At 58.8% G+C, this 94,708-nt stretch carries 92 protein-coding genes and 4 pseudogenes; 53 read left to right on the forward strand and 43 right to left on the reverse strand.

Translation table 11 applies throughout. The annotated features are described in order from the left end of the window. Positions 1-1,221: site-specific integrase (locus tag CVS27_RS16750; RefSeq protein ID WP_207767557.1), on the forward strand; the 1,221-nt coding region annotated here is incomplete at its 5' end. Here the strand turns inward: CVS27_RS16750 and CVS27_RS16755 are convergent. The 4 genes from CVS27_RS16755 to CVS27_RS16770 all read right to left on the reverse strand — a co-directional run bounded on the left by CVS27_RS16755 (position 1,205) and on the right by CVS27_RS16770 (position 4,896). Next, complete coding sequence (locus tag CVS27_RS16755) at positions 1,205-1,585, reverse strand: DUF6924 domain-containing protein (RefSeq protein WP_243400250.1); 381 nt, start codon at positions 1,583-1,585, stop codon at positions 1,205-1,207. The genes CVS27_RS16750 and CVS27_RS16755 overlap by 17 nt on opposite strands. Before the next feature lie 140 nt (positions 1,586-1,725). Continuing rightward, positions 1,726-2,748, reverse strand: coding sequence for a PDDEXK nuclease domain-containing protein (locus CVS27_RS16760; RefSeq protein WP_103466999.1), 1,023 nt, complete (start codon positions 2,746-2,748; stop codon positions 1,726-1,728). 82 nt (positions 2,749-2,830) lie between these two features. Continuing rightward, on the reverse strand, positions 2,831-4,294 hold the full coding sequence (locus CVS27_RS16765) for a hypothetical protein (protein ID WP_103467000.1): 1,464 nt from the start codon (positions 4,292-4,294) through the stop codon (positions 2,831-2,833). Continuing rightward, on the reverse strand, positions 4,291-4,896 hold the full coding sequence (locus CVS27_RS16770) for a hypothetical protein (RefSeq protein WP_103467001.1): 606 nt from the start codon (positions 4,894-4,896) through the stop codon (positions 4,291-4,293). Before CVS27_RS16770 ends, CVS27_RS16765 begins: the two co-directional genes overlap by 4 nt. Positions 4,897-5,094: 198 nt before the next feature. Between CVS27_RS16770 and CVS27_RS16775 the strand changes: the two genes are divergently transcribed. The 4 genes from CVS27_RS16775 to CVS27_RS16790 all read left to right on the forward strand — a co-directional run bounded on the left by CVS27_RS16775 (position 5,095) and on the right by CVS27_RS16790 (position 11,872). Next, positions 5,095-5,676, forward strand: a complete 582-nt coding sequence (locus CVS27_RS16775) for a hypothetical protein (RefSeq protein ID WP_103467002.1) — start codon at positions 5,095-5,097, stop codon at positions 5,674-5,676. 1 nt (position 5,677) lies between these two features. Then, positions 5,678-6,262, forward strand: a complete 585-nt coding sequence (locus CVS27_RS16780) for a recombinase family protein (protein WP_103467003.1) — start codon at positions 5,678-5,680, stop codon at positions 6,260-6,262. Between the two features lie 157 nt (positions 6,263-6,419). Beyond that, positions 6,420-6,740 carry a hypothetical protein gene (locus CVS27_RS20885; RefSeq protein WP_103467004.1) on the forward strand — a complete coding sequence of 107 codons (321 nt, stop codon included), beginning with the start codon at positions 6,420-6,422 and terminating at the stop codon, positions 6,738-6,740. A gap of 122 nt (positions 6,741-6,862) precedes the next feature. After that, positions 6,863-11,872, forward strand: a complete 5,010-nt coding sequence (locus tag CVS27_RS16790; RefSeq protein WP_103467005.1) for a helicase-like domain-containing protein — start codon at positions 6,863-6,865, stop codon at positions 11,870-11,872. Positions 11,873-12,037: 165 nt separating this feature from the next. On the opposite strand, the gene CVS27_RS16795 is transcribed toward CVS27_RS16790, so the two are convergent. From CVS27_RS16795 to CVS27_RS16805, 3 genes are all read right to left on the reverse strand, one after another. Further along, a complete protein-coding gene (locus tag CVS27_RS16795; protein ID WP_103467006.1) occupies positions 12,038-12,331 on the reverse strand; it encodes a hypothetical protein in 294 nt (97 codons plus the stop codon). A 183-nt stretch (positions 12,332-12,514) separates the two neighbouring features. Continuing rightward, entirely contained in the window at positions 12,515-13,168 is a 654-nt protein-coding gene (locus CVS27_RS16800) for a hypothetical protein (protein WP_133162964.1), read from the reverse strand. Between the two features lie 167 nt (positions 13,169-13,335). Beyond that, the gene (locus tag CVS27_RS16805; RefSeq protein WP_133162965.1) at positions 13,336-13,944 is read right to left on the reverse strand and encodes a hypothetical protein; all 609 of its coding nucleotides are present in this window, start codon (positions 13,942-13,944) and stop codon (positions 13,336-13,338) included. A gap of 260 nt (positions 13,945-14,204) precedes the next feature. On the opposite strand from CVS27_RS16805, the gene CVS27_RS20890 reads away from it, so the two are divergent. Further along, positions 14,205-14,369 (forward strand): hypothetical protein, encoded by a 165-nt coding sequence (locus CVS27_RS20890; protein ID WP_165788333.1) that lies wholly within the window; start codon positions 14,205-14,207, stop codon positions 14,367-14,369. Between the two features lie 47 nt (positions 14,370-14,416). Here CVS27_RS20890 and CVS27_RS16810 read toward each other — a convergent pair whose 3' ends face one another. Further along, positions 14,417-14,806 carry a hypothetical protein gene (locus tag CVS27_RS16810; protein WP_103467009.1) on the reverse strand — a complete coding sequence of 130 codons (390 nt, stop codon included), beginning with the start codon at positions 14,804-14,806 and terminating at the stop codon, positions 14,417-14,419. A 399-nt stretch (positions 14,807-15,205) separates the two neighbouring features. On the opposite strand from CVS27_RS16810, the gene CVS27_RS16815 reads away from it, so the two are divergent. The 12 genes from CVS27_RS16815 to CVS27_RS16875 all read left to right on the forward strand — a co-directional run bounded on the left by CVS27_RS16815 (position 15,206) and on the right by CVS27_RS16875 (position 23,364). Beyond that, positions 15,206-15,469, forward strand: coding sequence for a glutaredoxin family protein (locus CVS27_RS16815; RefSeq protein ID WP_103467010.1), 264 nt, complete (start codon positions 15,206-15,208; stop codon positions 15,467-15,469). A 13-nt stretch (positions 15,470-15,482) separates the two neighbouring features. Further along, entirely contained in the window at positions 15,483-15,806 is a 324-nt protein-coding gene (locus CVS27_RS16820) for a hypothetical protein (RefSeq protein ID WP_133162966.1), read from the forward strand. A 13-nt stretch (positions 15,807-15,819) separates the two neighbouring features. Then, positions 15,820-16,380 (forward strand): single-stranded DNA-binding protein, encoded by a 561-nt coding sequence (locus CVS27_RS16825; protein ID WP_103467012.1) that lies wholly within the window; start codon positions 15,820-15,822, stop codon positions 16,378-16,380. 56 nt (positions 16,381-16,436) lie between these two features. After that, positions 16,437-17,387, forward strand: coding sequence for a hypothetical protein (locus CVS27_RS21070; RefSeq protein WP_207767558.1), 951 nt, complete (start codon positions 16,437-16,439; stop codon positions 17,385-17,387). A 159-nt stretch (positions 17,388-17,546) separates the two neighbouring features. Beyond that, positions 17,547-17,807 (forward strand): ParB family protein, encoded by a 261-nt coding sequence (locus tag CVS27_RS16835; protein WP_103467013.1) that lies wholly within the window; start codon positions 17,547-17,549, stop codon positions 17,805-17,807. Between the two features lie 445 nt (positions 17,808-18,252). Continuing rightward, positions 18,253-18,516, forward strand: a complete 264-nt coding sequence (locus CVS27_RS16845; protein WP_103467015.1) for a hypothetical protein — start codon at positions 18,253-18,255, stop codon at positions 18,514-18,516. After that, positions 18,509-18,715 carry a hypothetical protein gene (locus CVS27_RS16850; protein ID WP_103467016.1) on the forward strand — a complete coding sequence of 69 codons (207 nt, stop codon included), beginning with the start codon at positions 18,509-18,511 and terminating at the stop codon, positions 18,713-18,715. Before CVS27_RS16845 ends, CVS27_RS16850 begins: the two co-directional genes overlap by 8 nt. 20 nt (positions 18,716-18,735) lie before the next feature. Further along, entirely contained in the window at positions 18,736-19,044 is a 309-nt protein-coding gene (locus tag CVS27_RS16855) for a hypothetical protein (RefSeq protein ID WP_103467017.1), read from the forward strand. A gap of 82 nt (positions 19,045-19,126) precedes the next feature. After that, entirely contained in the window at positions 19,127-19,402 is a 276-nt protein-coding gene (locus CVS27_RS16860; protein WP_103467018.1) for a hypothetical protein, read from the forward strand. Beyond that, positions 19,399-19,746 carry a hypothetical protein gene (locus tag CVS27_RS16865; protein ID WP_103467019.1) on the forward strand — a complete coding sequence of 116 codons (348 nt, stop codon included), beginning with the start codon at positions 19,399-19,401 and terminating at the stop codon, positions 19,744-19,746. The genes CVS27_RS16860 and CVS27_RS16865 overlap by 4 nt, the downstream gene beginning before the upstream one ends. A gap of 4 nt (positions 19,747-19,750) precedes the next feature. Beyond that, positions 19,751-20,221: an HNH endonuclease gene (locus tag CVS27_RS16870; RefSeq protein WP_103467020.1), complete on the forward strand. Its 471-nt coding sequence runs from the start codon at positions 19,751-19,753 to the stop codon at positions 20,219-20,221. 218 nt (positions 20,222-20,439) lie between these two features. Next, positions 20,440-23,364: a Tn3 family transposase gene (locus CVS27_RS16875; RefSeq protein WP_103467021.1), complete on the forward strand. Its 2,925-nt coding sequence runs from the start codon at positions 20,440-20,442 to the stop codon at positions 23,362-23,364. A 52-nt stretch (positions 23,365-23,416) separates the two neighbouring features. Here the strand turns inward: CVS27_RS16875 and CVS27_RS16880 are convergent, their stop codons facing one another. Next, a complete protein-coding gene (locus CVS27_RS16880) occupies positions 23,417-23,632 on the reverse strand; it encodes a hypothetical protein (RefSeq protein WP_103467022.1) in 216 nt (71 codons plus the stop codon). Positions 23,633-24,842: 1,210 nt separating this feature from the next. Here CVS27_RS16880 and CVS27_RS16890 point away from each other — a divergent pair. Continuing rightward, on the forward strand, positions 24,843-25,403 hold the full coding sequence (locus tag CVS27_RS16890) for a recombinase family protein (protein ID WP_103467024.1): 561 nt from the start codon (positions 24,843-24,845) through the stop codon (positions 25,401-25,403). A gap of 271 nt (positions 25,404-25,674) precedes the next feature. Here the strand turns inward: CVS27_RS16890 and lepB are convergent, their stop codons facing one another. Both lepB and CVS27_RS16900 read right to left on the reverse strand, forming a co-directional pair. After that, complete coding sequence (gene lepB, locus CVS27_RS16895; RefSeq protein WP_103467025.1) at positions 25,675-26,433, reverse strand: signal peptidase I; 759 nt, start codon at positions 26,431-26,433, stop codon at positions 25,675-25,677. A gap of 25 nt (positions 26,434-26,458) precedes the next feature. After that, positions 26,459-26,812, reverse strand: coding sequence for a hypothetical protein (locus CVS27_RS16900; protein ID WP_103467026.1), 354 nt, complete (start codon positions 26,810-26,812; stop codon positions 26,459-26,461). A 1,163-nt stretch (positions 26,813-27,975) separates the two neighbouring features. Between CVS27_RS16900 and CVS27_RS16910 the strand changes: the two genes are divergently transcribed. From CVS27_RS16910 to CVS27_RS16925, 4 genes are all read left to right on the forward strand, one after another. Beyond that, positions 27,976-28,401, forward strand: coding sequence for a hypothetical protein (locus CVS27_RS16910; protein WP_103467027.1), 426 nt, complete (start codon positions 27,976-27,978; stop codon positions 28,399-28,401). 92 nt (positions 28,402-28,493) lie between these two features. After that, a complete protein-coding gene (locus CVS27_RS16915; protein ID WP_103467028.1) occupies positions 28,494-28,976 on the forward strand; it encodes an LPD29 domain-containing protein in 483 nt (160 codons plus the stop codon). Positions 28,977-29,526: 550 nt separating this feature from the next. Then, positions 29,527-30,837 carry a ParB/RepB/Spo0J family partition protein gene (locus CVS27_RS16920; RefSeq protein WP_103467029.1) on the forward strand — a complete coding sequence of 437 codons (1,311 nt, stop codon included), beginning with the start codon at positions 29,527-29,529 and terminating at the stop codon, positions 30,835-30,837. 469 nt (positions 30,838-31,306) lie between these two features. Then, on the forward strand, positions 31,307-31,843 hold the full coding sequence (locus tag CVS27_RS16925) for a class IV adenylate cyclase (RefSeq protein ID WP_103467030.1): 537 nt from the start codon (positions 31,307-31,309) through the stop codon (positions 31,841-31,843). On the opposite strand, the gene CVS27_RS16930 is transcribed toward CVS27_RS16925, so the two are convergent. Both CVS27_RS16930 and CVS27_RS16935 read right to left on the reverse strand, forming a co-directional pair. Next, positions 31,796-33,073: an IS110 family RNA-guided transposase gene (locus CVS27_RS16930; protein WP_243400251.1), complete on the reverse strand. Its 1,278-nt coding sequence runs from the start codon at positions 33,071-33,073 to the stop codon at positions 31,796-31,798. The two genes, CVS27_RS16925 and CVS27_RS16930, sit on opposite strands and share 48 nt — an antisense overlap. A 319-nt stretch (positions 33,074-33,392) precedes the next feature. Continuing rightward, a complete protein-coding gene (locus tag CVS27_RS16935) occupies positions 33,393-33,848 on the reverse strand; it encodes a hypothetical protein (RefSeq protein ID WP_103467031.1) in 456 nt (151 codons plus the stop codon). Between the two features lie 568 nt (positions 33,849-34,416). Between CVS27_RS16935 and mobF the strand changes: the two genes are divergently transcribed. Further along, entirely contained in the window at positions 34,417-39,351 is a 4,935-nt protein-coding gene (mobF, locus tag CVS27_RS16940; RefSeq protein ID WP_103467032.1) for a MobF family relaxase, read from the forward strand. A 114-nt stretch (positions 39,352-39,465) separates the two neighbouring features. Here mobF and CVS27_RS21680 read toward each other — a convergent pair. Beyond that, positions 39,466-39,600: pseudogene (locus tag CVS27_RS21680) on the reverse strand (DUF4158 domain-containing protein); the annotation flags it as partial. A gap of 228 nt (positions 39,601-39,828) precedes the next feature. Between CVS27_RS21680 and CVS27_RS16950 the strand changes: the two are divergent. Continuing rightward, positions 39,829-40,848 (forward strand): DUF2599 domain-containing protein, encoded by a 1,020-nt coding sequence (locus tag CVS27_RS16950; protein WP_133162968.1) that lies wholly within the window; start codon positions 39,829-39,831, stop codon positions 40,846-40,848. Positions 40,849-40,873: 25 nt separating this feature from the next. After that, the gene (locus CVS27_RS16955; RefSeq protein WP_133162969.1) at positions 40,874-41,137 is read left to right on the forward strand and encodes a hypothetical protein; all 264 of its coding nucleotides are present in this window, start codon (positions 40,874-40,876) and stop codon (positions 41,135-41,137) included. 189 nt (positions 41,138-41,326) lie between these two features. Here CVS27_RS16955 and CVS27_RS16960 read toward each other — a convergent pair whose 3' ends face one another. From CVS27_RS16960 to CVS27_RS17040, 18 genes are all read right to left on the reverse strand, one after another. Further along, positions 41,327-41,926 (reverse strand): GNAT family N-acetyltransferase, encoded by a 600-nt coding sequence (locus CVS27_RS16960; RefSeq protein ID WP_165788334.1) that lies wholly within the window; start codon positions 41,924-41,926, stop codon positions 41,327-41,329. A 77-nt stretch (positions 41,927-42,003) separates the two neighbouring features. Next, positions 42,004-42,168: a hypothetical protein gene (locus CVS27_RS20895; RefSeq protein WP_165788335.1), complete on the reverse strand. Its 165-nt coding sequence runs from the start codon at positions 42,166-42,168 to the stop codon at positions 42,004-42,006. After that, positions 42,165-43,133, reverse strand: coding sequence for a hypothetical protein (locus tag CVS27_RS16965; protein WP_103467037.1), 969 nt, complete (start codon positions 43,131-43,133; stop codon positions 42,165-42,167). Before CVS27_RS16965 ends, CVS27_RS20895 begins: the two co-directional genes overlap by 4 nt. Further along, complete coding sequence (locus CVS27_RS16970) at positions 43,124-43,408, reverse strand: hypothetical protein (RefSeq protein WP_103467038.1); 285 nt, start codon at positions 43,406-43,408, stop codon at positions 43,124-43,126. The genes CVS27_RS16965 and CVS27_RS16970 overlap by 10 nt, the downstream gene beginning before the upstream one ends. A 115-nt stretch (positions 43,409-43,523) precedes the next feature. Next, a complete protein-coding gene (locus CVS27_RS16975) occupies positions 43,524-44,033 on the reverse strand; it encodes a DUF4913 domain-containing protein (protein WP_165788336.1) in 510 nt (169 codons plus the stop codon). Continuing rightward, positions 44,021-45,574 (reverse strand): type IV secretory system conjugative DNA transfer family protein, encoded by a 1,554-nt coding sequence (locus CVS27_RS16980; protein WP_103467040.1) that lies wholly within the window; start codon positions 45,572-45,574, stop codon positions 44,021-44,023. Before CVS27_RS16980 ends, CVS27_RS16975 begins: the two co-directional genes overlap by 13 nt. Before the next feature lie 20 nt (positions 45,575-45,594). Then, complete coding sequence (locus tag CVS27_RS16985) at positions 45,595-47,163, reverse strand: putative type IV secretion/conjugal transfer ATPase (RefSeq protein WP_133162970.1); 1,569 nt, start codon at positions 47,161-47,163, stop codon at positions 45,595-45,597. Positions 47,164-47,165: 2 nt separating this feature from the next. Then, entirely contained in the window at positions 47,166-48,761 is a 1,596-nt protein-coding gene (locus CVS27_RS16990; protein ID WP_103467042.1) for an SCO6880 family protein, read from the reverse strand. Then, entirely contained in the window at positions 48,758-50,197 is a 1,440-nt protein-coding gene (locus tag CVS27_RS16995; RefSeq protein WP_103467043.1) for a hypothetical protein, read from the reverse strand. Before CVS27_RS16995 ends, CVS27_RS16990 begins: the two co-directional genes overlap by 4 nt. Positions 50,198-50,228: 31 nt before the next feature. Continuing rightward, positions 50,229-51,125: a DUF8175 domain-containg protein gene (locus CVS27_RS17000; RefSeq protein WP_103467044.1), complete on the reverse strand. Its 897-nt coding sequence runs from the start codon at positions 51,123-51,125 to the stop codon at positions 50,229-50,231. A 60-nt stretch (positions 51,126-51,185) separates the two neighbouring features. Further along, positions 51,186-51,488, reverse strand: a complete 303-nt coding sequence (locus tag CVS27_RS17005; protein ID WP_103467045.1) for a hypothetical protein — start codon at positions 51,486-51,488, stop codon at positions 51,186-51,188. Between the two features lie 11 nt (positions 51,489-51,499). Then, complete coding sequence (locus tag CVS27_RS17010; RefSeq protein ID WP_103467046.1) at positions 51,500-52,180, reverse strand: DUF6668 family protein; 681 nt, start codon at positions 52,178-52,180, stop codon at positions 51,500-51,502. Beyond that, complete coding sequence (locus tag CVS27_RS17015; protein WP_103467047.1) at positions 52,173-52,940, reverse strand: LPXTG cell wall anchor domain-containing protein; 768 nt, start codon at positions 52,938-52,940, stop codon at positions 52,173-52,175. Before CVS27_RS17015 ends, CVS27_RS17010 begins: the two co-directional genes overlap by 8 nt. A gap of 28 nt (positions 52,941-52,968) precedes the next feature. Next, entirely contained in the window at positions 52,969-54,486 is a 1,518-nt protein-coding gene (locus tag CVS27_RS17020; protein WP_103467048.1) for a hypothetical protein, read from the reverse strand. After that, positions 54,483-56,075 (reverse strand): hypothetical protein, encoded by a 1,593-nt coding sequence (locus tag CVS27_RS17025; RefSeq protein WP_103467049.1) that lies wholly within the window; start codon positions 56,073-56,075, stop codon positions 54,483-54,485. Before CVS27_RS17025 ends, CVS27_RS17020 begins: the two co-directional genes overlap by 4 nt. Positions 56,076-56,077: 2 nt before the next feature. Next, positions 56,078-56,650, reverse strand: coding sequence for a hypothetical protein (locus CVS27_RS17030; protein WP_103467050.1), 573 nt, complete (start codon positions 56,648-56,650; stop codon positions 56,078-56,080). A 13-nt stretch (positions 56,651-56,663) separates the two neighbouring features. Further along, positions 56,664-57,737 (reverse strand): CHAP domain-containing protein, encoded by a 1,074-nt coding sequence (locus tag CVS27_RS17035; protein WP_103467051.1) that lies wholly within the window; start codon positions 57,735-57,737, stop codon positions 56,664-56,666. Beyond that, entirely contained in the window at positions 57,734-58,075 is a 342-nt protein-coding gene (locus CVS27_RS17040; protein WP_133162971.1) for a hypothetical protein, read from the reverse strand. Before CVS27_RS17040 ends, CVS27_RS17035 begins: the two co-directional genes overlap by 4 nt. 353 nt (positions 58,076-58,428) lie before the next feature. Between CVS27_RS17040 and CVS27_RS17045 the strand changes: the two genes are divergently transcribed. From CVS27_RS17045 to CVS27_RS17055, 3 genes are all read left to right on the forward strand, one after another. Then, on the forward strand, positions 58,429-60,738 hold the full coding sequence (locus CVS27_RS17045; protein WP_103467053.1) for a hypothetical protein: 2,310 nt from the start codon (positions 58,429-58,431) through the stop codon (positions 60,736-60,738). Between the two features lie 112 nt (positions 60,739-60,850). Beyond that, entirely contained in the window at positions 60,851-61,090 is a 240-nt protein-coding gene (locus tag CVS27_RS17050) for a hypothetical protein (RefSeq protein ID WP_103467054.1), read from the forward strand. A gap of 163 nt (positions 61,091-61,253) precedes the next feature. Beyond that, the gene (locus tag CVS27_RS17055) at positions 61,254-61,925 is read left to right on the forward strand and encodes a class F sortase (protein WP_165788337.1); all 672 of its coding nucleotides are present in this window, start codon (positions 61,254-61,256) and stop codon (positions 61,923-61,925) included. 106 nt (positions 61,926-62,031) lie between these two features. Here CVS27_RS17055 and CVS27_RS21075 read toward each other — a convergent pair whose 3' ends face one another. From CVS27_RS21075 to CVS27_RS17070, 3 genes are read right to left on the reverse strand one after another with little or no spacing between them, the layout of a single operon-like run. Next, the gene (locus CVS27_RS21075; protein ID WP_103467056.1) at positions 62,032-62,811 is read right to left on the reverse strand and encodes a hypothetical protein; all 780 of its coding nucleotides are present in this window, start codon (positions 62,809-62,811) and stop codon (positions 62,032-62,034) included. A gap of 41 nt (positions 62,812-62,852) precedes the next feature. Next, positions 62,853-63,611 carry a hypothetical protein gene (locus CVS27_RS17065; protein ID WP_103467057.1) on the reverse strand — a complete coding sequence of 253 codons (759 nt, stop codon included), beginning with the start codon at positions 63,609-63,611 and terminating at the stop codon, positions 62,853-62,855. Beyond that, positions 63,608-64,426 (reverse strand): hypothetical protein, encoded by an 819-nt coding sequence (locus CVS27_RS17070; RefSeq protein WP_103467058.1) that lies wholly within the window; start codon positions 64,424-64,426, stop codon positions 63,608-63,610. Before CVS27_RS17070 ends, CVS27_RS17065 begins: the two co-directional genes overlap by 4 nt. A 152-nt stretch (positions 64,427-64,578) precedes the next feature. Between CVS27_RS17070 and CVS27_RS17075 the strand changes: the two genes are divergently transcribed. Together CVS27_RS17075 and CVS27_RS17080 are read left to right on the forward strand one after the other, a co-directional pair. Beyond that, on the forward strand, positions 64,579-64,908 hold the full coding sequence (locus CVS27_RS17075; protein WP_103467059.1) for a winged helix-turn-helix domain-containing protein: 330 nt from the start codon (positions 64,579-64,581) through the stop codon (positions 64,906-64,908). A gap of 365 nt (positions 64,909-65,273) precedes the next feature. Then, positions 65,274-66,263 (forward strand): alpha/beta hydrolase family protein, encoded by a 990-nt coding sequence (locus CVS27_RS17080; protein WP_243400252.1) that lies wholly within the window; start codon positions 65,274-65,276, stop codon positions 66,261-66,263. Here CVS27_RS17080 and CVS27_RS17085 read toward each other — a convergent pair. From CVS27_RS17085 to CVS27_RS17095, 3 genes are read right to left on the reverse strand one after another with little or no spacing between them, the layout of a single operon-like run. Next, entirely contained in the window at positions 66,260-67,117 is an 858-nt protein-coding gene (locus tag CVS27_RS17085; protein ID WP_103467086.1) for a hypothetical protein, read from the reverse strand. The two genes, CVS27_RS17080 and CVS27_RS17085, sit on opposite strands and share 4 nt — an antisense overlap. A 60-nt stretch (positions 67,118-67,177) precedes the next feature. Then, the gene (locus tag CVS27_RS17090) at positions 67,178-67,561 is read right to left on the reverse strand and encodes a hypothetical protein (protein ID WP_243400253.1); all 384 of its coding nucleotides are present in this window, start codon (positions 67,559-67,561) and stop codon (positions 67,178-67,180) included. A gap of 60 nt (positions 67,562-67,621) precedes the next feature. Continuing rightward, entirely contained in the window at positions 67,622-68,068 is a 447-nt protein-coding gene (locus CVS27_RS17095; protein ID WP_103467062.1) for a hypothetical protein, read from the reverse strand. A 702-nt stretch (positions 68,069-68,770) separates the two neighbouring features. Between CVS27_RS17095 and CVS27_RS17105 the strand changes: the two genes are divergently transcribed. After that, positions 68,771-70,591 carry a hypothetical protein gene (locus CVS27_RS17105; RefSeq protein WP_243400254.1) on the forward strand — a complete coding sequence of 607 codons (1,821 nt, stop codon included), beginning with the start codon at positions 68,771-68,773 and terminating at the stop codon, positions 70,589-70,591. On the opposite strand, the gene CVS27_RS17110 is transcribed toward CVS27_RS17105, so the two are convergent. Next, a complete protein-coding gene (locus tag CVS27_RS17110; RefSeq protein WP_133162972.1) occupies positions 70,592-71,197 on the reverse strand; it encodes a hypothetical protein in 606 nt (201 codons plus the stop codon). A 349-nt stretch (positions 71,198-71,546) separates the two neighbouring features. On the opposite strand from CVS27_RS17110, the gene CVS27_RS17115 reads away from it, so the two are divergent. From CVS27_RS17115 to CVS27_RS17140, 6 genes are all read left to right on the forward strand, one after another. Beyond that, the gene (locus CVS27_RS17115) at positions 71,547-72,326 is read left to right on the forward strand and encodes a ParA family protein (protein ID WP_243400255.1); all 780 of its coding nucleotides are present in this window, start codon (positions 71,547-71,549) and stop codon (positions 72,324-72,326) included. Continuing rightward, on the forward strand, positions 72,323-72,676 hold the full coding sequence (locus tag CVS27_RS17120; protein WP_133162973.1) for a hypothetical protein: 354 nt from the start codon (positions 72,323-72,325) through the stop codon (positions 72,674-72,676). Before CVS27_RS17115 ends, CVS27_RS17120 begins: the two co-directional genes overlap by 4 nt. A gap of 85 nt (positions 72,677-72,761) precedes the next feature. Continuing rightward, positions 72,762-73,205, forward strand: coding sequence for a LexA family protein (locus tag CVS27_RS17125; RefSeq protein WP_103467066.1), 444 nt, complete (start codon positions 72,762-72,764; stop codon positions 73,203-73,205). A 13-nt stretch (positions 73,206-73,218) separates the two neighbouring features. Beyond that, entirely contained in the window at positions 73,219-74,538 is a 1,320-nt protein-coding gene (locus CVS27_RS17130; RefSeq protein ID WP_243400256.1) for a Y-family DNA polymerase, read from the forward strand. Between the two features lie 16 nt (positions 74,539-74,554). Next, positions 74,555-74,704, forward strand: a complete 150-nt coding sequence (locus tag CVS27_RS20905) for a hypothetical protein (RefSeq protein WP_165788338.1) — start codon at positions 74,555-74,557, stop codon at positions 74,702-74,704. Positions 74,705-75,706: 1,002 nt separating this feature from the next. Further along, entirely contained in the window at positions 75,707-76,564 is an 858-nt protein-coding gene (locus CVS27_RS17140; protein ID WP_103467068.1) for an NAD-dependent epimerase/dehydratase family protein, read from the forward strand. A gap of 63 nt (positions 76,565-76,627) precedes the next feature. Here CVS27_RS17140 and CVS27_RS17145 read toward each other — a convergent pair whose 3' ends face one another. Beyond that, positions 76,628-76,846 (reverse strand): hypothetical protein, encoded by a 219-nt coding sequence (locus CVS27_RS17145; RefSeq protein ID WP_103467069.1) that lies wholly within the window; start codon positions 76,844-76,846, stop codon positions 76,628-76,630. Between the two features lie 226 nt (positions 76,847-77,072). On the opposite strand from CVS27_RS17145, the gene CVS27_RS21345 reads away from it, so the two are divergent. From CVS27_RS21345 to CVS27_RS17175, 6 genes are all read left to right on the forward strand, one after another. Next, positions 77,073-77,279, forward strand: coding sequence for a hypothetical protein (locus tag CVS27_RS21345; RefSeq protein WP_243400257.1), 207 nt, complete (start codon positions 77,073-77,075; stop codon positions 77,277-77,279). 634 nt (positions 77,280-77,913) lie between these two features. Continuing rightward, on the forward strand, positions 77,914-78,333 hold the full coding sequence (locus tag CVS27_RS17150) for an SSI family serine proteinase inhibitor (RefSeq protein ID WP_103467070.1): 420 nt from the start codon (positions 77,914-77,916) through the stop codon (positions 78,331-78,333). Between the two features lie 905 nt (positions 78,334-79,238). After that, complete coding sequence (locus tag CVS27_RS17160) at positions 79,239-80,447, forward strand: ROK family transcriptional regulator (RefSeq protein WP_103467072.1); 1,209 nt, start codon at positions 79,239-79,241, stop codon at positions 80,445-80,447. Positions 80,448-80,549: 102 nt separating this feature from the next. After that, the gene (locus tag CVS27_RS17165; RefSeq protein WP_103467073.1) at positions 80,550-81,845 is read left to right on the forward strand and encodes a 6-phospho-beta-glucosidase; all 1,296 of its coding nucleotides are present in this window, start codon (positions 80,550-80,552) and stop codon (positions 81,843-81,845) included. After that, positions 81,842-82,882, forward strand: a complete 1,041-nt coding sequence (locus tag CVS27_RS17170) for an N-acetylglucosamine kinase (RefSeq protein ID WP_165788340.1) — start codon at positions 81,842-81,844, stop codon at positions 82,880-82,882. Before CVS27_RS17165 ends, CVS27_RS17170 begins: the two co-directional genes overlap by 4 nt. Positions 82,883-83,157: 275 nt before the next feature. Beyond that, the gene (locus CVS27_RS17175; RefSeq protein WP_165788341.1) at positions 83,158-84,174 is read left to right on the forward strand and encodes a glycosyl hydrolase family 18 protein; all 1,017 of its coding nucleotides are present in this window, start codon (positions 83,158-83,160) and stop codon (positions 84,172-84,174) included. A gap of 484 nt (positions 84,175-84,658) precedes the next feature. On the opposite strand, the gene CVS27_RS17180 is transcribed toward CVS27_RS17175, so the two are convergent. Beyond that, entirely contained in the window at positions 84,659-85,507 is an 849-nt protein-coding gene (locus CVS27_RS17180; protein WP_103467090.1) for a MurR/RpiR family transcriptional regulator, read from the reverse strand. Between the two features lie 149 nt (positions 85,508-85,656). Between CVS27_RS17180 and CVS27_RS17185 the strand changes: the two genes are divergently transcribed. From CVS27_RS17185 to CVS27_RS17225, 9 genes and pseudogenes are all read left to right on the forward strand, one after another. Continuing rightward, the gene (locus CVS27_RS17185; protein WP_103467076.1) at positions 85,657-86,844 is read left to right on the forward strand and encodes a C45 family autoproteolytic acyltransferase/hydrolase; all 1,188 of its coding nucleotides are present in this window, start codon (positions 85,657-85,659) and stop codon (positions 86,842-86,844) included. Next, positions 86,841-88,493, forward strand: coding sequence for an ABC transporter substrate-binding protein (locus tag CVS27_RS17190; protein WP_207767559.1), 1,653 nt, complete (start codon positions 86,841-86,843; stop codon positions 88,491-88,493). The genes CVS27_RS17185 and CVS27_RS17190 overlap by 4 nt, the downstream gene beginning before the upstream one ends. A gap of 4 nt (positions 88,494-88,497) precedes the next feature. Then, entirely contained in the window at positions 88,498-89,448 is a 951-nt protein-coding gene (locus CVS27_RS17195) for an ABC transporter permease (RefSeq protein ID WP_103467077.1), read from the forward strand. Next, positions 89,445-90,308 carry an ABC transporter permease gene (locus tag CVS27_RS17200; RefSeq protein WP_103467078.1) on the forward strand — a complete coding sequence of 288 codons (864 nt, stop codon included), beginning with the start codon at positions 89,445-89,447 and terminating at the stop codon, positions 90,306-90,308. Before CVS27_RS17195 ends, CVS27_RS17200 begins: the two co-directional genes overlap by 4 nt. Positions 90,309-90,312: 4 nt before the next feature. Next, the gene (locus tag CVS27_RS21355; protein ID WP_103467079.1) at positions 90,313-91,122 is read left to right on the forward strand and encodes an ABC transporter ATP-binding protein; all 810 of its coding nucleotides are present in this window, start codon (positions 90,313-90,315) and stop codon (positions 91,120-91,122) included. Further along, the gene (locus tag CVS27_RS21360; RefSeq protein WP_103467080.1) at positions 91,119-91,952 is read left to right on the forward strand and encodes an ABC transporter ATP-binding protein; all 834 of its coding nucleotides are present in this window, start codon (positions 91,119-91,121) and stop codon (positions 91,950-91,952) included. The genes CVS27_RS21355 and CVS27_RS21360 overlap by 4 nt, the downstream gene beginning before the upstream one ends. A 96-nt stretch (positions 91,953-92,048) precedes the next feature. After that, positions 92,049-92,162 (forward strand): annotated as a pseudogene (locus CVS27_RS17215) (helix-turn-helix domain-containing protein); the annotation flags it as partial. 175 nt (positions 92,163-92,337) lie between these two features. After that, on the forward strand, positions 92,338-92,910 hold the full coding sequence (locus CVS27_RS17220) for a recombinase family protein (RefSeq protein ID WP_103467081.1): 573 nt from the start codon (positions 92,338-92,340) through the stop codon (positions 92,908-92,910). Positions 92,911-92,961: 51 nt separating this feature from the next. Continuing rightward, positions 92,962-93,627 (forward strand): annotated as a pseudogene (locus tag CVS27_RS17225) (DUF4158 domain-containing protein); the annotation flags it as partial. 331 nt (positions 93,628-93,958) lie between these two features. Here CVS27_RS17225 and CVS27_RS17230 read toward each other — a convergent pair. Further along, on the reverse strand, positions 93,959-94,426 hold the full coding sequence (locus CVS27_RS17230) for a hypothetical protein (protein WP_103467082.1): 468 nt from the start codon (positions 94,424-94,426) through the stop codon (positions 93,959-93,961). A 1-nt stretch (position 94,427) separates the two neighbouring features. Next, positions 94,428-94,708 (reverse strand): annotated as a pseudogene (locus CVS27_RS17235) (cytochrome c biogenesis CcdA family protein); the annotation flags it as partial.

A 94,708-nucleotide genomic window follows, 5' to 3' on the forward strand; every position in this document is an offset into this window, starting at 1 on the left:
GGAGCTGAGGAAGAACTCCACAGTGGCGGCCGCTGCTGGACCTGCGTCCTTAGCTCCGTCGTGGATGACCTCCTCACCAACCCGGTCACGGGAACCATGGCCGCGGAATTGATCCCGTTGGCGGCGGCGCTGAAATCAATGAAGCGGGCCAACAGTGGCCTGACCTGGATCCGCCAAAAGCACGTCGCTGAGTTCCTCCGCAATCTGGCCGACGCACCAGTGATCACCCATGAAGCCTTCGACGAACTGCCAGACTCACGCACCCGCGAGTATGTGCGTGGACTGCTTGTCGAACTTGGGGTGCTCCCCCGACGCGACGAACTCCGCAGGCGCTATGACAGTTGGGCCGTAGAAGCGCTCGAACGTGTGAAGAGCCCTCAGAATCTTGATGTGATCCGCCGATACATCCGCTGGCACCACCAACGACGAATGAACCACATGGACGAAGTCACCCGCGGCACATTCCTGCGCGCCAAACAGGAAGTCACCGTCGCCATCGAGCTCCTGAACTGGCTCACAGACCACAGCATCAAACTGCCCGAACTCCAGCAATCCCACCTCGACGTATGGCAAGCCGAAGGGCCAACAACCAGGCGAATCGCCGAACGGTTCCTCAAATGGGCCATCAAAACCAAAGTGGCTGCCTCCGGGCTCACGATCGTTCCTCACCGGCGCGGCACCAGTCCAAGACTCGCCAAGGCGGGCCAGGACGAAGCACTTCAACAGGTCATCTACGAAGACGGACTCGAGACGCGTGACAGGGCCGCCGCCATCCTCATCCTCGTCTTCGGACAACAGGCAGAAAACATCGCACGGCTAACCTGGAACGACGTGACCATCACTGAAGAACTGGTCACCATCCAACTCGGGAAAATCCACATCGCACTGCTGGATCCATTGGCCCAGCCATGGCGGGAACTCGCTGCAAACCCAGGGCATAACCTGACCGCTTCACACCCAAACAGCGCCTGGGTATTCCGAGGAATCTCCCCTGGCCGACACATCAACCCCGGATACCTCACAACCCGCCTCAGCAAGTTGTTCAAAACCCGCGCAGCTCGACTCGGAACCCTCCACGAACTCACTAAGCTCGCACCCGTGGCCATCATTGCCGAGGCCTTGGGCTACTCGCCGACCACCATAGAACGTCACGCCACCGATTCGGCAGCCGCTTACGCGCAGTACGTGGCTGCAACAAAAGCAGTCAGGCAAAACCCCTGAAAACACCATCGTCTTCGGCCATGTCGGCGAACTCTTCCCAGTCCATGTTCGCGATGTTTAGGTTGTTATCGACACCCCATAGTTCACTGGCTACACATCGGAACGGTTCATGTGACAAGTCGCTCAAGTCAACTACCATCACCGGATAGTCAGGTTCGAGGGCGGGGCTATCCGCAATAAACAGCACGGCTGCTTGCTCGTCGGTTGCTAGAGCCGCACGACGGACCTGCTCCCAGTCAGCGTTTTCCCATGAAATGTCGTCAATGACTTCCACGTAGGCACGGAACCCGTCTTCGTTTTCAGTTTGGACAGCAGCAAGCGCACCGGCCCAAGCTTTGGCATCGGAAAAGGCTGTGCGGACCAAAAGTGAATTTTCTGTGCTTGGAAGTATCGGCATCACGTTATCAAACCATACGAACCAATGGCAGTCCGAGACGCGGCTCAATGTTACTAGCGCCCGGGTGCTACTCACGGCTCATGAACACCCGCGCATGCCAGTTTGAATCAGTCAAAAGCGGTGGTCAGTTCTTCCTCGCTTGGCAGGGCTGCCCTTTCGCTAGAAGGCAGTCCATCGTAGGTGTAGGTTGAGACCGCCATTGGGGAACCAGCCTGGTTCAGTGCGTAGCGGACAGTATGTTCCTTGCGGCTCCCACAGACGAGGATCCCCACAGTTGGTGCATGGGCTGCCCGTCGAAGCCTGTCCTCCACCAATGCGATGTAGAACTGTAGTTGACCAATATGGTCAGGTTTGAATTTTCCGGTTTTGAGTTCGATCACGACATAGCGCAGCTGCTCGACGTGGAAGAAGAGCAGGTCCAGATAGAAATCGTCGCCGTCCACGTCGAAGTGAATTTGCCGGCCGACGAAGGCAAACCCAGGTCCGAGCTCACGCAGTGTTTCCACCATGCGATCCATGAGTCGTTGCTCGAGATCGCGTTCGGCCACTTCTCCCGAAAGTCCCAGGAAATCAAAGTTGTAGGGATCCTTGGCGATCTGCTGTGCGAGCTCGGAATCAGGTCTGGCGAGCTGTTGGGCAAAATTCGACGGGGCTGCACCGGACCGTTCCAGCGTTTTGTTCATGATCATGTTCATGAGCACGTTGCGAGACCAGCCATACTCAACCGCTGCAGCTGCATACCAGTCGCGCTCTGTGGGGTTGAGTTTCTTGTCCAGAATCGTTCGGATATGGCCCCATGGTAAATGTCCCACAGGCTGTGGGACATTTGGGTCGAAGGTTGGCCATGCTTCAGCGAAGCTGCGCATGTAGGAAAGATTGGAACGCGATAGACCCGTCATAGCGGGAAATTCCGTGTGCAAGTCCTGGGCTAACCGGCCGATGACGCCGCTCCCCCACCCGTCTTCTTCCTGGCGAGTGAGTATGTCGCGTCCGATAGACCAGTACAAGCTAATTAGCTGGGTGTTGACGCTCCTCCGCGCCTGCGTCTGCGCGGACCGTACCCGTTCTTTGAGGGAATCCAGGAAGATGCCGTAGTCATTGGAACTGGGCTTGGAAACGGAATCGGTCATGGGCTTCATCCTATCGACCGCAAGCGTCAAGAACTGTCTTGCGTTGATTGATGCAGGCCGAATCGCAAGACAGAAAATATTTCTAGTCGTCGTCGATTTTTTCGGCGAGTAGAGTCAAAAGGTCTTCAAAGGTCCCTGTGGGAGTAGAATTTCCGACTTTTAGAAATGCCTTCAGTGACTGCCGCTGATCCTCGGGAAGTTCGTGCAGCAGAGGGATGGAGGCGGCGAGCACATCCTTGAGGAGCGGTGTTTTGGTCGTTTTGGCATTGACAACGCTGGTCCTGAAATTCAGTGCCAGTTGCCCTTCGGGAAGCGGCACAACAGCCTTGACCACCGTGCTGTTGGAAGACAGGCCCTCTGCCAGCTTGGACAGACGCTCGTCATGTCCAACACCTTCGTTGGAAGTGAATTGCACCGTAGCGCCACCATCTTTTAACGTGACTTCGGTAAGTTCGTAGTCTTCGATTCGTCTGCTCAAGGTTTCCACGTCAATACCATCGACGGATGCAACATCGCCGGCGGCTACCTTTCCTTGAACTCGTTCCTTCAGGTCGCCGACAAAGGCGGTAAAGTCGGCGCCTTCCAACGCGAGGGTTTGGCGGCGGATCGACCAAAGGAACGGCTTCCTGCCAACTGAAAAGAGGGTATCGGGTCCAGAAGCGACAGCGGCCGCCCTGCAGGGGATAACGTCCAAATTCGCATTAACCAGATTCTGAAAACTGTCCTCGTTGGATGCATTAAGGCTGAGTCGCGAAAGTTGTGTCGTCGTCAGGAATCTACCGATGCGGCGCCAAAAATCCGTATCGCTAGCTGAGACGACATCGAGAATGTACTGCAAGGAGTCATCGCCGAGGCCTTTCGAGAGGTCGGTCGGGCCAGGGAATTGATCCAAGCGTCCGTCGCTACCTTCCCAAACTGCTTGCAATACACGAGTCATTCGGGCTGCCTGAGGGTCATCGAGATACTGGTCTATGGCATCTATGGCCAAGCGGGTAGGCTCGCTCTGCGTTTCCAATGCAGCACTGAAACCATCAGATACCGTGCTTGCGACTGCCAACGCTTGGGGCTGGGCAAGGAGTCCACGACCACCACGCGCCAAGGCCTGGCCTAGCAGATTCACTCCCGCATCATTTGTTCGTTGCGTGATCAGCGTTTCTATACCATCAGCATCAGTTATGAGGGCATGGTTTTCCTGAGCGGACTGTTCCAGCTCAGGAAACCCTTCAGCATCTTCATGTGGACGGGTGAGGCCAAAGACGAAGGCATTCTCAAAATCTAGTCTTGAGATGCCGTCTCGCAGCTCAAGGAGGTTGTCCGTGAATCGGAGGTAAACGGGTCGCTCGGTGGAACTATCCCAGTTCAGAATCAAATCGGGAGCGTAAGTGTGGTTAAAGTACGAGGTGTCTCTGATGCTCACAGACCGGTCGAGGGTTTCGAGCTCCTTGATGACTGCACTTTTGACGGCATTGATAGAGTCCTGAGGGGAACGAACTCCCAAGGCGCTGACGATCGCTTGTGCGAAGCCGGCCGATCGAATTTCGGTCATCTTCGCCCCCTCTCGGTGTCAAACTTTTCGATGAGGCCGCGATGCTCGGCCGAGACAGTAAGTGTCTCCTGACGATCTGACAAAACGATGATCCAGAGTCTCTCTGCAACCGCAATGCATGCCTCCATGTCGACGGCACTTTTGGCCTCGTCACGATTTTCTATGCCCAAGGTGTACGAACAATGAGTCAGCACTGCATCTAGGACAACCTCGACAGAGCAGAGCTTCGACCATTTATTGAGACTGAAGGGATGCCACGTGATCCACATGAAATTGTCACAGAATTTGGGACTGTCCAGATAAGCGCAGTAGCACTTTGCAAGATACTCGATGTACTCCGCACCTTGATTGTTACTGGAATTCGTGTAGTTTTTTACCTCGGCGTAGAAAGCTCGCCCTTCCAGATCACCACGAAGTAAGAGCCCACCAAGATCGTAAGAGAAGGGCTGTCTTCTGCCGGCAGCCCAAGGGAAGGTGAGCTTTTCGACGGCAAACTTATCGGGGTTCACCCAGCAGGCATTTACACGAGTGGTTGACTCAAGCCACTCTTTGGCGCGACGCGCGCCTTCACGACCCTTTTCATGGGTTTCTTCCCCCGACATGGAATGACAGTAGCAAGCTTTAGCCCTCCACGAAGTCAGCTTCGATAAGTGACTGTCAGAAACGACCCTTTTTGCACTCCCGAGAAGCTTCCCGTGCTACCGTAGTGCGTAACTCGACTACGTAAACTAATAAGTCGAGTGCGTAATCAAAGTTAGTCAAAAGGATGTTCACATCGTTTTTGACGTGAATGGGGAGTGATGGAATTTGCACAGTGGGGACCATTGGTGGGCGCCATTGTCGCGGCCATCGGGGTGAGTTGGAGTGTCTATCAGGTGTCGAATCGAGCGTCGATAGCCCATCGCCGCGCTTCGGGGGCGCTGAGCTTGCTCAAGTCCTGGAATGAGACAGAACTTGGCGAGGAGGACCATGGCGATGTGCGGGCCAAGCAGAGCCTTCGTCGCGAACTGGTTGAGCATGCCTTTCGCTCCACCCAGATCTACGTTTCCTCGACCAAACCTAAGCTCACCTCCTACTGGCAGCCAATCCTTTTCCTTGTGTGTGGCGGGTTATGTATCTGGGCCTTTGACAAGAGCGGCGATCCCGGTAATCCATGGATTGTGGCTTCATTCGTAGGTGTTCTGCTTGCTATGTTCGTCTCTTTCATCGTCATGGTCCTGAGAGTTTCCCGGCACCATGAAGACGCGGACGCCCTTAAGAGTTCGCGCAAGAGAAGGGCTGTTTACGTCAAGGCAAAGGCAAAACAGAGTCTGCGGGAGAAGCGGAACAAAGCTGTGGTCAACGTAGGCAGCGAGCATGGGCAAACCGGGGAGGAAGGCTGATATGCCAACGTTGATCGGCTATGCCAGGGTGAGTACAACGGAGCAGAACGTCGATCTGCAGCACGATGCGCTCAACGCCGCAGGAGTTTATCGAATTTGGACGGACTACGCCTCAGGCGCCACGGCGAACCGTCCGCAGTGGCAGGACTGCCTAGACCACCTCCAACCAGGCAACGTACTGGTCGTGAATGACTTGTCCCGGCTCGGGCGAAACACCGCCGACCTAGCAGCCATAGTGAAGACTCTTGCCGAGCGGAATGTAGGGCTCCAGTCCTTGACGGAGACGTGGCTGGACACCACGAACTCCCAGGGGTTGTTGATGTTCCATTTCTTCTCCGCCATTGCCGAGTACGAGCGTAACAGGCTCCGCGAACGGACCATGGACGGATTGAAGGCTGCCAAGGCCCGAGGAAGGGTTGGTGGGAGGCCAACGAAGATGACAGCTGATAAATCTGCCACGGCTCAGGAAATGCGCGCCAAGGGACGAACTATCAAGGACATCGCGAAAACTATCGATGTCAGCGAAGCCACCGTCGTGCGGCACCTATCCGGGGCGCGGAAGGACCAACGACCCTCTACAGGGTAGTCCGGTGTCCAGCTGTTAAAAATTTGAGCTTCCAGTTAACGTTGGAGAAATGTCCAACGATTGGAAGAACTGACCGTGGTACGTAAAAAGACGAAGTACGACATTGACGGCCAGATGAGTTTGGATTCATTGTGGTCAGAGCCTGAGGAGATACGAAATGAACATGCACGGGCGACACGCCATGGAAATGATGCGGAATCACGACCGGAGGTCGTTCAGCGAGATCGAGGATCCCGAGACGTACTTTTCGAACTTGGGGATACAGATCCAGGAACAGATCGAGATCGAGATGGACAGCCTCATCCAGCACGACACCCAGGGACGATCAACGCTGGAAATCATCGGGGAGCGGAATATGGCCAGGGTCAGCGCACGGGGAATGGTGTACCAGGAGATGATCTACAGATTCCTGCCAATGGACGAGGACTTGGACGAGATGGAGGACTCGACTCCTCTGCCGGAGGAGCGCTTCAGCTAAGCACCCCCGCGGCCGCAGCGGCTGCGGGGCAGTCCTTCCGGCCCCTGTCCCAGGATGATCTGGCGCCGTCCGGGCAGAAGGCCCGTTTTGCTGCGAATTATGAGGCCATTCGGATTGTTCGTGTGCTCGAGGCGGAGCAGCGCCCAGCCACGCCGGAGGAGCAGCGCGCTTTGGGGCAGTGGTCGAGCTGGGGAGCGGTTCCGCAGCTCTTTGACAAGGATGATTGGGCCCAGGAACGTGCCACGCTGCGCGAGGCATTGAGTGAGCAAGAGTTCGACGCCGCTTCACGGACGACGATCAACGCCCACTACACGGACGCTGGCATTGTGAAGGCAATGTGGTCCACTGTTGAGGATCTGGGGTTCACCGGGGGAGAGGTCCTGGAGCCGGGGTCAGGATCGGGAACGTTCATTGGCATGGCACCCGCAGGGGCACGGATGACCGGTGTGGAGCTGGACCCGCTCACGGCCAGCATCGCCCAGGCTCTGTACCCGCAGGCGCGGATCCGCACTGAATCCTTTGCGGATACGCAGTTGCAGAGAAATTCCTTTGACCTGGCCGTGGGCAATGTCCCCTTCGGGAAGACCGCCCTGTATGACAAGGCTTTCAACCAGGGTCAGCACTCGATGCACAACCACTTCATCATCAAGTCCTTGGAGGCGGTCAAGCCTGGCGGATACGTCGCGGTGCTGTCCTCCAGTTTCACTCTGGATGCTGCCAATCCTGCTGCGCGGCGGGAAATGTCCGCCATGGCCGACCTGGTGGGCGCCGTGCGCCTGCCTACGGCCGCCCACCGCCGTGCCGCCGGCACTGACGCCCTGACCGACGTGCTGTTCTTCCGTAAGCGCGAGGCGGGACGGGAGTCGGCCAACACCGACTGGGAAACCGTGGGCCCAGTCATCCTTGATGGCAAGAACATCAAGATCAACAACTACTTTGACACCCACCCTCAGAATGTCCTTGGCACGATCACTGTCGGCACCGGCATGTACGGGGCTGAAACAGTCACTGTCAAAGCCGACGGCGAGCTGGCGGCCGTGCCGGCCCTGTTGGGTGAGCGGCTGCGCCACATCACCACCGAGGCTTTGGCCGAAGACCGGGGCTACAGCCCCGCCCAGGCGATAGCCGGCAAGGAGCCGGCCGCCCTGCTGGAAGCCAGTCAGGCAGCTTGGGATGGAACGATCACCGCGGAACGCAATGGTTCATTCACTGTGTTGGAACACGGACAACCCGCCCCACTCGACATACCCAAAGCCCACGCGGCCGAGATGCGCGCCCTGCTGGGGTTGCGCGACGGTGCCCGAGCCTTGATGGAGATGGAGGCAGCAGACCGGGATGACACCCCGGAAATGGACGCCAAGCGAACCACCCTGCTGGAGGACTACACCCGCTACGCGGAGAATTTCGGACCAATCAACAGGTTCACCACGAGGCAACGCCTGGACAAAGAGACCGGCGAGACCATCGTTAGCCGAATTTCCCCGCCTGCAGTCAGAAAGCTCCAAGCACTCGATCCTTTCGGGAACCTGCCCAGCGCCCTTGAAGACTTCAACGCCGAAACGAAAACAGCCTCACCTGGTGGGTTGTTGCAGCATCGCCAGGTGCAGGTGCGCAAGCCGGTCATGGGTGCTGACACCATTGATGAGGCCTTGGCCATCTGCCTGGACACCCACGGTGTCCCGGAACTGGAAGTCATTGCTGACCTGGTGGGCAGCACAGCGGAGGAAGCCAGGGCACAGTTGGGCGAGCTCGTCTTCGACGACCCCGCAACCGCTGCCCTGGTCACGGCCCCGGAATACCTTTCAGGCAACGTCCGGGTGAAGCTGGATACGGCCCGCGCAGCTGCACAGGAAGATCCGCGCTGGAACGCGAACGTGGCGGCCCTGGAAAAGGTCCAACCCACCCCCGTGGGCATGGAAGACGTTGAAGCCCGCCTGGGAGCAGTATGGATTAGCGTCGAGGACCACCAAAAGTTCGTCCGGGAGACGCTGAATGACCCGCGAGCTTCGGTCAGCAGCGTCGGTGCCGGCATCTGGCGCGTCAAGGCTGAGCGTGGCAGCGTCAAGGCCACCAGCTGGTGGGGAACCCATCGCCGACCTGCCCCTGACCTGCTGCAGAGCATCCTGGAGCAAAAGAGCATCCAGGTGGAAGACACCGACTCCGAGGGCAAGAAGGTTGCCAACCTTGAAGAAACGGAGGCTGCCCAGGAATCGGCCAACGCGCTGCAGGAGCGCTTTGCCGAATGGGTATGGGAGGAACCGGAACGGGCCACCCGGTTGATTGATGAATACAACCGCCGCTTCAACTCCATCGCCCTGCGCGACTACACCCAGGAAGGCCACCGCCTGACCCTGCCCGGGCTGGCCGCTTCCTTCACACCGCATGAGCACCAACGCACCGCGGTTGCCCGCATCATCTCCGAACCGGCTGTGGGCCTGTTCCATGAAGTCGGTGCAGGAAAGACCGCAGAGATGGTCATGGGTGCGATGGAACTCAAACGCCTGGGCATGGCCACCAAGCCCATGGTCGTGGTCCCCAACCACATGCTGGAGCAATTCACCCGGGAATGGCTGGAGCTCTACCCGCAAGCCCGCCTGCTCTCTGCCGGCAGTGATGACATCAAGACCGCCAAGACCGACAGCAGCGCCCGCCGGCAGTTCGTAGCCCGCGTTGCAGCCAACGACTGGGATGGGGTCATCATCACCCAGACCGCGTTCAAGAGCATCGGGGTCAAGGCAGAAACCATCGAGGCGTACCAGCACACACTCATCAGTGACGTGCGGGAAACCATCACCAATGCCATGGACAACGGCGAAGACCGGACCACGGTGAAGAAACTGGAGACCAAGCTCCAGGGTGAAGAAGAACGCATGAAGAAACTCATGGACACAGCCCCGGATCCGGGGCTGACGTTCGAGGACACAGGCGTTGACTACCTGTTCGTGGATGAGGCGCACGACTACAAGAACCTGCGCACCGTCACCAACATCAAGGGCGCCGAAATCAACGGCTCCTCCCGCGCCACCGACATGCACCTGAAACTGGAATACCTCCGTGACACCCACGGGGACCGTGTGGCCACCATGGCCACAGGAACCCCGATCGCGAACTCCTTGACCGAAGCGCACGTCATGCAGCGCTACCTGCGCCCGGACCTGTTGCGCGATGCCGGGGTGGAGAACTTCGACATTTGGGGTGCGACCTTCGGGGAAACCGTCACGGCCATTGAAATGGACGCCGGCGGCCGGCTGAAGAACAAATCCCGCTTCGCCAAGTTCAAGAACGTGCCAGAAATGCTGCGCACCTTCCACGTCTTCGCTGACGTGAAGCTCTCCGAAGACCTGAACCTGGCCACACCAGATTTGGTGAAGCGCCCCAGCGACGGGGAACGACAGCCCGAGCTGGTGTTGATCCCGCAGCCGCCGGAACTGGCCGACTACATGAAGGGCCTGGCCGAGCGGCTGGACAACCTCAAGGGATGGGCCCAGAAGGGAGCCGACAACGCCCTGACCGTTTACAACGACGGCCGCAAAGCAGCCCTGGACTTGCGCATGGTGGGCATCGAGCCGCAGTCCGCGACGAAGATTGACCACGTGGTGGCCAACACCTTGAAGGTCTGGGAAGCCAACCGGGACAACCAGTACGAGACAGCGTTCAAATCCGGGGTCCTGTCCGCCCAGCGAGGCGCTTTGCAGATCATCTTCTGCGACATGTCCACCCCGTCCAAGAACAAAGGCCCAGACGGTGAACCAGTCTGGACGGCCTACCAGCAGATCAAGGATCAGCTGGTAGCCGGCGGCATCCAAGCAGACCAGGTGAAGTTCGTCCACGACTTCCCCAAGGCCGAGCAGAAGGCAGCACTCTTTGAGCAGTGCCGCAGCGGAGAGGTTGCGGTGCTCTTGGGATCCACGTCCATGATGGGCACCGGCACCAACGTGCAGCTGCGCGCCATGGCCATCCACCACGTCACCTGCCCCTGGCGGCCGGCCGACCTGACTCAGCGGGATGGGCGGATCATTCGCCAGGGCAACGCCAACGCCGAGGTCTACAACTTCCAGTACGCCACCGTGGGCAGCTACGACAGTGCGGCCTGGGACGGGATCCAGCGCAAGGCCACCATGATCAACCAGGTACTGCGTGGACGCCTGGACGTCCGCGAGCTCGAAGACGTGGGAGACCTGGCACTGAACGCCGCCCAGATCAAGGCCGCCACCAGTGGAAACCCGTTGGTGATGGAGAAGATCGAAGCCGACGCCGCCAGGACCAAGCTGGAACGCCTCAAACGTGCCTTTGAGAAGAACCAAAGCTCCCTGAACTGGTCCAAAGCCTCAGCCCTTTCAACCATCGAGGCGGCAGAGAAGAAACTGCCAGCAGTGCTGGCGGCGGTGCCCACCGTCCAGGCCACGCAAGGCGATGCCTTCGCGATGAGATTTGAGAACAGAACCGTGGACACCCGGGCCGACGCCGTAGCCGGCATCTACGACTGGGTGAAAACCAACACCCCCGACTTCGGGAACTTCGCCCACCGTCAGCACGACTACGGGACTATGGCGGTCCTGGGAGGGCAGGAGCTCGTGGTGTCCAACGCGGCCAACCAATCCCGCCTCGGCTCCTACCAAGACCTCCTGATCCAGGTGAAAGGCCTTCCCGACACGGCAACAGTCTTCAGCCGGAAAGAGATCCTGGAAGCTGGAACCGGCATGGTCACCAAGCTGGAGAACCGTGTCGCCGGCATCCCGGAGAATGCAGCCAAGCTGCAGCGCACCATCGCTGACAAGCAGCTCGTGACCGTTGAGATCGACGCTCAACTCGGCAAACCCTTCAAATACGAGGACAAACTGGCCGACGCCCGCGAAAAAAGCAAGGACCTGGACGCCAAACTCAATGCATCGCTTGAGCCTAAACCCGCAGCACAGAAAGAAAATGTTGCCGGGGATACCCAGGTAGGGCTAACTCTAAAAACTTGGTCCCAAGGGTTCAACGTAGACGCCGAACAGCCCAGCTCGAAGGGGGGAGTAGTGAAGAATCCGCAGACCTCAGAACAACAAGCAAGAAAGCAGCGGCTACAGCGCCAACTCGCTCAACGCCTCGCAGACAAGCGCCCCCAAGAAAGAGACCATGACCTGGGCTAAAGAACGAAGGAACGGAACTCCATAAGCGAACGCGACCAAGGCTCACCCTGACCCCACGAGAGGCCCAATGTCAGAGCGCCCTTGTAGTGTCATATCTGAAGTGGCCAACCAGTCTCAATGGGTTGGTCACTTCGCAATTTAACCAACAAGTCAGTCCCAGCTGATCTACATTCCAACAGACTGTGAACCAAAGGCGATCGCATAGTAGACCGAAGAAACCAGAGCGTACGTAGCAACGATGTAGCCAACTGACATAGATGCTATTGCGATCCACCAACCACGTTCGCCTCTCACCTTGATCTGCTGGATTGCGAGGTGTGCCAGGCCTACGCTAAAAACCACGATGATACTGATACCAAAAAGAACTAGACAGACGAGGGCCACTACTGTCATGGTTAGTGCCGCGATAGCAAGCTTGTTTACCGGCTTCACGGTGGTCGGGTTCTGAATCTCTTGCATTGGTATTCCATTCTCCTAGATTGCTCTCCACCAAAGCTCGGTTATTCGTCATCCAGATGAGCCCAGATCCTCATTGCCCACCCGAAGGTGTGAGTCAGAAAATTGGTGGAGTGCTCAGCCTACAAGGCTTAGAACCACACGGGAAAAGAAACTCGCGGTAGCACCAACCATTCGGAACAAATCTCAGGGCTCTTTGGGAATCATGGATTCGATCCCATTCTCCACTGATGATAAGCAATGCTCCTTTATCGGTGTCATTTCACTGGAAAGTCTAGATTTGAAAATAATAAAATCTTGCTCGATTGATTTTTGCAAACTAGGTACATTTGCGATGATTTGATCCAATATTTTGAGCAGTCCAGGGTAAAGAACTTCCGTCTCTTTACGATCATAAGCGGCACGAGGATCACTTGAAAGTGTCTCAGCTATGACACTGGAGGCCCATCCGACACAAAAATCTGCTGAAGCACCAGGTGGTTTAATGGTGCCGTTTTGTTCCACAAACGACAGTGCATCAATTCTCGACAGAACACTGGTTTTTGAGTCTAGCTGCTGAAGGTTCTTAATAATTGATTCAGACGCGATGGCCAGCCAGTTCTCCCCGAGCAAGACCAGTTGACCGGGTTGGCCCAACCCTAAAGCGGAATCTAGATTTTGGATCATGGCTGGACCGGATGTAAACACCCTCACATTCACATTTGCATCATTTGCCATCAGACATGTCAGGCCACGCATGTATGCAAATGAATATATGTCATCGTAAAAATGAATTGATTGTTGACAGGTAAGCAACTCTTCAATTTGGTCAAACTGAGTTTCAACCTGATCTCTGGTCATGTCAACGTTATGCGGTCTTGAATGTATTTGGTCGGATTCAAGGTTCCCTCCCGCGCACGCGGATGTTAAAAGAATAGTAGATATTATTGCGACGAGGAATATTAAAAAACGGAAGCCTGGGCGATGAAAATCAAGGCCCAGGCTTCCGCCGTCACGCTCTTTCAAAATCAGACCCACTTGAAGGCAACGCCCCATACTGGAGCAACGCCTGCCTCAAACTTGATAGCCGGGTGGGCCAATACATTCCTCCAGTTCGCTGTCACGGCCCCGCTGGGTCCACAGCCACCAATGATCCACTGTTCTGTGGTGGTTGTGTAGCCCTTTCCTTGGACGCAGATTGAACCCTTTGCGTTCAAATCCTTTGCCCAGGAATAGGTCTTCTGGCCAAGGGATGACCCAATGAGTGCACAGCCAGTATCAGTCCTTGTGCTCTGTGTCCCTAGTGTGGCGACCTGGTTCTTCCAGCTGTTACATGTATCCGCCAATAGGGAAACATCGTCGGCTGCTGCGACGGCCAATTCACCTGAGCTCACGCCCGTTGCCAAGTCCTGTGCCGTAGAAAGGCTGACTGCTTCTTCGCCGAAGTTTTCATCGATGAACTTACTCTGTTCCGGAGTGAGGACCTGAAAGTCGGTTCCTTCCACGAGCTCCAAGATTGAAGAAGCTCCGATTGAATCACTGTCGCCAGTTGTTCCAGCAGAAGCTGCAGCAACTGGGCCGAATGTAAAAAGCAGGGTGGCCGCTGAAACTATAGCAAAAAGCTTATTAATTTTCACAAAATCCCCCAATATTGGTATTAATCTATTTTATGTAAAATTTCTCAGATGTATTTTGAATCGACATACTTATTAGGAAAATATTATCTGAATGCAAGTTACACTACATTCACAGAGCGAATAACTGATCAATTTTCGATTTTGAGACCAAAATTTTATAGATCACCGAAAAAATAAATATAGTTCACAATTTATCATGGCGCTGGTAGATACTCACTGACCTTTCGGACAGTCTTGAAATTTCTTGTGCTCTCCGACTTGTGCATCGAGCCCTTGAGGCGGCGCCGAACGGTACTAACACGTCGACAAAGCTGGAGAACCGTGTTGCTGCCATCCCGGAGATGGCAGCAACACTGCAGGGGACCATCGCTGACAAGCGGCTCGTGACGGTTGAGATTGACGCCCAGCTCGGCCGAGAGCAGTAATGGCCACAGGCTAGGGAACCGGGGTTAACTGTCCCGCTGCCTGGTAGCTATCGGCGGGCCTGACCAATGAGACTTTGAATGTAAGCCACACGATTGAAAACATCAGCACGCTGAAGAGCGTTACCCACCGGCACCTGTTCGGTGTACGAGTGCGGTCCAGCCTGAATGTGCACGGCCACGTATCCTCGTGTGCGTGTTTCCTTGGCCAGGAGAAAAAGCAGGCTCAGGAAGAAGAACCAGATAAAGAGAATCACCATGACAATGGCCCACCCAGGGGTATGAGTTGTGGTTGAAGTCTGGTCAACAGTGGTCACATTCACCTCTGCCAGGGGCCAGGAGCCGGCAGGAGTAATGATCTGCTTTTCAGTCACGTGCACGTTGCCAATATTGATCAATGGCTGAGCAAAGCTGTCAGGAAAGTTGGGCACGAGAGTCATACTTGCCGACTCTAGCAGCGGCCACAGACACTCAAGTCCAACGTATGGGCTAAATTCTCTGGGTGCACTGAGTGGATAGCCGGCTAAAGGCAAAAGCGGTCCGATGACGACACCTGTAGGGGAGCGGGGGGGCGTTGACCAGGCACAGGAACCTTGAGGGAGGCATGAGTTTTCAAGCGCCTGGGGGGAATCCCAGCGAGGTGCTATCCGTTCTTGCACCACCCCCACCTAGCATCGCGCACGTCAGAAACGACACCCAAAACAGTTCAGAAAATTTCTCTAGTTCCTCGTATTTATTGGTCAAAACCCTTGCGCATTCATATGAATGACCGATAGAATAGAGGTATAGCAACAGCCGAACATAACCAGTGAATATACGCAACGCAGGAGCTGATTCCCATGACGATCACCATCTACTCAAAGCCTTACAAGTCCGGTTGCTTTCAGTGCGACAAGACGAAGGACTTGCTGGACACCGCAGGGATCACCTACACGTTCGTTGACATCACGAGCAACGACGCAGCGCTGGAGTACATTTCAGAAGACCTCGGTTACGCACAGGCCCCCGTGGTGCTGGTAGAAATTGATGGCAGCATCGATCACTGGTCAGGGCTGAACCCACCCAAGATTCAACAGGCCATTGCCCTTGAACTGGCAGGGTAGGGGAGTGGACACCATGACAACCCGCCTTGAAGACGTTGACTACTACCTCCCCCTCTATGACGAGGACGGCGACATGGATCATGAAGCCTTCTACCACCGGAACATTCTCGCCCTGGGCCGCGACTTCGGACTTCCCGGTGTGAGCGACTGGTCAGCACACGAAGTCATGACCACCTTCCCCGCGGTGGAGCACCTCACCCAAGCTACTCCCGAAGTTCAGGCCGCACTGATTGCCCTGGGTAAGGCCATCGACCAGTTGAACCCCGAGGAACCAGCCACGTCAGAAATGATCGACGTGGCCACCACCACCGTTCACGCACTACTCACCACCAAGTAAAAGGAGCAAGACCATGGCAGGCGAAACCACCATCACAGTCATTGGCAATCTCACCAGCGACCCCGAACTACGATTCACCCCGAGTGGATCCGCGGTAGCAAACTTCACCATTGCCTCCACTCCCAGGACTTTTGATCGAGAGTCCAACGAATGGAAAGACGGCGAAACGCTCTTCCTCCGTGCCTCCATCTGGCGTGAAGCGGCCGAGAACGTTGCCGAGTCCCTGACCAAGGGCACCCGCGTTATCGTCTCTGGCCGGTTGAAGTCACGGACATATGACACCAAGGAAGGCGAAAAGCGTACCGTCATGGAGCTTGAAGTCGATGAAATCGGCCCCTCCCTGCGCTACGCCAACGCCAAGGTCAACCGCACCCAACGCTCCAACAACCAGGGAACCCCGGCCGCTGCAGCTGCGCCGACAGCCGCGCAGGGATACCAGGGCTTCCAAGCCTCCGGACCCGGCAATTTCGCCGCATCATCACCGGCCACCACCAACGACCCCTGGGCAATCCCCCCGGAGCCGAATAATGGCGGGTGGGGGAGCGGCCCGGATCAGTCTGAGCCGCCGTTCTAAACCCCTGCGCAATGTCAGAGTCACATGCTATGTCTAAGGGAAAGAAGGAGCTCACCATGAGTGATGAAACACCCGTCGTCCCGGAGTACGAATTGGCCTCGACTAAGCCCGACCTGATCGCCCAGGCGATTGCCGCATTGACCGCCGTGGCGCGTACGACACGCGTCATTGGCCAAGGAACACCGAACGAGCACAACGAGCCAGTGGATTTTGCAGAGATCGCCTGCCAGGTCATCACGAGCGTGGCCGCGAATGTTGGCAGCGTTGAGACGCTATTGGCCGGCCGTTCCGGATCGTGGGAAGCCGACTACGTCCGCCGGATAGTCCAGAGCACCGCCGGGGAAGACGACACTGAGCTGATGCGCTACCGCACCGAACCTATATGGCTTCAATTTGACGTCCTAGACCGGTTCCACGACTTCGGGTTGGAAGCGCTCTACGATGAGGCCGTCGAGGAGCTGTACCGCCGCGAGACGGTGGCAGAAGAGGCCCTATTTGAGTCCGTTGCAACGCCTGAAGAGAAAGAGCGCCTGGCCGTTTGCCTGCAGGCTTTGACAAATTCAGGGCTTTTCGTCGAATTGGACCCCACAGCCCAGAAACTCGTGGAGGAGCGAACCCAAGAGGTCAGCAGCATCAATGAGGCGGTTTACCAGCGCGGCCAACGCACGGGAAACCCGTTGAGAGAAGCCGTAAACAAGGCCGCAACTGCCCTCGAAAATCTCGAAGATCTATGGGAACGGGATCAAGGCGCATACCGCGAGTCGTACACCGCCTCGGCACGTGAGGTACTTATTCACCGCGGACTCACACTCGATGTCGAGCCTCTTGGAACAGACGACGAGGAAGTCGAATGGGACCCGTTCACCGACGCTCTGCACGAGTACGCTCGCAAATCCGCTCCACTGCCAATGACCGGTGAAGCCCCAGACTGGACCGACGGCACACCAGCCGACGCCCTCCGCCGGGCCGGCCTGACCTATATCGCCCGCGTCCAGGGGACAGTGTGATGGAGTGGAGGACCGGGGGCTTGTGCTCACTTACACGGACGGGTAAACATTCGCCTGGGTCATTGAAGAACGTATCGCTCTTGAGCCTCCAGGAGCTCCGCTCCTGGGCAAAGGGTCGCCACACCCTGGTGGCAGCAACCGAGCTGTTGATTAGGTCCGATGAAAGCTAAGCGCACACCCCCAAGCTTCAGCGTCACCCTGCCTGTGGAAATGGCCGACCAAGTGCGGGCAGCACTGCAAGCCGCCGGCGCCCAGGAAGGCTACGCCTCCGTGAATGACCTGCTGGAGGGAGCAATACGCAAGGAACTCCGCAGGCTTCAGCGCAAACACAACGCAGGTAAAGCATGGCCAGGGATCCCCGCCGGTGTGTTGCGTACAGGGCAGCGCACACATGAAGAAACGCATGGCGCGAGCCAATAAGCCGAACAGCTGCCGAGCCTTCAGATTGTCGGTACGGGCTGGAATGATGCAATGACGTTGACTCAATACCCTATTGAAGAAAGTTGAGGAGTGAGATGTCTACTCTGGTTCTGATGACTATTGGAATCTCCATTGCTGCACTGGTGGGGCTGGTGTTGGGGCTACTGACCTGGCCAGTTCCGACTGACAGTATCGCGCTCCGCTGGCTTCGTAGTAAGCGCTTGAAGATTTCGCGTCGGCAATCGTCCGCAGCCGCAAAATGGCTCCAGCGTGAGCTGCCAAGGGTTGATGGGCGATATGCGTCGGGAGAATGGAAGACCGCATACAGGGCGGTTGGGGTGTCGGAGGAACGTCTTCAGGCAGCGTGGTTTTCGCAGCAGCCCCTCGCAACAAAATAGTGCAATCCCATGAACACAACGGAGACAAGACCATGGATGCAAGCCGGATGCCACACGCAGACGTCAGAGACGAACGGGGCTGGATCATCGAGCCCGAGCTGTGGACGCATGAGCAGCGAACGCAATGGCGTGCGGACATTACCGAGCAATTCCGTGAGGGTGAACAGCTACCGGATTTGCAGAGTGTCCGTGACGAGCTTGCCAACAGAATGTCATGGGTGGAGGACTGGGACCATCACAGGGCCGTGAATAAGTGGACGCTACGCCAACTGGACGGACTCATTGCCGCGAGTAGCGCAGGAAATGGCTGAGCCAGAGTGGTTTAGCGTGGACGAGGCCGCCCGGGCGCTGAAAGCCTACGACCAGGGATCAGAGGTTGACCCGGATGTGTGGGACCAAGACACCCCGGAGGTCGAACGCCAGAGTACCGGCGCGAAGTGGCCCGGATCGCGATTGTTGTTGACATCCTCCGGAAGCAGGAAAGGGATAGCCAACAACAGTGAGTTCTGAACTATTTAGAGGAGATGAAGATGAGTGAGATCAAGATTGAAGAAAGCTGGGTTCGGTCGACCTCAGCTGCGAACCAAGATCTGGAACGTATCGCGCGACGAGGACGGACGCTGACTCTCCCGCCCGGTCTTGACGACGGCGAGGCAGTCCGGGCATGGATCCTTGGGTTTGCACCCCAGCAGCACTCGATGGACGTTACTGAGAAAGAACGGGAAGAGACCGCGTCGTGGGAAGCAGGGGTAACCTCTGCTTCGGCATCAAGTCTTTGGGATCTGTATCTGAGCTACTACCCTCACCGTCTCAAGAAACCGGTCGTCAACCTAGGTTGACGTAATAACCGTTATCGGCGCTACAGAAAAGACTCCCTAAAAATTGCTACACTTTAGGGACACATAATGGTATGATTGTCTTATGGCACCGAAATGGTTGGATTCAAGCGCACGACATGAGGTGCTTAAGGGTGACCAGATCAACGCGATATTACACGCGACCTTCATTTGGGAACTCGCTGACGAAGCGACTACGGGCCGCATCATGCTCTACATTGGTCCGGCGCACGCGCAGACCGACAGGGAGCTTGAAATACTCGTTCATGAGTACCCTGGCACCAGTCGTGAAGCGGAGATATTCCACGCCATGGAGCTGGGCCCGAAATTCCGACGCTTGCGAGAGGAGAACCAGAGATGACTGAACCAATGATTGACTATGAGGCGCTGATAGATCGCCTCCACGGTGACGAACCCATCACCGGTGTAGGGGAACCCTTGCGCGGAGACGCCGCAGCTGCTGCCGGCCATGCCATGCTGCTAGGTGAATACGGCAGCGACAAAGCCATCGACCGGGCTATCCGCACCGGACGCCCCCGCGTTGGTGAGGCCAAGCGCGGCCCATCCCCCACCGTTCGTGGGCGCATTGCCGAGCATGACTATGCCGCTCTGGAACAGCTTGAAGTACGCACTGGCAAGAGCGAAAGCGCCCTGGTGCGTGAAGCCGTGCATATGCTCCTGCAGAAGTACCAAGTGGCCAGCTGATCGTGTGCAGCAATCTGCCGTAGATCGGTTTTGGTCCAAGGTCCTCAAGGGCCCTGGTCTGGACGATCACTATTTGTTCTTGGGTGCCGTCGCTGATGACGGCTATGGACGCTATTTCCTGCGCCAGGACGGGCGCGACACCTCCGTTCGTCCGCACCGCTACGCATACGAGCTGGCCACAGGTGTTCCCCTGGCTGAGGGTGAGGTATTGCGGCACGTGTGCAATATCCCCATTTGTGTCCGCCCGGACCCGGGACACTTAATAGCCGGCACACAGCGGGAGAACATGCTTGATCGTGTATGGGATGGCCGGCACGCCAACGGCGCCACTTGGCGGTGGCGAGGTGTGGGGCGGGAGATCTTTGCCGCCAGGTCTCGCGCCCTGAGGGACGCGGCCCTGGAACATGGCTGGAATCAGGATATTCTTAATCCGTTGTTCAGCGGGATTGATCCAGAAGCTCCAACACTTTTCTAAGAGATTTCCCTTGCAAGGGAAAATGAGCGGGCCTGACCACAATGTGTTCGGCCTGCTTTTCCTTGCCTGTCGTAAGATAACTTCTGGGAGCCCTGCCGTGTGCCCCGCTATGGCACACGGCAGGGCTTTTTCATGCCCAAATGGCCCGGTACTCCTGAACGTGTCGTGAGCCGCCAAGTTTGTAGCGGTATGGTGCCTGTTCGTGTGATTGTGGTGGTGTGAATCCTGAACTTATTGAAGAGTGGACGTTGGTCGGACGAGATTTTGACCTTCTTGGACAGAAGCCTGGCCCTACACGGCTGGGGTTCGCTTTGTTGCTGAAGTTCTTCGAGATCGAGGCGAGATTCCCCAGCGGACCAGATGAATTCGATCTCACGGCAATAGCCTATGTTTCCGAACAAGTTGGTGTGCCGGAAGAAGACCTTGTTTTGTATTTGTGGACGGGTCGCACAATCGAACGACATCGTTCCGATATCCGATCTGTGTTTGGATTTCGAGAGTTTACCTCGGCTGATGAGGCCCGGTTGGCGGGGTGGTTGGCTGAGCGGGTGTGTCCGTCGGAGGTCCGGGATTCTTCGCTGCTTGAGGCTTTGCTGTCCCGGTGTCGTCAGGAGAAGATCGAACCGCCTGGGCGTGCTGGCAGGATTGTTGGTGCCGCCCGGACGTTGTTTGAGCAGCGCCTATGTGCTGATGTCGTCAGCAATCTGGGGCTTGATGGTGCGTCTGGATTGGAAGCCCTCATCGCTGACGGTACAGCAGGTTCCTTGTTGGCAGTTTTGAAGGCTGATCCCGGCCCGGCCGGATTGGAATCATTGTTGTCGGAGGTAGAGAAGCTTTCAGCGGCACAATACCTTGCTCTGCCAGCGGGTTTGTTTGCAGGGGTGTCGGAGAAGGTAGTGAGCGCTTGGCGGGCCAGGGCGGCGCGGATGTATCCATCGGATTTCTGGGATACACCAGCCCCGGTGCGGTTGACGTTGTTGGCGGCGTTGTGCCAGCAACGCACGTCTGAGATCGCTGACAGCCTCGTTGATCTGTTGCTGGTCTTGGTGTTGAAGATCAATACCAGCGCGGTCAGGAAGGTTGAGAAGGAACTGACCGAGGATCTGCAAAAGGTCCGTGGGAAGACGGCGTTGTTGTTCAAACTTGCTGAAACGGCAGTCGCTCGCCCGGACGAGACGGTCCGCAATGCCGTTTTCCCGGTAGTGAGTGAGAAAACGTTGCAGCAGCTGGTGCAGGAGGCAAAAGCTAACGAGACCGTGTTCCAGGGCAAAGTACGGACTGTGTTGCGTGGTTCGTATTCGAATCACTACCGGCGCATGCTGCCGGCATTGCTATCCGTGTTGCGGTTCCGTTGCCACAACACGGCATTCCGTCCCATCATGGACGCTATCGTGTTGCTGAAAAGGTATGCGGAGGACGGAAGCAAGAACCAGTTTTTTGCCGCCACGGAGGCTGTTCCGGTTGTTGGTGTGGTGCCCAAGTCCTGGGAGGGTGCTATCCGGGATGATAAGGGTCGGATTGAAAGGATCCCTTACGAGCTCTGCCTACTCGTGTCCTTGCGGGAGGCTCTGCGTCGCCGCGAGGTTTTCGTTGATGGTGCAGGGAAGTGGCGGGATCCCGAAGAAGACCTGCCCCAGGACTTCGACGCTTCGCGTGAGCTCCACTATGAGGCCTTACGTAAGCCGTTGGACCCGGCCAAGTTCATTTATGATCTGAAGTTGAGAATGACCAGATCACTGGAACGGCTGGATAACGGTTTACTGGCCGATACGACCGGTGGAGTGAAGGTTACCAAACGTCGAGGGGCGCCGTGGATTAAGGTACCCAAGCTGGAGAAACTCGATGAGCCGGCTAATCTGGGCAAACTCAAGGCTGAGGTCCTGGCCAGGTGGGGCACCCTGGACTTACTTGAAGTCCTCAAGGAGGCCGACTTCCTGACTGGGTTCACCGATGAATTCGTCTCTGTCGCTTCCCGCGCGGTCCTTGACCGGGAGACCCTGCGCCGGCGGTTGTTGCTCTGTCTTTTCGGGCTGGGGACGAACATGGGCATCAAAGCCGTGACTGATGCTGGCGGCCATGGAGAGAGCGAGCGGGAGCTGCGCCATGTTCGCCGGACCTTCATCACCAAAGACAATCTGCGCCAGGCCATCGTGAAAGTCGTCAACGCAACGTTTGAGGCCAGGAACCCTGCCTGGTGGGGAACAGGGAACGCGTGCGCGTCGGATTCAAAGAAATTTGGGTCTTGGGAATCGAACCTGATGACCGAATGGCACAATCGCTACGGCGGCCCCGGAGTGATGATCTACTGGCATGTTGAGAAGAAATCGACCTGTATCTACTCGCAGTTGAAAAACTGTTCCTCGTCCGAGGTGGCAGCGATGATCGAAGGCGTCCTGCGCCACGACACCGACGCGGAGATTGAAGCGAACTACGTCGACACTCACGGGGCGTCAATTGTGGGATTCGCGTTCACCGAACTCCTCGGTTTCAAGTTACTGCCGAGGTTGAAGAACATCGGTTCCATCCGTCTTTACCGTGTCAGCAATGAAGAAAGCTACGCAGAGATCAATGACGTGATCTCTCGCCCGATCAATTGGGAAATCATCGCCCAACAATACGATCAGATGGTCAAATACGCCACCGCCCTCAAGCTTGGTACCGCCGAGTCGGAGACGATCCTGCGCCGCTTCACCAGAGGCGGCCCGAAACATCCTACCTACCAGGCCCTGGAGGAGCTCGGCAGGGCGGTGCGGACAATCTTCGCCGCCGACTACCTCGCCAACGAAGACCTCAGACGCGAAATCAATTCCGGGCTACAGGTAGTCGAGAACTGGAATAGCGGAAACGACGTTGTCATCTACGGCAAAAACCGTGACCTCACCGGCCCGGACCGCGAAACGACCGAAGTCTCCATGCTCGCCCTGCACCTACTGCAATCGTCGCTGGTCTTGGTCAACACGTTGATGCTGCAAACCGTCCTTGAAGTACCAGAATTCAACGAAATGCTCGAACGAGAAGACCGCAGAGGTCTCACCCCGCTGTTCTGGACGCACATCAACCCCTACGGGCGCTTCACCCTCGACATGAACACCCACCTAGACCTAGGCCGGGTGGGTGCGAAACCGGCGGCAAGGGTGCTTTGATACGGTTCCGCATGGATGGATACTTTTCTAACAAGCCAGCAGAAAACCTCAGCTAGGCCGTACCCGTTGTGTCCGGGACAAGGGCCACGTATCCAGGCCCTTCGTCGTATCGGTATCCAACCTGGTAGGACGAAAAGATCACCCCGTTAGCAAAGCGCCCACCGACTTCCTCAGCAAATGACTGCGCTTCGTCTTGAGTGGCGAACACACCAAGAACAGTGTTGTGAGCAGTTTCATCGTGCTGAACGATCCACACTTCAGAGGTCATACATTCACAGTACGTCCCCTTTTGGGTTGACGCCAGAACATCGCCGTGAACTACTGGGGTGGGGGCAGCCGGTGTCCTCACAATAATGGACATGAGGAGAATTTATGCGAAAGTTCGCTGCGGCCGTTGTGGTCGCCTTCATTTTTGGGTCTCTGACAATCTCATCGCCAGCAATGGCAGCTAGCTCCACGCCCGTGGCTCCAGATGCACCAATTGGTGCTCCAGCATATGACGCATCGGCCCCACCTCCCGGGCCCAATGACCTGACTTGGTCGCAGGTTGACGCAATTTCGTCAGCGCCCAGCTCCTACAAACAGCAGGGCCTCAACAACGCAAGCTCACGCGCAGCAGCCGGTGTTGGCTGTCATGTCGATACAGGCAACGTTTACAAGCGCTCCTCCGGCAGCGGATACCCCTACGGAACGGTCGGGGGAAAGCCGCGCACCACCTGTGACACCCTCATGGTCCGCATAACGCAGACCACAACGCTCTACAAGACCGTCTGGTGGGGCCTCCAGCAAGTAGCTGGCCCTTTTTCGAGTACCAACGTTGGACAAGGCACCATCCAACAAACAAACGTTCAGGTAGTCTGCTCAGATCTCCGAAACACCACCTTCCGAATGGTCGTGAGGAGCACTGGAACGTTCCCAACAGGGACCACTGGTACAGCCTCCGCCTATGAAGAAGCCAATTTGCCCTGCGGGACCAAATAGTAAGACAGAGTCCTTATGAAGTTCTCGCTCCGCTGTCCTCGCCAAAATTGCTGGGTAGGGCGCCTGGCGAACAGTAGAGTCTGACCGCAACAGTCCACGGCCAAGGGATACTTTTCCGCGGGAAGGTCTCCAACGCCCTAGTAGAGCAGAGAGTTTTCCTCCATGGCTTGCCCTTAGGCTCTTGTCGGTATCAAAGATGCCTGTCATGAGGAGTTCAGCGCCTCAGCCTATGATGTTGAATGAGTGCCCCGGATCGCGACCACTATCCCCGGGGCACTCACCTTTTAAGGGGGCTAGTAGGGTTCCGACCATATTGGCCCGGTACCCCTTTTGGTTCCTGAGTTGCCAAGGTGGGGTATACCCCAACCAGACGTAAACCGGGACTTACGCGACCCCAATGAACACATGTCAACTTGAGGTGCCGAATAACCTATCTTGACACTCAAGCAGCAGGGTCTTAGAGTTTCCCTGACACTATTTGGCAAGGGAACGATGAGATGACTGGTCAAACTTTCGGCTATATTCGGGTCAGTACCCTCGATCAAAATACGATCCGGCAACTCGACGGCGAGCACCTCGACCGGGTCTTCACCGACCAGGCGTCTGGGAAAGACCAGAATCGTCCGCAGCTGGAAGCGTTGATTGATTTTGTCCGTGACGGCGACATCGTTCTGGTGCATTCAATGGATCGCCTGGCCCGGAATCTCGATGACCTCCGCGCGATCGTCCGGCGGCTAACTGCGACGAAGGCGCAGGTCCGGTTCGTGAAGGAAAATCTGACCTTCACCGGAGACGACACCGCGATGGCTACATTCCTGCTCTCCGTGATGGGGGCGTTCGCCGAGTTCGAACGCGCCCTCATCAGAGAACGACAACGCGAAGGTATCGCCTTGGCCAAGAAGGCCGGCGTCTACAAAGGCAGAGGAAAAATGCTGAATACCGAACAGGCGAGTGCACTAACTCGACGAGCCGCTGCCGGCGAAGCGAAAGCCGCTCTAGCCAGAGAATTCGGGGTCAGCCGACAAACCGTCTACCAATACTTACGCCCTAACCCCTAGATTGCCCCGGGTGACACCTCCAGGAGTACCGGGTCCAGATGCCATGGATCAGCCACTACGCCGGCGCCCTTAACGAGAAGTAATGGGGCACGGTCGCAGCCTCCACCAATTATCTTGAGCAGGAGCGCGAAAGCATGGCAAAAGAACTCCCTCGATTAGCAACTGAAAAAGACCGGCGGGAAGAGGAAGGTCAAGAACTCGCTGTTCAAGAGAAAAATCTGCGCGAGGCCTGTCATTAACTGCAGAAAATTTCAATGAAATAGAAAAAGCACTAATGATCTATTCCGGAAAACGTATCAGGATAGTTTCCCAATATGCCCCAGTTTGAAATTGGCCAAGCTATCACAAAAGCACTTCCGACGACGTCAGAAATTGGTACAAATCCTTTGCCATTCAATTCTTGATGAAAACGGGAATCGCTAGAATTATTCCTATTGTCACCCATGACCCAAATTTTTCCCTCAGGAACAATTAGATCAAATTTGGACGAACTGGGCCCATAGTCGTTTGTAGATCCAGGAGCTAGGTAGGGCTCATTGATTGATTTATCATTAACGGAAATCTTACCTTGACTATCACAACAAACTATGTGATCTCCAGGCAGCCCGATAACTCTTTTGATCAAATGCTCTGATGAACTGTCCGGCGCCAGCCCAAAATTTATGAAGAGCTGCTCGACCGGGGCAGGCTTGGGCACATTGTTTCCTAGCCAACCCTGGGAGTCCTTGAATACGACAACATCTCCTCGCTTCAAAGAAATCGGTTCAGGCACCAGAAGGTTAACGAACACACGATCACCAACTTGGAGCGTTTCTTCCATAGAGCCTGAGGGAATATAGAACGCGCGAAACAGAAATGTCTTTATGATCAAGGAAAGCAAAACGGCAATTACTATAATTATTGCAATTTCTTTTATTCCACTGATTATTGCTTTTCGAATTGGGTGGACAGGTTCTATGTTGACACCCTCAGTTGATCGCGCATCCTTGTTAGAATCCGAAAGGAGCCCTAGGCTACGTTTAATCTTCACCTAAGGCTCCTTATGAATGAAATTTCTAGTAAATTACCAGAGTTTTAACGAGCCCAGAGCCCATGTTGATTGTTTGGCCCTTGAAGAACTGGATTGCCCGGACGGGGCCGGGTACGTTGCGCGGCTCAAAAGTAAAATATCCTGAATTATTTCCAGCAACAACGGTGCCTGCCACCTTATTGACAGTGACCGTTCCCGCGTTAGCATAGCATGCAACCTGCTCGCCAGTGAACACCGTGTAGCCGTTGCCGTAGAGATTTGAGTAGTTGCACTGCGCGGCATTGGCTGCACTTGCTGGTCCAGCCTGAAGCAGCCCCATTCCGACGATTGCTGTAACCATCAAAGCGCTTGCTGCAGATTTCTTAAATTTTGTGATCATTAGAAGTCCCTCACTTGTAGTATTTTATATCAAATCATAATCGAATCGATAATTACTGTGCATTAGATCACAAATGTCGTTATCGGAATTCCAGAACTGAACATCCGATATTCTCTGGGAACGGATTTGCAATTAATAATGTGAGTCTAGTTGCCGGCTTTTAGTAGTTACGCAAATCGATGGATAGTTCATCCAAAGGGATAGTCTTGTCGCTTAATATTTACGCAATATATGACCGTGGCGCGGAATTATCCCTATTGCCATTGGGTGCAGTATGATGGGCAAGCGATCTTGCCAAGATAATCCTGAATACTTCTCTTGGTAAGGTCGCTTTATTGTTGGGCGTTGCGATCAAAAGCGCAGTACTATTTCGCCCCATATTCCACTTCATAGCGAGGTGGATCATATTTTTAGTCGCCGCCAGAGGGCCTTCCTTTGGCCCGGAATCTCGATGACCTGCGCGCCATCGTCCGGCGGCTAACCGCGAAAAAGGTTCAGGTCCGGTTCGCAAAGGAAAACCTGACCTTCACCGGAGACGACACCGCACTATATCCGCGGCTCAACCCAACACACGAAACTTGGCGGCTCACGACACGTTCAGGAGTACCGGGCCCAAATAACTCCCCAAAAAGCGTGGCAGAAAAAGCTAGCGCGCAGGGTGGCACCTTCATATACTTTTCGAGTAGGCCCCACCAGAGCACCCCTTAGGTGCTTCACCCCTTTAACAAGATGAAGCTGGTGGGGCCTTTCTCATGCCCGGTAATGTTTTCACGCGTGCCTGGTACTCGCGAGCTCGCACCAGGCTAAAGGGCGTCCGCTGCGCGTCCGACTGTGGGGGGTGGCCCCGGCTCCGCAAGCTCCGCCGTGCCCACCCCTGTTTTTACGCTGCGCGTTTTTGTTGGTGTCCTTCGGATCTTACGTGACCGCTCCACACCGTCTAGCCCCTCCTTCGTCGGGGCCTACGCCCGAGAAAACATGTTCCGGCGCTCGTACCTCGCTTATTTCCTCCACATCTTTTCCCAGGCTTGCCCTGCGGGTAGACAGCGCTCCGTCGGCCACAGCTACGCAAGCTTCGCCACCAAACAAAAACAACGGGGAGAAGAGAAAGAGGGTGGCCGGGTCACACCGCTCTCTCACCCCACACCTAACGAAGGAGAGCAGAAATGCTTGCTACAGCCCTGAGAACCACCTGCACGGTGGACACCCACGAAATCCTTTCTGGCGTCCGTGTTCTGACGGATGCGCACGAGGACGGCGGCTACGAGTGGATGGAGAAGATCGAGGAAGAAGGCTGGTTGGTCTGCGGGGCATGGGGCGTTGACGGCTGGGACTTGGGTCAATGGCCCTACGTCATGGTGGCCGTGACCAAGACCGCCGACAAGGCCGGTCCGTTGTTCGGCATGGCGACCTACTGCGAGGGGGACGTGAAGACGACGTTCTACCGCACACAGGCCGCGCACTGGGCAGCGATCACCGCCGAGGCATTCAGCACGTGGAAGTCACGCAGCGACGGCCCGCCCAACATGCCGGAAACGGCAGATCAGCTGGCCCCTGAATACTGCCAGCCGTACAGCCTGAACCTTTGCTAGTCACAGCCTGATCAACGGGAGCGGCGCGGAACCTAGATGTCAGAAGTATCTAGGTTCCGCGCCCACCCCTTCACCTTTCACGAAGGATTACGATGACTGTTTACGTTTCTGCCACTGACACCGCCAAGCTCGTGAAGCGGACGCTGAAAGCCCAGTTCCCCGACACCAAGTTCTCCGTCCGCACTCTCAAATACGCAGGAGGGGCCACCGTAGATGTGGAGTGGGTCCACGGCCCCACCACCCCGGCAGTGGACGCCATTGTCAAAGACTTTGAAGGCACCGCGCCGGACGCCACGGGCGACTTCTCAGACCCCATCACCCACACCAAAGACGGTCAGCAGATCCACTACGGCGCCCGCCACATCCACACCCGCCGTATGATCACCCGAGCCACTTACGAATCAATCCAAAACGAAGTGATCGCCTCGCTGAACATAGGCCTGCTGCACAGCCAGAGAATCTTCCCCGTTCCATCGCTCGTGCTGAAGGAAGTACCCCACTTCCCAGCTGCCCAGGGAGACGTGCATGAGTTCATCAGGGCACTCGCTGAAAACCGGGCAGAACTCCCGGACTGAATCGCGAGGCACAGGCACGTACATGCGGCAACACGGGAGCCTTCTAATCTATGCTGATACTCAAGCCCTACCGGCGGATGCCGGTAGGGCTGTCTTGTGCCCAGATACTCTTGTCACCACTGCCGGCAGTGTCGCCTTTTCGTGCGTGCCTGGTACTCGCAGGCTCGCACCAGGCTAAAGGGCGTCCGCTGCGCGTCCGGCTGTGGGGGTGGTCCCGGCTCCGCAAGCTCCGCCGTGCCCACCCCTGTTTTTTGAAAACGTCTTCGACGTTTTTTTGTTGCTGTCCGATGGATTATGCGTGACCGTCTCCACCCCGTCTAGCCCCTCCTTCGTCGGGGCCTGCACCTGGGAAAACATGCTCCGGCGCTCGTACCTCGCTTATTCCCTCCGCATCTTTTCCCAGTCTTGCCCTAAAGGGTAGACAGGCCTCCGTCGGCCACTGAGCAAGCAAGCTTGCCAGCAACAAAAAAACAACGGGAAAAGAGAGACAGGCAAGTAGCTGGCCGGGTAACGCCGCTCTCTCACCCAACCCTGATCAAAGGAAAACCTCATGACTGCTGTACTGGAAACCTCCGTGGCCACCACGGAAATGCTCGACCCGAAAACCCTCACCGTGGACACCAACGTCCGCAAGGAAGCGGAGCTGACAACGGAGTTCGTGGCCTCCATCAAGGAGCACGGCGTGCTCGTTCCTGTGGTTGGCCACCGTACCGAGGACGGCACGGTGCACGTGCAGATGGGCCAGCGCCGCACCCTCGCCGCTGTCGAGGCGGGGCTGTCCGCAATCCCGGTTCATGTCGTGGCCACCCGCGAGGAAGCAGACCGATTGGCTACGCAGGTAGTGGAGAACGAGATGCGCCGTGCACTCACCGATGGTGACCGGGCAGATGCCTACCACCAGATGTCACTGCTGGGAGTTTCAGCAACTGTGATAGCCAGAAGAACCGGTGCGAAGAAGAAGCTCGTTGAGACCGCGCTGCGCGTGAAAGCGAACGACACTGCAGCCGCTGCTCTGGCACAGGGCATGACTTTGGAACAGTCCGCCGTCATTGCCGAGTTCAGTGACGTGCCCGAAGACGCCGCTGAACTTGAGAAGACAGCCTTGGAAAATCCCGGCAACTTTTTCCACCGGGCGCAGCGCATTAGAGATGACCGGGCCAAGGCTGCATTGCTCGCGGAAGCCACCACGGCGGCTGAGGCAAAAGGGTTGACGGTACTCACCGAAGACCCCAACACGTGGGGGTACAAAGGACCCGTGGCCAGCATCTACGAACTCACCAAGGAGGATGGCACCCAGCTGACCCAAGAGGACGCAGACGCGGTCTATATCTACACTGGGTACAGCAGCGGATTGAACCATCGCTACTGCGTAGCTGACTGGAAAGCCCGGGGCCTGCGCAAGGGCGGCAAGCCAGCCGCCGGGGGCATGACCGAGGAAGAAAAGCTGGTCAGAAGAACGACGATCGAGAACAACAAGGCCGCTGACTCGGCTGAGGTTGTCCGCCGGGAGTTTGTCACCGGCCTGTTGGCCCGCAAGACAGTTCCCAAGGACACGGCACGGTTTATCGCGTACACGCTGATTCACTCCTCGTACCTCGTGTCCAAAGGCACCAACCACGCCGCCCTGACAGCCAAGCTGTTGGGACTATCGGGAGATAGGGGCGAGATTCAGAAGCACCTTGCCAAGGCCACGGTGAAGCCGGACATGGTTTCACTGGCCACCATGATTACCGCCTATGAGGCCTCTGTTGATCGCACGAGCTGGCGTCAGGACGACGCAGAGCACGACTACTACCTCAAGGCCTTGGTTAGCTGGGGTTATGCGTTGAGTGATGTTGAGAAGTTGATGCTCACCAAGTAGAAATCCAAAAGGAAATGCACGGAACCTAGATGTCAGAAGTATCTAGGTGCCGTGCATTTCTCTTGACCTCATTTTACCAGTTCGCAGCCCTCGACACGAATCGGTGCCCGTCGGTTTTAGGAACGCGGCCGGTGCCGGAGCCGCCACAGTTGGGCTTCATATCTCACCAAGGTTGTGTGTGCCGTCTCCGGCACCGGCTACCGCCCAGGCTTGTTCCTGGCACTGCTGCCCGGGCGGTAGATTCTTGAATGATGGCGGCCGGCTTCGCCGGCACAATTCATTGCTTGGGTGCCTGGTTAGGTTGCTTTGCCCCTCGCCCCCAGGTGCACGGCAAAAGATTCATCCTCCGGTCTTTTCCCGCACACAGGATGCTCCTATAGATGTCAATTCTGAACGAGCCTGGCGTTGCGTAGCAGTTGAACAGTTCTGGATGCCCGCTCAAGTGATTGAGCCGTGATCTAGTAGGGACATGCCGACTAACATCGAAATCAAGGCCCACGTGAACAGTCTCGCGAAACTGCTGCCGGTGATCCAGTCCCTGTCAGACGGTGGACCAGATCATGTTGCGCAAGACGACACCTTTTTCGCTTGTCCAAACGGCAGGCTCAAGCTCAGAGTCTTTGATGACGGCCACGGCGTGCTGATCTACTACGCCAGAGCAGACGAACTCGGGCCGAAGCCCTCCTACTATGTTCATTCTGAAACGTCTGAACCCGACCGCCTCCGTTCCGTCCTGGCGGATGCCTATGGCGAGGTTGGGAGAGTCCGGAAGCAACGCTCTGTATTTCAAATAGGTCAGGCCAGGGTGCACCTCGACCGAGTCGAAGGACTAGGCGAATTCCTCGAAGTCGAAATCACCGTCGGAGACGTGCTGGGGCATGAGGATGCGGTTTCAGAAGCAAACCGCATCCTTGCTGAGTTCGGAATTGAAGAAGAAGCACTGGTAAAGGGCGCATATCTAGACCTCCTTGAAGCAAGGACCACTAAAGTCAACCCCAAGCTCTAGCTGATTCTTGAGCCATCTCCGGTAGTCAGCAGCAAGGATGTCGTTTCTGGATTGTCCCCGTTCGATACGTGAAATGATCGAGGGCCATTGGTTGAGGTGCTCGGAGACGCTTTGCAACGTAAGACCTAGTTGCTTCCGCAAAGGGCGGAGATCCGTGATTATCGGAGCTGGTACTGGGTTGGATATCTGCCGGTAAATCTCGCGTGCAACATAGCGTTTGAGGCAGCGCATGATTTCCCGTTTGCCCTTTCCTTCAATGGTTCGCTTGGCCACATACTCCTTGGTCCGCTGATCCGAGACCATGCGAACCAACACAATATGGTGCAAGGCGCTGTTTGCATCTCGATCCCCGCCCCGGCTGAGCCGATGCCGGCTTGTCTTCCCGGACGAAGCGGGGATGGGCGCTACACCGGTAAGTGCAGCGAACTGGGCCTCGTTGTTTACGCGTTCAGGGTTATCACCAACAGTCACCAACAACTGGCTGGCCACTTCAGTTCCGACTCCCACCAAATCACATAGAAGTGGAGCGTACGAATCAAGAATCTCCTTCAAGCTCGCATCCACGGTATCGATTTCCGAACTGAGAGATTGATATCGAACAGCCAGGGTCTTCAGTGTCAAAGATGTAACGTAGGAAGTGTCCGCGATATGGCCATGCGGCCTCGATCTGGACAAACTCGCGATCAGTGCCGACGTGTTCAAGCCCCTGTATCTTGACCTGAGTTCATCTGGGGAAGACACGAGAAGGCCTCGGATTTGATTGATGGTGATAGTCCGAGCTTTCATGGCAGAAGACCGTGACATACGCAGAATCCTTAGACATTCCACCGGTCCGTCTTTGACTTTAGGCGTAGCAAGTCCGCGTTCTGCGAGTACCGATTGAGCAGCCTGATAGGCATCCAGAGGATCAGATTTACCCTTGAGCCGTCGAGCCTGGCGATTCGGACGTGTGACTTCCAGAACCTGTACTCCAGCTCCGCGAAGGACTTTCGTAAGCTCGGCACCGTACGACCCGGTCCCCTCCACTCCGGCTGCGATGACGGTTCCATGGCCGCCGATAAACTCCAAAATCCCGCGGTACCCGCTGCCGACCGCAAGAAACTCTTGGTCAGCAATTGGCCTGCCATAGTCGGAAATGATCGCCACATGGTGAGTATCCGAATGAGTATCGACGCCAACAATGATTCGGTTTTCTTCTGTTGCCAAGGTAATCATTTCCCTGCCGCTCATAGTGCACGAGGATGCACGCTGACCAGGTCGGCAGACAAAACGGTAATGGGACTGTGGGTCAAGCTCCTATGAAGTCATGTCCGCCTGGCTCAACGCGCTTGATACGAATCTTGAACCAGCGGACAAATCCTGTGAAGGACAGTGCTCGAAGCACGTCAAGGGGACGATGAGTCACACCGGTTCAAGACCAATTCCATCATTACCGTGGACGAGCGGATCCACCTGACCGCTTGCACCCTTTCACCAGGTCACCGACATTGTTCTCTTGCGTTAGGTGGGCCGGTGAACGGGCACAATCTCGAACATCCCGTGGCAGGTACTACCCGTGGTGTTCGGACTGCGCATGGCCATCAGTACCAGCCAGCACTTCATGCTCAGGAACTTCGGCCACAGCTTCGCCCTTGGGAGCCTTGTCTGTCGAAGCTTTCTTGATCTTGCGCACCGACCCGGCACTCAACTCCACTCGGGAGGCAACGTCCTCGATCGACGCGCCCGTGGCCAGCATCTTCACCAGCACTGCATTCGCATTCACTTCATGCTCCGCCGCTGCAAAGAATGCGTCAGCTTCCAAGTCCTGTGCCCTCTTCTTCGCGGCCTCAATCAGTTCGAGCCCTTTGGCCTTTGCATCCGCTTCGACCGCACCGGCTTCACCCTTTTCGATGAAGTACTCCCCCGCCAGGCGCAGCAACTCCGCTTCACGCGATTGCGCCGCCCGAGCCAATTCAGCCGCCTTCGACCGTGCCGCCGCTGCCCGTGAATTCTTCGTCAGTGCCATAACTCCCTCTCCCAGAACCTAACGGTTAGAGAACCCAGCAACGAACGCTGCCACGTCTCTATTTTCTCCAGCTTAGTCGGACTCACTGCACGGCGGGGAAACCCGCGGGGCAACCCGCGGGGCGGCTTGCCCCGCCAATCCTTGGCGGGGCCCAAAGGCATTCGCTCTGCTCATCCTCAACCGACTGCGCCGCAAGCGGCTTGCCGTGCGGGTTATCCACACGTGGACAGCTCCGAGATTAAGGGCGTCTCTCCCGCTGCCCACGTGTGGATAACCCGCACGGCGACGGTTCTACACAATCGCCCGGGCTGTTGACAACGAAAAGCGTGTTGCCAACAGCCCGCACTCATGTGCAGAACCGCATCAAGAAGAACATTTGATGAACTGACTTTGATGTGAGTCGACTTAGTTCTTCCGCAAGCTCCGGAACTAACCCTCCATGCCACACATCAGATTTTTCCGCAACACCTTTTCGCAAGCTCAAAGGCAACGAAAAAACCACATTGTCAGTCACACCTCTGGCATTACGAATGAGTGAGGGTGTTTCTAGCGTAGAATCGCTGTTGTGATGTCCTTGCACGTACTCAATGCGGGCACTGGCTACCTCTACTACACCTCGGAGATTGCCAGTGGTGATGAGCTGCGCGCACCTGGTCGTGAGCTGGGTGACTACTACCACGCCCACGGCCTGCCGCCGGGTCAGTGGATGGGCTCTGGTGTTGATGAGCTTGGCCTGGAAGGGAACGTCACCGAGGAGCAAATGGCCCACCTCTATGGGGAAGGTATTCACCCCGAGGCCGAGCGCATCATTGCTGAGAAGCTGGCTCTTGGGTGGACCCAAGCCAACGCCGAGAAGGCCGCCAAACTCGGCCGTGCCTACTACAAGTACCAGGCCAAGGCCACCACCTTGGGCGCTCTCATCCGGGGCCGTGAAGAGGCTTTCAAGCGCCTGAACCACCGCCCGCCAACGGCGCTGGAACGCCGGAATATTCGCACCACTGAGGCCTCGATTCTCTTCCGGGTCGAGCACGGTCGTAACTCGGTCACCAAGGAAGAACTGGGTCGTTTCATCACCTCCCAGCTGCGCCCCCAGCAAGACGCCGTGGCAGGCTTTGACCTGACTATGACCCCGGTCAAAAGCGTCTCTGTGCTGTGGGCCGTGGGCGGTCCGGCAGCCCGTGCCGTCGTTGAAGCAGTCCAAGACCAGGCCGTGAAGGAGACGCTAAAGTTCCTGGAAGAGTACGCCGTGGCCACCAGAACCGGCGCCAACGGAATAGCGCAGGAAGCTGTCCAACACGGTGTTGTGGCCTCCGTTTTCCGCCACTACGATTCCCGTAATGGGGATCCGAACATCCACGACCACGCTGTTCTCTCCACCAAGGTTCAAGACAGCAAGGGCCACTGGAAGAGCATTGACTCACGGCTCCTGCACAAGATGAGTGTCGCCGCCTCGGAGTTCTACAACACCCGTGGCCAAGCCCTCATGGAAGAGCGAGGCTTCGTCTACGAGGCCCGCACCATGGAGGGCGGCAAGCAGCCCATCATGGAACTCGCCGGGATCCCGGCAGAGTTGAACAAGCTCTTTTCCAGCCGCAGCGAAGAGATGAAACCCGTCCTGGGCCAGCTCGTGGAAGACTACGAAACCACCCACGGACACGCCCCAGACACGGCCGCCTTGTTGAAGCTTGCTCAGGCCGCGAACCTTGAAACCCGGCCCGACAAGGGCCACGGCAAGTCACTGGAAGAGCACGTGGCTCAGTGGATGGAACAAGCCCACACAGTCGTTGACGGTGCCGAGTTGAGCAGCCTCATTGACTCGATCATGGAACCCGTACGTTCCACCCATCGCATCCCGCGAGAAGCAGCGTTCGTGAACATCTCCGGTGCCGCCAAAGAAGTCATTGCAGCCGTCAGTGACAAGCGCAGCACCTGGTGTGAACAGCACGTCATGGCCGAGACCCTGCGCTGGTCCAAAGCCCATGCAGCCAAGCATGGACCGGTGCCCAATGAGACCGTCATGGCGATCATGAAGGCCGCTCTCAACGAGGCGTCCGTGAGCATCACCCCCGCCAATCCTTACTCGGAATTCAAGCCTCTCCAGCGCGATGAGAACCATAGCGTGTTCGAGCACGGAGGCTCCGCACGCTTCACCTCCAACACCATCATCGCTAGCGAAAACTACCTTGTCCGGGCAGGTGCCAGGGAAGTCATCCCCGCCGCCTCCGAACAAGACTTCCTCACAGCGGTGGAAAACTACAACGACCGTGTCAGTGCCGGCGAGAAGCATCCCCTCGATGCTGCGCAGCTGGCCCTGGCCCGTGAATTCTCCCTCTCCCCCCACCTCATCTGTAACGGCCTTGGCGGTGCTGGAACGGGTAAGTCCACGGTCATGGCATTGGTCAAAGACACCATCGACATAGCCGGCGGCAAGGTCATTGCCCTTGCCCCCAGCGCCGTGGCGGCAGGCATCCTGGGCAAGGAACTGGGTGTTGAAGCCACCACGATTGACACCTTCGTTCTGGCCTCAGGACCCGACGGCCGCCAAGCATTGCGGGTCACCCCCGGCACCGTGGTGATCATTGATGAAGCAGCCATGGCAGGAACCGCGAAGTTCACCGAAGCCGTAAGAATCATTGAAGCCGGCGGCGGCGTCGTTCGCCCAGTCGGTGATCCCTACCAGCACTCAGCTGTTCAAGCCGGTGGCGCGTTCTCCCTGCTCGTGAATGAACTCGGAGCCGTCGAGCTCGACACCGTGCACCGCTTCCGCAACGCAGACGGCACTGTCAACCAGGCAGAAGCCGCCGCGTCCCTGGCGCTGCGCACCACCGTGGAAGGGGAAGAGAACCCCTTCACCTGGTACCAGGAAAACGGGCGAATCAAAGCAGGGGATGCCGAGACCATCGAGGCATTGGCGTTCACCGCCTGGCAGCAACGCATCAACGACGGCGACCCCGCCGTCATCATGGCCACCACCAACGACCAAGCCCGCAGGCTCAGTGAAAAAGCCCAGGCCTACCAAATCCACGCAGGCACCGTAGACACGCAAGGCCCCGGCGTGCAGCTGCGCGACGGCACAACAGCCTGGCGCGGAGACACGATCGTCACCCGCCGCAACGACCGCGACCTGACCTACTGGCGGGGACGGGAATCCGTACGCAACGGCGACCTGTGGGCCGTGCTCACACCCCACGATGACGGCTCGATCACCGTCGCCCACCAAGAAACCGGCGGCACCATCCGCCTACCCAAAGAGTACGTTCAGGAACACACCCACCTCGGCTACGCGTACACCGATAGCCGCGCCCAAGGCATGACCCGGGCCTACGGCATTGGTATCGCCAGCTCCGCCACCTCACGCAATGCCGCCTACGTCCAGCTGACCCGAGGCCAGCTCTCCAACCATCTCTTCCTCGAACTCGCACCCGGAGAAGCCAGGGAAGAAGCACTGTCAGCGATTGCGGCGAACCACGGCCTGGAAGAGTCCGTACACGCAGCCATTGCCAGTGAATACGTGCGCATGAACGACATCGACGCGATGGCCGCCCAGTACCGACACGTGGACAAACTCGCCACGGAACTACGCATGGAACACCTGGTGCGTTCCGTGCTCGGAGACGCTGCCGAGGAATTCATCTCCGCCGAGTCATTCGGTGCCGTGGCCACACACCTGGCTAACGCCGAAGCGCAAGGCTGGGACACCGCCACGTTGCTGCAGGCGGCCTACGATGAGCGTGAGTTTGCCTCCGCCCAAGACAACTCCGCAGTGCTGGCCTGGCGGATCCAGAACATCGTCCAGGCCGCCCCAGCCCTGGCCGAAGCCAAAGACGGCAAGCGCGCCCTGTCCGGATTGAGCGATGCCCAACTGGCCGCCCAACTCAGTGTTGCCGAAGGACGGGTGACCAAAGCCGAGACTGCACTCACCGAAGTGCACGCCATGCACGGCCCGCACCCCAAGAACCACTGGCGCTCTCGATCCTTTGGCACCTTGACCGATGCCAGCCTTGAATCGCGCCTTGCCACAGCCCGGCGTGAGGCCCGCACCGACATGGTTATCCTCGATCCCGAGAAGGCACGCAAGACAGCGTGGGAGATCCGCACCCTCAGCAACGAAATCAAGATTCGTGCCGGGCTGCCGGCAACCCAATGGGCTGAGGAAACAGTAGCTCGTGGCACCTGCACTGCTGGCTTTGCCCGACCCGACGCCGGACACAAGGAACGCCTGTGGCAGGCCCGCACCGTGGCCGCCGCCCTGCGCGATGAGACCCGCTACCGCGTCACAACCCCGGCCCGCAGTGCCGAGGACGTGAAGATCGTAAACGGAGACCGGCTGCCGGAATGGGTGGCACCTGCCCGGTCCCTGGCTGACCCAGTACTGGCCGAAGGCTGGCGCACCCACCTGCAGCAGCGCCGCACCGTCCTGGCAGAACGCTTTAACGAACGCGGACACAACCTCGCCGTCGAGCCAGAGCCCTGGACAGAAAAACTCGGACCCGTCCCGGAACGTGCGGACCTCAGCGAACGCTGGCGCGACACAGCCGCAGAGATCGCTGCGTTCCGTGCGCTCTACAAGATCCCGGCCACGGAGACCACTCCGATCCCGGAACGATTCCGGGAACAAGAACTCGGTGCTGCCCTCCACACGCGGGCAGCAGAGACCGCTACCTCCTCACACAACGCGACACCGGCAACCATCGAGCAGCTTCACACTGGTGCTTCCACAGCCACGGACCAGGCACGTTCCGCCCACGTGCTCCCCTCTCCCGCCCAAAAAGCGAGCGAGGAAGAACGCCGAAGCCACATCGCGGCAGAACCAGTACACGAAACCCCAGGCACCGACAGAGGCGGCGAGGGAATGTCACCGGGTGGAACCGGGCGACCCTCTGCACCAACAGGGACGGTACTCGCGCCGGCCATGCCAGCCTTCGCCCCCACCATCCACCTGAACACCGAAGCTGCCACCGCCACACCGGCCACCGAAGCCAAATCAGTCGAAACTGCCACGGCACGTATCGACAATGAGCGCCAAGGACACGCCGCCGCCACGGTGCATCCGAAACCTGTTGCTGAGGCTGCCCCCGCCGTCCCCGAAACACGCCAAAACCAGACGCCTAAGCCGGTCCCTGCGCAGGAACCGGGTAAGGAATTCACCCTCAAGGAATGGTCAAGTGGATTCACGCTCAGTGACGTGGCGGCCCCAACATCACCAAAGACGACCCAGGAGAACACGATGACCCCAACCCATCAGGACCCCACCATGGTCAAGCAACAAACAACTGAACGCTTACAACAACAAGCCCTTGCCCAACGTGCCGCCCAGCAACGGACCGCCCGCACGCAGCTCCGTGAGAAGAACAATCTGGCCCGTAGCCAGGAGCTGGTGCAGAAGAAGGCAGCAGCGGCCGCACTCGCACGAAAGCAGCTCCTGCAGCGGGAACAACAGCGAGCAGCCCAACAACGTGCCGCACAGCAACGCCAGCAACAAAATGAGGGACGGGAACTCTAAAGCAACCACAGAGACGGGGTCTGAGGAGGATCGGTACGGAAATTCACGCTAAGGAGTGCGCTGCCTGTTGAATGGTTGACATGGCAGCCGATTTCCTAAGTGATGAGCAGGCCGCGGATCCGTCAGAAACCGGCCCACCACCCGCACCGAGATCAGCTGGACAGCAAATCCCAAACGGTTGTGCAGTCCCCGGCGGCGATCAACTATCGACAGATCAGCATCGTCCAATCAACAGAACCGCTCAAGATCCTCAAGAAAGCCAACCGCCCAACAACTTCAAAGACAGGCCACTAGCTATCGCATAGCGGATTCAATAACTGCCGCTAGTCGAAGTAGCTGCGCTACTTGGCACCAAATCCGAGGGCTCTGCGCCTTGCTACGCGCTCTTCTTCGGTGAGCTGTTGACGTTTGGTGTAGGTAACCCTAACCTTACATACGGGGTGCCAAATTGGTATCCGGACATCAGTGGGGGCACGAATGCGGAAAACTGATGGTAAGTCGTGGGCGGCGGTTATGTTCATTAGCGTCTTAGCCAGCATTGCGACAGTAGTTCCGGCAGCGGCGGACGACACACAGGGGGAACTGTCAGCGACTGATGCAGTTGTCGCCGTTCAGGAGGTGGCAAGCCAGTCAAACACCGGACCAATCGATGAAGCTGAAACCTTCACGGTTGAATCCGACGGGTCGCGAGTGGTTGTCGGTGAAGGAACGAAGGTGGCGATCGAGGCTGGCAATTCGCCGACGATCACTCTGGAATCCGAAATCTATGAGCCACTCCACGTGAACGGTGGTCTTGAAGGCGAGGTCGAGGTGACTTCGGACGGCACAAGTGTCTACGAAACAAAGCAGAACTACTCCGTTGTTCCGCTGCCGTACAAGGATGGCTCTATCCAGTTGATCAACGTAATTGCTGACTCAGCTGCTCCGGAGAGATACGAGTATGACTTTTCGTCGACGACGCCGGTGAGCATCACGCTCAAAGACGGTGTTGCTGTCATTTTGGACGTGAACGGCGACTTCATTGGCGGCGTCACGGCACCCTGGGCTTATGACGCCCACGGGGTCGCGGTTCCTACCCACTTCGAGATCGCTGGCAGCACCCTGATCCAGGTTGTTGAGCACTCGTCGGGCTCATACACTTATCCGATTTCCGCCGACCCTTATTTGGGTCAAAAGCTTTTTTCATGGATCTCGGTTGACAGCTTCCAGGGAGACTCTCGGGTAAACCTGCAACCGACAGACTTCGGTCGGGGGATGCCGCCATGGGTAATGACCGGTGCTGGCTGGACGGAGGCAGTCGGTTGGCCAGGTCCGGTTCCAGTCGGACCTATCCTGGGAAGCAAGGCGACGCTGCGCCAGCAGTTCGACTGCCACGCGTTCGGAAACGCCTTTGCTGGTACTTGGAACCTTGAGCGGTTCCGTCCGAACCGCACCACGGTCTGGAGTTTTGGCGTTGCTATCCACCATTGCAACTGGACAACGGCGAACCAATATTGAGTCGAGATGAATGGAGTTTTGCAGCATGAGCCAACAGCGCAAGGGGCTGAAAATGCTTTTTTATGGCTCGATCGCCAGCGGAGTATTGGCGCTACTAACGGCAGTACTGACTTCGGTTCTGTTCCAGGAAATTGAGAGCAAGGGAGACGTCACCAACGCGCAGGATTTCGGCTGGCGCGCAGTTGCGCTTGCCGTGTTGTCCGTCGTGCTTTTTACTGTTTACCTGATTCGTCGCAATACTCTGAGTAGGGTGTTCAAGCAAACGCAAGAGCACGACCCAGCCCCGTGATGGGATTACGGCGTCGATGAAACGGGGTCTGAGGAAGATCCTTGGCGTGAATTTCCGTAACGATCCTCCTCAGACCCCGAGACGGTGATCCACTGTGTCTATCAATCCTTGTTGGTTGCCACAGCTGCCTTAGCCGCCGCTAGTGCCCGTTGCTCCAAGATTTCTCACATAGATATTTAGTGTCGAACGCTAAAGCTTCTTATAGAACCACTGCCCATTGACATAGCCCGGATGCAGTTCTCGGACACCGAAGGGTTCGAGCTTGGGCAAGGCGATGTTTCTTGGCTGGATGTTGTATCCGTTGCTCTCGTAGAACTCCGGAGTACCGTTTCGTTCGTCCATGAACCCGGTAACCCAGATGGCGCCTTCTTGCTTTGCTTGAGACTCACCAGCTGTCAGTAATGCCGTCCCTAGACCTGTTCGCTGCATGTCTTCGACCACGGCAATGGAAGCCAGGGTCCGTCTGACTTTCCCAACTCCCTTCGCGAAGTCACGGTCGAACCCATTTCCGATCTCCAGGAGCTCTTCGTAGGGGGTGTGCATGTAGAGGGCCCCAACTAGATGCTCTGTGACGTTGTAAGCCCCTAGCCAAATAGCTGGAAATGCTTGGCCTCTCTCATCCTTTGGCACATAGTCGTAGGCATCCCGCCGTGAAATCGTTTCAGTTTGCTCGGCCCTTTTAGCGCTAACGCCTTCAATTTCCTTCTGAAAGAGCTTGCGTAGATGGTGGAGGCGATGCTCGGCAGGGACCTTAATGGTCCACGGATTGCCGCTATTTGTAATTGTCATGGGTGGTTTTCCTTCACCATCGCGGAAGAATCGTTGTTGATATCGGTGTCGCGGAAATTGTATCCGTGCGGTCCCTTTCAGGGCAGAGTACTCTCGGGCCAGTAGGTCATCCACGCCCATTCCAACGTTTTTGGCTGTGCCGGGCTGTTGAAGGCAGCAACTCCTCCCAATTCCCGCTCAATGATGGATTCCAGGTCGGTATCCCCCTCCTGGGGGATGATGAAGAGCGCTTCCAGGCTCACGTCAAAGGCCCCGCCAGGTTCTGCAGGGGTCCGCACATGACCCAAAGGTCTACCTCAGCAGAACGTGCCTGTGCAGCTCTCAATGCCTTTTCGATCTGTTGGACGGTTGGTGCTGGCTCGAACCATTGAGATAACACCAATTCCTCGGGGTGGTCCTTTGCCAGGGCAAACCAGTCAATGGCAGTTGATCTAGCCGCGAAACACATGGGGCCAGGGGAATCCGTATCGGGTGTCGCATGCGTGTCTACGGCCTTCAAGAGCCAGGGTGGCAGCGGGGCGGTGTTGTCCATGACGTAGTGGGTTTCACTGTGCGTGAATGCGTTCAGGCAGGCGTGACTGATTTGCCATTGCCATGGTGTCCATTGCTTGGCGTAGTCGTACCCATGATGATCTGTAACAAGCCAGGCCACATGACTATCCAGGGCGGTGGGTCCTCTGCCGAAATCAAAGCCGGATTTATCGGTGTCTTTTTGCGCGCGGCGCTTGTCGCCCGGGGGAAAGAGCAGGCCCGGGGTCTCGTACACCAAACGGACGATCCGGGGGTTGGCCCTTGCAAGTTTGACCGCAAGATGGCCCAGGGTTTCATACGCGTCCTGGCCGAGAAACTGTTGTGGTTCGTTGACCTCGCCGGCCCGCAACAGTTCTCGATCCAAGACGAAACGGAACGGGAAGTGGAGTGCGTCCATTGCGTCGAGGTCGAGACTAACGAAGAATTCAGTGGTGGACTCGTTGGATCGGGCTATTGAGGCAGCTGGTGAGGTTCGGGGGTCGGCAGCACGAATGACCGCCTCCACCTCCCGCAGCACCGAAGGAGCATCAGTCTTGTCGCTCAGAAAGCAGTATTGGGCGAATAGCTCCGTGCCGGCTTCCTGACGTAGATATTCCTGAAGCCGCTCAGAGTGCCGGTAGTAGCTATCGGCCTCGTCATGGCTGATCGTGATGTGGAGCTTTTTGGTTAGTCCCATGGGATGGGTCCTCCTTGATAGGTTCCTACGGTGGTGTTCGTCCGGGCTTTGATTGCCTCGCCCATGGCGATGGTGTTTCTGGTGGTTTTGCGGATGTGTTCTTCGCCGTCTTGAAGGGTCATGATTCGTCGTGCGGTGAGGTCAGCCAGTTGGTCTGTGGTGGCACGTTCGTCAAGGTGGCCTTGGGCCAGGCCGGAGGCGTAGCCGGTCATCCAGATTCGCCAGGCCAAAGGGTTTTTCGTGATGAACTCGGCAAGTTCTTCATCCGTCTTCATGGTTTCTCCCCTGCCTGGTCTTTGGTTTTGCGGAGTTGGACTAGAGGGTGGGAGCCGACGCCCCCACCATGGTGTGCAGTAGTGGCGGTCCCTGGGGACCGCCACTACATGTTGTTTAGGACTGGTTTCGCTGGGATGAGACGAGGGTGTCCCATCGTTCTTGGCGCCGTGATGGGGCGTAGTGGTCCTTACCCGTTTTGTAGTCGTGCCGGGTGTTGGTGCAGGCGGTGAAGGGGCCTTCCTTGCTGAAGAGGTAGTCCAGGTGCGGGCTCAGGTCGTGCAGAATCCAGGAGCTGAGGTCTTCTTTTGCTTTCGTCATGCTCTTTTGCAAGGCAGTGAACCGTAGTACCGCCTCGGGGTGCAGCCACCATTGAGGGCACCAGTAGGTGCTGCCGTCCCCGCGCTCAATATCGTGCAGGAGAGTCCCGACGTAGAGGAAGAGCTCTTCAAACCGTTCGGAGCCTTCACGGGCGGCGTGAGCTTCCATGCTTGATTCCTGGAAGAGCTGGGGCATGACGGGGCGCTGCGGATCCTCCACCAGCTCCCCCGTAGCTGCGACCACGGCTTCCTCCACCGTGTGAATGGGTGTAGTGGGTGCCGTGGTGTGCGGTGCTAGCTGATCCATGGGTTTGCTTCCTTCTTCTGTGGGGCGGGGTTTGTTGTTGATTCCGGCGAGATGAGGGCGAGCAGGTCCGGGTTGTGGAACCATGGCTGGACTTTGGCTAGGCAGGGTTGGGGCAGGTCTTGGGCGGTGAGTAGTCCGTACCCTTTGGGCATGTTGGCCAGCTCAGCCACCGTCAGGATGGGCCGTTGCTGGGTTGATTTGGAGGTGGTGGTTTCCATCCATCCCCGGCTGCTGGTGGAAATGACAGCCTTGTCGTAGTCCCCCGCGGTGGCGGAGAAGCCGCGCAGCACGGTGTCGTCCTCTCCCCCGCCGAGCCAGCGTATGTTCGCTGATTTCCAGAGCTGACCCATGCCCTGTTGACCGAAGGTGCGAATGCCCTGGTCAAAGCCTTGGATGAACAGGTTGGTCACGATACCCAAGGAACCGAAGAAGGAGAGCTTGTCGGGCAGTTCTGGCCACTGGACAATATTGCAGATTTCATCGAGCAACATCACCAAGGGCACCGGAAGCCGGCTACCGGAGTCGGCAGCGGTGCGCTCTGCTTGTTTGACCAAGGCTTGGAGCAGGGAGGTGACGATGAAACCTGCACCGCCGGCACCTTTCTTGGAGAGCATGATGAGGGTGTCTTTGGAGTACAGGAACGCTTCGAGCTCAAGCTCCGGCAGGGAGGGAGTGGGGGTGGTCCAGGCAATGTTGTGTTGGAAGCCCAGATCCTGAACCATGCGCGCGGCCGTCGCCCACAAGGAGCCACGGGTTTTCTCTGGTTGGCCTTTGATGGCCCTAGTGGCTGTGGCCCATTGGTTCCAGCCGTGCCTGTCCAGAGCCGCGGCGATAGCATCCTGGCCGGTGGCGATGACATCGCGGGCCCTGGCGTCTTTATTCGCCAGAGCTTCCGGGGAGCCTTCGGGGAAGGCCCCTTCTCCGACGACGATCCACCGTTCAACCGTGGAGATCGGGCGGCCTTCCAAGGCGGCGGCGAGGATGGCGTAGGAGACAAGCCGGATACCGGCGGGTCCGAAGTGAGCGTCATCGGATTTCTGTTGATCAGAGCGGGTGTTATTGGCCGAGGACGCATCCGAGAGGACCGTGGCGAGTTCCGTTGCTGTCACATCATCATGGACGTAGCGCAGCAGATTGACGGTGCACCCCTGGGGTACCCCTTCAATCCCTTGCGGATCTATGCGCCAGATGGTGCGCCCTTCCCCGGTGCGCAGGGCAACGGTCTCAGCAACCCCGTCCACCTTGTTCGAGGTCAGCAGCAGGGCCCCGGGTGCTGCTGCGGCCTGCGGGATGACAAACGCGGTGGTCTTGTAGCCGCCGGGCTGAATGTTGATGACTCCACATTCTCGCCAGCCCTGGTAGAGCGGTTCTTGAAGCCCATCCATGGGGATCGGCCAGGGCAGGCCCGGCCCGGGATCGAGCATGAAGGGGTGTTTTTGGCGGGCGTCCTTAGTTCGTGCTTTCGCCTGCAGGGGTGCCAGGGCGCGGCCGTGGGCGAGACGATGCGCTGCTTTTTCGTAAGGTTTCAGGGCGTTGGCCATGATGTTCTTGCCTCCTTCGTTTAGTGATGTCCGGCGAGAGCGTTTTTGGCCCCGTCAAAGTTTTCATTGGTGTTGTGGAGGAACTTTTCCAGGGTTGTCAGGGGACCCATGTTGATGGGGATCCCCGGGTCATCTCCGAACTTCGCCAAGAACTTTCCTCGCCCCAGGGGAACGCTGCCGGAGCCGGAGTCCGCGGCCCAAGCCCCCAGGAGCTCACGTTCCTTGTTGGTGAATTTCTGGACCTTTTCCAGACTGTCTATTTCGTCGTAGGGGATGCCGCCGTAGACGCGCATGGAGGATCGGGCCACGAATTGCTTGGCTTTGGCGGTCAGTGCAGGATCTGGCAAGTCCAAATCTCCGGTGCCGTGGGTGATCAGTGCTTGGCCGATGCCTTTGGTGCGGTTGATGCGGATCAATCCCTCGAGCATGTTCACAGCGACCCGGGGGTCCACTTGGAAGTTCTGCCACAGCTCGTCAAAGCCCATGATGTAGTGCACCTCCGGGTAGAGCCCGGCTTCTTTCAAGCTCATCACTGAGGAGGTCACGGACTGGGCGTAGTTCCAAGTCACGATCTGCAACGCGGCCCGGTAGCGTTCTTCGGAGAGATCGACCGCTGAAATATCGAAGGAGCAGTTGACCCCTACCGGCATGTCTTCGCTGGTGGGCTGAGAGAATGTACCGCCGAACTCGGGCGAGTGGATGAGGTCCTTGAGCCCATTGCGCAGGCCCTTGGTCAGGCGCAGAAAATCTGCGGCGTCGTGGCAGGAGGCCGACTCGATCATTTCCGGCGTCGGGTTGGCAATGCGGTTCTCCACATGCCCCAGCAGGGCGAAACGCCCGTGGCCGGCGACCGCATGGTCAATGGCCTCGGAGAGGATGCCGGGTTCCCCGGCATCAGCGCTCAGAGGGCGTGCCAGGACCAGCTCCACCAACGCGCGGACGGTACGGTGGCGGCGTGAGCGCATTTCAGCGAGCATCGCGTTGCGGATCTTGTCGTCCTTGATGCTGTGCACAGCACCTTCCAACGGGCCGGCATCCAGAGGGTTCACACAGCCCTTGTCTCCGCCGACTTCAAAGGCTTTCCCGCCGATGTGGCGCATGAATTTGCTGTACTCCCCTTTCAAGTCGCCGGGGATGACCACCAGGTATCCCGCGGCGAGCATGCCCATGAGCATGCGCAGGAAGAACGAGGATTTTCCGCGCCCCTGCAGGCCGAAGAGGATCAAGGAAGGACTCGAAGCGCCCCCGGCAAGGAACAGGGTCATGAAGTCCAAAAAGACAGGGGACATGTGAAAGAAGTGTGTGCCCATCGGGGCGCCCAGAGGGGATTTAGAGGTGCTGGTCATGAACGGGAACAACCCGGCAATCTGGTTCGAGGTGCCCTGCATGACTGGCGGGGCTTCAACATAGCCGGCCCGCCCCGTAGCGGGAAGATGCTTGTTGCCCTTCTTATCCGTGCCGGGGAGCCTGATGCCTTCCAGCCCGTCCGGGGCGATCAAGTTGCTGGCCCAGGACGGGGTGAGGAGTCCAGAGGGGCGACGAACCATGCTCTTGGCTGCGCGACGACGGCGCGGGGTGCTGGTAGTCATGGTTACAGGCTCTCTCTGACGAATTCGGACAAGGTGGCGATCTTCCAGGGGACCAAGCCCAGGCCCAAGCCCATGGCAAAAGCGGTATCGGTTTGGCGGTAGGTGTTGCGCAAGGAGAGCTGCACCCCGGTACGGGCTGACCGGCGAACGTTCGCTACCGCCTTCTCCAGGGACTCCATGCTGTTGGTGGTGAGCGTGACTGTCGCGGCTGTGCGGTACATGACGGCCCCGTGTTCGGTGATTTCCCGTTCGGTCTGTTGGGCCTGGCGGATGCGTTGGTGTGCGGAGGCGCTGACCCGGGTACTGGTGGACGCTTCAATGCGTGCCGTTTGGCTGACCTTGGCGGCCTGGCTCTGGGACTCTTCGGTGGTGAACGGGACAAAGAACTGGGTCACCCGGCGCACCGCTGCTTCACGGTCCGGGGTGAACAGTGCTGCCAGGGCCCGTTCGGTGAACTGGTTCGCGGGGGGTCCTGCGACCTGAAGGGTGCGTGAGAGCCAGTCCTCGTGTGCATATTCCTTCGTTCCTGCCCAGGCATAGGCGGGGCCGGCATCATCCCAATCCAGGGACACCATCTGCCCTTCAACACGTGCCCGGTCAAAGAGATCTGTCATGGACGGGTCAAAAGCGCACCTGGTGACTTCGGCTAGTTCCGAGGCGGTGAGCGGGGTGCAGATCCCGGCCCCGCATTCGGCCAGCCAGGCCACCAAATCTGGAACGGCTGCCACAATCGCAGCCCCCACCTCATCATGTCCAGCCGTGGAGGGGCCATCCTCGCTGCGTCGCTTGCGCTGGCCAAAGCTGATCGTGACTCGCTGGCGGACCCGGGGTGTTGCGGTGGAGATTCGCGTCGTCAACTCGTCAATGGTGCTGTGAACATCTGCCATGCCCGCCACCATTTCCGCACTCGGTGCCCTGTGCAGGCCCAACCCATCCACTGCGTCGGACTGCCACAGGTCAGCAACAGCGTTGGAGCGATCCCGCTGAGCCTGAACCTGGGAACGGATGCGGGTACCGGAGTCGTAGCCGGCTTCTGTGGTGACCGTGATCAGTTCCGGCTCAAACAACGAAGAAGACGTACCCAGCACCAGTGCCCAGTTGGCCACCAGGGAGTTGATGTCCGACTGATCCAGCAAGGACTTATCAGGGCACGTCGTTTCGATGACGACCGCACCAATACTGGTGGAGGGGTAGAAGATCATCGTGAACGGGATGCCTGTGGCGGTGGTGTGGTCGATCAGCACGGCCTCACCCAGGAGCCCCTGGGGCCGTGTGGAGCCGACGGCGCTGACAGGACCGGCCAGGGCAAGGGTTTGGGCGCGACGGCGGCGTGTGCGGTTGGAGCGGCGAATCATCTCCCGTTCAGGGGCGGTGCGCCCTGCCAGGCGAACCAGGACCAACACACTGGCTGATGCCAGTGCCACGGCCATAGCAAGGAAGCCGAAAAGGATTTGCCCGAACATGGCCAGGATGAAGAATCCCAGGGCACCGGCCCCGGCCACTGCCATGGCACTGACCGGGATGCCCAGGAGTTGGGCGTGTCGGACAGTTTGCAGGTTTCCGAACATGGGCCGGGAATTCGGGTTGTTGGTGCTCATAGTTTTTCTCCTTCACCGAGGGCGGCTTCGAGCTCGTTGGCCCCGTCATTGTGTAGTTGGTTGAATGCGTAGCCGAGCTGCTGGCCAGTGCCACCAGGGCCCATCCCGCCACCTCCCCCGACAGGGGCGGGTGCAGCTGCACCGTTTCCGCCTCCCTCAGGTGCCGGGGCTGGGGGTGCCTGGCCATAACCGTCGGTGCCGGTGTTTGGATGGGAAGGCATGGTGTTTTCGCTGATGTTGTTTTGCTCGCTGGAAGAACTGCCAGAAGAGGCGTTAGATCCGCTACCGCTACCGCTACCGCTACCGCTACCGCTACCGCTTCCGGCCTGCGAGCCGGCACTGGAAGCTTCGGCGGCGGCCGGGGCGCTGGAGCCACCGGTGGTGGCCGCGGCTCCTTGGCTGGCACCGGCTGCTGCGGTGTTGGCTCCGCCCGCGGCGGCCCCTGAACCGGCAGCACCACTTGCTGCTCCGGCTGCGCCGGTGGCACCCAAGGATGCGCCCATGGTTGCCGCACCCATCGCGACGCCTGCAGTGACGGCCGCGACCGTGCCAAAGACCTTGGCAAGATTCAAACCGGAGGCCCCTGCCATCGCCGGCACAGCAAGTTTGATCAACACGGGCAAGATCAGCAGTGCAGCCAGGCAGGCCACGAAACCGGTCATCATGGAGGCGATCCCGGCCCCGCCGTTGTCACCGTTAGTGGCACCCGAGCTGGCTGTCATCAGGGCCAGGGCCACACCCCAGACGATGCCACCGACGAACTTGTACAGCCCGCAGGCGACCAACCATCCGGCCGCGCGGTCGAAACGGTTCTTACCCTCCTCGGTCGTGGACATGGCTGCCAACATCGGCAACATGATCAGCACGATGACGACCACGAAGTAGGAGAACTGGACGAAGACGAAGTTGAAGATGGAGACCAAGATGGTCAACGGGGCAAGCATCATCATCAGCACCATCGCGCCCATATCGGATGCGGCCCCGGCGGTGGCTTCCTCCGGTGTCTTTGACATGGTGGCGACTCCCGATTCAAGGGTGAGCCCGGAGAGGTGTTCGACGAGCCAAGGCCCGGCCAGGTCCCCTGCCTTGAGCATGGCGAAGGTGAAGATGACGGCCACACCCCCGGCGACAAGAACCCGAATGATCGCTGCGATGATTTGCTGAAAGCCGTCATAGCGTTGGGTGAGCATGATTTTGCACAAGGCGACGATCACCGAAAGAATTGCCAGGCCATAGACGATCATCGAAAGGGTCTGTTGCCCGCGATGGACCAGTGAGTTGGGGTTGTCGAAATCACCGATCAGGGCGTCAACGCTAGAACGCATCCACATGGTGGCCATGGACTGCCACATCGAGGCGTAGGCCTTGAAGATCAGGGCAGCCACGAACTCCAAGACGCCCTCGGGGCCGTTGGTGAGGAATTTGACTATGTCCATGGGGTGCTCCGCTTCTGGCTTGTCAGCTTGGTCATTTGGTCACCGTCGGCAACAGGTCCGGGAAACCGGGGGATCCCCAGGCAACGAATCCCTCAAGGGTCTGTCCCGGGGCGCGTTCGTACAGGCCACCGGAGAGGGTGGGGACGAGTTTCCAATCCCCGTCAGCCCAGCTCAGGGATACCTGGAAGACGTTGATGCCACTGAGCCCGCGCCCGTTGGCGACGGCCAGGAAGATGCGGGCATTCTCGGGAGTGTAAGAGTGGATCTGGTAGCCGGCGGTCTGGGTATTGATGTCCCGCTCCCCCGGCACAGGACCGGAGCCCGCGGCGACCGCTTGGGCCAACGCAATCATGTTCTCCCGCCCGGGCAGATCGGCCACCGAGGACTTAATGCGTGCCTCGGCGCCGGGCACCGTGCCGGAAACTTCCAACGCCCCGGCATACCACTGAGCCGCGTACAGGGCCCCGGTCATGGAATGGGCGAAACCGTGGAAGGCCCCAGCACTATCGGCCGTGCAGGGTCCCGGGCCGGAAACCACCGGCACCTTGGCGGTGCCCTTGACTTCCCACTGGGCCGCTGCGGACGGGGCAGAGAGCGTAATGTCGGCCCCGTCATCCACCGGGCAACTGCCGCCAGCCGGGGCCGGATCGGTGGGTACGGCCGCCGGGCCCGCTGCGGGGGCAGTGGTTGCCGCCGCAGCGGGCCCAGCGGTAACTGCTGCGCCGACAGAGGTGCCCTTGCCGGTGATCGAAGAGATGATCACAACGGTCAGGGTCAGCAACACGAGAAGACCGACGAGGGAAAACAGCACGATCCGCCGGTTCTTGCGGGATTTTGCTGTCACCGAGTTGGGATCCCAAAGTGTTGAGCGCCGCGCTGACGCGGAGGCACCCTTGATCCAGGACTGGACACCTTTACCTTGACGCATAGTTCTTTATCCTTTGTTCTTGATGGTTCTACGGAGCGGAGGGGATGAAGCCCTGGCTGGCTAGACGCCCAGGGCCATGCCGATAATCAAGCCGATGCTGCCGATCAGTGCCCCGACGCCGAAGGCAATCACGATGCCCATCAGGAACTTCTTGGTCACGTGCATGCCAAAGAGCACGGTTCCGCCGATGGCCACCAGGCCAATCAGGATCGAGAAGCCAGCAATGAGCAGGCCACCCCATTTCGCCCAACCGACCAGCTGGACAATGAAGGTGGTCACGCCGGGAATTTCCACCGGCGGGCCATCGAAGATGCCGGCAGGAATCATGGTTACTGTCTGCGCCAGTACTAGTGCTGTGTTCATTTCAGGTACTCCTAGTTATGTGTGCCGGCGACAGTTGTCGCGGGACGGATCCAATGCGCGGATTTTTCTGTTGCGGTAATAGTTGCCACCGTTGCCCGGATGCGGCGGTGACTCTGGGCCAACTCCGCCAGCTGCCCGTTCTCGTCAGCTTCCTGCCAGGGCAGGCTCACTGTCTGAGGAAAGAGACGCGAGATGGCTTTGGCCGTGTTCACTGCCTTCTTGCCGGTTCCCTCTGGCCCGTAGGCCAGAACGAGCCCGGCCACCGTCCAGGGAAGTTCAGCTCGTGACCAGCGCCCTGCCAAAACCCGTGCAGCTTCCAAGGAACGCGGATCCACCCGGGCCACAATCCACACCGGCGCACCCACAGGCACTCCCCCGTACCAGCCACCGGCGTTGGAAAACCCCGGCAAACCACCCAAACGGGCGGGGTCAAAGCCTTCGGCCGCTACCTCTCCACACCAGGTGGCCAGGGAGGAAACACCCACCCCGCCACTGGCTCCGACCAGCCACAGGCGTGCCTGTGCCGACGGCGCCAGGTCCTGGGCTGTGTCAGCGGTGAAAGGGTCCAGCAGAGCCATGCCCCCGAGTACCAGAGACTCCCCCAGCACTGGGTCAAAGTCTTCGGTGAAGAGTTCCTCGTTGGCCGCTGTGGTGTCTGCGGTCCAGGGGGAAGCGCCGCTGCTCTCAGACATGCTTGCCCCCACCCTTGGAGGCCTTGGGGGTGCGCCGTCCCACCGTCAACACTGTCCCGCCCAGCAGGAGCGCACCGAGTCCGCCAGCGGCCAAGAACATGGAGGAATCATTGGCTCCGGTGTTCGCCAACGAGGCGCCGGCCGCTGCCTGCTGATACGCGACAGGAGCTGCGCCAACACCGGCACCGTTGTACACCGGCTGGGCCGGAACATACTCGATCGGCCCCTGCGGTACGAGACCGCCCGGGTTCCCCGGAACGATAACTGGCGGGGTGGTGGGCTCCACCGGCGGGAGAGTGGGCTGGACCGGAGGATTGGTCGGATCGACCGGCGGGTTGGTTGGATCGACCGGCGGGTTGGTCGGATCGACGGGAGGATCAGTGGGGTCGACCGGGGGGTCTGTCGGGTTCACAGGAGGATCAGTGGGATCGACCGGGGGTTCGATCGGGTCCACCGGAGGATCAATATCGATCAGAAGATCGTCCCCAACTGCCAGCTCCAGGCTGTCCACTACGGAAGCCTCCAGTGTCACGGGGGCGTGAACTTCTGCCTCAATGACGGCGGAGCTTGCGGGGTCCTGGGTGGTGAATGCGGATCCCGTGGACGTCGGGGTGGGGCTCTCTGTTGCCGGGGATGCCAAGGCCATCGTGGGGGCTCCGATCACCACCGACAGGGCCAGGGCCGAACCGGCAGCGAGCTTCACTCCCTTGCTGGTGTTGATCTTTCGGACGGGCTTGATTGCTACGTGCTTTCCGCTCATGGTCTTCTTCTCTTTCGTTGGTTGTTGATTACTTGTTGGGGTGGTCTTCTGTGGCGGCCGCGGTCTCCGCGAGATGCCAAGCATTGAGGTGACTGTCCCCTGTGGTGAGCAGGGTCTCGCCATGGCCGGCCACAGGTATCTGCCCGGTGGGCAGGGTCATGGGTGACGCGCCGGTGTTAGAGAAGCGCCCGTCCGTGTTCGGGCACCACCAGGTACCGGCGGCGTGCACGGCCTCAGCGCAAGGCCCGCTCTCAGCCGTCAGGGTCTTATCGGTGGCGACAAGCAGGGCGGGGGTGCCGTCCTGGGGGGTGTCCATGATCTGCCCTGTCGCGTTCTTGGCCACTACCCCGGTGACGGGAACCTGTGCCAGGATCGCGCCCGATTTCAGGGAGTGCATGGCCGCGACCGTGCCGGATGCGCCCTTCCAGGTCACAATCACTGCTGTGTCCGTGACGGCTACCCAACTGGCCAGCTTCGCCTCACTGGCCGGTGCTGCCAGGGTTACGGGGGGTGCGGCCTCGGTGCCGGTGACGACGGTGACCCGTCCTCCCGTCAAGGCCCACACCATTGCATCCGCTGCGGCTATGCCCACCGGTGCTGCACCCTTGACGGGGGCGTCCTTGGTGGTGAACTTCTTGGCTTTCGAATCCCAGGTCAGAGCTTTTTGCTCGGCACCTGTTCCAGTGACGAAGAACGGTGTGGTTCCGCGCATACTGGCTTTGCCTGTTGCGGTGAACTCTGTCGCCTCTGTGCCCTCGAAGACGGCTCCCTTATCCCCTGCGATAGCCAGGACAAGCCCGTCCCCACCCAACAGGCGCACAGAGGTTCCGGCCGGTGCGCTCCAGCTGGCGGTCGTCGTTCCATCGGTGATGGAGTGCCCGGTCACGGTGTCCTTGTCAACGGAGACAATCTGGTCCCCTGCAGTCAGGGCGGACCCTGCCTCCCCGGAGAACGGTACGGACCACAGCTGATCCATGCCGGTAGCCTGGCTCTGCTGTGCCGCTGAGGAAGAGGGATCAGGCGTTTGTGAGGCCGCCAGGGATGCTGCCCACCCGTAGAGGAACCACAAGCCAACGGCCAGGACGGCAAGAGTAACGACCCCGGCGCCAAGCAGCCAGAACTTCCGCTTCTTGGCAGGGGTCGGAGCCGTGCGGCCACGCCGTGACACCTTGGTCGGTGTGGCGGGCGCAGGCACGGTGATCTCTTCAACACCGGCGATGTTCCCCGTCAGGACAGGTGCGGGATTGACCAGGTTTCGGGCTAGGAGCTCGTGGCGGCCGGTGATGGCGTCGTTGACGACAATCTTGGTACCCGCGGGCAGGTGGTCAAGACGCTGGCGCAGCCGGCCCCACACCCAGGCGCGGCCCTGTCGGGGATCCTGCGCAGTGAAGGACTCAAACTCCCCCAGCCCTTCCCACGTGGCTACGCCTGTGGTGTTGATGATGGCGGTTACTACCGGTGCCGGTGCCGGTGGCGGGGATGCTGGGTGCCGTGGAGCTGTAGCCGGGCGCGGGGGCAGCCCGACGCTGTTGAGTGAATTGCTCATTTCGCTTGCCCTTCCGGGGTCAGTGAATAAAGGGTGGTTCCGGTGCCTGCCTGGCTGTAGGCAACAATCCCGTTCCCGGTACTGGTGCCGGTCAGGGGCCGGGGTGTCGATTGGTCCCACACACCTACGGCGGCCTGAGCTCCGCTCTCATCAATGGAGAGGGTGCCTGCCCCAGCAGTGAGCAGCCAGGACCCGGTAGAGCATCCAGCGCCCCGGTAGGGCAGCTCCGTCGGGCGGGTCAGTGCGGCACCGGTGGAGGTGTTCCACGCCGTATCAAGGAAGCAGAAGAGGTTTCCGTGGGCGCCGTCGCCAACCGCGATTTGGGTTCCTGCACCGACAGATCCCTGAACCGGGTCCGTCCAAGCGCCGAGGTTCCCGGCAGTCAGGGGCGCGGCGGCGACCATCACAGGGGAGGAATAGTCAGTGGCGGATCCGGCCCTGAACTCAGCGACCCAGTACCCGTCCACAACAGCCCCCACACCGGCCAGCGCAGCCATACCAGCGGGCATTGCCAGCTTTTGGGGGGCGGGGAAGTTCACCGAATCACTTCCAATCCACCAAAGCTGGCCGGTGAGGGGGTCCACGCTCAAGACGCGCCCGCCCATCGAGGCCAGGGCTTTCGCCCCTGCCGGGACCAAACGCGCTGCAGGGGTGGAGGCGTCATCGACGGTCCAGACCGTTGCGGAGCGGACAGAAGATGCCAAGGGTCGGTCTCCGCCGAAGGAAACGACCGTGGCCTCCTTGAACTCGACAAGCGGCCCTTTGGCCCCATCGGTGGCGAACCCGAGGACTTTGGTACGCCCGTCGTACGCGGCAATGACGGTGCCCTGGCCCAGATCGGTGTGCACCAGCTTCTGGATACTCATTCCGGTATCGGTCGTGGTGAGTCGTTCCCCGGTGGCGGCCTTGATGCGCACCACCGCGGAGCCGTCTGCGTACCAAAGCACTTCGTCAGTGCCGGTCCCGGTGGTCAGTACTTGTCCGGAGAACTTGGTGACTGGAATGGACCAGCTGGCGAGGGTGTTGAATCCTGCCGGAGCATGGACGGGCAGTTGTGCCTGAGCCGGTGCCGTCTGCGTCACCGAGGTTCCCTGCTCGGCGGAGGTATCCGGGGAGGCAAACAGTGAAGCGATGAGCCACACCATGCCGGAGAGGATGACAACGAACCCGCCGATGGCGGCCAAGCCCACCCACCGGGGAGCCCCACCTAGACGGTTGCCAGCACCAGTGCCGGAGGACTCGACGTGCATGAGCACGGTTCCGTCCTTGCCCAGGGTTTCAAAGCGGTGGCCGGCGACGTTGATGGCCAGGTCAGTCTGTAGACCGTTGACGTCAAAGGCCCGTACCCGGCACCAGCGCAGCCCCTGAGCCTTGGCCAGCTCCATGGAGACGTTCACTCCGGCCGGTCCCATCGTGGCCGAGGCGTCGTAGTTGCGCTGGATGGGTGCGCCCAGGGGGCGGTTCCCTGCTCCGTGCATTACGGCGGTCAGGTTGGAGGCGGTGGCGCGAATTTCAATGACCGGCCATGGCGGGAGCAAGCGGGCCTTGGCGGTGGTGCTCTTGCCACGGCGGAAATCTAATCGAGGCATTTTCATGAGTGGTCCTCTCCAGGGTGGGCGTTAATGGCAAGCCAAGGCGCAGCGGCATCGGTACGGCGCAGCTGCACCGACCACGGGCCGGTATTGGTGGGAACGGTTGCCCAGACCGCGAATCCGTTGTCCAGGTCAATGCTCAGCACGGCCTCGCCAGTGACGGCCGAGGCGGTGACCCTGGCCGGGTTGGTGCCGAAGAGGGCTTTTCCATAGGAGACGTCGGTCAGCGGGTAGATCTGCGTGTACCAGTCCTGGGCCGAAAGCTCGGGGCGGGCGAAGGAGGTCATGAACGCGGCCGCCGACTTCAGCGCAGCAGCCTTTGACGGCTCATCCCACACCAACGCCGGTACTGCCTCCATGTTTGCTTGGGGACTATCCCCGCAAGAAAGCACGCATTCCTGAGTAGGGGTGGCAGTTGCTGCCTGAGTTGAGGAGCTGGCAGCTGTAGGGTCTGCAGCTGGTCCGGCGGCCGGTGTCAGTGCACCGCCGCGGATCATCACCACAGAGGCAACGATGAGGCCCAGGAGTACAACACTGATCACGGCGATGATGAGGGTGCGATGGCGGATCATGGGATTTTCCTTTCTAGGCCACAAGGGCGAGCTGGTCTTTAGTGGGCAGATACAAATACCCGGAAGGGTAAGACGCTTCGATGGTGCGGGTGTAGTACTCCCCCGTGGGCGGCAGTCCGAAGTTGTAACCCTCTTCCAGGACCGTCCCGTCCGCGTTGACGGCCTTCACAATGGCCACATGTCCGTAGGAGCCAACCCCGTTGGCGTTGGGGGCGTACCAAATCACGGCCCCCACCTTGGGGGTCATGGATACTTCCCAGCCGACCCGCTTCCATGCCGCTCCCCACTGGCCACCGTGGCCCGGGGCAAGTTTCAAGGAGTCCATGGCAAACGGAGGCTGCGGGGTGCCCAGCTGCTGCATGAGCCTCCACCAGGCAAAGTCAGTGCAGTTCCGGTAGGCGAAGTGCGTCACCGGGTTGTCAGCGTTGTGGACCGTGTTTTTCCACGGGTAGTCATCGTCCTTGCCCAGGTCTCCTGGAACACCTGAACAACCGCCACCGGTGGAGACCTTGGCGTTGGAGAGGGCTTCAACGACCTGCATTGCCGGGGCACGAAACTTTGTGTAGTGGTAGGGGTCCTGATTGATCTGGACAGCATGGATGGCCATGGTCGGCTCCATCGACTCCCACCCGGGAACCTTGCCCAACCGGGTAAGAAACGCCTTACCCGCCTTGGCCACATTCAGCCGGTCTTCCCGAGGCCCGTAAGACTTGTCCTGCTGCAAGATGCCAATGGTGATTGCCTCACCATTGACCGTCCCGGCCGCGTCGGTCTCCTGAGTGTTCTTCAGTGTTGACTCGCCAATCGCGGCTTGCACCACGATGATCTGCGCCCCAACACTCATGTTCAAGGACTTCGCCTGGGACATCAGAACCACGGCGTTGGAGAGCTGTTCGCCCTTGAATCCGACCACCTCACCGGGCAACGATTTACCATCGACAGTGACAGCCGGCGCCTCACAAGCAGATGCGGATCCTGCACTGGAAAAAAGCACCAGCCCCACCACAACAAACATGGGCGCCACCATGAAGAGTGGGACGGCGATCAACGCGATCCACCAATTTGAGGACTTCTCTGATGACGTCACAATGACTCCGCTACTAATTCGTAGTCAGGAAGTACCCAGACGGGGCGGTTGTCCAAGGAGATGAATCCGAACAGTGCCCCTCCGACACTGAGGCGTGCATGGGCGCGTTCAGCTGCCCGACGAGGGATGCCGGCGATTGCTACCAAGTCCCCCATGGTGTGGCCCACCGCGATGCCGTGAGTGTCAGCAACACTGGCCACGGCCAACAACAGCTTTTGGCCCACCACATCGCTGTCCAGGAACTCCGCATGGTTCTGTATGCCCTGACGCTGCCCCGAAGAGCTTGCCCCGTCCTTGTCCAGGACAACCGGGGTAAATCCTTCTGGGTAGTAATCCACGCTCATCTCCTTCCTTCAAAGTGGGGACCAGCCCCAACCAAAAATTGCTCTCATCTCTTAAGAGCGAAGTTCGACAATGAGCTACGTGAACGACCAGCGGTCAACTGCGACATATGTCGTAGTTGACGGTGGCGTGAAGAATTTTCTGGCACGTTGGACTGTCCAAAGTTGGACAGTCCACCGGCGAGATGTGGGGAGACGCGGAGTGTGGTCCGAAAGGACTGGACCATTTGGACCAGTCCCCCGTTTTGCCTTGGTATTGGGGCAAACCCTCGTTGTGCAACGAAGTTCGCTCTTAAGGGTTAGGAGCACTAATTCCGGTGAACCCATAGCCCAATAAGGGAAGGACGAACGTGCAATCACGTTTAGGAGCTGCAGCAGGTACCAGCCTGTTTCAGAACAAGAAGAAAACGGGGTGGGGCCGCAAGGCCACCGCCGCCGTACTGGCCACAACCGTCCTGGCAAGCGCCGGGGTGGGTGCAGCCACGGTAGCCAGCGCTGCTGATGATCCGGCCGCACACTGGCATGGTGCGAACTATGTTGTTCCGCCGGCTAACGCGTCCGGCGACTGGAACACCTGGTTGGGATCCATGCATGACCCCAACAGCAGCGAGTTCGCCTGGTGCATTGAATGGGGCACAGACGCAGGAATGACGCCTAGTAACCCCGGCACCATTGCTGATGGAAATGCCGCACTGTTCAACTACATCGTCCAGACCAAGCAGGGCGACACCTCCCAGCACAGTGCCATTGCGGAAGCAGCGCACCGGCTCTTTGACCCGAGGTATGCCGCCGTCTGGGATGGCAACGGGCCCGCCTTCGGCACCCTGGCCACAGCCCCGACAACGGCCGGTCCCCGTGCCGCAGCAGATCAGATGATCGCAGAAGCTCAGGCCAATGCCGGTCCGTACAGGATCCAGCCTCAGCTGGTCATTGCCCCTGGTGGAAAGAAGGGAACCGTAACAGGCACATCTGTCCTGTCCGCGAGTGGCCAGGGGATCAACGGGTGGGCCGGTACAGCCACCCTGAACGGTCCCGCTGTGTGGGCCGGGACTAACTCCAAAGCCGTGAACCTGCACGCAGGCGATGTGCTCCCCGAGTTCATCGCTACCGGCAACGGCAAGGTAAGCGTCAAGATCGACATTACTGGCGCACCTGGTGCCTCCGTGGTGAAGCACAAGGTACCGGGCGAGCAGGGCATGGTGGTGACCTCCGGTACAACCACCGTCAGCGGTCAGTCCGGCGATGTTCTCGTGACCTTCGACTTCCAGCCCAAAGCCACCTCCACCGCCGTCACCTATGTTGAGGCCGGCGACAAGCTTGCCGATGTTCTGCATGTGAACACCGCCACCGGCAGCGCCAACGACTGGGCATTCGTGGACGGCAAGAACGTACCGGCCATCTTCGATGTTGACTGGTACTACTCCCCCACCAAGCTCGCCCCCTCCGCCGAAGTCCCTGCATCTGCAAAGCTGCACACCTCCGGTAAGGGAACAGCCAATGGTGTTGGTGACATCACCGTCACCGGCGCCAAAAACGCCGAGGCGGCCGGCTACTACTACCCGGTGGCAAAGTTCTCCAAGGCATCCCAGCCTGAGGGCCTGCGCCAGTACTTCACCGCTGACTGGAAGGCCGGGTTCAACGACCCGAACGAGCAGACCATCGTGAAGTACACCCCCGAGGTGCGCACCAAGACAGCCGAAATCGCAGATGGCAAGATCCACGACGTCATCACCGTCACCGGCAACAACCCCGAGGTCAAGCTCGATGTTGTCTCCAAGCTCATCATGACCAACGCCGAGACCGAGCCTGCGGGCACGGAGACGGCACCGGCCGACGCCCAGGTCATCGCCACCGTCACCACCCCAGTTACCGGCAACGGTGAGGTCAAGACCGCTGATGTGAAGGTCCCTTGGGGCAAGATCGTCGCGGCCTGGGACAAGGGAGATAACCCGAAGCTGTACTGGCAGGAAAACATCGTGGCCACCGAATCCACGAAGCCCTGGACTGGCAAGCACCTGCTGCCGGCCGAGACGGTCAAGACCGAGAAGCCGGCCATCATCACCGAGGCTTCCGAGAACGGCACCGTCCCCCTGGACATGAACGACACCGGTATCGTCTCCGCCACCATCCCCACAGGTGATGGCGTTGTCGTCACCACGAAGGTGGAGCAGTTCAAGTTCGACAACTCCACTGACGGATCCGCCCAGGCTGTCTGCGCCAACCCGTTCTACGAGTCACCGTGGCAGGACGTGACCACCACAACGGTCACCTACCCCACCCACAAGACTGAATTCGTTGGCACCTACGGCTACGTCGAAACGTTGAAGGTTGGCGTCACCGAAAATGGCAAGACCACCGAAACCGTCCTCCATAAGGGCAAGTGCGGTGAGAAGGAAGAAACAGTGATCGCCTTCCCGAAGGACGTTCCTCCGACTCCGGAGAAGCCTGAACTGCCCACCCCGGAGAAGCCGGTAGCTCTCAAGGCTGCGGTTGTTCCTGTTGTTCCGGCTGGCAACATCGTCGCCGTGGACAACAGCACCCCGAACACGGCAATGTTCATCGGCGGCGGTGCACTGGCACTGGCCGGCCTCACCCTGGCGGGCATCATGATCGTCCGTCGCCGCAAGACCTCTGCTGAGGACCTTGTAGATACCAAGTAACACCAGCACCACTCAGCAACACCCACGCGGGGCATCCAGCCTGTCAGAAGCAACCGGACAGGCCAGGTGCCCCGCACTCATCCCCCACAAACCCAGTAGAAAACAGTTCATCATGGTGACAACGATCCGGCTCCCCCACAGCACAGAGAACGTGATTGTTGAATCGCGCCAAGTGCGCAGCTTGATGAATCTGTCGATTGTCAGCATGACCGTCAAGGGCAAGGTCATCAACCTCACCCAGGAATGTGCACGCGAGCTCGGGGCCGCCCTCCTGGACGCCAGCATGGCCCAGACAGAAACCAGCCATTCGACCATGTACGGCGCACCCATCGGCGCAGGAAGGAACTGCTGATGAAGAAATTAGGTATCTGGCCCCACCCGCCAACAGGCCGAGAAACCACCTCCAAGCTGTGCAACTGCTGCATACACCGGCCACAACCGGGACCCCTGAAAAGGGTGCTGCAAGCTGTTGACCGCAGAATCTTCAACGCCCTTCCAGAATGGATGCAAATTCTATGAGCACGCCCAAAAAACGCGGCCTATTCCTGCCCATTCTGCTGGTTCTGGTCCTACTGGCAGGTGGTGCCGCCGTCATGGCCATGAGCCTGAACACCACTTCCGATGAGGCCCCCAGCTATGCGCAGGCACCAAGCATCGACAAACCTTTCACCACCACGGATCCCAACACCTTCGCCGGCCCCACCACCGCGAATGAAGCCCTCGCGGCTGAAAAGCCGCTGGGCCCCATGGAACTCTCCGTTCCCTCGGTCGGGCTGCGCGTATCCCTGGTCGAAAGCGGGATCACTCCTGATGGAGTCATGTCTCTCCCGGCCTCGAACCTGGCCGGCCACTACAGCCCCGCAGCGCCCATAGGCGCTACCGAAGGCTCAACCGTCATCGCCGGACACGTGAACTACGCGGACGGTTCAATCGCTCCCATGGGCCTGCTGGCAGGCATTCAAAAGGGTGCCCCAATCTTCATTACAGACGCCGCCGGCACCGTGCACCGCTACCAAGCCGTAGACGCTCAGCTCATTGGCAAACATGCACTCCCTGAAACGTTCTTCACCACCACAGGAAACCCCCAACTTGTCCTGCTGACCTGCGGCGGAGACATCGCATCCGACGCAACCGGGGTGCTGAACTTCCTCGACAACACCGCCATCACCGCTACTCCTTGGCCCTAAGATCAGGCAGCAGTTGATGTAGACAATCACAATCGAGGCAAACAGTAAGGGCCGCTACCAAAAATTGGTAGCGGCCCTTACTGTTTTCCCTGTCGGTCGATGTTGCTTAGCTGCAGCGGTAGATGTTGAGAGTTCCTGACCTGCCGTTGACCGTATTGTCAGCGCTGAAGGTTGCCCCTGTTGTGTTTCCTGCGATCATCCCGACCGCCTCGGCGTGCTGGATGCTTCCTTCTGCACCATCGAGGGACGATCCCCATGCGCTGGCTTTCAGAGAACAGGCCGCGGTAACAGGAACGAACGCTGGCGCTCCAAGGCTTGCCCGTGCTGCTGCGATGCTGCCAAGGGTTTGAGCCGGCAATGAGGGTGCGACGGGCGGAACATACACAGGAGGTGCCGGAGCGGGGGCGGGCGCTGGTGCAGGGGCAGGAGCCGGGGCTGGTGCAGGCGCAGGCGCCGGGGCCGGGGCGGGAGCTTGCGCAACGGACCCCTGATCGACCTGGCCCGGAACTTGCTGTGCCTGGTCTACGGGGTTGCCGCCGACAGCCTCCCCGCCATCAGTTCCCCCTGCATCGCTGCTGCCTGTTGCCGCTTCGGCGGTGCTTGTGGGCTTCGCCTTGGCAGTCGGTGTGGCCTTGGTAGTGGCCTTCACACTGGGCTTGGCCGTCGCTGTGGTCGATGACGTGGAAGCCACAGTGACAACGCTGTCGCTGGCCGAAGTGGTACCGCCGTCGTGTCCGGCGAGGGCAATGCCACCGATTGTGCCTCCGGCAAGAATGGCCAGAGCCAGGGTTCCTGTGACGATCTTTGTTGCCAGGGGAAGCGCCTTGATCCTTGTGATGAAGGAGGAATCTTCGAGCGCGTTCGAGGTTTCTGTTGAGGGGTTCATACGGGTGGCCTTTCCTGGCGAGTGATGAATCAATAGAGAATCTAGAAGCCGGTGAAGGCTAGTGACACTAGTTGGTTTTGGACTAAAGGCAGCGCGATCGCCCCTTTAGGGGACATACCGCGAAGGCGTGCCCATAAGTATCCGCGTGGACTGGTCACGAAGGTGACTAGTGCCTCTCGGTGGGATGCCGGAACCTTTGAGGGGAGTTCGTTGAGTGCTTTCACGGTGTCGAAGCTCAGCGAGTCCATGCTGCACTCCAGAACGTCCACTGCTTCGGCCGCCAAGTTCATGGGCCACCGCAGCTTGACGAGAAGGGTGCAGAGCTCATGCCACAGAGGGCTTGACTGACGCGTGGTCGGTGTTGATAGGGAATTAAGAACAGCGCCCTCATCATCGCCCACAGGGAGGATGAGGATTTCATCCTCCTGCAGACCAAGTTCTTCGGTCAGCTTCTTCCACTTGCCGGATTGAACGATGCTTTCCGAGATTCCATGACGGTCAGCGATCATCTTTCGACGGAGGCAATCACGAACACAGTTCACCAGGTAGGCACAAGGCGATTGTGCCATTTCCAGACCGACTCGACGCGTCATCTCCCACGTGAACGAGAGAATGTCCTCGGCACTGGCCCTAGGGAAGTCGTACACCAATGATTTGGTCAGCTCGGGTAGGAAGTCTCGGAACAGTGTTTGAGCTGCAGGACTGTGCTCGCCTTGCTGGCGATATTCGGTGAGCAGACGCAGTAGCGTTGCGTCCTTTTCAGCGAAGGGCAAGCTCTTTGCTGCAGATACCTCGTTCATACCGGGATGCCCCAGCGTGACGCTACCTTGCGGCGCTGGTCAAGGATAGCTTCGGTGTGGTTCAGAAGCTTTCGAACCTGGGAAGCGTGGCGTTGCTCAGGTTCTGCGGCAACTAGGGAGTCAAAGGCCAGCTGCAAATCCTGTGAGATGGCCTCAACCATCACGATCTGATCCGCTGTTTCATCAGCCTCTGCGCTAGCGCCGATCGATGAAAGGAAACCCTCAACATCGAACAACACATCAGCATTGTCCGGAAAGAGAGTTGAGGACTCTTGGCCCTGAGCAACACCACTGGTCAATGCCGAATTGGCCCCTCTTGTCCGGTCACGGACCTTTCCATCAAGCCCCCGGACCCTTGAAGGAATACCTCCAGCGTTTCCTGCAGTCCGAATGAACTTGTCTACTGCCCGTTGCCCGGTCCGGTCACTTCGTCCAATAATGGGGCCCACTGCGCTGCCGGAAAAATGCTTGGCAACCATCTCGCGCATAACGAGGTTGAAGTCATCCGGAGCCAATCCAAGGAGTTGAAGATTCTCCGTTTCAATCATCGCCCGCCATGAACCATATCCAAGAGCAGTGTGTGCCTGGCCCTCGTGTAGTTCCACAGCCAAGGCCACTACAGCTTTCACGGAATTCTCAACAACTATGAGCTCACGAGTCAGCTTCCCCAGGTGGCGACGCAGCTTGTCCACCTTCATGCGAGCCGCTGAACGGGTTAGCTGGTCCAAAGTTGCTGGGATCACAGCACCTTCGGCGTCGGCATCCGTCTTGAGAAACACGTCTGTCCCCTCTTGGCTGTTCAACTTCGTAGACATCGGAGACTCCAATCGGGTTGACATGTGGCTTCCTAGTGGGGCTTGGGGAAATAGAGGGTAAAATCGTCCAAAGCATCATTCTTATTATGATGCTACCATCACTTTTATTATGACGTAAGCCCTGAGATGGCAATGTGAGCGAGAATTGGTAGATGCCAAGCACCTACAAGTCGCCAACCCCGCTGTCTCTCGAAACCGAGGGAGCGCTCAACGTGTTCAATGTCAACCAACTGCGAGCTGGGATCATCCGCGACCTCTCTCAGCATCCCGAAGGGGATACCACTGGCAATATTGCTCGTCGCCTTGAGGTTGATTATCGCCAGGTCTACACGCATGTTCGCGTGCTCGTCACCGCTGGATTGGTGGTGACAGATTCAGACGCTGTGATTCCAAATGGAAGGCGCGTCGTGTACAGCTTGAAGCCTGGAGCTTTGGAAGAGCAGGCGGCGATCTACTTTAGGTATCTTTCAGGCGAGTCATAAGGGCTTTCGTGCGGGTGATGTGGTGTGAGTTGACAGTAATGGCGCTGAGTAGGTCCTACGGCGATTTGAACGATACACGCTTGTAGCGCACATGTGCAAAGCCTGTAGGGTTCACGCCCTGTCCATTTGGCTAGTCCTGAGCGGAGATACGATGGATTCGTATTTTTCTGTACTAACGGACCACCACTGGAGGATGACGCTGAGTGTTGAAAACATGGCGCGGACTGTCCTGCCTGGCGCTCCTTGCGCCGACGGCCGCTCTGTCTGGGTTCGCGGTTGTTATGGCTCGGAGGATTGTTAAGCGGGGTCCAAAGGACTATCGCCGGGCTGAATTAACAGCTGATGGACACGGCGTTCGCATCGATTTGGACGATTACACCAAAGCCCCTGGTGATTATGGATTCTTCGACCCTGTGACCAAGCGTTACACGAGGGTCAGCGAAGTGATGTTGATCGATGAGGATCAAAAGTTTGTGGAGCGGCGGATCGTGCCGCCTGCATCCGGACCGGAACGTCTGGGACCTCTTGTCGATTGGACCCCCGATGTGTTCTTTACACCCTCTGCGCTGAGCAGGCGATACGAAGAAGTGAACGTCCCCACTTCGTACGGCACGGCGCCGGCCTGGCTGTTCACAGGGAAGAACCCGGACGTATGGGTGATCCATATACACGGCAGCTGGACCGACCGAGCGATCATGTTCCGAGACGTCCACGCTTTCAGTCCCCTGGGATTCACCTCCCTGGTGCCTTCATTTCGAAGCGACCCGGAGGTCAGCCCACCACAGGCCGAGACGAGCCACCTCGGGCAAACTGAATGGCGCGACGTGGAAAGCGCTGTGGCCTACGCCGTAGCTCATGGAGCCAAGCGAATCATCCTCTCCGGCTGGTCAATGGGTGGGACCATGGCACTGCTCACGGCTGAGCGCAGTGCATACAGGAAGCAGATCGCAGGGATGGTTTTGGTGGGGCCCGTCACGAGCTGGCGTAAAGCCATCACAGCAGGTGCGGCGCGAGCCGGCGTTCCGGCGGCGGGGGCCGGCCTTGTCATGCGTCTATTGCAGACGCCTTTCTTCGCGAAGCTAGTCGGGTTGGAGGAAGCAATCGACTTTGATGCGCTCGAATGGGCCGATGTAGAAGGCAGGGTAACCGTCCCGACGCTGGTCTTGCATTCCAAAGCTGACCAAGAAGTACCCTTGGAGAATTCGACAGCGTTTCAAAAGGCGAATCCTGATACCGTCACCCTGGTTCCATTCCAGAAGGCACACCATACCCAGGAGTGGAACGCCTCGCCCAGCGCCTTTTCTAGCGAACTTACAGGATGGGTCAGCAAGATGATCTCAACCGACCAAGGCTAGATTCTGGCCCCTAGCTTGGCTTCAATTCGGCTGATCCTGTTCTTAATAGGTTCCGGGAATGCCTCCAGCTTCGTGACCTCGTGGTTGTGCAGGCGAATGAGACTCTTATAGATTCCGTCTTCGAGCGTTTCATTGATGAAATCCCATGCGGGCTTGAACAGCGAGCGGTCCGCATTAACTCGAATCCTCAACGCAGTGAGCCAGAGAGCGTCGGTCATCCAAAGGCGCAATCTCGGGAGGTGCTTCGACAGGAATAGAATCAGCCAGCTCGCTGCCGTCACTGAAAGGCCTAGATAGAAGAGGCGGTAAAACCAAGATCCGATCGCCAGGGCGAACTCATGCCAAGGCGTGAAATGGAATAGCACCACGTACGTCAGGTGACATGCACAAGCCACCGCGACGACGATCATGCCCGCTGCGAATACGGCTAGCAGGCCCTTTGCCTTGTGCCGAAGCATGTAGACAAGCCTGAGGACCGTAAACAACAACGCGAGCATATATATGCCGCTGTATGCAGCAGTAGCTAGCTGTTCCATACGAGGAAAAATGAAGTTCGCGGCAGTTGGACGTTTATCCTCAATCAGCGCGAAGCAAGTGATCATAATGGGAATGCTCAGCAACGGAGCGTAGTAGGTCCAGCTGACGCGAGGTATGTTCGCTAGCTGACGCACGCTGTCGTTGAAGAAGAAGATCGCCAGCAGCGCGAAGATGGCTTGCAGCAGATTCGTGACGTTGACGCCACCGAGGTAGCTGTCAATAGTCTCCAGCGGTGTGACTATCCCTAGAGAGTAGAGCGCGAGGAGGCCGAACACCGACGCCAACCATGACGCCCGGGATTCTTTCACCTTCACCACGGCGGGGATTCGAAGCAGGATTAGGGCGCTGAGAAGCGCGAAAAGTATCAGTCTCATCGTTTAGCAGAGGAAAGGATCAAGAGCAGGCGAGCTGTTCACCCGGGTCTTCTTTGACATTCTGAACGCGAAATCCTCCACCCAGCGCTCTACGGGGTCATCCTCAATGTGCCGGCAGCTGACGCTGATTGCATTTTTGGTCTCCTTCAGGAGCGATTGAGAGATCTGGGGAGAGGCTAGGTTTTGGCTTTCCAAAAAGATGTGGCCCAGCTCGTGATATATGCAGTGAACTTTGTACTGCAATGAATGCCGTGGAGGGAAAAGGATGTTGATATAGTCCTCGTACTCAACCGTCAAGGCGGTCAGCGTTCCCCACTCACCCTCTTGTTCAATCAGATGGATCGGTTTCTCACAGATCAGCTTCAGGCGTTCTACAGCTTCTGTCATCGATGTCGTGCCGTCACCGCATAGCTCGAGGACTGTTTCCTCAACCGGAGGGAATACCATTCACTCTTCACCGTTCATTGATGCATCGATAATTTTGGTGATCGTCCTCAGAATTTCCGGCGAGGTCTCTCCCAGGTTTCTCGCTGCAAAGTTCTTCACTTTGAGCTTTCGCATGTGGTCAAGAAACTCCATCCGTGCTTCCACATCTGTCGGAGTCTCACTGTAGAGATCAGACAGATAAGTAGCCGGTACCTTAAATACGAATTCTGCGATGCCCTTGAGGAGTTCTTGATCTGTCACCAGGCTGCCGGTTCCGTTGATCAAGTAGGACCAGCGGGTTCGCGATAGTTGAATCCCGTGGGCGGAAAGTGCTTCCTCAACATGAGGGTAAGTGAGCACTGTGTTGTTGTCGGACTCCCAGATATCCACCAGGATACCCATGCGATCAGCTAGCTTTTCTTTCTTCTGCTGTTGCGTAAGGAACACGCTGCGGCCTCCGTTTGCCATCGGTATAGCTCCTCGCCAAGGTCAGTGGCTTGTGGTGTAGACCGCCACACTGAGCAGGCGGACAGCTGACACAATATGTTACCCGATACCGCTCGGAGCGTGCAGGCAGTGGGCACCTATTGAGTTGTGCATGTGCGCAGCATGTAGGTAAGCTGTCGCTTGTTTAGTCTTTGGAGGCGCGATCACTGCCACTGCGACACGCCGACCCACATGCACGTGAAGACTTAAGTTAAGGATAGCTTTTGAGGATGGGAAAAAAGTTCAGGCGTGCTTGGGGCACCGCAGGAGATCTAGAACAACTGAGTGCGCAAATTCCTGGCGACCAAAAGAAATGGGTCGAGGAAACCGCTGAGAGACTACACCTCTCCCCAAGCGAGTTCGTTGAACAGATGATCAACCTGAACCGGAGTGCCGCTGACAAGCAACTCGATGGATTGCCTCCGTGGGCTATTCGTCCCCAGAATTCTCGGTATACGCAAGAGGAGGCTTTGCCTATCGCGCAGGCCTCTTAAAAGCAGAAGGCCCGCAGTTTGCGGGCCTTGCCTGACACTTACTCAGTAGCTAAAACTTGATTCCGCCAAGACTCTTAGTTTGTAGCTACTTCAACAACAGCGGCTTTGTCATGCGCTCTTGCTTAGGAATGACTCCATCATACACGCACAGGCTTTTTTGGGAACAACGAACTCCGCCGACACACCTGATGTGCCCGCCGGTGATGCTGCGCACGCCCAGGCATGGGCATTGGCGCCGTTGATTGCAGGCTCCCCCGTCATGCGTTTTGCTACCCGTGTGGGTAAGTACCCTCGCCCCCGGTTGGCCCCGCCTCGCATTACACGAGCGCTGCCAAACCGCGCGGCCGCCGTCATGGTTCACGGCTCGGATGGATCCGTGCAGACATTGTGTTTGGACCTTGATACTTCCAAAGCCCTGCAAGCCGTGGTGGACGCTGACGCGGCCGCCATCACCGCACTATTGACTTCGTGTGGGCTTCGATTCGTGGCGGACCACTCCCCCAGCGGTGGCCGTCACATCTACGTTCCCTTGGTAGAGCGCTTGGCGGCCGAGGATTCCCGCGAGCTCGTGGAAGCACTCGCTACCCGCTTCCCCAGCCTTGACCCAGGCCCCCACCAGAACATCACCGACGGATGTATCCGCCCCCCGGGTTCTTGGCATAAGTCGATGACGGGCCACCAGGTCCTCGACACCCCCCTGTCCGAGGCGTACGACATCATGCGCTTACGCAACCCTGCCACCGCCGTGGCTGCTCTGCGCCGCGTATTGGCTGCATCTATCCGCCAGGTGCGCACACGCAAAGATGCCCGCGCCACAGCGCGTCTGGCCGTGGCCACCACATCCGGAACCATTGGCTTTCAGTCAGTCCGCGGCACATCGGTGTTGCGTCAGGTTGCCCGCACCGGGATCTACGACACGGCCCGTTACAAGAGTGCGTCGGAAGCTCGCATGGCTGTCCTGTCCCACCTCTCCAACTTCTCCATCACTCTCCCCCAAGTTCAGGAACGCCTGACAACTGACCTCGCTGGCCTCGCTGCCCTCTACCAGGACACGACCCACCTAGGCCGTCTGCTGCCCTTCGAATGGGACAAAGCCCAAGCATGGGTAGCCCAAAAAAATGGGGCCGTCCGCGCCGGGAAAGAACATAGCAATAAATGCGACACAGGCCTCCCCTTAACCCACAGGGGGGGGACTGAGGAGGTTCGTTCGCCCGCGTCGGTGATGGCTGAGATCAATGATCTTGAAAACGTGCTCTACGCAATCCTTGACCAACGCCTTGCCAGCACTGGACGTGAGGGAATCACTCTTCGGTTCCTCCTTCGCGCTGTGATTGGATTCGCTCGGGCTAAGGGGACTCTGTTGGTTGATGTGGGATGCCGTTCCTTTGCCAGGGAGATGGGCCAGCACCATGGCACTATCGCTCGCCTGCTGCCCCGCCTGGTCAAACACTCCGGTGGCATGCTCTCCAAGGTTGAGGATGCCCACGGGTGGCAGGCAGATAGCTACCTGTTGGGGTTGCCAGAGCAGTGGAAGGACGTGGCGAAAGCTCATGCCTGGCGCAAGGGCAAGATCTACGGCATTCGCCCCGTGTTCCGGGCGTTGGGTGCCCCTGCAGCCCTAGTGTATGAAGCCATCGAACGTGGCAGCCACTCCCCCACCACAGCGGATATTGTGCGGGCAACCAAGCTTAGCCGGCCCACCGTCGCCAAGGAGCTCATGACGCTGGCAGAGGTGTCCATGATCGAGCGACACCACGGAGCCTGGCAGATCCTCCACACCACCAATCTGCGGCATATCGCGGAATGGTTGGGTGTCCAGGACGACTATGAGTACCAGTGCGCCCTGATACGGGCCCAACGCCAATCCTGGCACGCCCACCTTGAACGCTTCATTGAGCCAGTGATTCGGGAGGAAGACATTTACGACGAGGAAATCTCCGAATGGGATTCTTGGGTCCCTGACGGCTACGGCGAACTCAGCGCCTTGGACCGGCACTTACTAGCCGCCTAACTACTGCCAGGGCGTCCTAGGCCCTGTTGGGTCGCTCTCCCCCAGTAGTTGGGTGAGAAATGCGGTGTGCGGATCAGTTCCCGCTTGAATGGATGCGCGCACGTCAGTTATTGCCTTGTGGATGGCCGTGGCCATGTCTCCCAGTGAAGTCTGTTGCGGATGAGATTTGACTGTGGTGGCCACAATGGCGGGGTGGAAGCCATGTCGCAGAACGAAGCCTGTTGGATCGTTGATACACCCGAGTAATGGCTGGTTGTTCTCTTCACCAGTCAAGAGACTGGCCAGGGGTGTTTGTGTCAGGGCCGATAGCCGGCACAGTTGCTCCCAAGTCGGGTACAGCAGCCCTTGCTCCCATCTGTCCACAGCCGGCTCATGAGCGCCGCAAGCCTCGTCCACCCAAACACCCACAAAAGGTGATGCGGAAAACAAGGCTGCGCGACCGCCCCGTGCCTGGGGATCAAAAGCAGGGGTGATCGCCGTCGGCCGCAGATCACCGTTCTGCCACCGCGTGAATAGTGAAGGATATTTGGTTGCCAGGGCGTCGGCGTCCACGCCCACCGTGCGCTGGGACATCTCCTCAGGAGACAACCGCGGCTGATCAGGCATGGACGGCACCACACCGTCAGGTGTCGAGGACCGTTTTCGTTTGAAGAACACTCGCTAAGACTGACATACCAATGCCTAGACACACGGTAAATGCTAGTTGGGCAAACCGTCCACGCTGCACGGATCCTGCGACGAAGAGGACAGTCAGTGATGGAGAGTTGTAGTTTTCTACATTTGTAGTAATCTTGAATACCAGAAAGAAAGTATGATAGGTTTCTATCCATGTAGTCCCCTTGATCTGTTGGGAAGAACATGTAAAGTTTGCTTGTTTTCTACAAATGAAGATTGCAAGCAAACTTGATGCATAGTTATGAAGTTCTCCACGAAACTAGAAGTCAAGAATTGTAGGATGGTTGTTATGGACAGGATTGGTATTTACTCAGAGGCCGGTGGGGTAACTAAGACCAACACCGCAGTCTCTCTCGCCGTGCTCGCGGCCCGCCAAGGCATCAAGACCGTACTGTTTGACGTTGACCCACGCGCAGCAGCAACTAAATGGGCACGCATCGATGTTGTAGGTGGACGTCACGTGGGGGCCATCCTTGCAAGCGATGATTGCGAAGGCTGGGCCGATGAACTGGCCGAGGTGTCTCCATGGTCTGAGAACCTTAGGATCGTCCCTTCATCCCGAAACCTGAGTAACCGAGAAGCTGACCTCGACGACGGCTTGGAATTTCGCCTGAAACGCTCACTTGTTGGTCTCGAAGATCATTTGGTCTTCTTTGATATGCCCAACCGTCAAGGTGGACCCATCATCAAGGCAACGCTAACGGCACTCACCAAGGTGATCTACGCTGCGAAGCTCGATGGAGACGGGATTGATGGCGTCATGGGTGCTCGGCAAACGGTTGAAAAATTCAACTCGAACAGAGCCTTGATTGGATCGTCAGAACGCGTTCACGAAGTGGGAATTATTGCGGGCGCCATTAGCGACAACATCGTCCCCCTGGTGGAGAAGGCATCTTTTGAGGATTTGAGTGCCACCGGATTGCTCCTGACACCGATGGTCCCCAGGCGAACAATTGTGCAGCAGACCCGCCTGACTGGCGAATGGTACGGGGACTACCGTGCAGGCCGTCCTGTAACTGACGCATACATGACCCTATTGAATGAGAAGGTATTGAATTGAGTGATCGACCAGACTTGAGCAAGCGGCGGACCATTGTCCCGGCACCAGATGAGGACATTGATCCCATTGATTCGCATAAACCAGTAGACCCACCCAAAACATTGCCCCCAAAGGCTCAGCCCATCGGCACAGCCCAGGGAACTACCGTAGCGGCCATGCCCAGAAAGCCACTCCCTAAGAAGGAAACGCCTCCTGTTGAACTTCCAACCAAAGACCTCAACCTGCAAGTGACGCCTGAGGTAATGGAGACGATCGACTTTGCAAAGTTCAAGACCAAGCTGACAAAACGCGAAATTGTTCAGCGTGCGGTCCTGGCGTACTGGAGCGAGTACAGGCCCAAAGACCTTTAAGCATTCACAATCTCGCTGATTTTCAATGTCGGAGGGCGGGCCTACACTGGAACTATAAGATTTCTGTTCTAGTAAATGGTGTGTCATGGCTCATGTTTCGAATACTGTTGCTGTAGGGTTGCCCTCTGTGGTTGCGGCGCAGCACCCTTTGCTGGTTGGCGAATCGGTGGCAGCTGGGTACCCATCGCCCGCCCAAGATTTTTTCGACGGCCGGATCAATCTCAATGAACACTTGATCAAGGACGTCACCAGTACCTTTGTGGTGAGGGTGAGTGGGGATTCGATGGAGGGCGCCGGGATTAGCGACGGCGACGAGCTGATCGTCAATCGGGCGCTCACACCTCGGGATGGGTCAATCGTGATTGCCATCCTGGACGGGGAGCTGACTGTCAAGCGCCTGCAGCTGAAGGCCGGGGGAGTGGTCCTTCACGCCGAGAACCCCAAATACCCAGACATTCAAGTCCCGGACGCCAGCTCGCTGTCCGTGTGGGGCGTGGCTGAAACCTGTTTACACGACCTCCGGCACTAGGTCAGGTGTATTGATGCGTATCCGCACCGCTGACCCCTCAGGCCCGGCCTTGATGCCCGGCAGTGACTACATTGCCCACGTCGATGTGAACTCGTTCTACGCCAGCGCAGAACGCGCCTTCAATCCCTCCCTTGAAGGCGTCCCAGTCGTCGTGTTGTCCAACAATGACGGCTGCGTGGTCACCCGCACCGCCGAGGCGAAAGCGCTAGGTATCTCGATGGGGGAGCCATGGTTCAAGCTTGCGCCCCGCGCCAAAGCCTGGGGACTGGTGGCACTCTCCAGCAACTACGAGCTCTACGGCGACATCAGCGCCAGGGTCATGGAACTGCTGGGCCGCTACAGTGCCTGGGTCGAGGTGTATTCCATTGACGAGGCATTCCTTGGTGTGAACGGCACGCCCGAACGGATGCGCCAGCTTGGCCGCACCATCAAGGATGCTGTCCGCCGGCACGTCGGCGTCCCGGTATGTGTCGGGATCGCGCGAACGAAAGGCCTGGTGAAGCTTGCTAATAAGCTCGCAAAGCATAATCCGGACTTCGCCGGAGTGTGCCACTGGGAATCGATCCCCGAAGACGCTCGCGATGGTTTGATGTCCAGGCTGTCCGTGGTCGAGCTGTGGGGCGTGGCCACCCGCTTGACCAATCGGTTGAACGCCATGGGGATCCGCACCATTCTGGACTTGAAGAACGCCAACCCGGTCATGATCCGTGACCGCTTCTCCGTGGTGCTGATGCGCACCGTGATGGAGGTGCAGGGCACTCCCTGCATCCCCATGGAAGAGGAACGAGTGGGACGAGACCAACTCATCTTCTCCCGCTCCTTCTCCACCCCCGTCACCACGGCCGCGGCCATGGGCCAGGTCATGAGCGTCTACGCCCAACAACCCAGCGCCCGCCTGGCCAAGCACGGCCTCCAAGCCAAGGTGCTCACCGCGTTTGCCGGCACGTCGCACTACAACCAGGACAACATCTCCTACCCCTCGGTGTGTGTCCCGCTGCCGATGCCCACCGCGGATCCCGTACTGCTCCACAAAGCCGCCAACAGCTTGTGCGAACGGATCTATGAAGGTGTGAAATACGTCCGGGCCGGAATCATGGTCACCGACCTGCGCCCCACCGGCAACCAATCACCCCTGGAGCTCTTCGAGAACCCGCACGAGGAACGAGGCATCGGCACGCTGCTGGAATCCGTGTCCAAGAAGTACGGGCGGGGGAGTATCGGGCTTGGAAGTGCCGGCGTCCGGGGCGGGCCTGACTGGTCCATGAAACGCGACATGCTCTCACCGCGCTACACCACCCACTGGGACGAGCTGCTGCTGGTCAAAGCCTCATGAAAGAAGCAACCATTCCATGATCATCATCGCCACCGTCGAAACCATCGACGGCAACACCTTTGCCACCACTGAAGTAGAGGCAAAGGACTACGCCGCTGGCTTCGCCCAGCTGCGATCATCGCTCCCCGAGGGGCAGCGAATGACGGGCGTGCGAGTGGAACGCTAATGTTCCGTGTGACCGCCGTATGGGCCGTAGTTGCTGTCAGTGGCGCCATGATCTTGCCCAACGTCGTTAGGCACATGTCCACGGCTCCATGGATGTTTGCGCCTATGCTCGCGCTGTGGACCGCGGACCTGGTCATGGCGGCTCAAGTTACGCATGAGTTTCGCGTGAATGCGAAGCGAGAAGGCACCGATTAGAAGTATCGAGGATGCTGCATCCCTAAACGGCGGGTGAGTGCGCTATCGCTGTGTGGTTGGACGCGGTAGCTGCAATTCGAAATTGTGACCGGCCTGGCACTGATAGATCCCGACATACCTGGAATATGAAGGTTGAGGGACAGGGTACTCATGTTCCCCACCCGCCCCCAGCGCCCGCATTAAGGGCTTATGTCCGGAAGGGGTAGTCGGTGCAGCGCATACAGGGCAGAGGCGAGTTTCATCCATGGACGAATCATACGTCCAGCAATCTCCGAGCAACCATCCTGGCATCTTTCAGGTAGTCCCCATACTGTTGTCATTGAAGTGGCCAACCGTCCCCCAATCTCTCTGGTGTACCACTTTATGCAAGCGCAGGCTTCCCGTCTCATGTGAAATTGGAGTATTTCCACCTACGCCATGACGTCCATAACGAAGATCCGCTGAAGCTTTCTCAACGATTTGAGGAAGTCTTCAAACACATTGAGTCCGGCCTTCTAGCTACCCAGCCCACTGCACGGTTTCCGCTCTCACAAATCCGGGATGCCCTCGCGTGGAATTCTGCGAACAAAGGAAAAGTTCTCTTAGAAATCGGCTCAGGCTTGCCCCGATAAGGTGCCTGATCCCCAAAAGACAGCAGCTACAGATCACTTCAAAAACGGTCGCTACCAGTAATCAAACCCCGATTTGACGGGCCACGACACGTTCAGGAGTACCCGACAAGAACTATCGTGACAATCGAACTCGCATTAGTAATGCACCTCACACACTTTTGCGGAATAGGTATCAACGGGACCGACTTGTTAGTTGTATGAACATCACACTCACCGGAGGAACCGGTTACATCGGATCAGTAGTTCTCGAACGCCTCGTGGAGCGCGGCCACACGGTCACTGCCCTCGTGCGCAGCACTACATCGGCTACAACCGTTACCGCAGCGGGCGCCGAGGCAGTCGTCATTGACTTCACCGATATCAATGCTCTCTCCGCGGCTTTCGCTGCCGGTGACGCCGTCATCCACACGGCGACGCCTGGCGATGAGACAAGCAGCGACTTCGACCGCCGCATCGCTGATGCGGCCCTTCGCTCACTGGCAGGCACTACCAAGCCCTATATCCAGACCAGTGGAATTTGGATATGGGGAAACAACGCGGACATCACTGAGACGTCTCTGATCGACTCCCCGGCAGTCTCTGCGTGGCACGACCCGATCGAAAAGGAGATTCTTGCTGCGGACATCAATGCGACCGTGCTCGCTCCCGCAATCGTGTATGGACGTGCCGGCAGCCTGGAGCACCTCTTTATCCCCGCAGATGGCGCAACGTCAGTCCAACTCGTTGGAGACGGCTCGCAGCGCTGGACCACGGTTAATGTCGATGATCTCGCCGACCTCTACGTGCTCGTGGTCGAGCAGGGCGAGGGCCTCGGGTACCTGGTTGCAGCCAGTGGCCAGAACCCGACGGTCGCCGAGATCGCCAAGGCTGGCGCACACAAAGCCGCAGTTGCACCCGAGAGTGCAGAAGCATCGCGCACGCGGCTGAGCGCCGCTCTCGCGGACGCCCTTCTCCTCGACCAGGCCGCCACAGGGAGCTATGCAAAGTCCCTCGGATGGAAGCCGAGCCGACCGTCACTGATCGCTTCACTCGAGAACCGCTCGAACGCCTCCTAACCGCCCGAACGTCAATCACACAGGGACCCTGTGACAGCAGGGTCCCTGTTTTTCGTGGCGAGGTCAAGTAGGAGGCAGCACGGACAGATCAACCTCGCCAAGATCCTTTTTGTGGCCGTCAAAGATGTCCGGAAGCGCTGTCAGAGCCGCCCAGGTTGGCGTCCAGCCCACGCGGGCTCCAAAGGGTGCAGCCGATGCCTGCGCCGGTAGGAAAGGCCGGACGGTGGCAAAACGGCGCATCATCTCAGCAGTCGCGTCAGCCTCTGTACCGTTATAATTCACCAATTCATTCCCCACGTCTGCCGCGGTGTGTATATCGGATAGCTACACTTGCTCAGCCAGCACCGACGCCGTCTCTGCGCTGGAAGATTCCGAATTGCCCAAACACCTCTAGCTCCGGAGGAAGCCTTCAGAGAAACAAGCCACATAACCGCTCTTGGTGCCGATATGTCCGGCATGAGCGAACTACACCCAGCGCTGTTTGCCCGGACGTCTACCATCGCCACGGATGACCACCCCCAGTGCATGGAACACGGAGACGTTGGAGCCGCCGTCCACGCCGGCTACGTTGACCATGATGCTGACACACCAATCGGGGTCATCCATCGAGACCACCGCAAGCGATTCCGGACCAGCGTTCAGCATTGCTGACCTAGCCGGCGTGGGCGCCACCGATTCCGCCGTCGTCGGCACCTTCCTCAATACTCTGGACTAAGCCGAATAACTGGCCTCGACGGGGCCAAAGCCCAGCAAATCCGTGACTAAAGCAATCCCAGGGGATACTGACTAAGCCGTCTAAGTGGTATCCAAATCACTTGACTCAATCACTCAGCAAGTCCCTCAAATTCGTAGTGGATCGTCACAGAAAAGTTCAGGCCATCACGAACACTGGCCGAGGCCATGCTCGCCGACGAGGGCGCAGAGCTTATTGGGACTATTCACTAGGCGAATTCGCGCAGGGGCGAGCCGGCTTCGGCGTGCCAGACACGTGCACCTTACTACAGCAAAGTTGAAGTACAGCAGAAGGAAAAGCATGTGAGAAGGCGCTGGGCTGGCGGGAAGATGAATCTCCAAAGCCTTTGCACTTTCAACGTACAACCTGGCGTTCTTGTGAATATCCCTGGCTTTGAGGGAAACGCTGAGGGCACGAACCCAGAGACGGTCCCTTAGAACGCGGTCGAAATCTTGCGAGGGTGGGCAGATATCGTTGCTTGTCAGCGTACGATTGAGCCGAATTTGCCCACACCCTTGTGCACAGGATCTAATGTTCCGACCTGCAAACGAGAGCGAGAACCAAAATGAATACCCGTATGAGATTCCCTGTAGTGGCAATAACATGTGCGGCCGTGATGTTGATCTCCAGTTGCGGCAGCACTGGTGGGGGGACGGGCCAAGCAAGCTCACCCGCTCCCGTCTCAACGACTGATCAGGCCGCCACTGTCGATTTGGTGGTTGAGATCCGCAACGATGGCCAGAACACCTCATATTCCCTACAGTGTGCGGGTTCGACTGCTTTGGCAACCAGTAAGCATCCGAACGCTGCCAAAGCCTGCGAGCTTTTGGCCAGGGACTCCAAGTTCCTTGATCCATCCCCGGATCCTACGAGTCAAATGTGCACTCAACTGTACGGTGGACCGGCCACTGCCAGCGTTACCGGGACTATAGCCGGCAAGGCCGTGGACCGGGACTTTGACCTGAAAAACGGTTGCGGAATATCTGCATGGACCGCCGCACTGCCCCTGTTGGTGGAACAACCCGCCGGCACCTGATGCCCGGGCCATTGCCCGGGAGATTCCCACAAAAGGGTCCGCGGCCGCACCACCTGGTGCGGCCGCGGACCCTTTGTGTCCCGACCAATCCGTCCACCTTAGGAGTGCAGCCACTCGCGGTAGGCCGTGACCAGTGTCGTGACCCGCGCGGTCAAGCGTCGGTTGAATGACCGGGGCGAAAGAGAACGAATGATTAGAGCGAATGTCGCGGTCAATGGTCCCGGCTTCGAGACTGTGAGGTACGTTTCCCGGTGCTTGATTCTGGTCCAAGTCGAATAGGGGTGGTTTACTGGTATTGACCTCTATTTAAGTGGCCTGTATTCCTCAGGTCTAATCCGCAATCCGTCTGTCACTGACTGTGACCAAATTCGTCGCCGTGGACACCCTGTCGGATTCAGACGCAGGGCAGTCCGGACGAGGCTGTCCATGACCAGCAAAAGCGCCCAGCTGTCAATTGCATCGGATGAAGACATCCTTCATCCGGTGCACTTTCAGCGCAAACGTGCAGGCCAGAAACGTTTCCATGGCCAGTCGGGGCATGAGCTCAGGGGCTCACACCATGGTGATCCACGACTTCATTGAGGCTCTGACCTACGTCGATACTTACAGATCCAGACATGTTGAAGCCGACCACAGTAGAACACCAAATGAAATTGCGGCCAGAATGCGAAAAAGTGGAATATCCGACGCTAAGGTTTTGTCGAGCTTCGTAGTGCCCCGTATTTGCAGGGTTTGATGTGGTTGGCGCGGCACCGGGTGTAGTCGCTGGTGAGGTTGATGTGTTCCCATCCCCGGGGTGAGAGGAACCGCAGCAGCTCCGGGTCAGTGGCCTTACCGTCCTTGTCAAGAGAAAGTGTAGTTTGAATGGCCTGCGCGTGCCGGGCGCTTGCTGTCAAAATGGTGGAATGAAGTCAAAAACAGCGCGCCCCGCGGGGCTTAAGGACATGCGGCGGTCCAATGAACTTAAGGTCCTGGAGGAGTTGTACCGCCATTCACCCGCGACTAGGGCTGGACTGGCGAAGCAGGTTGGGCTCACGAAGCCGACCGTTTCTGCCGCACTCACCACACTCATCGGCTCCGAGCTGGTGGAACGTGTGGGGGGAGATCAGTCAGCGTCCAAGTATGGGGCTGAACTGTTTCGGTCTGCAGGCCGCTCACTTCCGGTCTTGGGGGTCGATGTGGGTACCCGATTCGTCCGTGTGCAGCTGGCGGGTCTTGACGATGTTCTTCTGGCCGCGGTGGAAGAGGAATTGCCTGAGCCCACTCTGGTGGCGGTGTTTGACAGCATTCTCCGGCTGCGTGAACGGGTCTGTGCCGAGGCCGGTATCGATCCGGTGACTATTCAGGCGGTTGGCGTGGGCATTCCCGGTGTTGTGCGGCCTCAGACCCAGAGAGTAGCGATGGCCGGGGGCATTGAGGGTTTGAACGGTTGTGACCTTAGTGAGGGTCTGGGCGATCTGCTCGGGACCCCCATCGTCGTGGAAAATGATGTGAATGTCGCTGCAATAGCCGAACACCGGTATGGGGCGTGTGCCGGTCAAGACGATTTTGCCATGATTTCTGTTGGGGCAGGCGTTGGGGTGGCCATCGTCCTTGGGGGGCGTCTGCGCGGCGGTGCCCGGGGAAGTGCCGGTGAGGTCGACCGGCTGTTCGGTGATTCGACCGGCAGGCTTCTCGCAGATCCTTCTAGCGATTCAATGATTTCCTTTGCTGAAGAGCAGCTTTCGGCCAATTCCCCTGTTTCAACCCCGGCACCCGTTTCCACCCCTGTCAGCATGGTCGACGTGTTTGTCGCAGCCAGTAGCGGTGATTCGTTCGCACAGGGCGTCGTTGATGAGGCTGGGCGCAGGATTGCCGAGCTATGCGCGTGCGTTGTGGCCATCGTTGATATTGAAACAGTCGTCCTCGTCGGTGGGATTGGTGCTGCCATGGAACAGGGGCGCACCGCGCTGGAGGCCAGGCTCAACGAGCTTGTTCCTTGGCCAACAACGGTGATACAGAGCACTTTGGGCAGGTCAGGGACTGTCATGGGGGCTCGGTCCCTGGCCATCGATGCAGCCCGTCAGGAACTATTTACTCAAAGAATCGGAAAGACTCTTTACGATTTGGTGTAGTTTCCTGTAGCCTTCTTGCGAAGGCACCCACAATCATGGAGCGGTCTACCCGCCGGCTGTGGAGCGTGTCTTGAGATCACTACGCACCCCAGGAGTTTCTGTATGAAGATTGTTGTCGTCGGCGGCGGTTCCACCTACACACCCGAATTGATTGATGGGTTTGCACGCTTGCGAGAAACCCTGCCGTTGAGCGAGATTGTGCTCGTCGACCCAGACCGTGAGCGCCGTGAACTCCTGGCCGGTGTTGCGCAACGAATGCTGCTCCGGCAGGGACATCCCGCTCTCGTCACTTCCACTGATGATGTGGGGGCCGCCTCGGAGGGTGCGGTGGCGGTGCTGCTTCAGTTGCGGGTCGGCGGGCAAGATACGCGCCGGCGCGATGAAACCTGGCCGTTGGACTGTGACTGTATTGGGCAGGAGACCACTGGCGCTGGCGGACTGGCTAAGGCCCTGCGCACTGTTCCGGTTGTACTCGATATCGCCGAGCGCGTGCGCGCTGTGAACCCCGATGCGTGGCTCATTGACTTCACGAACCCCGTTGGGATCGTGAGCCGGGCACTTCTGAGCCACGGACACAAGGCTATTGGCCTATGTAACGTAGCCATCGGGCTTCAACGATTCTTCGCGGAGTTGGTGGGTGTTGGGCCCGAACGAATCGCTTTGGACCATGTCGGTTTGAATCATCTCACCTGGGAGCGCGGGGTGAGACTGCTTGATCCAGTAACGATCGGCGGGACGACACCGGTAGGTTCGGGGACGAACATTCTTCCTCGCCTATTGGAAAGCCATGCGGAGCGTATCGCCACCCGCCTGCACCAGCCTGTGCAGCTCCTCCAACGCATCCAAGCCGTCCCGTCCTACTACCTGCGCTATTTCTACGAGCATGACACTGTGGTGCGCGAACAGCGCAAAGGGCCTTCCCGGGCCGAGGAAGTTGCGGCCATGGAGAGCGAACTCCTGAGGATGTACGCCGACCCTGCCACCGACACTAAACCAGACCTGCTCTCCAAAAGGGGTGGGGAGTTCTATTCGGAAGCGGCGGTTAACTTGGTCGCATCGCTGCTTTCGGACCGTGGCGATACACAGGTGGTAAACACGCTCAACAACGGCACATTGCCATTCCTGCCTGATGACTTTGTGATTGAGACCCCTGCCATCATTGACTCCACCGGTGCACACCCCGTGCGCACATCAGCTGTCGAGCCACGTTTCGCCGGTCTCATCGCCCATGTCGCCGCCTATGAACAGCTCGCCTTAGATGCGGCTATCCACGGGGGCCGCGATCGCGTCGCCGACGCACTGCTAGCCCACCCGCTTGTCGGGCAATGGGATATAGCCAATACGCTTACGGATCGCCTTATTGCCGAGAACTCCGCGTTCCTTTCGTGGGCGAAGTGAATCCCGCACCCGTGGACATGATGGAGGCAGTGGTTGCAGTAGACGGCGGAAATTCCAAGACGGATGTCGCGGTGGTGCGACTTGACGGGACGGTGCTCAGCGTCTCTCGTTCCGCAGGATACCGCCCCCAGAAACTTGGGAACGACAAAGCTGCTCAAGGTCTGCGAGCACTGATCCTTGAAGGCATAAAAGCTGCCGGTTCACCTCGGATCCTCCACCTGGGAGTCTATGTCGCTAATGCTGACTATCCAGCAGAGGAGGCTGAACTTCAGCAACGGATAGTTGGATGGGATTTGGCTCAGACTGTCGGTGTCGGCAACGATACGCTCGCACTGCTACGTTCAGGATCCACGGAGCGGTTCGGGGTGGCCGTGGTGTGCGGTGCGGGCATCAACTGTGTCGGCGTGGGCCGCAATGGGGAGGTAGCAAGGTTTGCGGCCATCGGGAGGATGAGCGGGGACTGGGGTGGAGGCCTTGACCTTGCTCTGGAGATCATGTTCCACGCCACCCGCGCCGAGGACGGACGGGGGCCGGCGACTGTATTGAGTGGCATGGTCTCTTCCCACTTCGGGCTATCCAGTGCTTTGGAGGTGGCCCAGGCCATCCATCTAGGACTGGTTGACCAAAGTCGACTCCACGAACTCGTGCCCCTGCTCTTCCCCGCCGCCGAGCGCGGAGACAGCCTCGCCGCCGATTTAGTGTCCAGACAGGCCGATGAGGTGGTGGCGCTGGCCAGCGCGGCGCTGCATCGGACCGGCCTGGCCGATACTCATGCCACGGTCGTATTGGGCGGTGGAGTCCTCTCTGCCCGCGCCCCGGCGTTGAACAACACCATCAGTGAAAGGCTGGCCACATCCCACCCCCTGGCACACACCATCGTCCCAGATCAGCCGCCGCTCTTCGGATCGATCCTGCTCGCCTTCGACAAGGTACCTCTGAGCCGCGAAGAACGCCATCTCGCCACCGAGAGGGTCAGCAAAACCCTCCGCCCCACCCAACTAACCAATGCAGCCAATACCCGTGCGGCATCCTCCTAGAGCCCCGACGGCAGGTTCGGTGGCATAGAGCGGCATCTTGCGAATGTACCGGAATGCCTGAGGCACCCGACTAGCTGGCACCCACCAATTCACCTTGGTGAGGACGCCCGGAATCGTCGTATCTGCATGAGCCAAGCCCAACGTTTTCTGCGCAGGTCCGCTGGGATTTCCAAACGTATCAAGGGAAGCCTGCGGGGTAGACGAGGATACCGGTGAGGGCGGTACCGCTATATCGACCCAACCATAAATCAAATCAATTGAATGGAGAAATGATAGTGCTTAAGCAAAAAGTCATTGCCGGTCTTGGCATCATGGCCATAACCATCCCTCTGGTCGCTTGCGCGTCAGCATCCGAGGCCAGCCAGCCGCCGTCTGCTTCCAGAGCATTGCCGGTTGAGGGTTACCTCATGACAGCAGATGGCGCATCAAAGTTTGTGGATCAAAGCGCTGCGGCGCTAGCCATGGTCGGCGTCGACGGCATCAACCTGACGCCGGATGGAGCCGGACTGACTGAGATGCCAGCCTCCGCGGCCCCAATCGTCGCAGCCACCCACGCGCACGGTCTCACAGCCGAGCTGCTGGTCGGCAATTTCGACAAAACCATTGAAGACTTCTCCCCGGAGATAGCGACCGCCCTTCTTAGTAGCCCCTCCAACCGCACCAAGGTCATCAAGCTGCTCGTTGATGACGTGGTACGTGGTGGATACGATGGGCTTCAACTTGACATGGAATCACTGAACGCCAGCCACGGAGCTGGGCTGGCTTCGTTCGCTAAAGATCTCAAAGCCGCCTTGCCAGCTAAAACGAAACTCTCCATGGCCTTGATGGCTACGGACACCGCCGCCGGGTATGCCGATGAGGGATACCAACTCACGGCACTAAACAAATCAGTTGACCGTTTCGTCCTGATGGCCTACGACCAGCACGGACCTACCTGGACCGAAGCAGGCCCCATCGGCGGATCCCCTTGGGTGAAAAGCGTCCTCGGAGCGTTCATTGCCGCTGGGGCGCCCAAGAGCAAGATCGATCTGGGGGTGGCTGAATATGCCTATACCTGGCCAGGCAATGGCACCCCCGGTGAACAGCTGACAGTCGCTCAGGCACGGGCAAAAGCTGGAAATAAGGCACGATTCGATGCCGTCCAAGGAGAATGGACTGCCACCCTGAGTGATGGGACGGTCATTTGGTGGTCCGATGCACTCACCCTGGCCGGTAGGACGAAAATGGCTCAACAGTACGGTGTCCATGGTTTGGCGATCTGGGAACTGAGCCTGGGCGACCCCTTGGTGTAGGGCATAGGCGCACTGAAGCCCGGGTGGTCCGGCTGATGCTGTCCGCTTTCTGTTCGGGCGGCAGCCGCCGGACCACCTGAATCCCCAGGATTCTGCCGGATGAGGATGGAGTGCCCGTACCGTCGGCTACTGATTTCCCCACAATGCCGGGATGCCTATGCCAGCCCTCTATGTGCCCCTTGGCAAGGTTGGATGTTGGATTGACAGAAGTCTCCCAACCTACAGGCTGCAGCCTTTCCTGCCAACAGCAGAAAGACTGAACGTGGAGACCAAGGTGACATCCCCGCGGCAGGGGCCGCTTTTGTGATCGTCCAGACCTGGACTTGGTGAAGTGTTTGTTAGATACGCTCAATTGCTCTACTGGGGCCTCTTCAACCTTTCATAACCAGCGGAATCAGGTTGTCTGGGTCGTCCTGGAAAGTCTTGGCTGGTATGCCGGTCCTGTTCACGCCTAATGCAGACTTCATACAGTCAAAGTTTCCTCTCAGTAGCCCAGCTGCTCGCGCAGGGCCGTGAGCTGGTGTGACGACTCTACCGCCTGCTCGTGGTCAACGGAGACCAAGGCTTGAACCAGAACGTCGCTCAGGACGATTGAAGGCAGCGCTTCGGTGGTCATGCCGGTTGGCGTGTGCGGGGCGATGATCACGGCGTCGGACAGGTCGTGAAGCGCGGAGTCGGGTTCGTCCGTCAGTAAGACTATGGACGCACCTACTGAACGTGCGCGCTTGATGAGGACTTCGACGTCGACAGTTACTCGCCCTGGCGCGAAAACCACCACCACATCCTGGCTCCCAAGTTGGAGCAAATCATCCGCGAGTCGAAAACCGTCACTGGAAATGCACCTGGCTCGCCGACCGATCCGGTTGCAGCGCAGAGCCAGGTTGAGGGCGGCAAGTCCGGACGCACCCACGCCGTAACTGACAATCGTGGAACCTCTCATCAGAAGTTCGACTGCGGGAGCGATCGCTTCCGCGGGGTCACCATTGGAGGCGAGTTCCAATCGGTCCTTGGCCTCAGACCACACGTTCTGCCAGATGTCTTCAATGCTGGCGCCCATGTGGTCGATGCGCTGTTGCATGCGTACTTCCGGCGCCACCGTTGAGGTGAAGGGGGTGGCAATGTCTCGTTTCAGCTCCTGCAATCCGGAGTAGTCCAGTGACTGGACCGTGCGGACTACGGTGGCACTGCTGGTTCCGCTTTCGGCGCCGAGCTCCTGCGCACTCGCATAGAGAAGCCGCTCCGGGGAGCTGTTGGTGAGGAACGTGCTCACCGTACGCTCGGCCTTGGAGAGCCTGTCCCAGTGCTCACGCACGCGTCCACGCAAATTAAGCATGCCCCGATTTTTCGTAACGTCTGTTACGAAAATCACATTTGATGTATTGTTCATTCTAAAGAATCTCTCACTTGCAACGGATGTTCCAAAGATACCCTTTCCGACCGCAGATGCCAGTGAGCCCCAACCGAATGAAAGGCACTACGGATATGAGCAACACATCCTTGCGGATAGTGGAGATCTCCGGACCTCCGCTGGAACGGGGGAGGCAGTACGGAAATGCTGCCGCAGACCTGATCACCAAAGCCATCGATTTCTACGCCGAGGCATTCCAGCAGCAGACGGGCTTGACCTGGGATCAGCTGCGCATGCGTGCCGAACGGTGGATGGGACTTTGCGCCGAGGCGGCACCGGAGTTAGTCACTGAAATGCGCGGCATTGCCGAAGGCAGCGGCCGGGATGTTCTGGACATCATGGTGCTGAACCTCCGCGGTGAGATCATCTACGACGCCGGTTTCGCCAAAGCCCCCGAGCCTGAAGAGCGTGACGACGTGGACGGATGCACCTCGTTCGTCTTGACGGACGGAGCCTCCGGTGACGGCCACATGTACGTCGGCCAGAATTGGGACTGGCGCTTCGGCGCCCAGGAAACCGTGATGATCCTGCGTGTGGTCCAGGACCCCAAGCCCACGCTCATCATGCAGGTTGAGGCTGGCCAGATCGGCCGGCACGGTGCAAACTCCTCCGGTATTGCCCTCAACGCCAACGGACTGGGAGGCAGGTTCAACGACGAACTTGGAATGCCGCAGACCTTCATCCGGCGCATGGTCCTGGATCAGGCCGAACTGCCGGACGCGCTGAATACGCTCTTCCGCCAGAAGCCACACATTGCTAGCAACGCAGTGCTGTCCCACCGTTCCGGATTCTCCATCGACGTGGAAACCACCCCGGGAAGCAACGGCTGGATGTACCCGGACACATCCGGAGTGCTAGTCCACGGCAACCACTATGAAGCCTTCATGCCGGTACAACTGGCAGCCACCTACCGGCCGGTCTCCGTGGATTCCCTCTTCAGGGTTCCGCAAGCCAGGAGGGGGCTGGAACGGGTCAACACCGCCACAAGCACCGTGCAATCCCGTGAACTCATCAAGTCGGCAATGTCAGATCACCTCGGCTACCCCGAATCCGTGTGCACCCACCCGGACGAGCGCCGCCCCCTGGTGCGCCAGTGGTCAACGCTGCTTTCCAGCTGCGTGGACCTCACAACCGGTGACTACTTGGTCACTAACGGAACGCCTTGCGACCACGACTACGAACAAATTCCCTGGAACCTCTACGACGGACCTGGTTCCGCCCACGACTCCTTCAACCCCACCATTGCAGAGGTATCACTGTGAAACGCAACGATAAATTCAAGCCCTTTGCCCGAACCGGCGTGATCGCCGGTGCAGCCGCTTTCACTCTGGCGCTGAGTGCCTGCAACGCAGCAGGTCCTCAGGCTCAGAGCACCCCCACTGATGTTTCCTTCGGCCCCACCACCTCGGAAGCCGCAGGCAAGATCGACTCCTTTACCTGGATGATCACCCAAGAGCCGGCCACCTTTGACTTGGATATCGACAGTGCAACGGCTGAAAACACCATCATGTCCAACGTGTGCGAACGGCTGATGCAGCTCCAGCCGGACCTGACCACAACACCCCACTTGGCCGAGAAAGCTGAATGGACCTCGGACACCACGGTGGTCTTCACGCTCCGGAAAGACGTCACCTTCCACGACGGCACTCCGATGACGGCTGACGACGTGCTCTGGAGCATGCAACGCCACGCCGCCAAGGGCGCCGACGAGTCCGATGAGTACGCCAACGTCACCGACATGGCAAAGACCGGTGACAACCAAATCACTGTCACCCTGAAACAGCGCGATGCCATTTTCCTCCAAGCCATGGCCGGCAACGGCGGAATCGTGCTGAATCGCAAGGTTGTGGAGGCGCAGGGCGCGAACTATGGGTCGCCGTCGGCCCCTGACGCTTGCTCAGGTCCCCTCAAACTGGGCAAGTGGTCCGCCGGTTCCAACATCACCCTCACCAAGGCCGCTGACTATTGGGACGCGGACAGTGCTTCTCTGGCAGACACCATCACGTTCCGTTGGGCTGATGACAACGCGATTGTCAACGCGCTGACCAGCGGCGAAGCCCAAGGGGCGTACTTGGATAGTCCAGCGACGGCGGGTCCGCTGCAGAAGAGCCGCAAAGTCCAGATAGCCCAAGGACCGTCCACGAACGTCTGGTCGCTCATCGCTACCGAGCGCGGCGCCCTGAAGGACGAACGGATCCGTCAGGCACTTTCTCTGGCATTGAACCGGCAAGGCGTGACCCAGGCCGCGTTCGGCGGACTGGCTAAGCCGTGGAAGGCCCCCGTCGGTCCAGGTGCTTGGGGTTACGAAGAGCCAACCTTCAGCGCAGCTTACGAAGCCTTGGCAGGTGCGCCTGCCCAGCCGTCCAACGATGACCTGGAGAAAGCCAAGAAGCTGGTGCAGGAAGCGGGCGTGCCTGCGGAACCGATCGTGGTGGCCAACAGTGGCGACTCCATCCGCAACGTCATCTCCAGTGCCCTGGTTGAAGCAGCGCAGAAGATCGGCCTCAAGGCCGAAATCGTCACGATTCCGCGCCAGCAGTATGGTGACTTCTACTCTGACGCCTCCCTCCGGGCACAGGCGGATCTCTTCTCGGACGAGTACTACATCTCCAAGAATGACCCCGTTGGCTTCTACAAGAACGGCGCCTCCACCGCCAAGGTGAACTTCGTGAAGTTCGCAGGAGAGGGCTACGACAGCAAGGTCAAGGAAGCCCAAGCCACCACGGACGACGCTGCCCGGGCCAAGCTCGCCATTGACCTCGAGAAGCACTGGACGGATGCCATGGTCTGGATTCCCGTGGCACACACGCCCGCAACCATCGCGATGTCCAAGGACATCACCGGGGCTCCGTCGTCGGCGTCGTTCCTTTACTACCCGTGGGCCGCGGACGTCGGCAGCAGCAAGAAGTAATGCCATGATCCGTGCAGCAACCCGCATCGCGGGAATGATCCTGACCTTGGTGGTGAGCTCGTTCGTCATCTTCGCCGCGATGTATGCGGCGCCCGGGGACCCGGTCACGTTCCTGATCGGCAACCCGGAGAACATAACACCCGAGCGCATCGCAGAGGTTAAGGCCCAATACAACCTGGATCAGCCGCTGATTGTGCAGTACGGGCTGTGGGCATCCCAGGCTTTCATCGGCAACCTCGGCACGTCCTTCCAGTATCACCAGCCGGTGGCCGAGCTGATGGCCACGCGACTTCCCGCAACCTTGGCATTAGTGGCCATCGCATCCGTCCTGTTCATCGTGGCCGGTGTTGGCCTGGGAATCCTGTCCGCGCTGCGCCAAGGCAAGCGGACGGACTCCACCATCACGGCAGCCACCACGCTCGCGGCCTCTGTTCCTTCGTTCGTTATCGGGTTGCTGTTGGTGTCCATTTTCTCGGTGCAACTTGGCTGGTTCCCCGTCTCGGGAGCCGGCGAGGGGTTCCTGGACAGGCTGCACCACCTCGTGCTGCCAGCAGTGGCACTGGCCGTTGGCGCCGTCGCAATTGTCAGCAGGGTGACCCGGCAATCCATGGTGGAGCAGCTGTCCATGGATCATGTGGAAGCTGCCCGCAGTTTCGGGTTGGCTCCCGCCAAGCTGGTCCGCCGCCACGTTCTGCGCAACGCCTGGGGACCGATCCTGACCATGGTGGCGCTGGTGGTGGCCAGCATGCTGGCCGGGACCGTCGTCGTCGAAAGTGTCTTTGGCATCAGCGGGGTGGGCAAGCTGCTGGTGGACGCCATCAACACGCACGACTTCCCCGTGGTGCAGGCCGTACTCCTCTACATGGTGATCACGTACATGGTGGTAACCACGCTGGTTGATTTGGTGCACCCACTGCTTGATCCGCGTATCAAGGCAAAGGACAAGAAATCATGAGCTCCCTCTCGACGCCCACGTTGGCGTCCACCCCGGTTATCGGCAGGAAGAAACGCGACGTTGCCTATCTTGTGAGCCTTGGCTTCCTTCTTCTCGTTGTAGCCGCGGCGCTGCTGGCCCCGTGGGTGGCTCCCTACGCCGCCAACGCGGTGGACTTCACCGCGATCTGGCAGGCACCGGGCGCTGGTCATTTGCTCGGCACCGATCAGGTGGGCCAGGACCTGTTCTCCCGGCTCATCCACGGCGCCCGGGAATCGTTGCTCGGTCCGCTTGCCCTGCTGGCACTCGCCACTGTGTTTGGCGTGACGATTGGGACCGTGGCCGCGTGGAACGGCGGCTGGATAGACGTAGTGCTGGCGCGCATCACCGACGTGATGTTCGCCTTCCCAGGTCTGCTGTTCGTGGTTCTGGTGATCGCCGTCTTCGGCAAAGGACCCGCGACGGCGATCGTCGCCCTTGCGCTGGCTTACGCGCCCGTCATTGCGAAATTCACCCGATCCCTGGCCCTCGCAGAGATGACCCGGCCATACGTGGATGCGTATCGCGTTCAGGGCGTGGGCGGAGCCTTCCTCTGCGTCCGGTACATCATCCCCAACCTGACCCCGCCCCTCCTGGGATACCTCGTAGTGCTGTTCGGAGAAGGTCTGATGAGCCTCGCAACACTCAGCTTCCTGGGCTTCGGCGCCCAACCGCCCAGCTCCGAATGGGGACTCATGGTCCAGGAAGGCCAGTCCGGCATCATCCAAGGCCACATCTGGCCCACGCTGGTTCCCGGCGCAGCCATCGCCGCCGTTGTGGTGGCCGTCAACGTGGTGGGCGTGCGGTTATCCGACCGCCTGAACTCACGGTTTGAGAGGTAGGAAAATGCTGCTCGACATAGACAATCTCAGCCTCACCATCACCACCAACGGCTTGGTAAATCCCATTCTGGACCGCGTGAGCCTCTCCGTTGACGCCGGCGAAGTGGTGGGGCTGGTGGGGGAATCCGGTTCGGGTAAATCCACTACAGCGCGAGCCGTGCTGAGGCTGTATCCCGAAACGGCCGCCGTCGAAGGTTCCATCAGAGTGGGCGAGACAGAGGTTCTGGCTGCATCCCGCGCTGATCTTCACAGGGTTCGCTCGTCTGAAGTTGCCATGATCCATCAGGATCCCCGCGCTGCACTCAACCCGGTCCGGAGGATCGGTGACTCCCTGACTGAGCGGCTGGTTCACGTGCTGGGATTCAGTCGCCCGGCTGCTGCGGCCGCTGGGCTGGAGCTCCTTGAAGCTGTTGGCATCCGTCAGCCGGAAGAACGGATGCGTCAATACCCGCACGAGCTTTCTGGTGGCATGCTCCAGCGCGTGGTCATCGCCGCGGCACTTACCGGCCAGCCGAAACTGCTGCTGGCGGACGAAGCAACCAGCGCTCTCGACGTGACCACTCAGGCTGAAGTCCTTGCCATTCTGCGTGACCTTCAGTCGCGGCGTGGCCTGGGAGTCCTGCTCATCACCCACGACCTCCATCTGGCTGCCGCCTATTGCGACCGCGTGTACGTGATGTACCGCGGGCGGATCGTGGAGGAACTCCGCGGCAACGATCTCTTCCACGGGGCGCAACACGAATACACGCGGCAATTGTTGGCCGCCGTCCCGGCCATCGGCCATCTTCCCAATTCAGAAAGCAGGGCATCATGAGCGAGAACGCCCTGGAGGTTGAGGGTCTGCAGAAGGCATTCCGCGTGGGTGCTGGCAATGTTGTGGCGTGCAACAACGTCAATTTCGCCATCCCGCCGGGCGGTTCCATGGGGCTGGTGGGGGAGTCGGGCTCGGGTAAGAGCACCATCGCCCGTATGTTGGTGGGGCTTGAAACGCCCGACGCCGGCACTATCCACGTGCGGGGACGGCAGCTTGGGACGCGGGAACGGGGACGTGCAGCCCGCCTTCGGCGTGCCAAGGAGATCCAGATGGTGTTCCAGGATCCGTACGGCTCCTTGGATCGTCGGCTGACGGTGGCGCAGTGTCTGGATCAGGCGATGAAGTTGCATGGGGTTACCTCTGGGACCTCGCGCGCGTCGCGTGTGTCTGGGCTGCTTGATCAGGTTGGGCTCTTGGCTAAGCACGGTGAGTCCAAGCCGCATCAGCTCAGCGGTGGTCAACGGCAACGCGTCGCGATCGCCCGATGCCTGGCGATAGAGCCGTCAGTGATGGTGCTGGACGAGGCTGTGTCTGCCTTGGATGTGTCTGTTCAGGCACAGATCCTTGCATTGCTGAACGAGATCCGTGCTTCTTCCGGGATTGCCCTGTTGTTCGTGAGCCACGACCTAGCCGTGGTTTCCGAGGTCACCGACGATGTGCTGGTCATGTATCGGGGATCGGTCCTCGAGCAGGGAAACACCAGCCAGGTACTAAACCACCCCGAGCACAGTTACACAAAGCTGCTCCTCTCATCCATGCCTGGACCTTGCTGGAACCCGAAAGCGGTGATGCAACGGCGAGCGGCGTTCGAGGCGGAGGTTGCGACGTGAGTTCGGGCGCTTTGGCTATCGGGACGCTGCTTGGCCCGACGCTCACCAGCGACACCTAAGTGAAGTACTTGAGCATCGACTCTACGAAGTGATCTGATGCCTATCGTCGTGGACATCGACGTCATGCTGGCCGGGCGCAAGATGCCCGTCGGCGTGCTGGCGGACCGCATCGGGATCACGCCGACCAACCTTGCGGTGCTCAAGAAGGGTGGTTTGTGATTTCGTTGAAAATCCGATGCAAGGACAGGACGGTGTCCGGTAATGAACGTTTGCGAGACACTTCGACCATGCTTTTCGGTTCCGCAGAAACGCGCGGCCCATTTTGTAATGCTTGCCGTGTACGCGGCTGTGTAATGCCCAACCCGGTTGGTGATACATTTTGGTCATGCGAATCGGATATGCGCGTGTCTCAACACGCGATCAGCACCCCGAAGCCCAAGAAGATGCCCTTCGCGCGGCCGGCTGCGACTTGGTGTTTATCGACAGCGCCTCGGGCAAGCTGGCCCGCAGGCATGAACTCGACAAGGCGCTGCTCTCGGCCAACCGGGCAGGGGATCAGCTTGTTGTCACCAAGCTCGACCGGCTCGGGCGGTCGTTGGAAAACCTCATCGACCTGTCCAAGACGTTGCAGGAGCGCGGCGTGGACCTGGTGGTCCTGGACCAGGGCATCGATACCTCCACACCTGCCGGGCGGATGTTTTTCCAGATCATCGGTTCGATCGCCGAGTTCGAACACGCGCTCATGTCCGAGCGGACCCGTGACGGGCTGGCCGCCGCCAGGGCACGCGGGCGGACCGGCGGGCAGAAACCAAAACTCGGCCCGCGCCAGGTCAAACTGGCTCGGCAGATGTATGAGGAAAAGGACGCCGACGGGAAACGGGCCCACACAGTCGAGCAGATCGCCCAGGAGTTCGGCGTCACCCGGCCCACCATCTACCGTCACCTGGCCAAACCATGAACGGCAGGCCTTACGCCGCACCGTGCCACAGCACATCCGTAGATCACGGCCATCCAAACGGAAAGGACCTCTGAAACGGCCCTGCGATCCTTGCTCACGGCTGCCGAGCGCAGCCAGGTCCTGACAATTCCCACCAATGAAGTGGACCTGGGGTCCCGGTACACACTCAGCGAGGCGGACATGTCCTTGATCCGGCAACGCAGCGGAGATGCCAACAGGCTGGGTTTTGCCGTCCAGCTGTGTCTGCTGCGGCGTCCGGGAATCGCACTGGCAGACGATACCGATGTGCCCCTGGAGATCGTCGCCTGGCTGGCTTCCCGGCTGGCCGTTTCCGTCGAGGCGTGGACAGGTTACGGGGACCGTGAGCAGACGCGGCAGGACCACGCCAAGGAACTGCGCATTTGCCTGGGCATGTCTGCGTTCGGCATCGAGGACTTCCGTCGGCTCGTGAAGTACGTGAGTGATGTGGCAGTGCAAACAGACAAGGGCCTGCTCCTGGTCGAAAGCGCCAGGGACTTCCTGCGGGCCCGGAAGGTGGCCCTGCCCGGGATCGGCGTCCTTGAACGGGTCTGCGCGCAGTCGCTGACCAAAGCGAACCAGCGAATCTACGCCACCTTGTGTGAACAACTGTCCTTGGGCCACCGGCAACACCTCGACGGGCGCCTGCTGCGCCGCCCCGAAAGTTCATTGACCGAAATCGGCTCGCCTTGCAGGCCTCGCTGCTGCTCAGATTTGCCCAGGTCACAGTGGCCGACGCGTTCATCGTCTCCCGGCTGGGACCCGACCGCTCCTTCAACTACGGCAACCTCCCAGCGTCGTCCGATCTGGCAAGGATCCTGGCCCGGGCCTAGGCGATCCGGTAGGTGCCGCAGTCCCCGTGACCGCGAGCACGAGCACGAGCAGGAGGACACGGCAGCCGAAACGCCGGGTTTTGATTGTTCCCCGAAAGTGAGGGGATCGGCTGGAATGGGTGACAGCCATTCCGAACGCTTGACTGACCCGCCGCCCGAGTCAGGTTGACTCCGGGCGGCGGGTCACGGCGTCGTGTCTAAACAGCAGGCACTGAAACCCGGCAGGCATTCTCCTGGGACACCCGGCGCAGCAATGCCCACAGCAGCAGGCCCAGGGACAATATCGCCAGCAGCGGTTGGAGTGGCTCAAAGAACGTCATGGCGCCGGAGGTTCCCAACGCCAGCAGCACCAGCTTGTTGCAGACCGGGCAGCCCACGGCGAAGAACGCCAGAACGGACGCAGCTACGCCGGACTTGTTCGTGGTGCCCGTCCCGGCAAGCGGTGAGGCCACATACGTTGCCACCAGAAACCCCGTGAGTGCGGAACTGATGATCAGCGCCGCGTGTGACCACCACGTGGGCGGAATCACCCGGTCAAAGAACGGATTGGGAATCAAGTCCGTGGGGATGGCCACCACCACGAACGCCAGCGCGGCGACCACTGCAGCCACCACCCAGCGCCGCAGCTGCCAGACGCTGAGATTGCTCACAAAAGCGCTGGCCATATCAGTCCTTGTCCGAGCCGCGGCGCTCTGCAACCCGCGAACGCCAAAGGTAGGCGCCGCCGGCAAGCAGCAAAACAGCCAACGCAAACATCCCGAAGGCAACGTTGGAAACATTGTGCGAGATCGCCGCAATCCACGATTCCGCCTCATACTGGGCGTCGATGGTCAGCACCCCACCCAGGGACGATGTCCCCTGCGTGGCCAACAGCAGCACGCCAATGCCCACGGACAGCACGCCGGAAACAACCATCCACACGGAGTTTTCCCACGGGCCCAGCCGGA

The organism is Arthrobacter glacialis (assembly GCF_002909445.1).
GTDB lineage: Bacteria > Actinomycetota > Actinomycetes > Actinomycetales > Micrococcaceae > Specibacter > Specibacter glacialis.

What these genes read in the sequence shown, in the direction of transcription:
- CVS27_RS17095 (WP_103467062.1), bottom strand. Translation starts at nt 68,068, where the DNA reads ATGGCAAACGGAGGCCGCAGCGTGTTCCTTACGCAACAGCAGAAGAAA.
- CVS27_RS21355 (WP_103467079.1), top strand. Translation starts at nt 90,313, where the DNA reads ATGCTGCTCGACATAGACAATCTCAGCCTCACCATCACCACCAACGGC.
- CVS27_RS17200 (WP_103467078.1), top strand. Translation starts at nt 89,445, where the DNA reads ATGAGCTCCCTCTCGACGCCCACGTTGGCGTCCACCCCGGTTATCGGC.
- CVS27_RS16920 (WP_103467029.1), top strand. Translation starts at nt 29,527, where the DNA reads ATGACTGCTGTACTGGAAACCTCCGTGGCCACCACGGAAATGCTCGAC.
- CVS27_RS17185 (WP_103467076.1), top strand. Translation starts at nt 85,657, where the DNA reads ATGAGCAACACATCCTTGCGGATAGTGGAGATCTCCGGACCTCCGCTG.
- CVS27_RS16795 (WP_103467006.1), bottom strand. Translation starts at nt 12,331, where the DNA reads ATGCAAGAGATTCAGAACCCGACCACCGTGAAGCCGGTAAACAAGCTT.
- CVS27_RS17030 (WP_103467050.1), bottom strand. Translation starts at nt 56,650, where the DNA reads ATGATCCGCCATCGCACCCTCATCATCGCCGTGATCAGTGTTGTACTC.
- CVS27_RS20905 (WP_165788338.1), top strand. Translation starts at nt 74,555, where the DNA reads ATGATCATCATCGCCACCGTCGAAACCATCGACGGCAACACCTTTGCC.
- CVS27_RS16985 (WP_133162970.1), bottom strand. Translation starts at nt 47,163, where the DNA reads ATGACTACCAGCACCCCGCGCCGTCGTCGCGCAGCCAAGAGCATGGTT.
- CVS27_RS17180 (WP_103467090.1), bottom strand. Translation starts at nt 85,507, where the DNA reads ATGCTTAATTTGCGTGGACGCGTGCGTGAGCACTGGGACAGGCTCTCC.
- CVS27_RS16810 (WP_103467009.1), bottom strand. Translation starts at nt 14,806, where the DNA reads ATGACTCTCGTGCCCAACTTTCCTGACAGCTTTGCTCAGCCATTGATC.
- CVS27_RS17065 (WP_103467057.1), bottom strand. Translation starts at nt 63,611, where the DNA reads ATGAACGAGGTATCTGCAGCAAAGAGCTTGCCCTTCGCTGAAAAGGAC.
- CVS27_RS16890 (WP_103467024.1), top strand. Translation starts at nt 24,843, where the DNA reads ATGACTGGTCAAACTTTCGGCTATATTCGGGTCAGTACCCTCGATCAA.
- CVS27_RS16970 (WP_103467038.1), bottom strand. Translation starts at nt 43,408, where the DNA reads ATGAAGACGGATGAAGAACTTGCCGAGTTCATCACGAAAAACCCTTTG.
- CVS27_RS16760 (WP_103466999.1), bottom strand. Translation starts at nt 2,748, where the DNA reads ATGACCGATTCCGTTTCCAAGCCCAGTTCCAATGACTACGGCATCTTC.
- CVS27_RS17000 (WP_103467044.1), bottom strand. Translation starts at nt 51,125, where the DNA reads ATGCGTCAAGGTAAAGGTGTCCAGTCCTGGATCAAGGGTGCCTCCGCG.
- CVS27_RS16975 (WP_165788336.1), bottom strand. Translation starts at nt 44,033, where the DNA reads ATGGATCAGCTAGCACCGCACACCACGGCACCCACTACACCCATTCAC.
- mobF (WP_103467032.1), top strand. Translation starts at nt 34,417, where the DNA reads ATGTCCTTGCACGTACTCAATGCGGGCACTGGCTACCTCTACTACACC.
- CVS27_RS17160 (WP_103467072.1), top strand. Translation starts at nt 79,239, where the DNA reads ATGAAGTCAAAAACAGCGCGCCCCGCGGGGCTTAAGGACATGCGGCGG.
- CVS27_RS17070 (WP_103467058.1), bottom strand. Translation starts at nt 64,426, where the DNA reads ATGTCTACGAAGTTGAACAGCCAAGAGGGGACAGACGTGTTTCTCAAG.
- CVS27_RS17025 (WP_103467049.1), bottom strand. Translation starts at nt 56,075, where the DNA reads ATGCCTCGATTAGATTTCCGCCGTGGCAAGAGCACCACCGCCAAGGCC.
- CVS27_RS16845 (WP_103467015.1), top strand. Translation starts at nt 18,253, where the DNA reads ATGCCACACGCAGACGTCAGAGACGAACGGGGCTGGATCATCGAGCCC.
- CVS27_RS17220 (WP_103467081.1), top strand. Translation starts at nt 92,338, where the DNA reads ATGCGAATCGGATATGCGCGTGTCTCAACACGCGATCAGCACCCCGAA.
- CVS27_RS21360 (WP_103467080.1), top strand. Translation starts at nt 91,119, where the DNA reads ATGAGCGAGAACGCCCTGGAGGTTGAGGGTCTGCAGAAGGCATTCCGC.
- CVS27_RS16915 (WP_103467028.1), top strand. Translation starts at nt 28,494, where the DNA reads ATGACTGTTTACGTTTCTGCCACTGACACCGCCAAGCTCGTGAAGCGG.
- CVS27_RS16960 (WP_165788334.1), bottom strand. Translation starts at nt 41,926, where the DNA reads ATGACAATTACAAATAGCGGCAATCCGTGGACCATTAAGGTCCCTGCC.
- CVS27_RS16815 (WP_103467010.1), top strand. Translation starts at nt 15,206, where the DNA reads ATGACGATCACCATCTACTCAAAGCCTTACAAGTCCGGTTGCTTTCAG.
- CVS27_RS16865 (WP_103467019.1), top strand. Translation starts at nt 19,399, where the DNA reads ATGACTGAACCAATGATTGACTATGAGGCGCTGATAGATCGCCTCCAC.
- CVS27_RS17165 (WP_103467073.1), top strand. Translation starts at nt 80,550, where the DNA reads ATGAAGATTGTTGTCGTCGGCGGCGGTTCCACCTACACACCCGAATTG.
- CVS27_RS16850 (WP_103467016.1), top strand. Translation starts at nt 18,509, where the DNA reads ATGGCTGAGCCAGAGTGGTTTAGCGTGGACGAGGCCGCCCGGGCGCTG.
- CVS27_RS17115 (WP_243400255.1), top strand. Translation starts at nt 71,547, where the DNA reads ATGGTTGTTATGGACAGGATTGGTATTTACTCAGAGGCCGGTGGGGTA.
- CVS27_RS16955 (WP_133162969.1), top strand. Translation starts at nt 40,874, where the DNA reads ATGAGCCAACAGCGCAAGGGGCTGAAAATGCTTTTTTATGGCTCGATC.
- CVS27_RS17090 (WP_243400253.1), bottom strand. Translation starts at nt 67,561, where the DNA reads ATGACAGAAGCTGTAGAACGCCTGAAGCTGATCTGTGAGAAACCGATC.
- CVS27_RS16775 (WP_103467002.1), top strand. Translation starts at nt 5,095, where the DNA reads ATGGAATTTGCACAGTGGGGACCATTGGTGGGCGCCATTGTCGCGGCC.
- CVS27_RS16880 (WP_103467022.1), bottom strand. Translation starts at nt 23,632, where the DNA reads ATGACCTCTGAAGTGTGGATCGTTCAGCACGATGAAACTGCTCACAAC.
- CVS27_RS16835 (WP_103467013.1), top strand. Translation starts at nt 17,547, where the DNA reads ATGAAAGCTAAGCGCACACCCCCAAGCTTCAGCGTCACCCTGCCTGTG.
- CVS27_RS17010 (WP_103467046.1), bottom strand. Translation starts at nt 52,180, where the DNA reads ATGTCTGAGAGCAGCGGCGCTTCCCCCTGGACCGCAGACACCACAGCG.
- CVS27_RS16925 (WP_103467030.1), top strand. Translation starts at nt 31,307, where the DNA reads ATGCCGACTAACATCGAAATCAAGGCCCACGTGAACAGTCTCGCGAAA.
- CVS27_RS17075 (WP_103467059.1), top strand. Translation starts at nt 64,579, where the DNA reads ATGCCAAGCACCTACAAGTCGCCAACCCCGCTGTCTCTCGAAACCGAG.
- CVS27_RS17195 (WP_103467077.1), top strand. Translation starts at nt 88,498, where the DNA reads ATGATCCGTGCAGCAACCCGCATCGCGGGAATGATCCTGACCTTGGTG.
- CVS27_RS17005 (WP_103467045.1), bottom strand. Translation starts at nt 51,488, where the DNA reads ATGAACACAGCACTAGTACTGGCGCAGACAGTAACCATGATTCCTGCC.
- CVS27_RS16825 (WP_103467012.1), top strand. Translation starts at nt 15,820, where the DNA reads ATGGCAGGCGAAACCACCATCACAGTCATTGGCAATCTCACCAGCGAC.
- CVS27_RS17125 (WP_103467066.1), top strand. Translation starts at nt 72,762, where the DNA reads ATGGCTCATGTTTCGAATACTGTTGCTGTAGGGTTGCCCTCTGTGGTT.
- CVS27_RS17140 (WP_103467068.1), top strand. Translation starts at nt 75,707, where the DNA reads ATGAACATCACACTCACCGGAGGAACCGGTTACATCGGATCAGTAGTT.
- CVS27_RS17150 (WP_103467070.1), top strand. Translation starts at nt 77,914, where the DNA reads ATGTTGATCTCCAGTTGCGGCAGCACTGGTGGGGGGACGGGCCAAGCA.
- CVS27_RS16770 (WP_103467001.1), bottom strand. Translation starts at nt 4,896, where the DNA reads ATGTCGGGGGAAGAAACCCATGAAAAGGGTCGTGAAGGCGCGCGTCGC.
- CVS27_RS16935 (WP_103467031.1), bottom strand. Translation starts at nt 33,848, where the DNA reads ATGGCACTGACGAAGAATTCACGGGCAGCGGCGGCACGGTCGAAGGCG.
- CVS27_RS16900 (WP_103467026.1), bottom strand. Translation starts at nt 26,812, where the DNA reads ATGATCACAAAATTTAAGAAATCTGCAGCAAGCGCTTTGATGGTTACA.
- CVS27_RS17055 (WP_165788337.1), top strand. Translation starts at nt 61,254, where the DNA reads ATGAGCACGCCCAAAAAACGCGGCCTATTCCTGCCCATTCTGCTGGTT.
- CVS27_RS16965 (WP_103467037.1), bottom strand. Translation starts at nt 43,133, where the DNA reads ATGGGACTAACCAAAAAGCTCCACATCACGATCAGCCATGACGAGGCC.
- CVS27_RS17050 (WP_103467054.1), top strand. Translation starts at nt 60,851, where the DNA reads ATGGTGACAACGATCCGGCTCCCCCACAGCACAGAGAACGTGATTGTT.
- CVS27_RS16995 (WP_103467043.1), bottom strand. Translation starts at nt 50,197, where the DNA reads ATGGACATAGTCAAATTCCTCACCAACGGCCCCGAGGGCGTCTTGGAG.
- CVS27_RS21345 (WP_243400257.1), top strand. Translation starts at nt 77,073, where the DNA reads ATGACCACCCCCAGTGCATGGAACACGGAGACGTTGGAGCCGCCGTCC.
- CVS27_RS17230 (WP_103467082.1), bottom strand. Translation starts at nt 94,426, where the DNA reads ATGGCCAGCGCTTTTGTGAGCAATCTCAGCGTCTGGCAGCTGCGGCGC.
- CVS27_RS16765 (WP_103467000.1), bottom strand. Translation starts at nt 4,294, where the DNA reads ATGACCGAAATTCGATCGGCCGGCTTCGCACAAGCGATCGTCAGCGCC.
- CVS27_RS16980 (WP_103467040.1), bottom strand. Translation starts at nt 45,574, where the DNA reads ATGGCCAACGCCCTGAAACCTTACGAAAAAGCAGCGCATCGTCTCGCC.
- CVS27_RS17020 (WP_103467048.1), bottom strand. Translation starts at nt 54,486, where the DNA reads ATGAGCAATTCACTCAACAGCGTCGGGCTGCCCCCGCGCCCGGCTACA.
- CVS27_RS16800 (WP_133162964.1), bottom strand. Translation starts at nt 13,168, where the DNA reads ATGACCAGAGATCAGGTTGAAACTCAGTTTGACCAAATTGAAGAGTTG.
- CVS27_RS16820 (WP_133162966.1), top strand. Translation starts at nt 15,483, where the DNA reads ATGACAACCCGCCTTGAAGACGTTGACTACTACCTCCCCCTCTATGAC.
- CVS27_RS16990 (WP_103467042.1), bottom strand. Translation starts at nt 48,761, where the DNA reads ATGAGCACCAACAACCCGAATTCCCGGCCCATGTTCGGAAACCTGCAA.
- CVS27_RS16930 (WP_243400251.1), bottom strand. Translation starts at nt 33,073, where the DNA reads ATGAGCGGCAGGGAAATGATTACCTTGGCAACAGAAGAAAACCGAATC.
- CVS27_RS16855 (WP_103467017.1), top strand. Translation starts at nt 18,736, where the DNA reads ATGAGTGAGATCAAGATTGAAGAAAGCTGGGTTCGGTCGACCTCAGCT.
- CVS27_RS16950 (WP_133162968.1), top strand. Translation starts at nt 39,829, where the DNA reads ATGCGGAAAACTGATGGTAAGTCGTGGGCGGCGGTTATGTTCATTAGC.
- CVS27_RS17130 (WP_243400256.1), top strand. Translation starts at nt 73,219, where the DNA reads ATGCGTATCCGCACCGCTGACCCCTCAGGCCCGGCCTTGATGCCCGGC.
- CVS27_RS20885 (WP_103467004.1), top strand. Translation starts at nt 6,420, where the DNA reads ATGAACATGCACGGGCGACACGCCATGGAAATGATGCGGAATCACGAC.
- CVS27_RS21075 (WP_103467056.1), bottom strand. Translation starts at nt 62,811, where the DNA reads ATGAACCCCTCAACAGAAACCTCGAACGCGCTCGAAGATTCCTCCTTC.
- CVS27_RS21070 (WP_207767558.1), top strand. Translation starts at nt 16,437, where the DNA reads ATGAGTGATGAAACACCCGTCGTCCCGGAGTACGAATTGGCCTCGACT.
- CVS27_RS16780 (WP_103467003.1), top strand. Translation starts at nt 5,678, where the DNA reads ATGCCAACGTTGATCGGCTATGCCAGGGTGAGTACAACGGAGCAGAAC.
- CVS27_RS17110 (WP_133162972.1), bottom strand. Translation starts at nt 71,197, where the DNA reads ATGCCTGATCAGCCGCGGTTGTCTCCTGAGGAGATGTCCCAGCGCACG.
- CVS27_RS16860 (WP_103467018.1), top strand. Translation starts at nt 19,127, where the DNA reads ATGGCACCGAAATGGTTGGATTCAAGCGCACGACATGAGGTGCTTAAG.
- CVS27_RS16910 (WP_103467027.1), top strand. Translation starts at nt 27,976, where the DNA reads ATGCTTGCTACAGCCCTGAGAACCACCTGCACGGTGGACACCCACGAA.
- CVS27_RS17015 (WP_103467047.1), bottom strand. Translation starts at nt 52,940, where the DNA reads ATGAGCGGAAAGCACGTAGCAATCAAGCCCGTCCGAAAGATCAACACC.